The following is a 115,343-nucleotide window of genomic DNA, read 5'->3' as shown; positions in this document are numbered from 1 at the left end:
ACTTGCGCACCCAGCCTTCGCCCCAGTCGTCGATCAATCCGAGCCTCAGGGTCTGGACGATCGGCGGCGGCGTCGCCGCGCCGGCCTTCAGCTCATCAAGGCGTTCGGTCGCCCAGGTCATGTCGGTCCCTCCGTGTTCAAGGGAAGGCTAGGGGAGACGGCCGCGCTCTGTTACTCGACTTTCCAGAGGACGGAAGGGCGCCATGAGCCTCGTTGAAAACACGCGGAAAATCCCGCGACAGAGCCGCTCCAAGATCTCGGTCGACGTCGTGCTGGAAGCGGCGGCTCAGATTCTGGAGGCGTCCGGCGAGGCCGGTTTCAACACCAATGCCGTGGCCATCCCGTCGAGCTGGCAGAGGGTTTCGCGGCGGCGGAGGCGGGGATCACCGACGCCCAAGGTCGCCCCCTGACCCGCATCCAGGCCTTCGTGCTGACGCGGGCCATCTACGGCGCCATGCGCGCGGCGGTGCTGGAGGGCGTCGATTTCCTGGAGAGCCGTCAGTTCGAGGACGAGCTGGTGCGGCTGGGCCGCGCCTATCTGCGGTCCTAGCGCACCGGCCGCCGCACGGCCCAGGCCAGCAGCGCCGCCGACAGCAGCACGCCGCTCATCACCAGCCCGAAAGTGATCAGGCCTTCGCGCGTGGCGCGGGCCTCGGCGCGGGCGGTGAACGGGCCGGCCTTGGCCTCGGCGAGGGCCGACAGTTCTTCACGCACGAGGTCGTCGGACATGTCGGTCTCCTCAAAGGGCTGTTAGGGGCGCGGCTCCGGCGGCGGCGGGGCGATCGGGACGCCGCTGTTGGGGGGCTGAGGTTCGGTCGGCGGGGCAGGAACCGCCGTCAGCGGGGCCAGCGGCAGGCCGTCGGGGCCGATCTCGCCTTCGAGCGACAGGCCCAGGTCCTCCATCGGATCCTCCTCGACGGTCGGGGCGACCTGGCGGCCCAGGGCGGCCAGCATGAAGGCCTTCCAGATCTTGGCGGGTTCGCCGCCGCCGACCACGCCGTTCATCGAGCTGTTGTCGTCATTGCCGACCCACACGCCCACCACCAGGTCGTCGACGTAACCGACGAACAGGGCGTCGTGATAGTCCTGGGTGGTGCCGGTCTTGCCGAAGGCGCCGGGGATGGCCGCTTCCAGGCCCGTGCCGCGATGGGTGGCCGAGCGCAGCAGGTCGCGCATGTTGGCCAGCACCTTGGGGTCATAGGCGGTGGTCTTGGGCTTGTTGAAGCTGTCCAGGCCGTGGGCCACGACCGGATACTCGCCGGCCGCCACCGAGGCATAGGCCGCCGTCAGGCGCGTCAGGCTCATCGAGCCGGTGCCCAGGGCCATGGTCAGGTCGTCGGGGATCTTTTCGGTCACGCCCAGCTGGCGGGCGACCTTGATCACCTTGGCCGGACCCAGGTCGTGGGCCAGGCGCACGGCGGCCACGTTCGACGAGGCGGCGAAGGCGGTGATCAGCGGCACCTCGCGGTCGCGATACTTGCCCTCGTGGTTCTTGGGCATGTAGCCGCTGACCTGCACCGGCGTGTCTAGGATCGGGCTGGTCGAGGTCATGCCCGATTGCAGGGCGGCCAGGTAGACGAACAGCTTGAACGACGAGCCCGATTGGCGCTCGCCGTCGGCGCGGTTGAACTGGCTGGTCTTGTAGTCGCGGCCGCCGACCATGGCGACGACGCGGCCGTCCTTGCGCATGGCCACCAGGGCGCCCTGGGTGATGTTCAGGACCTTGCCGTCGCGGGCGATGTAGTCGTTGAGGATCCGCTCGGCCTTCTCCTGCATCTCGGGATCCAGGGTGGTCTTCACGATCGTCTCGCCGTAGCGGGCGCCGATGGCGGCGCGGGCCTGGGGCAGGGCCCAGTCGGCGAAGTACGAGCCCGTCGGCAGCTTGTCCTGGGCCTCGACCGGCGAGACGTCGCCGACCGCATCGGCCTGCGCCTGGGTGATGGTCTTGGTCTCGACCATGGCGCCCAGCACCACGCGCATGCGCTCGCGCGCGCCTTCGATATTGTTGGTGGGGGCGAGGCGCGAGGGGGCCTTCACGAGGCCGGCCAGCATGGCGGCTTCGCCTACCGACAGCTGCTCGGGCTGCTTGCCGAAATAGTGCCGGGCCGCGGCGCGCAGGCCAAAGGCGCCGTCGCCGAAATAGACCGACGACAGGTAGCGCGACAGGATCTCCTTCTTGGAGAGGCGCGCCTCCAGATAGACGGCGATCATCGCTTCTTGCGCCTTGCGACGCAGGTTGCGGTCGCTGCTCAGGAAGGCGTTCTTGGCCAGCTGCTGGGTGATGGTCGAGCCGCCTTCCGACACGCCGCCCGCCTGGGCGTTGCGGCCCAGGGCGCGGGCGATGGCCTTCGGGTCGACGCCCATGTGGCTGTAGAAGCGGCGGTCCTCGATCGAGACGAAGGCCCCGGGCACATAGTCCGGCAGCTTGGCGACGTCGATCGGCGCTTCCTTGTACGAGCCCCGGCGGGCGATCGGCGAGCCGTCTTCGGCGACCAGCACGATGGCCGAGTTGTTCAGCGGCTCCAGGGCGCGGCTTAGCGGCAGCGACCAGAACAGCGAGGCGAAGAGCACGATCACCAGCACCACGGCGGCGGCCGCGCCGATCAGCCAGGCGGGGCGCTTCCAGATCGGCGGCTTCTTCGGCGTTTCCGGCTCGGCCGGGGAGAGGGCGGCTTCGGGGACCGCTTCGACGGCTTCCGGCAGCTCGGTCTCGGCGGGCTCGGGCGGAGCCTCTTTCGGGAGCGCTTCAGGCTCGGCGACCAGTTCTCCAACGGCGGGTTCGGCCGGGGTCTCGGGCAGCACCGCCGCGTCGGTCATCGCGGCCTTGGCGCGCGGTTTCCGAGGCTTCCTGGGTTTGGGCGCCGAAGTCTCGGGTTTTGGGGTCTCGGGGACGGTGTCGTTCGGATCGTTGGGATCGGACATGAGACTCGGCGCTCGCTTCGGGCGCAGGCCCTCAACCGTGGTCGGGCTCAATACCACAGGGCCAGGACAAGCCAAGCGCGCTGAAAGGGAAGTTTTTGCGCCCCACGCCCTTGAACCGGATTTGTCCGACCATAGATGGAAACCCGTGAGGCTGTTGGCCTCTGCCCTTCCTGGGGCGTTTCCTCCCTAACTCCTTCAGCCCGGACGGTTTCGCCCGGGCTTTTCTTTTGCCCGTTATTCCGCAGCAACCGCGATGCCGCCGAAGCGCTGGGCGCGGGCGGCGCTGGAGCGCAGGTCCGAGAAGCTCTGGGCCACCAGCGGATAGTCGGACGGCAGGCCCCACTTGGCGCGGTACTGGTCGTCGGTCAGGCCCAGCTGGTTCAGGTGCCGCCGCAGCGAGCGATAACGGCGGCCGTTCTCGAAGCTGACGATGGCGTCCGGGGTGACGCTGGCGGCGATCTCTTCGGCGGTCGGCGTCGAGATCGGCAGCGGCGCGCCGGACGGACCCGCGAAAACCGCCTCGAGGGCGGCATAGGTGCGGGCCGTCAGGGCCGGCAGATCGTCGGGCGAGACGGTGTTGTTGCTGAGATAAGCGCACAGAACCTGGGTGGCGATGTCAGCGGCGCGTTCCTGGGCTTTGTTCATCTTGTTGCTCTCATTGAAGAAAACCCGGGAGCGCGGTGAGGCGCTCCCGGGAAGGCGGGTGGGATTAGTGGGCGAGGGCCGCGCGCAGGCGGTCTCCGTAGGCGCATGAGCTGGGGAGCTCGACATTCACCCCGGCCCGGGCCTTGCCTTTCAGCCAGTCGCTGAGGGCCTCGGCGACGGTGTGGTCCAGGCTGGTCAGGCCGCGGGTATTCAGGCGAACCCGGCCCTTGTTCGGCGCGCCGTCCAGGACCTTGGCGATCTTGGGCAGCTGGATGAACGTGGCCGCGCCTTCCAGTCGGATCTCGCTCTCGTCCTCGCTCAGACGATGCTGGGCGACGCTGAGGCGCATCTTGTTCAGGTTGGGGATCAGCTCGAGCAGGGTCAGGGCCATGCCGACCAGCACGCCGGTCAGGAGGTCCGTGGCCACGACCATGGCGAAGGTCGCCGCCCAGATCAGGGCCGGCAGCAGGCCGTAGCGCGCGAACAGGTGGCGCACGTGCTGCAGGCTGACCAGCTTCCAGCCCGTGACGACCAGCACGCCGGCGAGGGCGGCGCTGGGCACCATGCGCAGGAGCCAGGGCAGCAGGGCGACGAAGGCCAGGATCCAGACGCCGTGCAGAATGGCCGACATGCGGCTCATGGCGCCGGCCTGGACGTTGGCCGAGCTGCGCACGATCACGCCGGTCATCGGCAGGGCGCCGACCAGGCCGCACAGCAGGTTGCCGACGCCCTGGGCGCCCAGCTCCTTGTTGTACTTCGTGCGCTCGCCGTCATGCATGCGGTCGACGGCGGCGGCCGACAGCAAGGTCTCGGCCGAGGCGATGAAGGCCACCGCGATGGCGGTCACCAGCAGCGTCGGATCGGCCATCTTGGCGAAGTCGGCGACACCCGGAACGGCGATCGCCGCGGCGATCGACTCCGGCACGACGATCTTCTTGACGTCCAGGCCCAGGACCGTGGCCAGCACGGTGCCGGCGATGACGCCCAGCAGGGCGCCCGGAACCAGCTTCAGGGCCTTGGGACGGAACTTCTCCCACAGCAGGATCGAGCCGATCGTCACCACGCCGACGGCCAGGGCGGCCTCGACTTGGGTCAGGGTCGCGAACTGCACGCCAGCCAGGGCGCCGGGGATGGCGGCCAGGTTCTGCAGGCCGTGGGCCTTGGGCGAGTCGCCGAACAGGACGTGGAACTGGCCCGCTACGATCAGCACGCCGATGCCGGCCAGCATGCCGTGCACGACGGCCGGCGAGATGGCGCGGAACCAGTTGCCGAGCTTGGCGGCGCCGGCGATCAGCTGGATCAGGCCGGCGACGACCAGGATCGGGCCCAGCATGGACAGGCCGTGCTTGGCGACGATCTCGAAGACGATGACGGCCAGGCCGGCGGCGGGACCGCTGACCTGCAGGGGCGAGCCGGCCAGGGCGCCGACGACGATGCCGCCGATGATGCCGGTGACCAGGCCGCGCTCGGCCGGAACGCCGGAGGCGACGGCGATGCCCATGCAGAGGGGCATCGCCACGAGGAAGACGACGATCGAGGCGATGAAGTCACGCGACAGGATCGTGCCGAAACCGGGCTTCACGCTCGAAGCGCCGTTCGGGGAGGAAACGGCGGGAGCGGTCATTCGGCGGCGATGCCCAGGTGGTCGGCGGCGACCATGCGCTTGGCCGGACGTTGGGCCACGGGCAGCGGCGCGCCTTCATAGACTTGCTCGAACTGGCCGGTGTCGCCGTTGTAGGCTTGGATCTGACCGGTCTCGATCTCGAAGAACCAGCCGTGCAGCGTCAGCTTGCCCTGGGCGATGGCCGAGGCCACCGACGGGTGGGTGCGCAGATGATTGATCTGGACCACCACGTTTTCCAGCGACAGGGCGCGGGTCGTGCCGTGCTCGTCCAGGCCGTGATAGGCGTTGCAGACGACGCTGTGGGCGGCGTGGGCGTGGCGCAGCCAGGCGGCCACGTTCGGCATCTTTTCGAGGGCCGCCGGGTTCGAGAACGCCTTCATGGCGCCGCAGTCGGAGTGGCCGCAGACGACGATGTCGCGCACGCCCAGGGCCATGACGGCGTATTCCACGGCCGACGAGACGCCGCCGTTGGCTTGGCTGAACGGCGGGACGATGTTGCCGGCGTTACGGCAGACGAACAGGTCGCCCGGATTGGCTTGCGTGATCAGCTCCGGCACGACGCGGCTGTCGGCGCACGAGATCATCAGGGCCGAGGGGCTCTGGCCGTGGCTGGCCAGACGCTCGTAGAGCGCGCTCTGGGCGGGGAAAACCTGGCCGCGAAACAGCGCGGCGCGTTCGAGAAACTGTTCCAAGGCAACCTCCGTACAAGTAGCCGCCACGACGCCTGGAAAAGGGGGGAAGGGCGTCGCGGCGGGCGTCTAGCGGGCAGAGCCCGACGCATGTCGAAGGTCGTTTCCGGGTTTTGCTGCGTTGCAGCGGCTTTGTGACAAAGGATGTCGGGAATGGCCGCGCTCGCGGTCCCCGGAACACTCCAATCCCGCCTTCCTAGGCCTTGTGCCTAGGACCCATGGAACGGCTGGAAAACGGCGTTTCAGAGGGACGCACCGGCCGTGTGGCGGGCATGCGGCGGTTCATCGGCAGCGGTGCGATGGGTCCTGGGCACAAGGCCTAGGAAGGCAGATTTCTGGTTTGTTGCTGGAGCTGGAGCGCTCAGAGCGCCGGCAGCCGCAACTCCACCCGCAACCCGCCTTGCGGCCGGTTCTTCAGCACCAGGGCGCCGCCTTCGCGCTGCAGGATCTGCTGGACGATGGTCAGGCCTAGGCCCAGGCCGGCGGTGTTTCTGGCGCGCGCGCTGTCCAGGCGGTGGAAGGGCTGCAGCACCTCGGCCAGTTCGTTCTCGGGGATGCCCGGACCGTTGTCCTCGACCGCCAGCACCGCCGTGCGGCCCTCACGGGTCAGGCTCACGGCCGCGTCGCCGCCATAGTGCAGGGCGTTCTCGACAATGTTGCTGATCGCCCGCTTCAGCGAAACGGGGCGGGCATGGACCGGCAGGTGGTCGAAGCCGGCATAGGTGGCCTGGCGCTCGGAGTCGGCGGCGTCGTCGACGACGGTCATGGCGATGGCGGCCAGGTCCATGCGGCGCTGCGGCTCGGGATCCTCCTGGCCGCCCAGATAGGCCAGCAGCGAGTCGAGCATGGCCGTCATCTCGTCGACATCGGCCTCCAGCGCCTCGCGGGCTTCGGCGTCCTTCACGAAGCCGGCCCGCAGGCGCAGGCGCGACAGGGGCGTACGCAGGTCGTGGCCAACGGCGGCAAGCGCCTCCGTACGCGCCCGCAACAATCCGGAAATACGGTCCTGCATGGCGTTGAAGGCCTCGGCGACCAGCTTCAGGTCGCGAGCCCCGCTCTCGGAGATGCGCACATGGGCGCCTTGCCCGACCTTGTCGGCGGCCTCGGCCAGGGCGCGCAACGGACGGCTGAGATTGCGCAGCACCAGGGCTGCCGCGGCGATGACGCCCAGGCCCAGGATGAAGGCCGAGCCGACGCTGCTGAGCAGCACCGCCCAGGGCGCGGCGCGGATCTTGGTCTTAAGGGTCAGCCAGGAGCCGTCGCGCAGACGCAGCGACGCCTTCAGATAGGTGTCGCGCGGCAGGGCGTGGTCGGTGTCGGCGTTCAGGCGCAGGTCGCGATCGCGCAGGGCGGGCTCGGCCTCGCGCAGGCGTTCCTTTAGCTGGTTCTCGGCCGGGCGGTTGCGGTCGATCAGGTGGGGCAGGGGCGACCAGGTCAGCTCGGTGGCGCGATTGGAGATCATCGCCGCCTCGGCCACGCGTTCATTGGTCGGACCGGTCTTCAGAATCGTTTCAGCCGCGACCAGCTGTTCGGCTGCGCGGCGGATTTGGTTGTCGCGATTGGGGTAGAGCCGACTGTTCTCGAACAGGATCGAGCTGCCGACGAATTCCAGCGCCACGGCCAGCATAAGGACCAGGGTGACCTGGCCGACCAGGCGCTGCGGCCACAGCCGCAGCAGCTTCATCGTCGCTCCTGCTTCATCGCCGCCCCAGATACCGACGCCAGTTATCGACGTTCGACGGGGGCGGTGAAGATATAGCCCACGCCGCGCACGGTGCGAAGCAGGGCCTCGGCCTGGCCGGTGACGGCCAGCTTGCGACGCAGGCGGCTAACCAGCACGTCGATGCTGCGGTCCGAGGCGTCCGAGAAGCGGGCGCGCGACATCTCCAGCAGGCGCTCGCGGCCGATCACCCGCTGGGGCGAGCTGACGAAGGCCAGCAGCAAGTCGAACTCGGCGCCTGACAGGTCGACGAAAGCGCCGTCAGGCGACAGCAGTTCACGGCGACCCGGATCCAGGCTCCAGCCGGCGAAGGTCATCTGCTGGTGGCCGCGCGGCTGGCTGGACTGAGCCCCAGCCTGGGTGCGGCGCAGGATGGCGCGGATGCGGGCGATCAGCTCCTTCTTGCTGAAGGGCTTGCCGATATAGTCGTCCGCGCCCAGCTCCAGGCCGATCAGGCGATCGGTCTCGTCGTCGCGGGCGCTGAGCATGACGATCGGCACGTCGCTCTCGCGGCGGATGCTGCGGCAGATGTCGAAGCCGTTGCTGCCGGGCAGCATGACGTCCAGCAGGATCAGGTCGACCTTGTTGGTCTCCAGCACCCGCGCCATTTCGGCGCCGTGGCCGGCGCTGAGCGGCTGGAAACCTTCCTCGCGCAGCAGGCGCATCAACAGGGTGCGCAGCGCGGGATCGTCCTCGACGATCAGCACAGAAGGCGCGAGCGGCGCATTCGCCATCTCACGCGGTAGAGCGATCGTTCCGTGACCTGAAGAATCCATACGCCTGGGCTACTTAAGCGCGGCAGGGCCGCAGACAAGGTCATAGCACAAGGCTTTGACCGAAAACGGGGAAAGTGGGGTCGCCCTCGCGTGCGGTTTGCAGGTTAGGGGTTGCACGCGAGGGCGGGACCGCCGGGGGCTCAGATCCCCGACGATCGTTCGGAAGCCGGGCCTAGCTGGCGCGGCAAGCCTTGTCCTTCTTCTCGGCCTTGCCCGTCTTGGACGCGCAGTCGGCCGAGGCCTGGGTGTTGGCGGCGGCGGCTTCGGCCTTCTTCTTGGCGGCCGCCTTCTTGGCGACCTCCTCGGTGAAGGTCAGGCCAGTGCCTTGCGGGCCGGCGAAGGCCGGGGAAGCGACGACGCAGGCGGCCGCGAGGGCGAGGGAAGCGAGAACTTTCATGGGAGACTCCAGAGGGCGTGGGCTTAGCTGCCCGAGGCCGTGTCGGCGGCCGCCTGGGCGGCGGGCAGGGCGCGGCGGTAGGTATCGACGGCCTTCAGCAGGCCTTCGATTTCAGCGTGGGTGATGGCGGTGCGGTGCTCGTAGCCCTTGGGCGAGGTGAGCTTGTAGGCCCACGCGCCCGGCTTGGCGGCGGCGCTGCGCAGCTCGGTCTCGGAAATGCTGAACGAGACTTCCTCGCGGCAGACTTCCGGGGCTTCGAAGAAGAAGCAGTGGCTGGCATTGTCGCGGATCTTGGTCAGCGGCGCTTCGACCGGCCACTGGCTGGTCTGGTACGACACCTGGCCGTAGTTGCGGATCGCGCCCGGGTACATAACGGTCTGGCGCACCTCGAAGCGGGTGGCGCCCGAGCGCTTGTCGACGAAGGCGCGCAGGTGGTTGTCGCTGGCCGGCGACTTCAGCAGGCCCTGACCGGCGCGGAAGCCATGCTCCGAGCTGATCACCGTCTCGATGTCCAGCGGATCATCGATGACCTGGGTCTTGGCGTGGAAGTGGTCGGCGGTGAGGGCGGTCTGCTTGGCGGACAGCTTGACCGGCTCGGCGCCGGCCGACCCGGCGACAGCAACGCCGCCAACGAGGGTCAAAGCCAACAAAATATTACGGGTCGTCGTCATCCAATTTCTCCCGGCAGCGGCCGCCCTGGGGGGCGAGCGGCCCTGCTACGGGTCTGAGATTGGCGACGCCGCCTTTCGGCTCTGCATCGCGTTCGTGACAAAGCATGACAGGCTAAGCTGTCGCCGGAATCCCTTACAGTTTCAGCTTCTCGGCGATGACCGACCACGGAACGAGCTTGAAGTTCTGGTGCTCGGGCGGGGAAATGTTACGGCCGTCCTGGGCGACGAACGCCCCGCCTTCCAGGCCCGCGCCTAGGGGCGCGCTGGTCACGTCCAGGCCGTCGGTCTCGGAGATTCCGTCGATCGTCTTGGAGCCATCGGCGGTGACCGCGAAGCTGCCGACATAGGCGTTGTCACCCTCGCGGCGGAACACGGCGTAGGTGTTGTTGCCCTGGCTGGACACCACCAGGAAGCCCTTGCCGCCGGCTTGGGCATAGAGGCCGATGCCTTCCAGGTCGTCCTTCAGGGCGGGGTTGTCGGCGATGCGGGCCACGGCCGTCTTGGCCGAGCCGGCCTTGGCGTCGGCGCCCAGTCGCCACAGGGCCACGTCCTCTTCGGCGACATAGAGCGCGCCGGTCTGGTCGTCGGCGACGCAGCCTTCGGTCTGGGTGTCGAAGCGCATGTCGCGGACAGCCTGTGCCTTGACCTTGCCCGCCGGGGTGGCGATCAGCTTCCACTGGCGCACCAGGCCGTCGGGGTCGCCAACGAACACGAAGGTCCCGCCCTTGCGGTCCTGGTACATGCACAGGCCGTACGGATCGGAAAGGTTCGTGGGCTGAACACCGTCGGCGACGTTGCTCAGCAGGCGCGTCTGCGGATCGATCGTGTAGAGCGCGATCGACTTGTGGGTGCGGTCGCTGGCGGCGATCAGGGTGACGGTCTTGCCGCTCAGCTTGAAGCCGCCGCGCAGGTCGACATTGTTCATCTTGCCGTCGGGCAGGAACTGCAGGCGCTGGCCCGACAGGTCATAGACGGCTAGGCCGCCCTTCTTGTCCGTGCCGATGATGGCGCTTTTGCTGGGATCGGTCGGGTGAACCCAGATCGCCGGGTCGTCGGCGGCGTCGCCGTCGTGATCGACCGGGACGGTCTCCATCGTGGCGTGGACTAGCGCGACCTTGCTCTTGGGCGTGGCCGGGGCGTCGACGCCGGTCGGCAGCTTAAGGCTGGCGGCGATGTCGGCCCAGGACAGGATCTGGCTGTGGGCGCCTTGCTTGCGGTCGTCGGCGATCAGCAGGGCCCCGGCCGGCAGGCTGGCGCCGACGGGCGCGCGCAGGCCGAACAACGCCGAGGGGTTCTCGATTGCGCCGGCCTTGAAGCTCCCCAGGAACTTGTCGCCCGCGCTTCGGTCGTAGACGTTGAAGTCGCCCGCGTCGGTATTGGCGGCGACCAGATAGTTGGCGCCCGCGCCGCCGTCCACGATCGCCAGGCCCCCGACCTCGCCGGCGATGTGGCCCAGGCGGTTGATGTCGACGATGGTCGGGACCGGCTCGGCTTCGGGATCGGCGTCGTAGCGCCAGATGCCCACGGCCTGCTGGGCGACATAGAGCGCGCCCGTCGCGTCGTCGGCGACGCAGAACTTGGCTTCGGACGACAGGCGCAGGCGGCGCACGACGCGGCCGTCCATCTGGCCGCTTTCCGTCGGGTAGAGCAGCCACTGGTCCAGCTGGCCGTCGCGGCCCATGGCGAAGGCGTACAAGGCGCCGTCGCGGGCGCTGCGATGCAGGCACAGGCCTTCGCCGGAATAGCCTAGGGCCAGGGGCTTGGCGTTCAAGGCCGAGACCTGGCCGCTGGCATAGTCGCGGGCGAACAGGCGCAAGCCGCCGGACTGGCTGTCCAGCACGGCCAGGATGGCGCGGGCGCCGTCTTCACGGGCGTCGACGGCCTCGACCTCGCCGCCGGGGACCGAGGCGATGCGCTGGCCGTCCAGGCCATAGAACTCCAGCCCCGCCAGTTCGGCGCTGGCGGCGATCACGCTCTTCTTGGGATCGGTCGGGTCGCGCAGCAGCACCACGCCGTTGGCGCCGCCCTGCGCGGTTGGGGCGGTGGCGCCCACGGGCTGGACTTGAGCCAGGGCCGGCGCGGCGATGGTCAGGGCCAGCAGGCTGGCGGCGAGTTTCAGGCGGTTCATGGCGGCCCCTCCGGTCACGTTTGCGAGGCGACCCCCTAGACGGCGGGCCCTGACGCCTGGCTGACGAACCGCGTCATATGAACGGCGTCGGACACAGGGCGATGACAGCCAAGCTTCCTCGATACGGGGACGCGAAACGTTCAAGCCTGCTCGCCCGCGTTGTGCGCACGTATGGAACCGATAGTCTCAGATTGTCAGTGATCATCTCGGGGCGGATATGATCGAGGGGGCGCCGAATACGGCCGAGGCGTTGAGGGCGACGATCGTCGACCGCTACGACGCGCTGAGCGAGCGCCAGCGCCAGATCGCGCGCTTTGTCCTGGACGAACCCAACGCCTTCGCGCTGGAGACGGTGGCTGTGATCGCCGAGCGTTGCGGCGTGCAGCCTTCGGCGATCGTCCGCTTCGCCAAGAGTTTCGGCTATCCGGGCGCCAGCCAGATGCAGCGGCTGTTTCGCGACAGTCTGCTGTCGGGCCAGGCCCCCGGGCTGGGCGAGCGTGTACGCCATTTCGACGAGGGCGCGGGTCGCGAGGTGCTGGAAGCGTTCGTCGAGGGCGACGTCCAGGCGCTGCGCAATCTGCTGTGCACGGTGGACGAGGCCAACCTGCGCGCTGCCGCTCGAATGATCGCCGAGGTCGAGATGGTCTATGTCGTGGGCTTCCGGCGCTCGTTCCCGGTGGCCTCGTATCTGGCCCATGCCCTGCAATATGCCGGCAAGCGGGCGTTCTTCGTCGATGGCATGGCCGGGCGAGTGCGCCAGCAGGTCCAGACGATCGGGCCGCGCGACCTGCTGATCGCCGTCAGCAGCCATCCTTATGCCGAGGAGACGATGCAGGCGGTCGCGGCGGCAGCGCAGCAGGGCGCCCGGATCCTGTCGATCAGCGACAGCCCGGCCAGCCCGATCGCCGCCTCGGCCCAGCTCGTTTTGCCGGTGCGAGAGGCCGAGACGGGATCGTTCCGCTCTGTGGCGGCCTCGATCTGCCTGGTCCAGGCGTTGGTGTTCGGCTTTCCCGCCGACCCCGCGGGCGAGGATCGCCTGGGCCCAGAGCTCGTCTCGCCGACCTGAAGCGTTGCGGCGCGTCAGGGGCGTGTCAGGATGGCTGTGGAATCGTCGTGCCCATGATCCTGTCCCGAACCCCATTTGTCAGCCTGGTGGTCATCGCCTTGACCGCCTCGACCCTGGCCGCCACCAGCGTCGCGGCCTCCGACGACCACAAGAAGCAGAGCCACGAGGCCGCGCGCCAGGCCCTGCTGCGCAAGGAGGTCCTGCCGCTGACCCGCATCCTGGCCATCGCCGCCCAGCGCGTGCCCGGCGAGGTCATCGAGGTCGAGCTGGAGCAAGGCGACCATGGGCGGCTGAAGTACGACCTGAAGATCCTGGCCAAGTCCGGCCGCATCCGTGAACTGGAGCTCGACGCCAAGACCGGCGCGACCCTGAAGCTCGAGGACGACTGAGTGCGAGCGCTGGTCGTCGAGGACGATCCCGTCGTCGGGCCGGACTTGGCCAAGGCGCTGGCCGCCAGCGGCTTCGTCGTGGACCTGGCGCGCGACGGCGAGGAGGCCTCGTTCAAGGGCGAGGTCGAGGACTACGCCGTCGTGATCCTGGACTTAGGGTTGCCGCGCCTGGACGGCCTGTCGGTGCTGCGTCGCTGGCGCAAGGACGGCCGGGCGTTCCCGGTGCTGATCCTGTCGGCGCGCGGCGACTGGACCGAGAAGGTCGAGGGCATCGAGGCCGGGGCCGACGACTACCTGGCCAAGCCGTTCGAGATGGGCGAGCTGCTGGCCCGGGCGAGGGGCCTGGTGCGCCGCGCCGCCGGCCGCGTCTCGCCGACGATCGAGGCTGGACGCCTCTCGCTGGATACCCGTCGGATGTCGGCCACCCTCGACGGCGCGCCGGTCAAGCTGTCGCCGCTGGAATTCCGCCTGCTGGACTGCCTGGCGCACAATCCCGGCCGCGCGGTCTCGGCTGGCGAGCTGGCCGAGCAGCTCTACGGCGTGGCCGACACCGCCGACGCCAACGCCATCGAGGCCCTGGTCACCCGCCTGCGCCGCAAGGTCGGGGCCGACGTGATCGAGACCCGCCGGGGCTTTGGTTATCTGCTGGCCGGGCTGGCCGCGTGAAGGGAAGGTCGCTGCGAGGTCGGCTGATCGCCAGGGGTATGTTGGCCATCCTGGCGGCTCTAGCGGTGTCGTGGCTGGCCATGACCTGGCTGTTCGAACGTCACATCGAGCGCCGGGAGACGGCGGAGCTGATCCGGACGGGCCAGATGCTGGCGGCTTCGGTTCGGCTGGAGCCGACCGGAGCGCCGGCGGTCGAGGCGACGCCGACCGATCCCCGGCTGCGCAAGGCCATGGGCGGCCTCTACTGGCAGGTTTCGACACCGGCGGGCCTGAAGACCTCGACCTCCCTTTGGGACCAGACGCTGAGGGCGCCGGAGGCCGCGCCAGCCGATGACTGGGGCTCGCGCATCGCTGCCGGGCCGTTCGGCGACCGCCTGCTGTTGGTCGAGCGATCTGTGCGGCCCGATCGCAACGGCCCCGCCGCGCTGATCCAGGTGGCCAGCGACGAGAAGGGCCTGCGGGCGGCGCGCCAGGAATTCGGTCGCGATCTGGCCCTGTTCCTGGCGGGCCTGTGGGTCGTGCTGTCGGCCGCCGCCGCTTTGCAGGTGACCCTGGGCCTCGCGCCTTTGGCCCGTGTGCGCGACGACCTCGCCCGCCTGCGCAAGAGCCCATCGGCCCGGATGTCCGACGAACATCCACAGGAAATCGCTCCGCTGGCCGAGGCGATCAACGCCCTGGCCGAGGCGCGGGAAGGGGACCTCGCTCGGGCCCGCCGCCGGGCCGGCGACCTGGCCCATAGCCTGAAGACGCCCCTGGCCGCGCTGTCGGCCCAGAGCCGTCGCGCCCGCGAGGCTGGCGCCGCCGAGGCCGCTGACGGCTTGGACGCCGCCATTGCCGCCGTCTCCTCCGCGCTGGAGGCGGAGCTGGCCCGCGCTCGCGCCGCCGCTGCACGGGAAGCGGCCTTCGCCGCCGAAGCCGCGCCGCTTGCCGTGGCTGAGCGCCTGGTGGCGGTGCTGGAGCGTACGGCCGATGGCGAACGGCTGATCTTCGACGTCGAGATCCCCGTCGAACTCCGTGTGCCCGTATCCGAGGACGCGGTGACCGAGATGCTGGGCGCCCTGATCGAGAACGCCGCCCGCTTCGCCCGTCGCCAGGTGCGGGTCTCGGGCGAGGCCGGCGTGCTGCGGGTCGAGGACGACGGGCCGGGCATGGACGAAGGGCGGGCCGAGGCGGCCCTGGCGCGCGGGGCGCGGCTGGACGAGGCCGGCCCGGGTCACGGACTGGGCCTGGCCATCGTCCGCGACCTGGGCGAGTCTTCCGGCGCCGTGCTGAGCATGGACCGCTCGGAGCTGGGCGGCCTGCGCGTCACCATCGCCTGGACGGCTTAAAGCTTCATCGACAGCTCGACATCCTCGGCGAACGGCACCGAGATATAGCCGGCCATCGGCGAACGAACGCGACCCAGATAGTCCGGGGCGTAGTCGGCATTGTCGGCGATGATCAGCGCGCCCGGCTTCAGGCGGCTTTCCAGCAGGGCCAGGATCTCGGGATAGAGGGCCTTGGCGCCGTCCAGTAGGACGAGGTCGATCCGGTCGGGCAGGTCGCTGGCCAGGGTCTGCAGCGCGTCGCCTTCACGGATCTCGACCAGGTCGGCAACGCCGCCGGCGATCAGGTTCTGGAGGGCGCGCTCGGCCTTGGAGGGTTCGAACTCGGTGGTGATCAGCCGACCGCCGCCATTGTCGCGCAGGGCCGCGGCCAGGTGCAGGGTCGACAGGCCGAACGAGGTCCCGAACTCGACGATCGTCGTGGCGCGGATACCGCGGGCCAGCATGTAGAGCAGGGCGCCCGTTTCGCGCGACACGGCCAGGGGATAGGCCTTGAGGCGGTCATAGAGCTCGCGATACTCGGTCTTGCTGCGCATCAGCCGGGAGTGCTCGTCCTCGGTGACGTGGGCGAAGGCCGGATCGTTCATGGGCGAGGCCTCGTCGGCCTCTGTGAACAGGCGCTCCAAGAGGGGCGCGATGGGGGCGGTGGTCAGGGTCGTCATCGGGGTGTCCGAAGTAGGAAGAGACGCGATCTTGCGTCGGTCCCGAAAATACGAATAATCCGTCGGGTTCCGGTATTCGCGTTGCAAGGCTGCCGATGACCGATCGCCCAACGCCCCGAATTTCCTCACGAAAGCTGCCCCAGCAGGCGCGCTCGACCGAGCTGGTGTCGGCGATCCTGGAGGCCGCTGTTCAGGTTCTGGCCAAGGAAGGCGCCCACCGTTTCACGACGGCGCGGGTGGCCGAGAAGGCTGGGGTAAGCGTCGGCTCGATCTACCAGTACTTCCCCAACAAGGCCGCGATCCTCTTCCGTCTGCAGAGCGACGAGTGGCGCGAAACCACGGATCTGTTGAAGGAAATCCTCGGCGACGCCTCCAGCCCGCCGCTGGAACGCCTGCGGGCCCTGGTCATCGCCTTCATCCGCTCCGAGTGCGAAGAGGCCGAGGTGCGAGGCGCCTTGGACGACGCCGCGCCGCTGTATCGCGATGCGCCCGAGGCCCAGGAAGCCCGCCTGTCGGGCACCCAGACCCTGCTGGACTTCATGATCGAGCTGATGCCCGACACGCCCGACGCCGACCGAGCTCTCGTGGGCGATCTGATCTCCAACACCTTGAAACAGGTGGGGAAATCGTTCTCCGAGACCCCGCGTACCGAGGACGAGATCGAGGCCTATGCCGGGGCCATGGCCGACATGTTCCAGGCCTATCTGGTGTGGATCGGCTGGAAGAATCCCAGGGCCTCGGACCGTCGCAAACCGATGATCTGACGCTTTCATCGCGTTTCTACGGCGTATCCAGCAATTTCAGGAAGTTAGCGAGCGTTGCTGAGACCTCGCCGCGCCGCCAGACCAGGCCGGTTTCCAGCTCCGGCACCGCGCCGGCCAGCGGGATGTAGCTGACCCCGGTGCGGGCCATGTTCCGCAGCGAAGCCGGGACCAGGGCGATGCCCAGACCGCTGGAGACCAGGCTGATAATGGTCTGCATCTGGATGGCTTCCTGGACGATTCTGGGCACGCCGCCCAGGGCCGCGTAGTAGCCGGTGACCAGATCGTGGAAGGCCGGCGCCACCTGCTTGGGGAACAGGATCAGCGGCGAGGCCAGGACCTCGTCCGTGGCCAGCCGGTCGTCACTGGCGATGCGGCCCTCGTCGATCCAGGCCGTGGGGACGGCCGCGATCAGCGGCTCGCGCAGCAGGCGGCGATAGTCCAGTGGCGGCGGCAGGGCCTGGTCGGCGGGCGGGATGATGATGCCGGCATGGCGCTCGCCGGCGACGAGGGCGGGGATCTGCACGTCGCTGGTGGCCTCGAACAGGCGGATCTCGACGTCCGGATAGCCTTGCGAATAGCGCCGCACCAGGGCCGGCAGGACGCTGTAGTCGGCGGTGCTGACGAAGGAGAGAGTGAGCAGGCCCGTCTGGCCGTCGCGGATACGGCGGGCCGTGGTCGGCAGCTCGTCCAGGCTGTCCAGCGTCGCCAGCACGTGGGGCAGCCACTGCTCGCCGAAGGCGCTGAGCCGCACGCTGCGCTTGGAGCGGACGAACAACGCCGCGCCCAGGCTCTTCTCCAGCGCAATGATTGATTGGCTGAGCGGCGGCTGGGTCATGCCCAGGCGCTCGGCGGCCCGGCCGAAGTGCAGGGTGTCGGCGACGGCGGCGAAATGGCGAAGCGGGCGGACGTCCATTTGATATGCTCAGCGACCTAATACTGCTGAACTAATATATTTTGTCCGCCAGAGGAACGGCCGTAGAAAGACCCTACAGCCGACATTGAGATTTCCCATGCCTCCCTATCGCTCTCGCACCTCGACCCACGGCCGCAACATGGCCGGCGCCCGCGGCCTGTGGCGCGCCACCGGCATGAAGGACGAGGATTTCGGCAAGCCGATCATCGCCATTGCCAACAGCTTCACCCAGTTCGTCCCGGGCCACGTGCACCTGAAGGACCTGGGCCAGCTGGTCGCCCGCGAGATCGAGGCGGCCGGGGGCGTGGCCAAGGAATTCAACACCATCGCCGTCGACGACGGCATCGCCATGGGCCACGGCGGCATGCTCTATTCGCTGCCCAGCCGCGAACTGATCGCCGACGCGGTCGAGTACATGGTCAACGCCCACTGCGCCGACGCCATCGTCTGCATCTCCAACTGCGACAAGATCACCCCCGGCATGCTGATGGCCTCGATGCGCCTCAACATCCCGGTGGTCTTCGTCTCGGGCGGGCCGATGGAGGCCGGCAAGGTGCAGGTGAAGGGCGAGATCCGCGCCCTGGACCTGGTCGACGCCATGGTCGTGGCCGCCGACGACAAATATACCGACGAAGAAGTCACCGCGATCGAGAAGGCCGCATGCCCGACCTGCGGCTCGTGCTCGGGCATGTTCACCGCCAACTCGATGAACTGCCTGACCGAGGCCCTGGGCCTGTCGCTGCCCGGCAACGGCTCGGTCCTGGCCACCCATGCCGACCGCGAAGCCCTGTTCAAGGAAGCCGGCCGCCTGGTCGTCGACCTGTGCCAGCGCTGGTACGAGCAGGAAGACGCCACGGCCCTGCCGCGCGGCATCGCCACGCGGGCGGCGTTCGAGAACGCCATGAGCCTGGACATCGCCATGGGCGGCTCGACCAACACCGTGCTGCACTTGCTGGCCGCCGCCAGCGAGGGCGAAGTCGACTTCGGCATGGCCGATATCGATCGTCTTTCCCGCAAGGTGCCGTGCCTGTCCAAGGTCGCGCCCGCCAAGAGCGACGTGCATATGGAAGACGTCCACCGCGCCGGCGGCGTCATGGCCATCCTGGGCGAGCTGGAACGCGGCGGTCTAATCGACACCAGCCAGCCCACCGTCCACGCCACGACCATGGCGGAAGCGTTGGCCCGCTGGGACATCGGCCGCACCAACAGCGCCACCGCCCACGAGTTCTTCCGCGCCGCGCCGGGCGGCAAGCCGACCCAGGTCGCCTTCAGCCAGGCCGCCCGCTGGGAGAACCTGGACCTGGACCGCGAGAAGGGCGTCATTCGTTCGGTCGAGCACCCGTTCTCGAAGGACGGCGGTCTGGCCGTGCTGTTCGGCAACCTGGCCCCCGAGGGCTGCATCGTGAAGACGGCCGGGGTCGACGAGTCGATCCTGACCTTCCGGGGCACGGCCCGCGTGTTCGAGAGCCAGGAGACCGCCGTCAGCGGCATCCTGGGCGGCCAGGTCAAGGCCGGCGAGGTCGTGGTGATCCGCTACGAAGGCCCCAAGGGTGGCCCGGGCATGCAGGAGATGCTGTACCCGACCACCTATCTGAAATCGAAGGGCCTGGGCGCGGCTTGCGCCCTGATCACCGACGGCCGCTTCTCGGGCGGCACCTCGGGCCTGTCGATCGGCCACGTCTCGCCGGAAGCCGGCGAGGGCGGCCTGATCGCCCTGGTCGAGACCGGCGACAGCATCCTGATCGACATCCCCAACCGGGGCATCACGCTGGAAGTCTCGGACGAGGTGCTCGCCGAGCGCCGGGCGGCCGAACTGGCGCGCGGCAAGGACGCCTGGAAGCCCAAGGATCGCCAGCGCGTGGTTTCGCCCGCCCTGCGCGCCTACGCCGCCATGACCACCAACGCCGCCCGCGGCGCGGTCCGCGACGTCAGCCAGGTCGAGCGCGGCTAGTCCCAGGACGGTAGGCCGCCACGTCGATGTCGTGGCGGTCCAGCTTGTCGTAGAAGGTCTTGCGCGGAATGCGCAGGACCTCCAGCGCCTTGCGCACGTCGCCGTCGCAGCCGGCCAGGGCCTCGCGGATCACATGGGCCTCGTAGGTCGCCACGCGCTCGGGCAGGGGCGGCAGCTCCTCAGGCGCGCCGGTCGAGGTCTGGTCGGCCAGACCCAGGGCCACGCGCTGGGCATAGTGGCCAAGCTCGCGCACATTGCCGGGCCAGTCGTGATTGTGCAGCCGCCAGCGCACCTGGTCGTCGACGACCGGCGGCGGGCCGTCCAGCCGTTCGCAGGCCCGCGCCAGGAAGTGGGCGAACAGCAGCGGCACGTCCTCGCGGCGCTCGCGCAGCGGCGGGATACGGATGCGCACGACGTCCAGGCGGTGGAACAGGTCCTGGCGGAAGGTCCCGGCCGTCACGGCGTCGGCCAGGTTGCCCTTGGCGGCGGCCACGACGCGCAGGTCGAGGGTCTGGGCGCGGTTGGAGCCCAGGGGCGTGACCTCGCGCTCCTCCAGGACCCGGAGGAACTTGCCTTGAGCTTCCGGCGCCAAGGTCTCGATTTCATCCAGGAAAAGCGTGCCGCGGTCGGCCTGCTGGATACGGCCCGTGCGCTGGCGCACCGCGCCGCTGAACGCGCCCAGCTCGTGGCCGAACAGCTCGCTATCCAGCGCGCCGGCGGGCAAGGCGGCGCAGTCGACGGCGACGAACTCGCGGTCCCGACGCCGGCCCCAGGCGTGCAGGGCGCGGGCGGCCAGCTCCTTGCCGACCCCGGTCTCGCCCTCCAGCAGCACGTCGACATCGGCGCTGGCGAGTTGGCGCAGGGTGGCGCGCAGGCGCTCCATGACGGGAGTCTGGCCGATCAGCGGCCAGTCGCCCTGGGCCTGGGCGGCCAGGCTGCGCAGTTCACGGTTCTCCAGCACCAGCCGGCGCTTCTCGATGGCGCGGCGCACGCTGCTGACCAGGCGCTCGGGGGCGTAGGGCTTGGCGACGAAGTCGTAGACGCCGTCGTGCAGGGCCTCGACGGCCTCGGTGACGTCGGCGTGGCCGGTGATCAGGATGACGGGCAGGTCGGCGTCCTGCTCCTTGAGGCGGCGAAACAGCTGGCGGCCGTCCATGCGCGGCATGCGGATGTCGCTGATCACCACGCCGGGAAAGTCTGCCGGCACGGCGGCGACCGCGGCCTCGGCCGACGCGAAGGCCAGCACTTCGAACCCCGCCAGCTGCAGGGTCTGGACGTTGGCGTCGCGCAGGACGTCGTCGTCGTCGATGAAGGCCACCTGGTTCACGGAAACGGGCATTACGAACGCGCCTTGGGCAGGGACATGAGGAAGCGGGCGCCGCCGGGGCCAGCCTCCAGGGAAAGCTCGCCGCCAAACTCGGCGACGATGTCGCGGCTGATCACCAGGCCCAATCCGAGGCCTCGGGGCTTGGTGGTCGCGAACGGGGTGAACAGGGTCTTGGCCGCCTCGGGGGCGACGCCGGGGCCGTTGTCGGCGACCAGGATCCGCACCTGCGAGCGCTTGACCGAGACCTGGACGCGGATCTCGGGATCGGCGTGGCCGTCAAGCGCCTCCAGGGCATTCTGGAGCAGGTTGACCAGCACCTGTTCCAGGCGGAAGCGTTCGGCCATGACGCGGGCGGCCTCGTCGGCCTCGTCGCGGATCACGCGCACGCCCTGCTGGCGCAGGCGCGGGCCGACCAGCAGCAGGGCGCCGTCGACGGCCTCGCGCAAGGCCACCGGCGCGGCCGGGGCGCTGGACTTGCGGGCGAAGGCCCGCAGTTCGTCGGTGATCAGGCCGATGCGTTCGGTGAGGCCGGAGATGAGGCCCAGATTGGCCTTGGCGGTCTTGTCGTCGGACCGGTCCAGGAAGGCGGCGGCGTTGTCGGCATAGGCGCGGATGGCGGCCACCGGCTGGTTGATCTCGTGCGCTACGCCGGCGGCGATCTGGCCCAGGGTGGCCAGCTTGTTGGACTGGACCAGCTCGTCCTGCATGACGTGGACATGGGCCTCGACGCGGCGGCGCTCTTCGATCTCGACGGTCAGGCGCTGGTTGGTCTGGCGCAGCTCGGCGGTGCGCTCCTGGACGCGGGCTTCCAGCTCCAGGCGGGCGGCCTCCTGGCGGGCGGCGCGAACGGTGGCCTGGCCACGCCAGCGCAGCAGGGCGGCGGCGACGGCGCAGGTCGCCAGGCCCGCAAGCAGGGCGATGGCGCGGGCGCCGCTGATGGCCGTGCGCAAGGCCGCGCCGACCGGCGTCAGGGTATAGACCGTCCAGCCCACGGCCCCCAGGTCGGCGCTCGCGGCCATGTAGCGGTTCTCGCCCTGATCGGGCGGCGAGATGCTGGTCAGGGTCGGGGCGTGGCCGGCGACGGGCAGGGGCGAGGCCTTCAGCACCTCGAACGGCGCGTCGCCAAAGCGGTGCTCGGCGCGCAGGCGTTGCTGCTCGGGCCGGGGCAGGGGATTGAGCGTCGAGAACCGCCAGGCCGGGACCGAGGTCACCAGGATCACGCCGCGCGGGTCGGCGGCGAAGGCGGGCTCGGCGGCGGACCACTCGGCCTCCAGCGCCTCGAACTCGACCTTCACGACCACCACGCCCAGCAGGCCTTGAGGGCCTTCGACGCGGCGGGACATGAACAGGCCCGGACGGCGGCTGACCGTGCCTAGGGCGAAGAGCTCGGCGGCGCCGTCGGCCTTGGCCTCCTTGAAGTAAGGGCGGAAGCTGTAGTCGGAGCCCACGAAGCTGGTCGGCTCGCGCCAGTTGCTGGCGGCGATGGTCATGCCCCTGGCGTTCAGGACATAGATCACCGCCGCACTGGTGCCGCCGCTCAGGGTCTCCAGCTTGCGGTTCATGGCGGCCAGGCCCTGCGGGTCGCCCGAGCGCAGCACCTCGGCGACGTCGGGGTCCTGGGCCAGGATGAAAGGCAGCGAGCGGTGCTTGGCCAGCTCGCTGCGCAGGACGGCCGCGTGCAGGGTGGCCGAGGCCTGGGCCTGGCGGGACAGGTCGACCGTGGCGCGCCGCTCGGCCACCGCGCCCGCGAAGCCGACAACGGCCGCCAGCAGGATCGCGCTGACCACGACGAACATCAGCCAGCGACGGGCGATTGGGTCGGCCAGATTCGGCAGGGGCGGGGTCTTCACGGAAGCGTTTCCAGGGTTTGTGCGGATTTTCGCACAAAATGCGCGGCGGGCGTGGGGTTTTTCGCCGACCCGGTAGCGGTCCCTAAAAGGCGGGTGGTGAAAAACTCTAGATAAATCAACGATAAGGCGCTTTTCTTGAGGCCGCTTGCGCGGGGTCCTTCCGCCTAGGATCGTCTATCCAAGCGTCTCGGCAAAGGGGCGCGGGGTGGAAACGGGGCCTTCGGGCCAGGCCAAGAGGCGACAGTGCAGACGATCCAACCGGCCGTTCCGGAGCGCTCCAAGCCGTTCTATCGTCACCTGTATTTCCAGGTGCTGGTCGCCATCGCCCTGGGCGGCGCGATCGGTCACTACTATCCCGAGATGGGCCAGTCGCTGAAGCCGCTGGGCGACGCCTTCATCAAGCTGGTGAAGATGGTCATCGCCCCGGTGATCTTCCTGACCGTGGTCACCGGCATCGCCGGCATGCGCGACCTGGAGAAGGTCGGCCGCGTGGCGATCAAGGCGCTGCTTTACTTCCTCGTCTTCTCGACCCTGGCCCTGATCGTGGGCCTGATCGTCGCCAATGTCGTCCAGCCGGGCGCGGGCATGAACATCGACCCGGCCACGCTGAAGGCCGGCAAGGTCGCCGAATACGCCGCCAAGGCCCACGATCAGAGCATCGTCGGCTTCCTGATGAACGTCATTCCCAACACCGTGGTCGGGGCCTTCGCCGAGGGCGAGATCCTGCAGGTGCTGCTGATCTCGATCCTGTTTGGCCTGTCGCTGACCCTGGTCGGCGAGCCGGGCAAGCCGGTGGTCGACCTTCTGGAGCTGGTGGCCCAGGCCTTCTTCAAGTTCGTGCACATCGTGATGAAGGCCGCCCCGATCGGGGCCTTCGGGGCCTTCGCCTTCACGATCGGCAAGTACGGCATCCACTCGGTCGCCAACCTGGCCCTGCTGGTCGGCACCTTCTACCTGACCTCGGCGCTGTTCGTGATCGTGGTGCTGGGCGCTGTCGGCCTGGCCAACGGCTTCTCGATCTTCAGCCTGATCCGCTATCTCAAAGCCGAACTGCTGCTGGTGCTGGGCACCAGCTCGTCGGAAGCCGCGCTGCCCAGCCTGATCGAAAAGCTGGAAAAGGCCGGTTGCCCGAAGTCGGTCGTCGGCCTGGTGGTCCCGCTGGGCTATTCGTTCAACCTCGACGGCACCAACATCTACATGACCCTGGCGGCGCTGTTCATCGCCCAGGCCACCGGCGTGCACCTGTCGTGGGAAGAGCAGGCGCTGCTGCTGGGCGTGGCCATGCTGAGCAGCAAGGGCGCGGCTGGCGTCACCGGCGCCGGCTTCATCACCCTGGCCGCGACCCTGTCGGTCGTGCCTTCGGTCCCGGTGGCCGGCATGGCCCTGATCCTGGGCGTCGATCGCTTCATGTCCGAGTGCCGGGCCCTGACCAACTTCACCGGCAATGCGGTGGCGGCGATCGTCGTCTCGCGCTGGGAGAAGGGCCTGGATGTCGCCGCCTTCAAGTCGGCCCTGAACCCGAAGAAACACCCGCCGGCAGCCCCCGGCGGTCCCGTCCCGGAGGCCGCGCGTCCCTAAGCGGCGCGCGCATCCGATCCACTGATCCGAGAACAAGAAAACACTGGGGAGCTAAACGTGACTTACCAGACCTACCGCCGCCATCTCGTCCGGGGCGCCGCCCTGGCCGTCCTGCTGACCGCCACCGGCGCCATGGCCCAAGAGGCCGCCGACGCCAACACCAAGGTCGAAGAGATCGTCGTCGTCGGCAGCCAGATCAAGGGCGCCAAGACCACGGCCGCCCTGCCGGTCACCGTGCTGGACAACAACCAGATCGCCGCCACCGGCGCGGTCTCGGGCGATGACCTGTTCCGCTCGATCCCGGCGATGGGCGATGTCTTCATCAACCCCAGCAACGCGGCGCAAACCAGCAACTCGACGCGCGGCGACGTCAACTCGATCAACCTGCGCAGCCTGGGCGTCGGCAACACCCTGGTGCTGCTGAACGGCCGCCGCCTGGTGTCGCACCCGACCAGCCAGTCGTCGGGCACCGTGCCGCTGCTGGGCTACAACGCCAACGCCATCCCGACCTCGAACCTGGAGCGCCTGGAAGTGCTGCGCGACGGCGCCGCGGCCATCTATGGCGCCGACGCGGTGGCCGGCGTGGTCAACACCGTGCTGCAGAGCGACTTCGACGGCCTGACCGTCGACGCCCAGTACGGCTGGGCCGAGGGCACGCACCGCAAGGAATACTCCAGCAACATCTTCGCCGGCCGCAACTTCGCCGAAGGTCGGGGCAACATCTCGCTGAACGGCAACTTCACCTGGCGCACGGCCCAGCGTCCCAGCGACCGGCCCTATACCGCGACGCAAGACCTGCGCTCGCTGTTCGCCGCCTATCCGGAGTATGCGAGCAGCGCCGCCCCGGATAACCGCGGCAACCAGAACTCGTTCGCCAACTTCACGGTGTTCGGCGGTCCCGGCGTGATCCGCCAGGGCACGACGGCCCTGACCTCGGCGGCCGGCGCGACCCACGTGCAGCCCAACACCATCGCCGGCTGCGCCACCCAGATCGGCAACGGCCTGTGCCTGGGCACCGGCAACCTGGCGACCGGCAGCACCGCCAACGCCTATCGCTACAACGCCGTGCAGAACGACGCGACGACCGTCGCGCCGGAGATCGAGCGCCAGAACCTGTTCCTGAACGGGCACTACGACATCAGCGACACGCTGACGGCCTACGGCGAAGTCGGCTTCTACCATGCCACGTCGGAAGGCCTGACGACCCAGGGCACCAGCCTGGTGGCCATCGGCGTGCCGGCCAGCAACTACTGGAACCCCTTCGGTCCGGTGACCTTCGCCAACGGCCAGGCCAACCCTAACCGCCTGCCGAACCTGACCAACGTGCCGGCCGCCGGCCTGCCGGTGACCTTCACCAACTACCGCTTCAACGACCTGGGCCCGAGCAAGGTCGAGGTCGAGAACTATCAGACCCGCTTCCTGGGCGGCCTGAAGGGCGAGAAGTGGGGCTGGAACTGGGACTCGGCGCTGCTGTACTCCAAGGCCGACGCCAAGGACGAAAGCGACGGCATCGACAGCAAGAAGCTGGCCGCCTCGCTGGCTCTGTCGACCCCCGACGCCTACAACCCGTTCAACGGCGGCTGCCTGGACGGCACGGGCGGTCGTGACTGTACCCCTAGCTCGAAGGCCGCGCTGGACGCCATCCGCTTCCGCCTGAAGCGCCACTCGACCACCACCCTGACCCTGGCCGACTTCAAGGTTTCGAAGCCCGACCTGATCAACATCTGGGGCGGTCCGGTCGGCGTCGCCGCCGGTGTCGAGTTCCGTCACGAGACCCAGCAGGACCGCCGCGACCCGCAGCTGGACGGCCGCACGCCGTTCACCGATCCGGTCACCGGCCTGACCAGCAACAGCAACGTCACCGGCGTCAACGACACGCCCAGCACCAAGGGGTCGCGCGATGTCGGCTCGGCATTCGTCGAGTTCGCCGTGCCGCTGATCTCGCCGGAGATGAACATCCCGCTGGTCCGCCGCATCGACCTGCAGCTGGCCGGTCGCTTCGAGAACTACAGCGACTTCGGCTCGGTCGCGAAGCCCAAGATCGCGTTCGCCTGGGACGTGGTCGACGGCGTCCGCTTCCGCGGTTCATGGCAGGAGGGCTTCCGCGCTCCGAACCTGGAGACGACCAACCCGTTCGCCTATTCGCGAACCAACACCGTCACCGACTACTACCGCTGCGAGGCCGACCTGCGCGCTGGCCGCATCTCGAACTTCTCGGCCTGTACCCGTGGCGTGGGCATCCGCTTCACCACGGCGGGCAACCCGAACCTGAAGGCCGAGGAGAGCGAGAGCTACTCGGTGGGCGTGGTTCTGCAGCCGACCTTCATTCCCGAGCAGTTCGGCCGCTTCACGGTCACCGTCGACCGGTGGCAGATCAAGCAGCAAGGCATCGTCGGCACCCTGGGTTCGACCAACGCCGCCGTGCAGGACTATCTGTTCCGCGTCACCGGTTCGACGAACACCAACGTCATCCGCGCCGCGCCGACGGCTGACGACAACGCCTTCTTCAACGGCACGGGCCTGGCGCCGGTCGGCCAGATCCTGGAGATCCGGGACCAGTTCAAGAACCTGCAGCCCCAGACCGTCAGCGGCATCGACTTCGGCCTGAACTGGACCCTGCGCACCGAAAACGCGGGCCGCTTCAGCGCCAATATCGACGGCACCTACATGGACAAGTTCTCGCAGGAGCTTGCCCCGCCGATCGCCGACCTGTTCGCCGCTCGCGACGCCGGCACGATCAACCGCGCCACCCCGCTGACCGATCCGGGCGATCTGCTCAAGCGCGGCGGCAAGCCGAAGTGGAAGTGGAGCGGCACGGGCACCTGGCGCGGCGGTCCGGTCCAGATCGGCGCTTCGGTGATCTACACCGGCGCGGTGCTGGATACCGACCTGCTGTCGACGGTGGGCGAGCCCTGGCGCGTCAAGCCGCTGACCACGGTCAACCTGTACGCTCAGTATCGCTTCGAGCAGAAGGGTTGGGCCAACGACACCCGCATCCGGGTGGGCGCGCGCAACATCTTCGACAAGGATCCGCCGCTGTCGTCGGCCGGCTTCATCGGCTCGCTCTACAACCCCTATGCCCGCTACTGGTACATGAGCGTCAGCAAGTCGTTCTGACGTTCATCCCGGCCGGCCGCTCTCCATCCTCCCCCATCTTTTCTGGGAGAGGGAGCGGCCGGTCCCTCTACGTTTCGCGTGATGAGGTCTCAGGTGAAGAAGCTTTCCTCCGCCGTCCTGGGTTTCACCCTGGCCCTGGCCGCGACCGCCGCCCATGCGCAAGCGCCCAAGGAGAAGACCTGTCCCGAAGGCCTGCCGGCCGAGACCAAGTGCCTGGCCGGCCAGGACCAGAACGGCGCCTACTACTGGATCGCCATTCCCAAGGCCTGGAACGGGACGCTGGTATTGCATACCCACGGCGGCCCGCGCCTGAAGACGCCCAAGCCCGACGACGCGGTCGAGGACCTGCAGCGCTTCGCCGTCACCGTGGCCGAGGGTTATGCCTGGGCCGGCTCGAACTATCGCCGCGAAGGCTATGGCGTCCGTTCGGCCGCCGAGGACAGCGACAACTTGCGCAAGCTGTTCTGGGACACCTACGGGCGGCCCAAGCGCACGATCCTGCACGGCCAGTCTTGGGGCGGCAATGTCGCGGCCAAGACCGCCGAGCTGTACGGCAAGGACGCCGACGGCAAGCTGGTCTATGACGGCGTGATCCTGACCAGCGGCGTTGTCTCGGGCGGCACGCGCGCCTACGACTTCCGCGCCGACCTGCGGGCCGTCTACCAGTTCTATTGCGGCAACCACCCGGCCAAGGACGAGGTCCAGTACCCGCTGTGGCAGGGCCAGCCGGTCGGCTCGAAACTGACCAACAAGCAGCTGGATCAGCGCCTGGACGCCTGCACCGGCGTCAACCGTCCCGCCGGTGAGCGCACGGCCCAGCAGCAGCGCAATCTGAAGAACATCCTGGCGGTCACCCGCATCCCTGAGCGCACCCTGGACAGCCACCTGGGCTGGGCGACCTTCACCTTCGCCGACATGGTCAACAAGCGGCTGGGCGGCAAGAACCCCTTCACGAACGTCGGCGTGACCTACAAGGGCTCGGACGACGACAAGGCCCTGAATAAGGGTGTGCCGCGCTTCGCCGCCGATCCCGAGGGCGTGCGCGGCCTGGCCGACGACAGCGACCTGACCGGCAAACTGCTGGTCCCGACCCTGACCATGCACGCCATCGACGACCCGACGGCCTTTGTCGAGCTGGAGCAGGTCTTCCGCGACACCGTCGCCAAGGCCGGCAAGAGCAACCTGCTCGTCCAGTCGTTCACCGACGAGCACGAACACTCCAAGCTGGCCACGCCCGAATATGCCGCTCTGCTGCGGGCCATGGACGCCTGGATCGGGCAGGGGACCAAGCCCAGCCCGGCGACCCTGGCCGCCGGCTGCGCCGAGGCGGTGACGACCTATGGCGAGGCCTGCCACTTCCAGGTCGACTACAAGGTTCCCGACCTCTCGACCCGCAGCTATCCGCGCAAGAAGCCCGGCCTGAAATGATCGCTCGCCTGGTCGCGGTCCTGGCGCTGCTGGCCGGCCCCGCGCTGGCCCAGCCGACCGCGACGATCGAGAGCGGCGCCCTGCGCGGCGTGGTCCGCGAGGGCGTCGAGCAGTTCCTGAATGTGCCCTATGCCGCGCCGCCAGTGGGACCTCTGCGCTGGGCCGCGCCGCAGCCTGCGAAGGCCTGGATCGGAGAACGTGACGAAAACGTCGCATATGTGCGTTGCCCGCAAACAGCGACCGCCGACACCCCGCGCTCCGAGCTCGAGGACTGCCTGGTCCTGAACGTCTATCGCCCCACGACAGCGGCGAAGCTGCCACGCGCGGTGTTCCTGTACGTCCACGGCGGCGGCGCGACGAACGGGGCAGGGATCGACCACGACGGCGCGGCCCTGGCCGCTCGCGGCGACATCGTGGTGGTGACGATCAACTATCGCCTGGGCGCGCTGGGGTTTCTCAACCATCCGAGCCTGGGGCAGGGGAACTACGCCCTGCAGGACGTCGAGGCCGCTCTGCGCTGGACGGCGAGGAACATCGCCGCGTTCGGCGGCGATCCCGCCAAGGTCACCATCGGCGGCGAGTCCGCTGGCGGCACGGTGCTGTGCCCGTTGCTGACCTCGGCTAGCGCCAAGGGCCTCTTCCGCGCCGCGATCATCTCCAGCGACGACTGCCTGCACGACGTCGATCTGCTGGCCGCCAGCCTGGCGCGGGGGGAAGGGGTCATGGCCCGGGCTGGCTGCGCCGACGCCGCCTGCTTGCGCGCCCTCCCGGCCGGGCGGATCGTCGACATCGGCGGCTTCGCGGCCCCGGTGGTGGAGGCGACGGCCTTCGATCGGATGGCGCGCGGTGACTGGAACCCCGTATCGGTGCTGATCGGCGCCAATCGCGATGAGGGCCGCATCGCTGGCCCGGCCTATCTCGCCTTCGACAAGGCCGCCTACGCCGCCTGGCTGCGCAAACTGGTCCCGGAGGCTTTCGCCCGGCGGATCGAGCAGGCCTACCCCGTCGAGAAGCCAGGGCTGGAGGCCGCCTATGCGGTCAGCGCGGTGATGACCGACAGCGGCATGCGGGGCTTCGGCGGTTGCACCAGCCTAGCCGTGGCGGAAGCCATGTCGAAAGCCGCGCCCGTCTACTATTACCAGTTCGAGGATCCGGACCCGCCGTTCGACATCCGCGACGACGGCTACCGGTTTGGAGCCGCCCACAGCGCCGAGCTGACCTATCTCTGGCCGGGCGGGGTCTTCGCCCGTCGCGCGGCGCGGCTGACGCCGGATCAGCGCCGGCTGTCGGATCGCATGATCGCCTACTGGAGGGCCTTCGTGCGCGACAGCGATCCTGGCGGCGGCTGGCCTCGGATGAAGCCGAAGGACGGCAAGCTGCTGGCCTTGAGGGCCGGGGACAAGGACGCGGCGATGACCCGCCAAGCCTTTGCCCGCGAGCACCGCTGCGCGCTGTGGTCGGATCAGCCCTGGATCATGTCCCGCGGCTAGGCCGCCGCAGAGAGACCGGCCGCCAGCAGCGGCTGCAGGGCCAGCAAGGCCTGGGTGCGGTTCTGGACGCCCAGCTTGCGGAAGATGGCCGTCAGGTGGGCCTTAATGGCCGCTTCGGAGACGTTGAAATCGGCGGGAACTTGTTTGTTCAGGCGACCGTCGGCGATGTGCAGGAGCACTTTCAGCTGGGTCGAGGTCAGGCCCTCCAGCCGCTTGCGCATGGCTGCCAGGTCGTGGTGGGCCAGGTTCGAGCCGTTCAGCTTGGGGAACATGCGCCCGCCCGCCGCGACCTGGGTAAGGCAGTCGGCCAGTTCGGCCATGCCGGCTGACTTGTGGAGAAAGGCGGCCGCGCCCAAGGCGTTGCTGTGGCTGACGATCTGGTCGTCATCGCGCGAGGCGAACACGACGACCGGCGCGTGCGGCAGGCGCTGCTGTACGGTGACCAGGGCCGACAGACCACTGGCGCCGGAGAGGCACGGGTCCATGATCACAAGGTCGATGGTCGCGCCGAACCGGCAGGCGCTCTCAAGCGCGGAAATGTCCCCGACCTCGATGGTGTGGACCTTGGGCCAGACCGCCAGGGCGACCCTTCGGAGGGCCTCCAGCATCAGCGGATGGCTGTCTATCAGTAGGACCCGCTTCACGCGCGTCTCCGCAAATCGCAGTAATTGCGACGACCATGCAGGCGCAACGCATCCGTGTCCTCGCGCCAAGTGTCGCATCGGGATGACGCCGTTCGGCGATTCGAGCTCTGCAACAGAATCGCAAGCCCGTGGTCGGCAAGGGATTTTGCTATTTTTCAAGAGCTTGAGCTTGAGCGCTTTTTGCGAAAACGATTGCGACGGGACGTCGCAGGGTTGTGGCGGCGCGATGGATCAAAGATCGCGATACGCATTTTCAGGCGAGTGAAAAGCGACGGCTCGCACTAGACGATAGTCTATGAGTTGGCCGTCTGTTCTCATTCGGTAAGGTCTGATTAGCCGTCTGGGCGCGGTTGTAGGGGTCCGATTTTCATTCTCGTGACCCACGCCGACCGATGTTCCGCCTGCACACCCTGTTCGCCAACCGACGCACCGCCCTGAGCGGCGCGGTCGTCTGCGCGCTGGTGTCGGCGGGGTGTGCGGCGGTTCCGGTCCTGGCCCGGGCGCAGACCATGACGCCGGCCGGCACGATGATCGACAACGTCGCGGCCCTGGGTTTCACGGATCAGAAGACCGGTCCGGTCACGCTGCCGTCCAACAAGGTCTCCCTTCAGGTACAGGAGATCGTCGACGTCTCCGTCGAGACCCTGACCCCCGAGGTGGAGGTCGAGCCCGACACCCACAACCAGCGCCTGGCCTTCCGGATCCGCAACCTGGGCAACGGTTTCCAGACCTTCGACCTGTCGCTGTCCGCGCTGGCGGGTGACGACTTTGATCCGCACAGCTGCAGCATCATCGTCGACTGGGACGGCGACGGCCAGCTGGACATGACGCGCGACAAGGTCTCGAACGTCACGCCCGAGCTGGCGCCCGGCCAGGCCGTGGTGGTCTGGGTTTCGTGCAGCATTCCGGCCGGCATGGCGCACGGCGCCCTCGCGCGCATGATGTTGCGCGCCTCGCCGTCGGTTCTGCGCAACGGAACAACCGGCGCGGTCGGCAATGGCGGGACGTATGTCGTCATGGGTCCGAACCTGCGCGGCGGCGGCGGCTCAGGCGGCGGCGCAGGCGGCGGCGCAGGCGGCGGGACGGGCAACGGCGGCGGCAACGGCGGCGGCAACGGCAGCGGTACGGACGGCGGGACCCCGCCCACGCTCACCACCTTCGCGACCTTCAAGGTCGGTCAGGTCAATGCCCAGCTGATCAAGACCCAGACGGTCGTGGACGTCGCTGGCGGCTCGCGCGCCGCGCCCGGCTCGATCGTCACCTACAGCCTGGAAGCCAAGTTCGGCATCGGCGCCAACGCCCGCAACGTGAAGATCTCCGACGCCATTCCGGCTGGCTCGACCTACGTGCCCGGCAGCCTGACCGCTGACGGCGCGGCCCTGACCGACGCCGAGGACGGCGACGCCGGCCGCTTCGCGGGCGGCAGCGTCGAGGTCGCCCTGGGCGATGTCGAGGCCCGGACCAGCCGCACCGTCACCTTCAAAGTTCGTATCGACCCCCTGGGGAGCTCTCAATGACCAAGACCCTTTTGCTGGCCCTGGCGGCCGTGGGCCTGCTGGCCCACGCCCCCGCGCGCGCCGGGGAGGCCAGCCTGACCTCCGCCGTGTTCAAGGAGGTCGAGACCCGTGGGGCCGACGGCCGCCCGACCATGGCGCTCAAGCCCGCCGCGCGCGTCACGCCCGGCGATCAGGTCGTCTATGTCCTGACCTATCGCAATGGCGGCGAGAAGCCGGCCGAGGGCGTGGTCATCACCAATCCCCTGGCGGAGAACCTGGTCTATGCCGGCCCGGTCGACGCCCAGCCGCCCCTGGTCTCGGTCGATGGCCAGACCTTCGGCCCCCTGGCTTCGCTGACCAAGACCAGCGCCGGCGTCGCGACCAAGGCCGTCGCCGCTGACGTCACCACCCTTCGCTGGACGCTCGCCCAGCCCGTCCCGGCGGGCGCCGAGGTCCGTCTGTCGTTCCGCGCGCGCCTGAAGTGACGCGCCAGCCCCCTTTGAAGAGGAAAATTCCCGTGAAGAACTCATGCCGTAGATTTTGGCTGGCGGGCGCTTCGGCGATCGCGGCTGGTCTGTGGGGCCAGGCGGCCCTGGCGGCGACCGGCACCCAGGCCGGCGTCAGCGTCAACAACACCGCCTCGGTCTCCTACTCGGTTGGCGGTGTCAGCCAGACGCCGGTGTCGTCGAACAACGCCACCTTCGTGGTCGACCGGAAGGCCAATGTCATGGTCGCCGAGGTCGGCGGCACGGCCACCACCGTGAACTTCGGCCAGACCGATCGGGTTACGACCTTCACGGTGACCAACACGACCAACGCCATCCAGGATTTCCGCCTGTTCGCCACCAACATCGGCCTGGGCGGCACCACCCAGCTGGGTCACACCGACAATTTCGGCGTCACCAACATCCGGGTGTTCGTGGACGTCAATGGCAACGGCACGTACGACGCCGGCGCCGACACGGCCACCTATATCGACGAGCTGGCGCCGGACCAGACCAAGACGGTCTTCGTCGTCGTCGATGTCCCGGCCTCGGGCCCGGCCAGCGGCATTTCGGGCGTTCAGCTGACGGCCGTGGTCGCCACCGGCGGGACCGGCAGTTCGCTGGGCGCGGACCTGGTCCCGACCCTGCTGGCCGACGATCCCAGTCAGGTCGACATCGTCTTCGCCGACGGCGTCGGTTACGCCGACCTGCTGCGCGACGGCCGCTTCAGCGCCGGCGACGAATACGCCATCGCCGCCGCCACGGCCGAGGTGACCAAGTACGCCACGCTCATCAGCGACCCGCTGAATGGCAGCCTGTTGCCCAAGGCGATCCCGGGCGCGGTTGTCGAGTACTGCATCGCGGTCAAGAACATCGGGGCCCAGGCCCTGACGAGCGTGGGGATCACCGACAACATTCCGGCCAACACGACCTATGTCGCCAGCAGCACCTATGTCGGCGGCAGCTTCGCGCTTGGCGTCTGCGTGGCGGACGGGGCGCAGGCCACGGACGGCAACGTGTTCAACGGTACGCGCATCGCCACCTCGATCGCCAGCATCTCGGCTGGCGCGACGGTGACGACGCGCTTCCGCGTCACGCTGAACTAGCCCGCGCTTCGAGAGAAACGGTCCGACCGGGCGGCCTCGCGCCGTCCGGAACGACCCTTCACGCCCGCATGAAGTTCTTCGCCCGCATGAAACTGGTGCTGACAGGCCTGGCGATCGCCGCCGGGATCTGCGCGCCGGCGCATGCGCGGCAGGCGGCCGTCATCACCAACACCGCGCGCCTGAGCTTCGGCGGCGGGACGGTGACGACGGTCAATTCCAACACCACCACCCTGACCGTCACGGCCAGCAAGGCGCCGGCGATCAAGCTGCTGCGCCTGGCGATCGGCGCCGAAGGGACGGCGCGAGACGTCAGCACGACCCAGTGCCTGGTCGAGGGCAGGGGCTATGTCGCGCCGGACGTCTCCGGCAACAGCGCGTTCGACCCGAAGGCCGTCGCGCTGCGCCCGGCCAGCTCATTTCACGCCGGCGAACCCATCTTCATCCTGATCTCCGCGCCGGACGCCAATCGTAGCCAGGCGGCGCGGGACGAGATGGCGATCACCATCAAGACCTCCCAGGGCGACAAGGAGACGATCAAGGTCTGGGAGACTGGCCCCGATACAGGCCGGTTCCTGGGCTATATCCCGGTCACCGACAGCACGCCGACCAGCTTCGATTGCCAGATCTCGGCGCCGCGCGGCAACGCGCTGGACGTCACCGTGGCCGATCTCTACGACGGCACGTCGGCGACCGCCCAGGCGCTGATCGACCCCTACGGCTACGTCTTCGACTCCCGCACCGGCAAGGCGATCGACGGCGCGCGCGTCACGCTGGTCGACCAGATGACCGGCGCGCCGGCCAAGGTGTTCGGCGACGACGGCGTCAGCATCTATCCCTCGACGGTGATCAGCGGCCACGACGTCGTCGATAGTGGCGGAGCGGTCTATCAATTCGCGCCCGGAGAATATCGGTTCCCGCTGACGGCTTCGGGCCGATACGCGCTGTTTGTCGAACCTCCCGACGGATATTCCGCGCCGTCCTCGGCCACCGAAAAAGCCCTGGCCAAACTGACGGCGCCCGACGGTGGCGCGTTCAAGCTCTCGCCGGCCTCCTGGGGTGCGGCGTTCGATCTCGTTCAGGTGGACCCTCTGCAGGTCGACATCCCGCTGGACAGCGGCAAGCTGCCCGTCGTCGCGCGCCGCTTCGTTCAGGGCCTGTCGCTGGAGAAGTCGGCCTCGGTACAGAAGGGCACGTTCGGCGACCTGGTCGGCTACACCCTGTCGATCCGCAACCTGGGCTCGGCCCGGACGATCAATACGGTCGAGGCCAAGGACAGTCTGCCGCGCGGATTCCGATATGTGACGAATTCGTCGCGTCGTGACGGCGCGCCGATTCCGGACCCTCTGATCGGCCCGGATGGGCGAACCTTGACCTATGCCTTGGGAACGCTGGGACCGGCGGCGGCGACCAGGATCACCTATGTCGTCGCGATCGGCGCCGATGCCCCGGTCGGGATGGCGGTCAATCGCGCCATCGCCACAGGGGCGCTGGGGGCGAACAGCGGTGAGGCCGAAGCCAGGGTGCGCGTCGCGCCGCCGATGATGGCCGACGCCGGCACGATCGTGGGTCGCGTGACCGAGGGCGCCTGTGCCAAGCGCCGCGAGGACGGCCGTATCGGCGTGCCGGGTGTGCGCCTGGTGATGGAGGACGGGACCTACGTCGTCTCGGACCGCGACGGCCTGTTCCACTTCGAGGGCGTCAAGCCCGGCATGCACGTCGTGCAGCTGGACGCCGGCGCGCTGCCGGCGGGGCTGGAGGCGGTCGCCTGCGGCCGCGACACGCGCATCGCCGGCCGGGCCTTCTCGCAGTTCGTCGAGATCCGCGAAGGCGCGCTGCAACGCGTGGAGTTCCGCCTGCGCCGCGTGGCGACCGCCGCCGCAGCGCCAGCCGCCGTTGAGCCACCGCCCGAGGACGCCGCCCCGGGCGCGATCGACTGGTTCGCGGGCCAGGAGCTGGGTGAGGGCTTCGTGTTCCCGACCGAGGGCCACAACCCCGTCGCGCCGGCCATCCGCGTTGTGGTCAAGCACGGGCCGGGCGCTCGCGTGAACCTGACGATCAACGGCGCGCCGGTGGATCCGCTGGCGCGCGACGGCGTCGAGACCAGCGCCGACGGCTCCATGGCCGTCTCGATGTGGCGCGGCGTGCCGCTGGTCGAAGGCGCGAACCTGCTGGTCGCGACCATTACCAACGGCCGCGGCGACGTGGTTGCTGAGCTCAAGCGCGAGGTCGCCTACGCCAACACGCCGGCCAAGGCCGCCCTGGTCGCGGAGGCTTCGCGCCTGACCGCCGATGGTCTGGATGGTCCGGTCGTGGCCGTGCGCTTCACCGACCGTTTCGGTAACCCGGTGCGTCCCGGCACGATGGGGACTGTCGAAGTCGCCGAGCCCTATGCGCTCGCGCCCGATCCCCAGTCGGATCAACGCCTGGCGGGCGAAGCCGGACGTGGCTCGACCTGGCGCGTGACCGGCCAGGACGGCGTCGCCCTGATCACCCTGGCCCCGACCACCAAGGCCGGTTCGGCCGTGCTGCGCTTCAAGCTGCCGGGCCTGGACCAGGCCGCGCCGGCCGAGGTCCGCGCCTGGCTCAGCGCCGCGCGCCAGGACTGGATCGTCGTCGGCTTCGCGGCCGGTACCGCGGGCTACAACACCCTGTCTCGCCACAGCGCGCCGCTGGCCCGCAAGGACCGCGACAAGACCATGGTCGACGGCCAGTTGGCCTTCTACGCCAAGGGCCGGGTCCGGGGCTCGTGGCTGCTGACCATGGCCTATGACAGCAAGAGCTCGCCCGATCCCGAGCGCGGCCTGACCTACGGCATCGACCCGGACCGCTACTACACCGTCTATGGCGACGGCTCGGGCCAGGCCTACGACGCCGCCAGCCAGCGCAAGCTGTATGTCCGCCTGGAGCGCAAGGCCTTCTACGCCCTGTTCGGCGACTTCCAGACCGGCTTCGACGCCACCCGCCTGGGCCGTTCGGACCGCACGCTGAACGGCTTGAAGTTCGAGCGGCAGGGCAAGGTGGTCAGCGTCGCGGGCTTCGTGGCGCAGACCGAGCAGGACCACGTGCGCGACGAACTGCCGGGCTCGGGCCTGGCCAGCCTGTACCAGCTGTCGCGCCGGGACATCGTGCCCAACACCGAGACCGTCACCCTCGAGACCCGCGACCGCCTGCGGGCCGAGCGGGTGCTGAGCGCGCGCGCTATGACGCGCTATGTCGACTACGACATCGACTACACGACCGGCGCGCTGACCTTCCGCGACCCCATCGCCAGCCGTGACGCCGACCTGAATCCCAATGTCATCGTCGCCAACTACGAGATCCTGGGCAGCGGCGAAAAGAACACCGAGATCGGGACCCGCGTCGCCGCCAACCTGCTGAAGGGCAAGGCCCGCGCCGGCGTCACCTATCTGCACGGTCGCCCCGGTGCGGCTCAAAGCGACACCGACCTGGTCGCCGCCGACCTGACCCTGCGTCCGCGCGCCGACACCGAGGTGCGCCTGGAGGCCGCCACCAGCCAGTCGGTCCAGACCGGCCGCCAGGAAGCCTGGATCGCCGAGATCGAGCACCATTCGGCCCGCTTCGACGTGCTGGGCTATGCCCGCCAGGCCGGCAAGGCCTTTGGCCTCGGCCAGCAGAACCTGGCCGAGCTGGGCGCGCGCAAGGTCGGCGTCGACGGCAAGGCCCGCCTGACCCAGCGCCTGTCGCTGAACGTCTCGGCCTATCACGAAAGCTACCTGGACAGCGGCGACGTCCGCGACGTGGTCGACGCTCGCGTGGACTACCAACTGGACGCCCTGCGCCTGGGCGCGGGCGTGAAGTCGGCGCACGATACGCCCGAGAAGGGCGCGGCGGTCCGCTCGGACCTGCTGACCCTGACCGCCGGCCGCGACTTCCTGAACCGCAAGCTGCAGGTCACGGCGTCGTCGGACTTCGCCCTGGGCGACGCCGAGAGCCTGGACTTCCCGGTCCGCCGCCGCCTGGGCGCGACCTATGTGGTCAGTGAGCGCGTGCGTGTCCTGGCCAGCCGCGAGATCATCAAGGGCACGGGCTACAAGGCGGCCATCACGGGCGGCGGCGTCGAAGTCTCCCCCTGGAAAGGCGCGCGCCTGACCAGCGCCCTGAACCGCCAGGAACTGGCGGCCTTCGGCCCGCGCACCTATGCCCAGCTAGGTCTGGTCCAGAGCGTCCAGCTGAAGGGCGGCTGGACCTTGGACGCCTCGATCGACTCCGCCAGCACCCTGGCGGGCAAGGCGCCGGATCCCAACACCGTCGCCACGAAAGCGACGGGCGCGGCGCTGGCCACCGAAGACTACACCGCCGTCAGCCTGGGCGCGGCCTATCGCGCCGACATCTGGAGCTGGAACGGTCGCGTCGAGGCCCGGCGCGGCGACAAGACCGACAGCTGGGCGGTGCGCGGCGCCTATCTGCGCCAGCTGCGCGAGGGCGTCACCGCCGCCGTCACCGTCCGCGCCGACGAGACCAAGGCCAAAGACGGCGCCATCTCGCGCGGAGCCGAGGTCGCCGGTTCGCTGGCCTGGCGTCCGCTGGACAGCCGCTGGTCGGTGCTCGACAAGCTGGAGGTCCGCCGCGAGGAAGCTCACGGCATTGTCCAGGGGCAGGGGACCGCCGGCTACGGCGCCACCGCGCGGGGCGCGGGCGTCACCGGCAAGCTGATCAACAACCTGGCGGTCAATTTCGACAGTGATCGCGGCGACCACACGCCGGGCGCCGTGCAGGCCAGCCTCTATCACGGCGCCAAGCTGGTGCGCGCCCGTTTCGAGGGCGAGGCGCGGACCAATTTCGTGCAGGTCATCGGCGCCGAGGCGCGCTTCGACCTGACCCGCAAGATCGACCTGGGCGTGAACCTGTCGCTGCGCCACGCCGGCAGGATGGGCGGCACGGCCTACGCCATCGGTCCGTCGGTCGGGATCTCGCCGGCCGAGAACACCTGGATGAGCATCGGCTGGAACGCCGTCGGCTACCACGATCCCGACTTCGCCTCGGCCAACTACAGCCGCCAGGGCTTCTACGTCACGGCGCGGGTGAAGTTCGACCAGAACACCTTCGGCGGCCTGCTGGGCTCGCGCCGTTGAGCCAACGACAACAAGAGGAGACGCCCATGAAAATGCTGACCCAGACCGACCACGAGGAGCTGCTGCGACTGGCGGCCCTGGTCCGCAGCTCGGTGCTCGAGACCGCGCGCGACCCGGAATTCGACCGCATCGCCGAGGCGGCCAAGACCCTGTTCGGAGCCACGGCCGGCATGGTCACCTTCGTGGGTCAGGACCGGCAGTTCTACAAAGGCCGAGCGGGCGTCGACATCGCCGAGACGCCGCGCGCCGTCTCGTTCTGCAGCCACTGCCTGGACTACCGGAGCCTGCTGTGGATCGAGGATACGCGTGACGATCCGCGGGTGTTCGACAACCCGTTCGTGACCGGCGCACCGTATGTCTGCTTCTATGCCGGCGCACCTGTGCGCGACGCCGATGGCTGGCTGCTGGGCACGGTCTGCGTGGTGGATCTGCAGCCCCGGCCGTTCGACCAGATCCTGTCGGCGACCTTGTCGTCCCTGGCCGACGTAGTCTCGGCGCGTCTCGCAACTTGAGATTGCTCTAACGCTACTGGCCAGGGCAAGGTGCGCGCAGCATCTGCCGGGGGAGTGGGCGTGAAGAAGCTGTTGGTCGTGAGCGCGACCCTGTTGGTGCTCGCGCTGGGCGTAGCGGCCGTGCGCTCGGCGCCGTCGCGGCCGCCGACGAATCTGGACGTTTTCGACGCGGCCTGGACGACCGTGGACCGCCACTATTTCGACCGTGAGCGAAACCGGGCGCGCTGGAAGCAGCTGCGGGCGGAATATCGCGACAAGGCTGCGCGGGCGGGCTCGAAGATGGAGCTCTATTGGGTTGTCCTGCGGCCGATGATGCAGACGCTGGGCGGAAGCCACGTCGGGGCCAATCCACCGGTTGATCCGGTCGCCGTCAAGAAGGTGGCCGCCACACCTCCGCCGCTGGCCGCCGAAGGGGAGGTGCGGGACGGCTTGGGCTTCCAATTCAAGTTCGGCGCTCAAGGGATGCCGGTCATCGTCGTCGACGGAGGCTCGCCGTTGCAGCAGGCCGGTATCGGTCCGGGCGCGATGATGGTCGAGATGTATCGCCGCCCGGTTGGTGGCGGCGTCATGAGTTTTGACGGTGTTTTTCAAGCCGTCGGCGGATCGCCTCAGCGGGTGAGTTTCCTCTACAGAGCCGAGAAGGCCGAGGCCTCACGACAGTTCCGGGAGTTGTCGCCGGGCGTCTTCTATCTGCGCTTCGACCACCCGATCAGGCCAGTATCGACTGGGCGATCGAGCGGCTGGAAACCATGGGCGTCGGGGCTGTGGTGCTCGATCTGCGGGGCAACAGCGGCGGCTTCGTCGTCGAGCTCCAGCGCTTCGCCGGCGCGCTGTTCGAGCGAAAGCTGGAGGTCGGTTACAGCCTAGCTGGTAGCCGCAAGCCTTTGATTTCGAAGCCTGGGCGGCAGGTCTTCAAAGGACGCCTGGCGGTGCTGGTCGGCGCCGGTTCGGCCAGCGCGGCCGAGGTGCTGGCCGACGCCGTCCAGCATCATCGGCGCGGTGTTCTGGTCGGCCAGCGGACGCAAGGCGCAGTGGAAGAAGCCGAGACCTATCCGATGCCGGACGGCGGCTCGATCATGGTTCCGGTCAGCGCATTCCTCGGCGCGAGCGGTCGGCGGCTGGAGGGGCAGGGCGTGTCGCCAGATGTCGCCGTCGCCCTGGATGGCCGGGCGCGGAAGGACGATCCCGTGCTGGTCGCCGCCCTGGAAGCGCTCAAGCGCTAAAGCCGCACCACGCAGCGGAAGCCCAGGTGCGAGGTCGTGGTGTCGATCGGCTGGGCGAAGCGGGCGGCGGGGCGGTAGCGCTGGCAGTAGCTGGGCGCGCACAGGTGCGAGCCGCCCTTGATCACCCGACGCGGTGTCCAGGGCGTGGGGGAGGCGGCGTCGACACTGTCTTCGGCCGAGACCTTGGCCGGCGTTCCGCAGCAGCTGGCGGCCGGCGGCGTGGCGGCGTACCAGTCGGCGGTCCACTCCCAGACATTGCCGATCATGTCGAACAGGCCGTGGTCGTTGGCGGGGTAGGAGCCGACCGGCGCGGTGTGCTCCAGGCCCGGCGGGGCCAGGTTTCGGTGCGGGAAGTCGCCGGCCCAGATCTTGGCCATCGGCTGACCGTCGGGCTCGAGGTCCTCGCCCCAGGCATAGGTCGCGCCGTCCAGCCCGCCGCGCGCGGCGTATTCCCACTCGGCCTCGGTCGGCAGGACCTTGCCGGCCCAGGCGGCATAGGCCTGGGCGTCCTCGACGCCGACATGGACGACGGGGTGGTCCTCGAGGCCGGTCAGGTCGCTGCCGGGGCCCTGCGGACGCCGCCAGTCCGCGCCGTGGACGAACTGCCACCACACCGGCGGGCCAGGAACCTGCACCGGACCCGGCGGAGGCACGAACACAATCGAGCCGGCGACGGCGTCGTCCGGATGCATTCCGGGATAGTCGCGCGGATCCGGCGCGATCTCCGCCTGGGTGACGTGTCCGGTGACGGCGACGAAGGCGGCGAACTGGGCGTTGGTGACTGGCGTCGCGTCCATCAGGAAATCGCCGACGGTCACGCGGCGAACCGGTTTCTCGTCGGCGTAGAAGTCGTCCGAGCCCATCGCGAAGCCGCCGCCACGCACAAGCCGCATTCCGGGATGATCGTCGATGGGCGGGACGACTTGCATGGCGTGGATATTCAGGTCACTGACATCGATGTCAATAATGCCCTCGATGTCGTCTCGTGACATTGCAGGCGCAGGGGCCTTCGGGCCAAAGGGTTGAGAGCAGGCGTGTGACGGAACGGACCAAAGGGGCCAGCATCAAGGACGTGGCCGAGTATGCCGGCGTCTCGCCCAAGACGGTGTCCCGCGTCCATAACGGCGAGCGCTGGGTGCGCGAGGAGGTCCGCGAGAAGGTCCTGGCCGCGATCAAGGCGCTAAACTATCGCCCCAACGCCGCCGCCCGCAGCCTGTCGGGCTCGCGCTCGTACCTGCTGGGCCTGGTCCTGGATAACCCCAGTTCGCACTATGCCGGCGACGTTCAGTTGGGCGCTCTGAAGCGGGCGCGGCTGCGCGGCTGTCACCTGGTGGTCGAGCCGGTCGACATCAAGGCGGTCAACTGGACCACCGAGCTGACGGCCAGCATCACCGCCCTGCGCCTGGACGGCGTGCTGCTGACCCCGCCGCTGTGCGACAACGCCGAGGTGCTGAAGGTCCTGGACGACCTGGACATCCCCTATGTGCGGATCTCGCCGGATCGGGATCCGGAGCGCTCGCCCTATGTCCATATCGACGAGCGTGCGGCGGCCCACGAGATGACCACGTACCTGCTGGACAGGGGCCACACCGACATCGGCTTCATCCGGGGGCAGGCGACCCACAGCTCGGCGCGGCTGCGTTTCGAGGGTTTCCGCGACGCGCTTGCCGAGCGGGGCCTGGCGCCGCGCGAGGACTGGATCGTCGACGGCAACTTCCAGTTTCCCTCCGGCCAGGACGCCGCCCGGACCTTGCTGAGCGGCGAGGGGCGGCCGACCGCCATCTTCGCCGCCAACGACGCCATGGCCTTCGGCGCCATCGTCGCGGCTTCGAAGCAGGGTCTGAGCGTGCCCGGCGACCTGTCGGTGGTGGGGTTCGACGACGCCCCGGCGGCCCAGATCTATTCGCCGGGCCTGACCACGATTCGACAGCCGGTCATCGAGATGGGGGCCATGGCCGTCGACCTGCTGCTGACCCCGCCGGGCGACGAAGCGGCCAGCGGCGGCCATTGCCTGGCCCACGGTCTGGTCGAACGCGACAGCGTCGCGGTGCTGGCAAACCCTTAAGTCACAAGCCTTTTGCCCTAAACAGACGGTCTCGCGTCATGCGACTGTCTGGTAACCTGACAACGATGTCAGTGTTTTTGATTGACCTGACATCGATGTCATGTTTTCTCGTCGATAACAGACGAACGAGGTGCGGGGAGAAGATGTGGTGAAGGCAGCCGCCGCATAGGCGCCAGTACGGACCGCCGGTCGGCGCTCACCCGCAATCCCATTCCTGAAACAGACCGCTCAGGCGATCGCCAATAGGCGAGTTCGTCGCGCGATGACCTGTGTCCAAGCGTAAGGCCGCCAACTCAAGGCGATGGCCAGAACAACAAGATCGGGGAGAACTAGATGACTACTCAGAACATCCGCAGGCTGCTGCTCGGCTCTGCCGCCGTCCTGGTGACCGCCGGCCCGGCCCTGGCCAAGGAGGCCGCGCCCGCCGCCGCTCCTCAGGATACCTCGGTCGAGGAGATCGTGGTGCGCGGCATCCGCAAGTCGCTGGCCAACGCCGTGGCCGTCAAGCGCGACGCCGCCCAGATCGTCGACGCCATCTCGGCCGAGGACATCGGCAAGCTGCCCGACCAGAACATCGCCGAGTCCCTGCAGCGCATCACCGGCGTGCAGATCAGCCGCTCGAACGGCGAGGGCTCGGGCGTGGCCATCCGCGGCCTGACCCAGATCCGCTTCGAGCTGGACGGCTCGACCCTGACCGGCAACGGCACCGGCCGCGCCGTGTCGTTCGAAAGCATCCCGTCGGAACTGTTCGGCCAACTGCAGGTGTTCAAGTCGCCCAGCGCCGAGATGATCGAAGGCGGCCTGGGTGGCACGATCAACCTGGTCACCCGCAAGCCGCTGGACCTGGACGGCCTGACGATCACCGGCAGCGTGCAGGGCGGCTATGCCGACTTCCGCGACGCCAAGTATCCGCGCCTGTCAGGCCTGGTCTCCAACAAGTGGGACACCAGCATCGGCCGCTTCGGCGCGCTGCTGAACGTCTCGTACGAAGAGCGCAAGATGCGCTCGGACGAGTTCGACGTCCTGGCCTGGGACCGCGTGGGTCTGGGCGACATCAATGGCGACGGCGTGGCCCAGACCGCGACCAGCGGCCCGCTGACTCCCGACGAAGTGTGGCGTCCGCGCCAGCTGCGCAGCGTCAGCCAGGCCCAGGACCGCAAGCGCCTGGGCGCGGTCGGTACGCTGCAATGGGCGCCGACCTCGACGCTGCAGTTCACCTGGACCAACAGCTACAACCGCTTCAAGTACCGCAACGACTACCGCCTGCTGCGCCTGGACGTCGACAAGGCCCGCGCCAACACGACGGTCTTCAAGCGCAACGAGAACGGCACGCTGATCTCGGCCACGGTCAACAACGGCAATGTGCTGACCAACAACTTCGTCGAGCCGACCAACCAGACCAACTACACCTCGCAGCTGGACGTGAAGTGGGACCTGAGCGATCGCCTGCAGGTGACCGGCAAGGCCAATATCGCGCGCGGCCGCAACCGCGTACCGCTGGTGGTCTATCCGACCCTGGTGGGCAACAGCACCACGACGATCGCTTACGACTTCGCCAGCGGCGCCGACCTGCCTAGCGTCAAGCTGCCCAGCTTCAACCTGAATGACCTCTCCAACTACAAGGTCAACACGGTGGTCCCGCAGTCGCGCCACACGGCCAACAACGAGGACGCCGTCCGCTTCGACGCCAAGTACGACGTCGACAAGGGCATCCTGGAGTCGGTGAAGGGCGGCGTGCGCTACGCCAAGCGCACCCTGGCCCAGCAGAACGACGACTCGCTGTCGAACAAGTTCACCAACACCCCGGTCTCGACGATGCAGGGCCAGATGGCCGGCGCCTTCACCGGCACGCTGACCACCGGCAACGACTTCCTGTCGGGCCTGGGCGGCGACCTGCCGCGCAGTTGGGCCGGCTATGCCTCCAGCTTCGTCAACGGTCCGGGCCTGGACCAGCTGATGAGCGCCTGGGGCCTGTCGGTCCCGATCGCCAAGAACATCACCACCTATTACGACGTGCAGGAAAAGACCTGGGGCGGCTACGTCCAGGCCAACCTGTCGGGCAATATCACCAGCAAGCCGTGGTCGGGCAATATCGGCGTGCGAGTGGTCCAGACGGACTCCCACTCGTTCGCCTTCCTGCCCGACAAGACCGGCGCGCTGACCTGGCAGGACAACCCGAACAAGTACACGGACGTCCTGCCCAGCGCGAACTTCAAGGTGAACCTGACCGACGACCTGGTGCTGCGCCTGGCCGCCGCCAAGGTGATCGCCCGCGCGGCCGCCGACCAGCTGAAGGCCGCCACCAGCATCAACTACGGCTTCCAGACCGCCAGCTCGGGCAACCCGACCCTGGATCCATTCCGGGCCACCCAGTACGACGCCTCGCTGGAATGGTACTTCCGCCCGTCGGACCTGCTGTCGATCGCGGTGTTCAAGAAGGACGTTTCGGCCTTCATCGCCAACGAGATCGTCAACATCACCATCGTGAACAAGGAATTCCCGGGCCGCGACGACTTCCGTCTCAGCCGTCCGCGCAATGGCAACAGCGGCGAGGTGCAGGGCTTCGAACTGGGCCTGCAGCACAGCTTCACCGAGCTGCCGTCGCCGCTGGACGGCCTGGGCGTCCAGGCCAACTACACCTTCATCGACAGCACTACCCCGAATACCGATCCGTTCACGGGTGACACCCTGCCGCTCGAGGGCCTGTCGAAGAACAGCTACAACCTGGTGGCCTTCTACGAGAAGTACGGGTTCTCGGCCCGCATGGCCTACAACTGGCGTTCGAAGTTCCTGACCGGCACCGTCGCCGGTTCGCCGATCTTCTCCAAGGCCGTGGGCCAGCTGGACGCCTCGGCCAGCTATGACGTCAACGAGCGCCTGACCGTGACCTTCGAAGCGCTGAACCTGAACGGCGTCGAGGGCTACACCTACCAGACCGTGAAGGAGCGCCTGCTCTCGCACGTCAAGAACGACCGGCTGTTCAGCGCGGGCCTGCGCTTCCGTTACTGACGGAATCCGCGCTGACACGCGCCGCGACACCGTTCATCGCTCCCCCGCGTGCGGTGTCGCGGCGCCCTTTTGGCTATCACTCGGGAGACCTTCCATGGCCCTGAACAGACGTAATCTTCTGAATGCCGGCGCTGTGGCGGCGGCTGTCTCGGCCCTGCCAAAGGTCGCCGGCGCGAAACCGCCGCGTAAGCCCAACTTCGTTGTCATCTTGTGTGATGACCTAGGCTTCGGCGACGTCCAGCCGTTCGGCGGCAAGATCCCGACCCCGTCCCTGACCCGCATGGCGGAGGAGGGGCTGACCGGCCAGAGCTACTACGCCGCCGCCAACATGTGCACGCCCTCGCGGGCAGGCCTGCTGACCGGGCGCTACCCGATCCGCACGGGCCTGGCCTGGGAAGTGATCCTGATCGGCGACGAGCGCGGCCTTCCCCTGGAAGAGAAGACCATCGCCCACGCGCTGAAGGCCGACTACGCCACGGCCCTGATCGGCAAATGGCACCTGGGCCACACCGCCCCCTGGTGGCCGCCGACCAAGCACGGCTTCGACCAGTTCTACGGCATCCCCTACAGCCACGATATGGCGCCGCTGCAGGTGTTCGACATCAAGGGACCGGACGAGGTCCCGGGAAAGGACGTCGACCTACACGACCTGCAACAGCTGTTCGTCGCCCGCGCCGAGCAGTTCATCGAGCAGAACAAGGACCGCCCGTTCTTTCTGGAGCTGGCGCTCAGCGCCCCGCACCTGCCGGCCGTGCCGTCCAAGAACTATGACGGCGTGACCATCCAGGGACCGTACGGCGACTTCGTGCGCGAGATCGACGGCATCGTCGGCCGCGTGTTGTCCAAGCTGAAGGCCCTGGGCCTGGCCGAGGACACGCTGGTCCTGTTCACTTCGGACAATGGCCCGTGGTTCGAGGGCTCCAGCGGGCCGCTGCGCGACCGCAAGGGCGGGGCGGCCTATGACGGCGGCTATCACGTGCCGTTCCTGGCCTGGCGTCCGGGGCACGTGCCGGCCGGCAAGAAGACCAGCGCCATCCTGTCGGCCATCGACTTCCTGCCGACCTTCTGCGCCATGGCCGGCTACGCCCCGCCGGCTGGGGTTGAGCTGGACGGCAAGGACGTCAGCGACGTCCTGCTGAAAGGCGCGGCCTCGCCGCACGACGCCATCCTGCTGTTCAACAACGAGGACATCGTCGGCATCCGCACCCAGCGCTGGAAGTTCGTCGCCAAGGCCCATTGGCGCGGCGGCATCCAGGACTTCTCCAAGCGCGGCTATGACGAGCTCTACGACATCGAGGCTGATCCGTCCGAGAGCTACAGTGTCGCCGAGCGCCATCCGGAGGTGGTCGCCGAGATGAAGCAGCGGCTGGCCGAGGCGCAAGGGAAGTTCGACGGGTTCCGCAAAGGGATCCCGCCGTTCTTCCAGAAAGCCAGCGCCCCGAAGGCGACGCACGACTAGCGGGGCAGCAGTTTCTTCAGCGCCCCGCCGGGGATCAGTTTGAAGTTCTGCTTGTCGGGGCTGTTGTCGCCGTCCTGGACGACGAACAGGCCATCCTGGAACGGGGCGCCGAAGTCGCCGGGGGCGAATTCCAGGCCGTCGGTGTCGGTGACGCCATCGACGGTCCCCGAGCCCGTGACCCGGAATCGCCGCAGGTAGCGGCCGGTCTCCAGGTCGTAGGCGACATAGGCGTTGTCGTTCTGGCTGGAGGCGATCAGCACGCCGCCGCGCTTGCCCTCGGGTATGATCGCCAGGCCCTCGATGTCGGGGATCAGGCGCACGCCGTCCACGGCGGCGAACAGGACGGGCGAGGCCTTGCTGTCGTGCGCGGCGTCCATGCGCCAGATGCCGTGGCGCTCCTCGCCGACATAGAGCAGGCCCGTGCGGTCATCGACGACGCAGCCTTCGGTCCGGGTGGCCAGGCGGACGTCGCGGACCAGCTTGGCGGTGGGCGTGGCGGTGGTGAGGTTCAGCGCGTACTCGCGCACGTCGCCATTGTTGTAGGCGATGATCGCGAACACCTGGTCGGCGGCGCGCCGCCACAGGCAGAAGCCGTAGACGTCGCCCACGCCATCGCCTTCGACGCGCGGATGGCCCAGGTGGCGCAGGCCGACGGGTGAGGTCTCCAGCGCATAGAGCGCCAGCTTGCCGTTGGGGTCCTCGCTGCGGTCAGTGGCGGCGACCAGCACGCCCGGCTTGCCGTTGATCAGCACGTCGGCGCGCAGGTCGACATTGTTCACCAGGCCGGCGGGGGCGGAGGCGAGCAGGGCGCCCGACAGGTCGTAGACGTGCAGGCCCCACTCCTTGTCGGTGCCGACAATCAGGCTCTTGGTCGGGTCCGCCGGGTTGCGCCAGATGGCCGGATCGTCGGCCGCGTCACCCGGCGAAGCGACCGGAACCGTCTCGCGCACGGCCTGGATCTCGAAGGTCTCGACGGCGGGTTTGTTGTCGGGATTGGCGGTCGCGATATTAGTATTGATGGCGCATGCGCATAGAATAATGGCCGATATAGAGACGAGTTTTCGCAATGCGGGCATCGTGGCTCCCCATGATCATGATGTCGTGAATGTGACGGCGTGTTTTTCCCTCATATGAGCTGAAAATCGAGTGCGCCACGGCTTTCTGTGCCTGTGTGCAACTTCATAAAAGCTTCACTCACGAGGCCGAGCGGTCTGCGTCTTCCCCAAAGCGCGCATCCATGCGGCGCAGCGATTTCTCGCTGATTGAGGGGATCATGAGACATTTTTCGAAGCTCGCGGCTCTGGGCGGCTGCTCGCTTTTGGCCTTGGGCGTCTGCACGCCGGCCATGGCCGGAGAGACCGCGGCGGCGCCGGCCGCGACGGCTGAAAACACCGTCGACACGCTGGTCGTCAGCAGCTTCCGCAAGGGCCTGGCCAACGCCCGTGAAATCACGCGGTCGGCCGACAATCTGGTCGAGGTGCAGTCGGCGGACGACGTGGGCAAGCTGCCCGACACCAACATCGCCGAGGCGCTGCGTCGCCTGACCTCTGTCTATCTGATCCGCGACCAGGGCGAGGGGCGCTACGTCTCGATCCGCGGCGCCGACCCGATCCTGAACAACGTGACCATGAACGGCCAGACCATCGCCGTCTCGGACACCGACGGGGAGTCGGGCCGCGCCGCGCCGCTGGACGTGCTGAGCGCCAGCGCCCTGTCGCGCGTCGAGATCCACAAGGTCACGCTGCCGTACATGGACGGCCAGTCGATCGGCGGCACGATCAACATCGTCACGCCCACGGGCTTCGACCATGCCGGCCGCTACATCAACGCCAGCGCCGAGGCCGGCTACAACGACTTTGGCAAGGACAGCAAGATCTACGCGGCCAACCTGTCGATGAGCGACCGCTTCGGCGCCAATGACGAGTTCGCCGTCTTCGTCAGCGGCGAATACTGGTTCAAGCAGTACACCTCGCAGCAGTACACGTCGTCGGGCTCGCAGGCGGTCGCCGGGTATCCGGCCCACTACCTGTTCCCGACCAGCATCGTCTACGCCGAGTCCATCGGCGAGAAGGAGCGCTACGGGTTCTCGGGCAATGTCGAGTGGCGGCCTAACGACGACACCAAGGCCTGGGCGCGCTACTTCTTCACCCAGTACAACGACGACCGCACGCGGCCGCAGATCACCTTGCGCGGCCAGCAGGGCCGGGCCGTCGCCGCGCCGGCCGTGCGCCGTCCGATCCTGAACCCGACCTCGCAGACCGAGTTCGGCTTCGCCGGCTACCGCGCGCAGATGGAGAACCGCGTCGAGGTCCAGGAGCGTCCGGTCCAGCAATTCGTCGTCGGCGGCGAGCGCCGCTTCGGCAAGGGCTGGAAGATCGTCGGCGACCTGAACTACACGACCGCCAAGGAACTGAACCCCTACCAGCGCTACTTCGAGTCGATCACCGACACCACTGGCGCCCTGCCGACCGAGGCCCCGGCGATCACCTTCGCCCGCACCAGCGAAGGCTTGCTGCGACCGACCGGCTACAACACCGCGCTGTCGGGCGGCCTGACCTTCCAGGACCCGGCCTTCAACACGATGTACCGCCTGCGCGGCGTCACCTCGACCGTCATCGAGGAGACCTATACCGGCAATCTGGACCTGAGCTGGAACGGCGACATCGGCGGCCGCGAGCTGGAGTTCCGCACCGGCCTGAAGGTGTTGTCGCGCGACAAGTCGGTGGACGACACCGACTACCGCTACCAGTTCACCGGCCCGAAGACGACGTTGGCCAGCGCGCCCAACCTCTTCATGCGTTTCGAGGATGGTCGCGGCGAGGCCTATCAGCCGGTGTCGGGCCTGTCGCTGCTGGCTCCCAACCGCTTCGGCTACGAGGCCTTCTTCCAGGCCAATCCGAGCTACTTCACCTATGACGCGGCCGGCGCGGCGGCCAACTCGATGGAGAACGACTACAAGCTGAACGAAGACATCTTCGCCGGCTATGTGATGGGCGAACTGCACTTCACGCCGGACTTCAGCGTCACCACCGGCGTTCGCGTCGAGAAGACCAAGTCGGACATCTTCGCCCAGGGCTTCGTCGCCCAGGTGTCGGCCGACCCCAACACCCCGGCGGGCCGCTCGCGCCTCTCCGAGGTGCCGTTCCGCACCAGCGACATCATCGATATCTCGCGCCAGCACGACTACACCAACGTGCTGCCGGCCGCGGTAATGAAGTGGGACATGGCCAAGGCCTGGCAGCTGCGCGCCTCGGTCACGACCAATATCGGCCGTCCCGACTATACCGACATCGCGCCCATCTCGACGGTGGTGGTCAGCGAGTTCTACGACCGCACCAACAACAAGGTCGAGCTGAACGCCTCGGTCGAGATCGGCAACCCGAACCTCAAGCCCTACAAGGCGCTGAACTTCGACGCTTCGCTGGCCTACTACTTCCCGGACAATTCGGGTTCGGTCACGGTCGGGGCGTTCCACAAGCGTGTCGAGAACGCCGTCTACTCCATCGGCAACGAGTACAAGAACCACAAGTTCGAGACCGTCACCTACGACAACTACGTCGAGAGCACGGTCGCCAACGCCAAGCCGGGCTTCATCCGCGGCATCGAGCTGGGCGTGCAGAAGGACTTCAAGGAACTGCCCGCGCCGTTCGACGGCCTGGGTGTCTATGCCAACGCCTCGTTCATCGACTCCGAGGTCGAGATCGTCGTGCCCGGACGTCCGGACGGCCACGTGCCGTTCTTCAATCAGGCCGACAAGATCTTCAATCTGCAGGGCTATTACGAGCGTGGCGGCTTCCAGGCCCGCGTCGCCTATTCCTACCAGGGCAAGGCGACCAGCAGCGCGTTCGGCGCCAATCCCGACCTCGACACCTATCGCGACCCGCGCAAGTCGGTGGACGCCCGCGTCGGCTACACCTTCGGCAACGGCGTCCAGGTGGCGCTGGCCGGGGCCAACCTGACCAGCCCGGCCAACATCAACCGCCGCAAGTCGGATGGCTTCAACATCTCGAGCTACGAGCTGTTCGGGCGCGAGTTCCGCTTCTCGGTTTCCAAGACCTGGTAGTCCCCGGAGCCTGTCCGCAGGCTCTTCAAACTCCGAAGGAGGGCGCTTTACGCGCCCTCCGCTTTTTCGTTGAGCGCTCCATGAAGAACTCCCGCCGCACCTTCATCGCCACCGCCGCGGCCGCCGGTGTGGCTGGTCCTTTCGCCGCGCACGCCGAAACCAATCCCGAGGGCACGCCGCGCCTCTTGCTCGGGCCGATGATGGGCGCGGTGACCGCGACCAGCGCGCCGATCTGGATGCAGCTCAGCGGCGACTATTTCGACGCCCAGGTGGCCTACACGACCGACCCTATTGCCGGCCCCTGGAAGCGCACGACGCCGTCGCGCGCCAATGCGCAGGACGACTGCACCCTGGTCATCCATCTGGAGGATCTGCAGCCCGACACGACTTACCACTACCGGGTGCTGTCCAACGGCAAGGTCGACAAGTATCTGCGCGACCTGCCGCCGATGAGCTTCCGCACCGCGCCCGCTGCGCCGGCGAGGTTCCGGGTGGCTTTCGGCTCGTGCGCCCGCATCCAGAGCGATCCCGAGCAGCCGATCTGGCGCGCCCTGGCGATGAACCGACCGGATCTCTTCCTCTGGCTGGGTGACAACATCTATGGCGACAGCACGGTCCCCGCGACCCTGGCCATGGAGTACCAGCGCCAGCGGTTCGTGCCGTCGTTCCAGCCGATCGGTCGCAACATCCCGCAGCTGGCCATCTGGGACGACCACGACTTCGCGCTCGACAACTACGACCGCACCAATCCGATCCGCGACAAGGCGCTGGAGATCTTCGAGCGCTATTGGGCCAACCCCGCCTATGGCCTGCCGGGAACGCCGGGGGTGTTCTTCGACTACGGCTATGGCGGCGTGGACTTCTTCATGCTGGACGGTCGTTATCACCGCGCGCCGGACGCCGACCCCGACACGCCCGACAAGGAGTTCCTGGGCAAGGGCCAGTTCGAGTGGCTGAAAGCCCGTCTGCTGGCCAGCAAGGCCCCATTCAAGATCCTGGCCTGCGGCAGCGGCTGGTCGCGGTTCAAGGGACCGGGCGGCGACTCCTGGTCGGCCTATCTGCACGAGCGCCAGCGCCTGTTCGACTTCATCCGCGACCACAAGGTCAGCGGCGTCGTGCTGCTCTCGGGCGATACGCACTTCCCCCATGTCGCCTGCGCGCCGCAGTCGGAGCAGGGCGGCTACGACCTCTATGATCTGGTGAGCTCCGCCCTGGCCCAGATGGTGGCGGGGTCGCCCATGGACCTCGGCAAGATCGCCGCCCGCATGGCCCCCGACCAGATGATCCGCCAGCCCCTACTGGGGGTGAACAACGCCGGGATCATCGACTTCGACATGACCGGCAAGACCCCGACCCTCAGCTTCAACGTCATCGATATTCGCGGCAAGGCGCTCTACGACCCGCTGACTCTGCGTGCGGACGAACTGGTCAACGGCGTGTCGTCATGGCGTGGCAAGCTGGGACGATGATCGTCACGGCGGCCAAGCAGGACACGAGCGTGAAGGACAGCGGCGACCCGCTGTTCTCGGCGTTTGTCGCCCTGGAGCCGGCCCTGCGCCGGTTCGTCGCCTCGCGCACGCGGCAGGACGCCGATGTCGACGACATCCTCCAGGCCGTCGCGGCGCGTATCGTCGCGCGCGACCGTGACGTTCCGGTAGAGAATAAAACCGCATTTCTATTTTCGATTGCGTCTAACCTCCTGAAGGACCGCGGACGACGCGGGCTTGCGCGCCGTCAGGGCGAGCATGTCCCGCTGGACGGCGTGGAGCTGGCCGACCCGGCGGCGTTGCAGGACGATGTCCTGGACGGGCGCCAACGGATGCGGCGGTTCCTGGCGGCGCTGGACGCGCTGCCGGGCAAGGAGCGAGAGGTATTCGTGCTGCATAGGATGGAGGGGCGTACGCTGCTGCAGGTCGGGGAACAGACCGGCCTGTCGATGTTCCAGGTTCGCAAGCTGGTTGAGCGCGCGATGACGCGCCTGGCGCGCAAGGTCTGGAAGGATTGACGGTGAGCGGCCCCTTTTATCACGAGGAAGAGGACGACGAGCTGGTCGCGGCTCGCTGGGTGCTGGCGGTCGACGCTGGGCTCGAACCTGGCCAGACCGAGGCGTTCCATGCCTGGCTGGCGGCGCGCCCGGAGCGCGCCGACCTGATCGCGCGGCAGGCGGCGCTGCAGTCCCTGGCCAAGAGCGCGCGGACCGATGCGCGCCGGCCGACCTCGCGCCGTGGCCTGCTGATCGGCGGCGGCGTGGCGTTCGGCGCGGCGGCGATTGGCGGCGCGGTCGTGCTGCTACGGCCTACGTCCAGTGAGATCTACGAGACGGGCGTCGGCGAGGTGCGGGCGGTCAATCTGGCCGATACGAGCCGCCTGTGGCTGGACACCCGCACCCGCGTCACGACCCAGATGGGCCGCGCCAATCGCTGGGTGTCCCTGGCCAGCGGCCGTATGTTCGTCGAGGTCGCCCACGACGCCATGCGGCCTTTCATGGTCCGGGCTGGCAAGTTCGAGGCGCGGGCCCTGGGCACGGCCTTCGAGGCCGCCGCCTTTCCAGGGCGCACCGGTGTCGCCGTGACCGAGGGCGTCGTGCGCTTCACGCCGCGCGATGGCTCGGCTTTCGAGCTGGGCGCCGGGCAGGGGGCTTGGATCACCGCATCGGGCGAGATCCAGCGCGTGTCGACCGCGACGCCCAGCGTCGCGGCCTGGCGCGAGCATCGGATGGTCCTGAGCGATCGCCGGCTGGATGCGGCCCTGGCCGAGCTGAGCCGCTATTTCGATCAGCCGCTGACGGTGGTCGATCCGAGCCTGGCGGCCCGGCGGGTCAGCCTGTCGTTCTCGATCGCCGACCTGGACGAGCGCCAGGCCGCGCGGATCATCGCCGACGCGGTGGACGCCGACTTCGCCGCGCGAGCGGACGGCGCGATCCTGCTGCGTCCCAAGCTTAGCCTGTAACAGGGGCGTCACGCGGGAACGGTATCGTCCAGGCGATGCGGCAGGCGGACATGCGGATCTTTCCCCTCGTGTTGTCGGGCCTGATCGTCGCCGGCGCGCCGCTTCCGGCCCTGGCGGCACAGGCGCCGCGTTTGGACACCGTGGCGGGGCCTGGGCGTCCCGGGCGGCTGGCCGACGCACTGCTGGCGCTGGCGGCCCAGGCCGACGTCAACATCGCCTTCGACGCGACCCTGGTCGGCGATCGCCGCACGCGGGGCTTTGCCGGCCCGACCACCTTGCACCGTGCGCTCGACGCGTTGCTGGACGGCTCGGGGCTGACCTATGTCCTGGCGCCGAACGGCGTGGTGAAAGTGCTGGCGGTTCCGCCGCCTAGGGCTTCGGCGCCCAAGCCCTTGCCGGTCGCGCCGGCCGTCGAGCCCTCGACCCTGATCGAGCCCATCGCGGTGGTGGGCTATCGGGTCGGGCTGGACCAGGCCGAGGCGCGGGCGCGGCGCTATGACGGCATGGTCCAGGTGATCACGGCCGATGCGGTCGGCAAACTGCCCGACAGCAACATCGCCGACGCCCTGGAACGACTGCCGTCGGTCTATCGCATCTCCGACCAGGGCGAGGGACGCTACTTGTCCCTGCGCGGCCTGAGCCAGGTGCTCGACACCGTGACCTTCAACGGCGTGACCATCGCCGCCTCCGACACCGACGGCCGTTCGGGGCGGGCCGCGCCGCTAGACGTGCTGAGCGCCTCAGCGATCTCCGAGGTCGAGATCCACAACGTCATCACGCCCGATCGCGACGCGGGGGCGATCGGCGGGCTGATCGATGTGCGCACGCCGACGGCGCACGACTTCGCCGGGCGGGTCGCCAGCGTCACGGCCGAGATCGGCGCGGTGGACAACGGCGGCGGCCGCGACATCCACGCGGTCGGCGGGGCTTTCGCCGACACGTTCGGACCTGGCGGGGCGTTCGGGGTCTATCTGGCCGGCGAGCACTGGGTGCGGGAGTATTTCTCGCCGTTCTACGACACGGCCGAGATCGTGCCGTCGGACAAGGGACTCTATCCGGATCGCATCCTGGTCGGCGCCTCGATGGGCCGCCGTGAGCGAAACAGCCTGACGGGCTCGCTGGACTGGCGCGGGGAGGGGCGGAACGCCGCCTGGCTGCGGATGTTCGCGGCCAACTACACCGACGAGGAACTGCGGCCGGAGTTCATGTTCTACCGGCGCGGCGCCTTGGCGACGGACGGTGGCGACACCTTTTCGTGGCGCGGCTTGCGCGTGCGCACCGAGACGCGGCGCGAGCGCCAGGACCGACCGGTGCGCCAGTACGTGCTGGGCGGTCGCTGGGCGTGGAACGACGACTGGACCGTCGAGGGTTCGGTCAATCGCACGACGGCCCGCGAGCTGAACCCCTATCTCGACTACTACGAGACCCTGGGCGACATGGACCCGCTGCCCGGCGCGCCCGACATCGGCCAGTTCCGCATCGTCGATGGCGTCTCGATACCGCGGGCCATGACCGCCCCGGACGGCCGTTCGGTGTTCGACGCCAGCTTGCAAAACCTGTTCCGGATCCGGCGGATCAGCTCGACGGTGCGCGAGGACATCACCACCCAGCAGATCGACCTGACCCGCCGCGAGATGGCGGTCGCGGGCATGCCGGTATTGCTCCGGACGGGCCTCAAACGCTTGTCGCGGATCAAGTCGGTGGCCGACGCCGACAACCGCTTCAACTTCACGGGCGCGGCGACCTTGGCCGATCCCACCCTGACCGGCTGGATCTCGCGATACGGCCAGGCTGACGCCATCGTGCCGGGCCTGGATTTTCCGTTTCCCGATCCCGCCGGCTTCGAGGCGCTGTTCGACCGGCGGCCCGATCTCTTCACCTTTGACGCGGCCGCCTCGCGAGAGAACTCGGTCGAGGATAGGTACCGCATCCGCGAGACCATCTGGGCCGGCTACCTGATGGGCGAGGTCGCGGTGACGCCGGCCTTGCGCGTCACGTTGGGGGCGCGGGTCGAGCGCACGCGGGTGGACGCGATCGCCAACGCCTTCGTGGCCGACATCACCGGCGCCGCCGCCGGCTTGCCGTTCGGGCGCGCCGACATCCTGCCGACCTCGGGCGGGCGCGGCTACGTGAACTTCGCGCCGGCCCTGCTGGCCAAGTGGGACGCCGGCGGCGCCTGGGTGCTGCGGGCCTCATCGACGCAGACCTTCGCGCGGCCCGACTATGTCGACCTGGCGCCGATCGCGCGCCTGTCGGTGTCGGTCGCGACCGATCTGCGGACCGGCGAGTCCGTGCTCAGCGGCGTCAACGAGATCGGCAACCCGCAACTGCGGGCGATCGAGAGCCGCAACTGGGACGTCTCGGCCCAGTACCACCTGCCACGCCGGTTGGGCTGGATCTCGGCGGCGGGGTTCTACAAGGCGCTCGATGGCCTGCCGTTCGAGGTGCAGGAGAGCCGTCCCGGCGAGACGTTCGGCGGCGCGCGCTTCGACCAGTACGTGGCGGTCACCAAGAGCAATGTCGGCCACGGCCACGTGGCTGGGGTCGAGCTGTCGCTGCGCTACGACTTTCGCGACGCGCCCGCGCCGTTCGACGGGTTCGGCGTGCTGGCCAATGCGGCCTTCCTGGACTCGCAGGTCTCCGCGCCCGGACGCGCGCCGCGTCGGCTGGCCGATCAGGCCAAGGCGCTGTACGCCGCGCAGCTCTACTACGAGCGTGGCCGGTTCCAGGCCCGGTTGGGCTACGCCTATCAGGGCCGGGCCCCACGCAACGACCAGTGGTCGGATCCTACGGGTCTGAACTATCGCCAGCCCATCTCGCGCCTGGACCTGAAGATCCTGGTCGATCTGCCAAACGCCTGGCGCGTCACCTTGGCGGGCGCGAACCTCACGAATGAGCCCTACCGCACCGATCGCAGCACGGAGCCTTATCTCACGGGTTCGGGTCCGGGTTACGAGCTCTATGGCCGGGAATATCGCCTGGGCCTGACCCGGCGCTGGTGAGCGGCCTTCGCTCGAACAGGCTGTAGGTCAGGGCGCCCAGGAAGATGAAGTAGAAGATCCACAGCGTGATCACGTAGCCCCGAGCCATCAGGGTCGGGTCCAGGATCATCCCTAGGTGCGCCATGACGGTGGCCAGTTCCGCGCCCGCCGCCATGATCAGCCAGGCGCGGTCCCAGCGCAGCGCCAGATAGACCAGCAGGGCGCAGAACGAGACATCGACCAGCGCGACGCCCAGCAACGGCCAATGGGCGCCGCCCAGCTTCTGGGCGTAGGGCGTGATCAGGAAGGCCGCCAGCGAGGCCAGGGCCGCGATCCGCTCCGGACGGCCCCCGCGCCACACGACCAGGACCGTGACGAGCGGCGTCAGGATCGATCCGAGGGTCTGGATGGGCGAGTGCGACATGAGGCCTCCGCGCGACAGGGAAGGGTTGATACGCCGGCGCGGTCAAGCCTCAGGCTTGCCGGACTCAGGACTGTCGTGAGCTAATGCCTGACACACATGGGCTAGTTTCGCCCGCGTCGCGTGGGTGAAGGATGAGCCGTTTCGACAAGCTGACCCCCCGTGAACGCGACGTGCTGCTGGGCGCGGCGCAGCTGAAGTCGTCCAAGGAGATCGCCTTCGACCTGGACCTGCGCAAGGCCACCGTCGACAAGCATTTCGCCAGCGCCGTCAGCAAGTTGTCGTTCGGGTCGCGGCGTCAGGCGGCGATGGCGCTGGTCGTCCATCTGCGCGAAACCGGCCTACCTATTTTGTACCAGGGGCGCCCGATCACACTACCGTTCGACCTCTCGCCGCTCGTCAATGACGGGGCGAAAGGGGAACTTCATGCTGGATCCTATGGAAGCGGTGCCGGCCTTTCCGGCGATCACATGGAGCGATCTGGAAGCGATCTACGAAGACTTGGCGATTACGAAGGTGGAGCGGGAGGCGGTGCAGCATTTGCTGACCATCACCCGGCTCATGAGCCCCCACCTGTCTCCGCTCGATCTGATGCGCGAGATTATCTGCATCGCTTTCGTTCTGACGCCCGCGAGCGATCAGTCGCCGAACGAGGGCAAGTCCCGCCGCTGGCCCGATCCAAAGCCCAGCGGCTGATCCTGATCCTGGCGGCCGCGCTGGGGTCGGTGGTACTGGCCTTGGTCGTCCTGGCTCTGGTGATCCAGGTCGGCCACTTGTCCGACGCCTTCGACGCCTGGGTCACGCGCCGCTAGGGCCAAAGCTTCCTCATCCTCCATCCTCTCAAAAGGAGCCCGCCCTGCTGGCGGGATCGAGATCGCATGCAAAGACGAGACATCGCTCAATCCGTCGCCGACGCCCTGTTCGAGGCCGAGCGCGCCGTCGACCTGGCCCTGGAAAAGGCGGCCCTGTTTATCAGCCACACCTCGACCTTGCGTCGGGACCACAACTTCTCGGCCATGCTGGGACACGAGGGCGTCACCGCTGTCGCCCGGTCGATCGAGACCCTGGGCCAGACGCGCACGCACATGATGACGGCCCACGCCGCGCTGGCCGCCGCCGCGCCGCAGATCGGCGTGCGTCCGCTCACCCTGCATGGCACGGGCACCGACAAGCCTGACACCGAGATCCCGCCGACGGGCGAGATCGCCCCGCCGCGGATCGTCGCCTCGTCCTCGGAACGCGCCGCTTAGGCTGAGCCCCGGCGGTCGGTGGCGACCGCCGGGTATGTCTTACGACACCAGGGTTTCGACCAGGTCGGCCAGGATGCGTTGCTGGGCCGCTGTCAGCTGCGGAAACGCGGCCGCCAGGCGGTTGGAGCTGGGCGCGGCGATGAAGTCGGCGAACTGGCCCAGCGCACTGGGATTGTCGTCGACTTCCAGCCCCTCGAACAGCGCGCTGGGCGCAATCCTCAGGGCCCGCGCGGCCTTGTAGAGCTTCGAGGCCGAGATCCGGTTGGCGCCGCTCTCGTACTTCTGGATCTGCTGGAAGCTGACACTCAGGGCTTCCGCGAGGTCCTGCTGCGAGACACCCAGCGCCAGACGGTGGATGCGCAGCTGCCTTCCGACGTGAATGTCGACAGGATCAGGGGCGTCCGGGTCAAGCGCTTGCATGGAGCAACCTTAGAGAGCTTTCTGTGCGTTGCAATCAAGAAGGGCGTTTCAACGGTTCCAGGGGAAGACCAGAGTGGGCTGATGGGCGTAGCGCTTGACGCCGATGGTCAGGGTCTCGCCCGCGCCGGGGGCCAGGCGGACATTGAACCATGAGGCGTTGACGGTCATCGATGCGCCGCCCGCCGCCTTGACGGTGGTGGCGTCGTTCTCGCCATAGGCGCCCATCTGCACCGTCACTGTCCGCGCCTTCAGCGGGTTGGTGTTGACCAGGGTCAGGGTCACCGTCTCGGGCGTGATCTTGCGCACCAGGGCGGCGACGTCGTCCGGCAGGCCGGGACGGCGCGCCTCGGGATCGAAATGGCGGACCTGGGCGTGCAGCGCCAGCGGGCCGTGGCCCGAGCCGCCCGGATCGGCCGCGCCCATGGTCAGGTTGATCAGGGCTTCGGTCGCCACCGGATTGGAGTCCGACCAGCGGGTATCGTCCGGCGGGAAGCCCATGGTGGTGTCGTCCTTGCGGATGCGCTCGCCGGCGACGCGGACCTCTTCCAGCCCCGCCTGCAGAGCGCTGACCGCATAGGCCTCGTCGCCCGACTGCAGGTAGTCCAGCCAACCCGGCTTGGTCTCGCTGGCCTTGGCGCGGGCCAGGTCGGCGGGGTTCAGGTCCCACAGATAGATGTCGGCCTCGACCTTGCGGCGGTTGCCCAGGCCCGGCGAGCGGCCGGCGACGTCGTAGTAGCCGTACCAGCCCTTGTCGCCGTAGTAGACGGGGATCATCGTCTTGCCGTTCTCGACCTTCTTCTGGGCGTACAGGTTGTCGAGCTGCTTGCGCAGGACGGCGGTATAGCCCTGGTCGCCGGTCAGCAGCAGGGCGTTGCCGAAGGCCTCGGGCGGGCCGCGCAGCACGTAGTTGCGCACGCCGCTGTCGGGCGAGTTCCAGCCGAACACGCCGCCGTACCACTTGCCGCCCCACTCGCCGCCGATCGCGCCGTCCAGGCCGATGTTGGAGGGGATGTTGCCGCCATTGGCCTTGGTGCGCTCTTTCCACGCGTCGACATAGGTCAGCAGCCAGGTCCGGTACTTGGCGTCGCCGGTGGCCATGTAGGCGGTCATGGCCAGGTTGGTGCTGGCCAGGTTCAGCGGGTGGTCGCCCTTGATGTTGGTCGAGGTCAGGAAGCGCTTCTGGCGCTCGGGATTGCCGCCGGGCACGGGCGGGCCGTCCCAGTCGATCGGCGAGGGCTCGCCCAGGTTGGGGCCCTTGCTGCCGTTGAACAGACTGCGGATGATCTTGCGCTGCGGATCATAGTTCGGCGCGGCGGGATCCTCGTTCAGATAGAACCCCGCGAACCGGCGCAGGCGGGTGACGTACAGCGGGTCGTCGGGCTGGGCCAGGCCGTAGAAATAGAAGCCCGACAGGCCTTCGCCGATGTGCTCCCAGTCGAAGGACGGGGTGAATTCACGCTGGTAGATGCCATCGCGGGCCGAAGCCACTTCCGGCACCTTGGCGCGGGAGTACTGGTCCAGGTGGCCTTCCCAGACCGTCTGCCAGCTCTTGAGGATCGTGTCCGGGCCGCCCAGCGCATAGGCCAGCGGCCAGTTGCGGATCGGCTCGACGGAGTCATCGGGACCATCGGTGATGCCCCAGTGCTCGGGACCTTTCAGGTAGCCACGGCCATCCACGAACTTCTTGGTGAAGGCCTCGACGCCTTCGGCGTTGGCCCGCAGCAGGGCGCGCTCGGCCAGGGCCCAGGCGGGGGCAGGCATCGGCTTGTCGACGGCCAGCGTCGGTTCGGCGCGGGCCACGGCGGTCGAGGCCAGCAACGCTGAAAGCGCGAGCGCGGCGAGAGGAAGGCGGCGGAGAGGGGACATGGGAGAGGATCCGTCGGGGGGGGGGAAGCGAAAAGGATCGGGGCCGCGCTGGGCGGCCCCGGAGGGGAGCAGGACCTAGAAGCTGTAGCGAAGGCCCAGATAGAACTGCCGGCCGGTATGGCCGTAGACCCAGGGACGATCCGAGACGTCGACGTAGCGGTCGTTGGCCTCGTCGGTCAGGTTGATGCCCTCCAGCGACAGCTGGAAGCGCTCGTTGATCGTGTAGGTGGCCTGCATGTCGACGTTGAAGGTCTTGTTCGTGCCTTCAACGAAGTTGCTGTTGCGGCCCGGAACCTGGGTCAGGTAGCCCGAGCGGTAGGCCAGCGATCCGCGGATGCTGAACTTGTCGGTCTCGTAGTACAGCGTGCCGTTGGCGGCGTCCTTGGACAGGCCCACCAGGGTCGAGGTCACCGTCGCCGCGCCCGGAACGTCCGAGGTCAGGTACTCGATGTCCGAGGTGACGTGAGTGTAGTTGGCCATCACCCCGAAGTGCGACAGCCAGCCGGGCAGGAAGGTCAGGCGCTGCTGCAGGCTGATCTCCAGGCCCTTCAGCTTGCCGCCATTGGTGTTGACCGGGCGTGAGACGTCGAACTCGTCGGTGGGCAGGGCGATGGTGCCGTTCAGGATGTCGTTCGGCAGGCCCAGCGTGTTGAACGGCTGGCTGGTGCGCAGCGTCTGGACGAAGGTCGAGATGTCCTTCTGGAACAGGCCCACGGCATAGATCGCGCCTTCCGCCGGGTACCATTCGAACGACAGGTCCAGGTTCTTGGACTGGGTCGGCTTGAGGTCCGGATTGCCGGTCGAGTAGCTGCGGTTGCCGCCCTGGACGCTGATGTCGCCGCCGGGACGCAGGCTGCCCAGGCCCGGACGGGCCATGGTCTTGGCCGCGCCGAAGCGCACCAGCACGTCGTCGGTCACCTCCAGGGTCAGGTTCAGCGACGGCAGGTACTTGTCATAGGATCGCTCGGCATTGACCAGCTCGATCTTGGAGCCGACCGCCGCGTAGCCCTCCGAGTTCTGTTCGGTCTTCAGATAGCGCACGCCGGCGTCACCACGCAGGGGACGACCGAAGAGGCTGGTGCGGAAGTCGGCCTCGACGAAGGCGCCGGTGTTCTGCTCCTCGACCCGGCCAGTGGCGCTGCGCGCCTCGGTCTGCTCGATGGTGCCCAGCTTGAAGAGGCCGGTGTTGCTGTAGATGTTCAGCGCCGCGGCGTACTTGTCGATATTGGGGACGAGCCAGGAGGTCACGCTGCCGTCGGGCAGGCCCAAGCCCTTGCCATAGCCGCTGAACACCTCCGACAGATCGGTCATCTGCTGGGCGGTGAGCACCGGAATATCGGTCTCGCCGGCGATGCGGCGCTGGTCGGCCGAGTTGAACTTGAACTTCCGGGTGTCGGCCCCGACCCGCAGGGTGATGTCGCTCGTGAGGTCGAACGCGCCTTCCAGCTTGGCGGTGTCGAAGGTGTTCTCGATGCGGGTCTTGACCAGGTTCAGCGCCGAGAAGCCGGGGACCGTCGCCCAGTTGGACGGGCTGACCGGATCGAACGGCAGCTTGACCAGCGGCAGGCGATCGTTCTGGCGGTAGTCGTACGAGTAGCCGTCAACGTCCAGGCGCTCATAGGTGACGGTCGTGCCGATCGGGCTGTCGAATACCGACGAAGCGTGGCCGGCCAGGCCCTTGACCTGGAAGCGCTCGTTGAACCGGTGCTCGAAGTCCAGGGTGAATTGCTTGAATGTGGTCGTCGACTCCGTGTGCGAGGCCTGCGAGCGCATGTCGACGTTGTCGAACACGCCATAGACTAGGTCGTGGCTGTCGTTGACGACGCCGTCGCGGATGATGGTCGCGGGCTTGCCGGTCGCACCGCTGCGCGAGAACGAGATCGCCTGTAGCAGGCGCTCGTCGCGCTCGCCGTCCAGCTTGCCGTACAGGGCGTTCAGCGAAATCAGCGTGCGGTCGGTGGGACGCGCTTGCAGGGAGGCGGTGACGCCCAGCCGCTTCTCGACGTGCTCGAAGCTGTTGAAGCTGGGATTGCGCGGATGAAAGATCGCCGTGGCGGTGGTGTTGGAATTGACCTGGACGGCGGTGTAGCCGGGCAGGGTCGAGGCCGTGCTGAAGCCGCCGTTGGCGCCGCCGGGGCCCCAGCGGGTGGTGCCGTGGCTGTCCTCGACGATATCGCGCTCGCCATAGGCCACCGACAGCAGGGCGCCCAGCTTGCCGTCCGCCCAGGTCTTGCTGGCCAGGGCGGCGAAGCGCGGGTCATAGTTCTTGGAGAGGTCGTTGTAGCCCATCTGGGCGGACAGGACCAAAGTGGGCTTGCGGAAGTCGAACGGCCGGCTGCTGGCCAGGTCGACGGTAGCCCCCAGCGAGCCTTCCTCGACGTCGGCCGAGGCGGTCTTGCGCACCGTCAGGCCATTGAACAGCTCCGAGGCGAAGACGTTGAAGTCGAAGCCGCGGCCGCGGTTGTTTCCCGCCGCGCCGCCGCTGTCGCTGCCGCCCGAGGTGGCCAGGGCCTCCATGCCGTTGATGCGCACGCGGGTGTATTCGGGGCCCAGGCCCCGCACCGAGATCTGGCGGCCTTCGCCGGCCACGCGGGTGATGGCCACGCCGGGGATGCGCTGCAGGGACTCGGCCAGGTTCAGATCGGGGAAGGCGGCGATGTCCTCGGCCTTGATCACGTCGACCACGCCGGTCTCGCGGCGCTTGGCGGTGATGGCGCTGGCCAGGCTGGCGCGGAAGCCCGTGACGACCACGGCTTCGACGCTGTTGGGATCCTCGGCGGGCGCCTGTTGGGCGGCGGCGTTGGTGGCGGTCAGGCCCAGACCTAGAAGCGAAGCTCCAAGTAAAAGGGCATGGCGAGACGGCACGCGGGGCGTGTTCATAGGCGCGTTTCTCCCTTCCCCGAGTGGACCGGGGTTATGTTTTTTGTATTTGCCGGATCGTCGCGTGACGGAGACGCGCGATACTTGAGCTTTCCGCCGATCGGCGCGGGCTTGGCGAATTAAGTCTTCATTGTGGCAATCTGTCTTGCCAATGCCGATATCGGTGTTCGCCATGCGATATCGGCATGGCCTCACCCTTCGGTTGATCTTGGCGCGGACCTCCGCGCCGTGTAGCCAAGATGGGAAAATGAGAACGAATGGCGCGGTCGTCCCGCTGGGAATGATACCGGTGTCATCAAGGGGAGGATGATCATGGCCGCGAAAGACGCCTTGCTCTCAAGCGTTCTGGCGCCCGTGCTGGCGACGCTGTTGCTGGCGGGCGGGCCCGCCGCCGCCCAGGACACGCTGGCCGGCCTTGGCCCCGTGCGCGGCTATACCGACGTCGTCTTCGACACCACCAAGGAGCGCTACGACATCCTGGTGGACGCCTCGCGCCCCGAGGACCCCGCCGCCCATCGCTACCGCACGATCCAGGCCGCCTATGCCGCCGCACCGGCCGGCAAGCGCGAGCGGCCGACGGTCATCGGCATCCTGCCCGACGTCTATCAGCTGGGCGGTACGCCGACCGAGCCGGGCCTTACGATCACCAAGCCCAACATCACCCTGATGGGTCTGACCCGCGACCGCCGCAGCGTGGTGCTGGCCGACAATCGCGGCAACAAGCAGGGCGCGGCCAACAACGGCTTCACGATGATCGTCGACGCCGACGGCTTTTCGGCGGTCAACCTGACGATCCTGAACTACTGCAATGTCGACTACGACTATCCGGGCGACGCCTCGAAGAGCTTGAAGCGGCGCTCAGGCGTGATCACCCAGGCGGTGGCCATCCAGATGAGCGGCGACCGGCACGTCTATTCGCACGTCGCCATCCTCAGCCGGCTGGACACCATGTTCAACCGGACCAAGCGCTCGTACTTCACCAACGCCTATCTGGAGGGCACGGACGACTATCTGGGCGCGCCGGGCGCCAGCGTCTGGGAGGATTCAGAGATAAGCTTCATCGAAGGCGGCGGCATCCTGTTCGCGGGCGGCACGACCTTCATCCGCACCCGGTTCCGCGCGACCAAGCCGATGCAGTTCTACAAGGTGCCGGTCGCCCCGGTGGCGCTGATAGACTCGACCTTGCCCGACGTGCCGCTGGCGTGGTTTGGCTGGCGCGCGCCGCCGCAGTCGGAAGCCTCGCTGACCTATCGCACCAAGACCGACGCCGGCCGGCCGGTCGACCTGATCGACAGCATCGTCGGGCCCGAGCGCCGCACGCTCTCGCGCGAGCTGACGCCGGACGAGGTCCTGGCCTTCAATCCCTGGAACCAGCTGCGCTGGGCGCCAGACGGCAATGACGATGGTTGGGATCCGGCCGGAACGCGGGCGAAGTTCGAAGGGCAGGGGGCGCGTCCCTATCGCGTCAAGCTGGCCAACGGCGTGGCCCGCATCCGCACCGGCGAGGCGCCGGTCGATATCGCCGCCCAGGTGCTGCCCAAGGGCGCGACGGGCCGGGTGCGCTGGAGCTCGTCCTCGCCGCTGGTCAAGCTTGGCGCGGCGGAAGGCGACCGCGTCACGGTCACCGCCGCCAACACCGGCGAGCGGACCGAGATCGCGACGATCAAGGCCGCCGCCGACAATGGCTTCAGCAGCACGGCCTATGTCACCGTCGATCCGGCCTATCGGCCCGCGCCGGCGCTGGTCGCCGCGCCGAAGCTGCAGGCGGGGCAGGGCGGCGTGTCGGTGACCTACGCCCTGGCCGGATCGACCGGCCGTCAGGACCAGTCGCTGGTCACCTGGTTCACCTGCGCCGACGCGGCCTGCGCTCAACCTCAGCGCGTGGCTGTTTCGCGCGGCAATGAGCCCCTGCGGACACTGAAGCTCTCCGGCAACCTGGCAGGCCGCTATGTGATGGCCGAAGTCCAGCCGAAGACCGATCTCAGTCAGCCCGGCGCGCCCGTCCGCACCGCGCCGATCAAGGCGCCGGCCGCCGCTTCGGCGACCGCCGCCCTCGACCCTCGCGCCCAGCCTGACAGCACGGCCACAGATCGCTGGGAAGGCGACTGGAGCCTCACGGGCGCCTGGTCCAGCCAGCCGCCGTTCGAGGATCAGAGCCACTGGGGCCTGCGCGCCGGGGACAAGGACAACACCTTGCTCTATGTCGGGCATCCCTCAGCGGGCGACATGGACGTCACGGCGACCTTCGACACCGACAAGCTGGAAGGGCAGGGCTTCTCGATCGCCGGCTCGCCCGCGGACGACGGCCGTCCACGCGCCGATATCCTGTTCAAGTACGATCCGGCCACGCGGAACGGCTATGCGCTGCGCTTCTGGCGCTCGACCCGATCGGCCACGGCCGTCGTGTTCCAGCTCTACCGGATCAGGGACGGCCATGGGACGCCGATCAGCGGCGAGGACCAGCTGACCGGCGTGATCAAGCCGACCACGACCATTCAGGTCTCGGTGCGCGGCGGCCAGGTGACGGTGAAGGGATCCAACACCGCCGATGGCGAGGCGCTGAACCTGACTGGGACGATCGAGCCCAACCGCTACGGCGCCGCGGGCTTCTACTGGACTGCCTCGCGCCCTAGCGGCTCGGTGGTCCTGCGGGGACTGAGCGTGAGCTATCCAGGGCCTCAGGCGCACTCGCAGTAGCAAATGCCGTCGGGTCCCTGCACCAAGACCCACGGATCCGGTAGGCTGAGCTGGTGGCAGGCTTGACTGAGCGCCGGCTGTATCGCTTGGCAGACGGCGGGTGCGCAGACGGGAACGTCCGGTCGGTTTCTGCTTGTCAGCTTGGGGTCGCCGACGATGAACGGTAGCTGCCCCGCAGGCGCAGGCGCAGGCGCAGGCGCAGGCGCAGGCGCAGGCTTAGGCGGGGGCTTGGCCTCGCAGGCGCAGAGGCTCAAGGCCAGTCCCGCGGCCATCGACAGGATGAAGGTCGAACGCATGATCATGATCCTCCCTGGATGTGATTGTCGGTGTGCGGCCTGGGTCGGCCGCGCGTCGGGATCGAGGCTTCAGGGCGAGCGACGGGCCAGCGCGTCGGCCTGTAGCTTGGCTGGCGCTGTGAGGCGCCAGTCGATCGTCAGTCGACCAACCCGCGAGCGGTCGAGCGTTGGCGTGAAGCCCAATTTCACGAGGATCTCGACTTGCGGCTCGCCCAACCCGAGCCAGCTTGAGCGCGTCATCGCAAAGCTGATGTCGCCATCCGCTTCCCGCGCCACATAGGTTGGCCGCATTCCGACCACGGAGAACCCGATGGCGCGCCACCGGGTGATGCGATCGGGTGGCTGCGTGGGGTCAAAGCCAGGGCCCAGATCGACCATCAGCGTATCGGTCGCGCCCGTATCGTAGGTCAGGAACCGTCGCGGCCGTCTATCGGTGGCGACCAGCACGACGGAGTTCCCCGGCGCCAGCTGGAAGGGCGTCTGGCCATCGGACGGATCCGGTTCGACCAGTTGCGCCGCTCCGACTAATCGGGCCTTCAAGGTGCGCTGCTGCAGGCTCATGGCGGCCGTCGAACTCTTGCTAGGGGTGGTTGGCTTGGTAGACCGCCCGGGCGAAGAGACCGTAGCTGTCGGCGTTGTACATCATCCTGGTGGTCGAAAGCGCCTGCGAGTCGACCTTGCCATAGGCATGATCATCGGTCAGGGCCATCATGTGCGACGCCTCGTGAACCAAGGTCGAAGCCCGCTCATTACCGTCGACGTCGCCAAAATGAGCCGTCTCGTAGAGATTGATGCCCTCCCCCGAGGTCATGTTGATAATTTGGTTGATGACCGGAGACAGAAGGCCGACGCCGGTCAAGGGACCCATGGGCCGCGAGCGTACCGAAGGCGGCAGGATGCGCCAGTCGGGCCAGCTGATGCTACTGGCGTAGACATAGGCGATAGTGCCTTGTGAGGCGGGTGTATCGGTCACGATATTGAACTGCGGGATGTGGATGAAGAAGCTCTGCGCATAGCGCCAGGAGAGCCGGGTCTGGACGGGAGGGCGGGCGAAGTAGCGCTGGATCTGCCTGAAATTGTCGAGCACCTCGAATAGGTTGTTGGCGTCGGTCCGTGATGTGCCGCGAATGCCGAACCAGTCCTGGATCATTTGATCGGGCTGTTGAATCGTCCCTCGCGACCACAAGGTGCTGTTGAGCCAGCCATTTCGCGAGGTGATCTGGCTCTCGAGCAGCTGGATGGCATCGTCGACCATCTCCCTGGCCCGATCGAAGTCACCGTTCATCCTGGCCTGTTGCTGCTGGACCTGGGCGGTGGTTCCCGTCAGCCGTGTCCGTTGCAGGCCGCTCTTGTCGACGAAGGTCGTGGGATTGCAGCGGGCGTAGGCATAAAGGTTCAGGCCGTCCTTGACCCCCGCCGGGTCGGGACTGAGCCAACGACCCATGCCGGCGAGGTAATAGCGCAGGCCGATGCAATAGAGGCCGGTGGCGCGATCGAGCTCGCGGCCGACGAAGCGAAAGCGCTTGGTGTCCAGATCAAGCTGGGTGCGGCCCTTGGCGTAGGCCTGGCCGCCATAGGGGAAGTACTCCTCGTAAGTCACCATCTGGCCGGTCTCGTCGGTTTCCAGGGTGATGGAGGTCTGGTTGTTGCTCAGCTGGTAGCGGCGCTGGGGCGTCGGCTCCTGACTGTCCTGGTCGATGATCAGGATCCGCTCGTCCTTGGCCAGGACCGAAAGGGACCGGCCTTCGGCGTCGAGGGTGGTTCCCGTGGCGGTGATCCGCGAGCGGCGCGTGACGATCAGGGCGTCGATATAGAAGGTTTCCTCCACGACAGTGACGCCGGGCCCCTGCAGGAAGCGCTTGGTCTTGCGCCGTCGCTGGCGGTCGCCGCCATAGGCGTAGAACTCGACGTCGTCGTCGGCCCCGGGGCGCGCCACCAGCGTCGCGGCTCGGATCTGGTCGCGATAGTCGAAGAGGATCCGCGGCAGGTTCGACAGCGTGGCCAGGTTGCCGTTGGCGTCGTAGTAGTCGTCGGGGGTTTTGCCGCCCTGGACCCAGTCGGCCGGCACGGCATGGTTCGAGGTCGCGGAGACCGCGAAGCGGTTGGTCCAGCTGCCCTGGCCGCCGCTGGCGTTGGCCGTGTGGCTGATCTCGGTCAGGTTGCCCGACGGGTCCACCGTATAGCGTTCGATGAACGCCACCGATTGGGAAGGATCGGCGGCCGGGGGGGCGAGCGCGCCCGCCGCCGTCATCCCGGCCTGCTGGCGACCGGTCGCGACCCGCAGCTGATAGAGGGAGTCGTAGGTGTAGTCGTTGTCGGGCGGCGCGAGGCCGCCGTTCCAGATCCGCTGGGCCTCGGCGGCGTGAGCGATCCGCGTGACGTTGCCGACCGGATCGTACCAGTACCGGTCGTCCTGCAACCGCGCGCCGTCGCTGGCGCGGGTCGTGGTCAGGGTGGTCAGGCGATCGGTGTTCGGGTCGTAGAGCCGGGTCTGGCTGACGCCGCTCGCGTAGTCATTGAAGGCCACATTGCCGCTGGGCGTGTAGCGGCGCTCGACCAGTTCGGGTACGGCCGGTTGATCTTGCGCGGGCGCGAGCCCGACGCTGGCCAGCCAGCCGTTGACGTAGAAGCTGCTGGCGCTGACCGTGCCGTCGGCATTGATCGTCGCCAGAAGCCAGCCGCGTCGGTTGTAGCAACGACCCAGCAGCCAGACCTCCGGCCGCAGCGCCACCGTCGCCGGGTCGCTCCAATCAACGGGCGTGGAGTCGTCGACCACGAAGTCCCGGCTCTCGGCGACCAGCTGCCCCGCCAGGTCATAGGTCGCGATCTTGGTTTCCTGGGCCTGATCGCGGCGGATCACCACGCGATTGCGCGTGTTCTGGGCTGGATCGGTCCCGTAGACGAGACTTTCGGCCCGGTAGGGCGCGCCCGCGATGGGGTGGACGCGAAGCCCCGTCGGTCGGCGCAGCGTGTCGAAGAGGTGGCTCAGACGCGCGCCCGCATTGTCCCAGCGATCGATCAGCCCGCCCAGCCCGTCGAACAAGCGACGCTCGACGCCGGGGGCGGTCTGGCCACGATCGGTCGACCGCTCCAGGACCGGCTTGCCGAGCATGTCGTAGACGGTGTCGATATTAAACAGGCTCGTGGCCGCGCCTTGATAGAACCGCGGATCGGCCTGGCGCGTGACCGCTCCGGCGATGTCGCGCCATGTACCGTTCGGGCGGAGTTCCGGTGGCGGGGGCGTGACGCCCAGCGGCGCGAAGATCTCGCGCCGGGTCTCGACGCTGTCGCGTCCCAGCGGATCCAGATCAAAGCTCGTATAGGCGCCATCGAACTGGGCGGCCTTGAGCAGGGCGTCGCGCTCACCCGCGAAGCTGGGGTCAAGGTCATTGATATGGCCCTGGTAGTAGGGCGACTGGACCACGGTCTGGTCAGCGTCCCAGACGTCGCGACCCCAGGTGTGATAGCGCGTGCGCGTGGAAAATCCGGGCGGCAGAACGGTGGCGATCACCCGGCCCACGGCGTCGTACTGGCTGAGCGTGCAGGGTGCGGCGGGCTCGAGATCGAGAACCGGCAAGGATGAGGCATACGCATTGTAGCGCTTGGCGACGCGGCCTTGGCTGTCATAGGCGACCTGGTCGGTGACCAGCCAGGCGTCGTTCGGCCGTGACGGCTCGAGCGCCGCGCCCTCGACCTTGGTCTGTCGCGCCAGGGGGCGGGCGCTGGCGTCGACATAGGCCAGCACCGCGCCGTAGCGCCGCGGACCCGGGTCCCAGACCGGGAAGGCAGGGTTGATCGCGCGGTCGGCCTCGACAAAGACGCTGTTGACCGGTCCCTCGCCTCGGGCCGGGGCGAAATAGTCTTCCCAGTAGAAGCTGCCGGCGCCCTGCAGGAAGCGCTCGGGATCGGCCAGGACCTCGGCCTTGTCCCGAGGCGCTATGTAGTCATAACCGTCGAGCGGCGCGTCGCCGACGGTTCGGCCATCCATTTCCCCGAAGACCGAGACGGCCAGCATGGTCGACAGCGGCCCATAGACGGCTTGGGTGATGTTGTCGTTGGGGTCGGTGACCTGCCAGGGCCGGAGCGCCTGGTAATCGATCGCGAAACGCGTGACCTGGCCCAGGGCGTCGGTGCTGGAGACCATCTCCAGGGCGTAGCGGTCATAGGCGTATTGGGTCTGGGCGCCGTACGGATCGATGATCGCGACGGGTACGAAATATTGCTCGGCCCCGGCATAGACGCGGCGAACTCCCGGGGTCCACCAGTAGCCGTCCGCCAGGACATAGCCCGCGCCTTCACCGCCTTCGGGGCCAAGATGGGCCGTGTCGACCCTGTCGCCGAAGACCTCGGTGACGAAGCTGGGGGGAAATACCGCCCGCTGTTGTTCATAGAGCAGGCCAGGCGCGGCGATCGCCCCGAATCCGAGCGGTGCGTCCTGGGCGGCATTCCAGTAGAGGTCGCGGGTCCAGTCGAACAGACGGGCCTGGATCTGGCCGGCGGTAAAGGGCGCGCCGAACGCGATGACCGCGCCTAGCGCCTGGCCATAGAGCTGCTCCACTCGCGCGAAATCGAAGAGGTCAGCGGGCGTCGGCAGGCCGCCGACCTGGAGTTTCCGCTCCTGCCATTGCTGACCGATATAGTGGTAGGGCTCGGCGGCGGTGGCCGGGTGATTGATGTAGGCCCGCTCGGTGGCCGTGGCGATCAGGACTGTCTGCTGGGGCGGCAGGCTCGGATCCGAGCCGCGTGGATAGGCGATCTCGGCCAGCAGCGTCGGGTTGCCAAACTCATCCTGGTTCAGGACGTAGCTGTCGGCGATGCGCGCCTGATCGGCGTTGTCCTCCTGGGCAAGGGCGCGGCTCTGGCGTTGAGCGACGCGAAAAGCCGCCATGTGGCCGTCGATCTGCGGCTGCAGCAGCGTCACCAAATAGTTCTGGGCCGAGGTCTGATAGGCGACCGCTCGGGCTTGGCCCGCCGCGTCGGCGCCGGATTTGCGCTTGGCCGCCTCGCGATCCTTGACCGCGCGATAGGCCCCGCGCAGGGTCTGGCCGCCCGCGGCGTAGGCGGCCGGATCGAGCACATTGTCGGGAACCAGCGGCTGACCCCGAAAGTCGGGCAGGGGCGCGGAGCGGCGCTCGGTGGCGACCGCCGCGCCGACATTGTTCCAGTGCTCGGAAAGACTGGGCTCAGCGAAGAGCTCGCCACCCGCCGTGAAGCTGGGGCGTTCCAGGCAGCGCACATAGCCAAAGCCGCGGAACTCGCGCTCGACCGTGTCGTAGTAGCCATCGGCATAGTCGTAGCGCGCGGCGGTTGTCAGCCCGGTGTTGGCGTCGCGACGCACCACCTCGGAGACCAGTTGGAAGACGCTGGCCAGGGGCGTCGCCCAAGGGCGCTGGGCGCGGCGCGCCTCGAGCTGGAAGGCGGTCGAGCTGCGATAGGACAGCGTTGTGGAGCCGCCAAAGCCGTCGTCGATATGCGCCAGGCGGTAGGTCGCGCCGGCGCCGGGGAAGTCCAGCGCGTACTGGACGATCTGAGGTCCCGCCTTGCCCAGGACGAAAGCGGCCAGGCCGGATCCGAACACGTCGGCGAAGTTGATGATGTCGAGATCGCTGACGCCGTGGGGGACCGGTATGATCTCGGCGGCGGCAAAACCCTCGCCGCCCAGATTGCGATGGATCGCCAGACTGTCGGGGCTTGCCAGGATCAGATCGGCATAGCCCGAGCCGGTCGTGTCGGCGAAGAAGATGCGCGAGGCGTCCAGGTCGGCCGCGAAGAGCGGGGCGTTGTCCAGGCGTCGCGCCGGACCGAACCGTCCGTGACCCAGGCTGGGCCAGACCGTCACCGCGCCGCTGGCGACGCGAACACGATGCTCCAGCCCGTCGCCGAAAATGTTGGCGAAGGCCACGAGGATGGCAGGGTCTTGTTGGCGCTCGGACGGGAAGTCGCGGGGCAGACGGCGGGTTTGGGGCGGGCCATAACCCAGCGTGCCTTGTGAGCGATAGACGCGCAGCCGATCCGGAGCGGCGACGGTCATCAGATCCTGGCGCCCATCGCCGTCGAGGTCGGCGAGTTCAGCGCTGGGCGCGCCAATCTCAGGCGGAGTCCCCGCGAACGGAACGAAGCTCTCCCAAGTCTCGTCGGCGCGGCGGTAGTAGCCGGCGCGCCGGCGGTCGCGCACCACCAGCTCGAGCTGGCCGTCTCCGTCCAGATCCATCAGCGCGCAACGGCCTCGCGCCAGATCACGGTCGATCGGCGCGCGGAGCGGCGTGACCGGCGGCTGGTAGCGCCCGTCGCCCAGCGCGCGCCAGTAGACCAGGCGGCTGGCGTCGTTGAACAGCATGCCCGCGATGCCGTCGCCATTGAGATCGACGAACTGGTAGTGCCCGCGGCCTGGCGGTCCCTGGAAGGGCGGCAGGCCAGAAACCTCCAGCGCGCGCCACTGTGCGCCGGAGACGTCGAAGGCGTTGAAGCCCAAGGACAGCGCCGGCTTGGCCTGGCTGACGAGGCTGCCGTCCTTTTCCGTGCGCCAGCCGATCTGCTGGGCTGTCCTCAGTGTCGAGAACAGCGGCGTCTCGTCGTGATCCAGCGCCAGGACCTTTGTCAGCGCGCGACCGCCCGGCGCGTCCGGCAGGTCATGAACCGTCAGGATGTTGCGGCACAGCCGCCAGGTCTTCAGCTCAAAGCCCGGGCGGAAGGTGGTGAAGGGGTCCAGGCGCTGGGGCCAGGGGCGGACGGGATCGAGGCCGGGCAGGTCGTATTGGCCGTAGTCGAAGCGGATTTCGACAGCCAGGCGCTCGGTCTGACCATCGCGCCAGCTGCCGTAGCCGATCGCGTCGATATAGATCTGGGCGGTATTGGCGTCGGCGGGCAGCCCCGTCCCGTCCTCGCGGCGGTAGCGGTAGACGATGCGATTGCCATGGGCGTCGAGCGTCTGGGTGGCCAGCCATTTGTAGATGCGCGTCGGCTCGGCCGGATCGCAGATCCGGGCGTCGGGGTCATCGCCGTAGAGCGTGGTGGTGTTCTCGGCGCTGACGCTTTTCCAGTAGGAGCCGCCGTCGCGGTGGCGCCACCACTCGATACGATTGGACGTCGTCTCGATCCGGGGCCGGTAGCGTACGACGGTGTAGTCGCCCTCGGTCCGTTCGTCCTTGATCCACGCGCCGGCCTTGGAGGCATAGGCGGGGGTGAGTTCGTCCCCGTCGATCAGGAAACGGTCGGCGTCGGTATAGGTCGGCACGCCGCGGTCCGTGAGCCGCGCGATGGCCGGCAGCGCCAGGTCAAACCCCAGGCCATAGGGGCTGTTGCCGACGCTCCCGCCATAGGTGAGCGACAGCTCCGGGGCGACGCCGCGCAGGCTCGGGGCGTCGACGGGCAGGGAGAGGCTCGCCGCCCCGGTGACCATGTTGACGTCGAACCGATCTCCTTGACCGGAGATCTTCGCGCCTTCCTTGACGTCGATCTTAGGGACCTGGATTTCGCTGGGCGCTCGCAAGACCGCTCCTTTCGAAGGCTTGCGCCTTACGCCTTGGCCTTGATGGGTTCTTGCCAGCGGGTGAAGCCCGGCTGATCGGGGTCTTCCACCGGGCAGGCTTCATCCGGCAAACTGGCCTTGCGCGACGCGGTGCAGCCGCAGGCGCCGCAGATGCGCTGGTCGGAGCGGCTGCTGAGCGCGACCTTGTAGATCAGCAGACCCGGCGCGGGCATCAGGTTCGGACACGCCTCGCAAGCGGCCAGCCTGCGCTCGAGCGTCTCCTGAGGGATCTGCTTGAAGCCGCCGGCCGCCCATTTCAGCGCCGCGGCTCCGGCCTTGGCCGCCAGGGCCAGGTTCGAATGGGACAGCGTATCGGTCGATGCCGTTTCAGCGGTCGCCGATTGGTCATTGCGATAGGCGGCGTTGCCGGGTGAGCGCAGCAATACCTCCAGAAGGTCCGGGTGGCCTCGGCTGCGCAGCAGATAGTTGGCGTAGTGATCGTCGGCGCGCGCGCGGGCCAGAACTTCCTCGGGAACAGGCTTGGTCAGGCCGAGCAGCTCCGACAGTTCGGCGCACAAGGCGGCGCTATCGTCGGCCGCCTCAAGCTGGCGGAAGATGGCGTTCATGATCATGTCTCCTTGAGGGCGCGCCCGGCGAGATCGCCGGACGCGCCGCGCACGCTAGGGGTGGGTGGTGATGATCGCCTTGTTCTGCTCGGGGCCCAGCGGCGCGCCGTGCTTGGACTGCAGGTTGTTGAGCACCAGCACGTAGTAGCTGTCGGGCTTGAGGTCCGGGGTGCTGAGCACCACGGCCTTGGGGCTCTTGGGATCGATCGTGGCCGAGGCGACCTGCGCGGCCGGGCTGAACACGTAGTTGTTCACGTCCGTCGCGGTGGCCGGGTCGAGCGCGTCGTTGAACGCCACGGTGACCGAGAGGTTGTCGATCGCCGCGAAGGCCGTGCCGATCAGCAGGTAGCGCGGATAGACGCCGGCGCATTCGGGCAGGTTGTAGAAGCTGAACCCGGCCCAGTAGGACTGGATCCGGCAGTCCAGCGTGGGGGCGTTGCAACGATCGCCGTCGTGATCCAGCGGCGCGCCTTCCGCCAGCTTGAAATAGGCCTCGACCTGCTGGAGGCCGGCCGGCAGCAGCGTCGTCAGGATGCTGTCGGGCCAGGTGCTACGCAGGATCGAGGCGGTGGCGGCATAGTCCCATTCGCAGACGCAGGCCGGGCGCTGCAGCGAGGCCTGCAGCGAGGCCAGGATCACCGACAGGCCTTCCATGAACAGGCCCTTGAGGCGGACCAGGCCACCGCTGAAGACGATGAACTTCTGGCCGCCGCTCTCCCACGCATAGGCGTTGGGTTGCTTGTGGTTCCAGTCGAGGATGCAGGTGATGTCCGGATACAGGCGTCGGCTCTGCTGGAAGAGATAGAGCAGGGCGTCACGACCCGTGATGTTGGTCGGCGGGTTGAAGCTGCCGTTCTCCCGCACGGCCTTCATCTGGGCGTGGGAGATGTAGCGCGTGGCCATGGCCGGGATCGACATCTCGCCGGTGTGATGCGGCTTGAAGCCCTTCGGCCAGCGGCTGGCGTCGGCGTGGAAGGCCTTCGAGGCTTCGTTGGCGTGCCGGTGGTGATAGTCCTCGGACCCAACGACCACGTGGGCTTCGCTCTCGTTGTCGTCGGTGTGGTGATCGTGATGGACGTTGTCGGGATCGCCCATCTCGTAGAGCACCTGGACGGCATAGTCGGCGGTCACCACGCCGTTGCTGTTGACCAGGTGTCCCGACAGCGTCCTGGGATCCAGGCGGCCGTCCATTTCCAGGCTCTGCACGGCGGTGAAATGCTCGCCGACGACGGCGAACTGGACGATGGCCTGCTGGCCGTCGGCCATCATCAGCTCGTCGCCCGGCACCAGCGTCTGGACCTTCTTCAAGGTCTTGGAGCTGTGCATCAGGAACAGGTGGTCGACGGTGACCAGAAGGTGGCGATTGGCGGCTTCGCCCGCCATCAGATACTCGACATAGTACATGCCCGGGATCGTCGAGGGCTCGGTGTCGCCGGTGCGATATTTCACCGAGGTCGGCCGCCAGGCCAGGTCCAGTCCGCAGGCCAGGATCTCGTCGCCGCTGCGGATGTCCTGGATCAGCGTGTAAACGCCAGCCCGGGCCTCGATGGGCGTGTCGAGCGCGAAGCATGAGCAGCAGCAGTAGCAGGCCTGGCCGCCGTTCAGGTTTGGATCCCAGGTCAGGACCGGGGTGTCCATGGGCAGGCCGCGTGCGGAGCAATGGACGCCGCGTGCGAACGAGGTCTGTGAACAGAAGTCTGGCGTGCAGATTACGTTGTAGGGTGGCGGCTCGGACGCGACATTATTCAGACATTGCTGCGAAGGCATGAACGTCTCCCCTTGTTAAATTTAGATGTTAACGGTGCCGGAGTAGTAGAATACGACCTGGATATTCTTCAGGGCGTCGGGTGATAGCTGCCCAGTGGCGCTGTCGATCAGATCAACCGGTGTCTTGGACAGGTCGAAAACGATGTCGATCGGCGCGGACGTCGCCTTGGCCACGCTGGGCGGGGTCTGCTGGTGCTGGTCGAACAGCCACGTCGCGTCGTTGACCGCCGACAGCGTGAGTCCAGCGTTCAGGGCGCCCGGGAACTTGACGGTGACGTAGTCCCCCGGAACCGAGGCGTCGGCCTCGAGCGTGAGGTAGAAGCCCAGCAGCTTGCTGCGGTCGACATTGGGCGGGGTGAAGTCCGGGATCGCCAGCGAGAGCGTCTGGCTGCCGGCTTTGGCCGAGGCGAAAAGCAGGTTCCAGGCGTCGAAGTACATCGACCGACAGTCAACGTAATCGACGGCTGTGAAGGGCTTGAGGGCGTCGAGACCCGCGACCTTGCGGCGGAAGGCTTCGCCGCCGTCGCGGGCGGTATATTTCACGGTGATGATCACATCGCCGATCGCGTCGAAGGCGATGCGATTGGCGCCCTTGGGCATCGACAGGCGCCAGCTGGACACCGCGCCCGTGCCTTCGAAGGGCAGATAGCGGCTGTCCTCGAGATTGAGCGCGAACAGGCCGCTGTCGTCCTGGCCCGACGAAAGCGTGATCTCCTGGAAATTACGCCAGTTGCTGCGCAGGGCGGTGGCGGGGGGAGCGACGGCGCCCGCCGCGCCCAGCAGGAAGGCGACCGCATCCAGTCCCGCCTCGCCGGCGGTCAGCACCACCTGGTTGCCCAATTGGGTCAGGGTGGCCTTGATGTTCTGGTAGGGCCCCACGACGCAGGGAATGGAGACGCTGAGCGTCTTGATCACCCGGCTGTAGTGGCCAGGATAGTCGTAGTCGAACAGCTTTTCAGTGAAGCTGAACAGGCACTCGCCGGTCTCGCGCAGGCGGATCAGCGCCAGCGGATCGATTTCACTGAGCGCGATGGTGCGTTCGATCTCGAGCGGACGCGACACATCCAGCGCGGCGGCGCGCATCTGGCTCAGCGCCAGGGTCAATCCGTCGGCCGAGGTCACTCCTCGATGAGCCGCGTCCCAGTAGTTGAAGTTGAGGAAGCTGCGGCCCGTACCGTTCTCGAACTGGAAGGCGCGCTGGACGGTCAGGCACAGCTGGTAGGCCAGCGTGTAGGTCTGGAACTGCGTCCGCGCGATCTGGTTGGACATCCATTGATACAGGGCGGCGTTGGTGAACTTGTCCTTGAGGAACTTGGCCCGATCGCGGTTCTGCTTGATCGTCTCCTCGTGGATGACCAGGTTCTGCTTGGCGATCGCCAGGCGGATCCCGTTGGAACGGATCTGATCGGTGAGCTGGGCGACGTCGTAGCCGGCCAGCGTGTCTTGCAGCGCCCAGTCCTCGGCCCGCCGGTCATAGGCCGCCAGGGTCTGGGTCTGTTGCGAGACGAAGGTCGAGATCGCCGCGCCGATTTCGAAGACGCCGGAGGCGGCGTTCAGCGCGTTCCCGATCTGCTGGCCGCCGTAGGTCATGGCGAACGGCGAGCCCACCTGGGGCACGGCGTAGCCGATCGAGGCGGCGGTCTTGGTCACCGTGCCCAAGGTGTTGAACACCAGAGCCGCCAGCATGGCGTCCAGGCTCGACTGCTCGCGCGCCGACAGGCCGCCAGCCGTCAGGGCCGCATAGTGCTGCTGCCGGTATTGGGCGCTGGCCAGGCTCTGGTTGAGCGCCTCGCCATTGGCCTCGACGTCGGCGATCTCCTGTTCCTTGATCACCGTGGTCAGCTTCAGCAGCAGGGCTTCCTGCTGGTTCGTCAGCTGGCTGAGCGCTTCGGCGTCACGCTTCTCGAGGGCGCTGAGCAGAGCCGAATTGAGGCCGGCCAGCTGCTGGACCATGGCCTCGGCCCGGTCGATCAAGTAGGCGAAGCGGTAGTAGGGGACCGTTTCGGCCAGGGCTTGCGACAACGCCCCGATGCCGCCGCTCGCCATGGCCTGGATCAGCAGCGCCGGGTCGATCGGCGGCGCATAGAGGGCCAGCGGCGTGACCTGACCGTCGATGTTCATGCAGTGGCGGATCTTGAACAGGCGGTCTTCGACCCGTTCCCAGTACTTCATGAAGTCGGCGTTTTCCGGCGCGGCGAAGTAGGCGACGATGTCGTTGACCGGCTGGCTGGGATAACGCGCGTTGTCGTTGTCGGCGTCGACGAACGGGGTGTTTTCCAGGTCGATCAGGAACTGCGGAATCTGCTGCGCCGGATATTCGGCCTTCAGTTCATTGAAGCTCTTGGGGGCGGGCAGGGGCAGGCGGCCCAGCGACTTGGGCCGTTCGCCCAGAAGATCCTCGGCCAGGACATAGAGATTGGTCGCCTGGGTGATGCTCTCGCGGGTGTACTGGGTGAAGAGCGCGTCGGCCCAGTCGAGCAGCACATCGACGTAGCGCATCACGATCGCCTTGGCGTAGGCGACGGGGCGAATGGCGGCGATAGCGTCCGGGTCGAACGGGTCGTAGTTGTAGCGCCGGATCTGCAGCGGATCGCTCAGGACCTTGCGAAGCGAAGGCTGGTCCATGTCGCGGAACGGGCGGAAGCGCCAATAACGCTTGGCCGGATCGGTATCCTGCGGGTCGGTTTCGTCGGGCGCCTGGGTCGGGTTGAAGATGTATTGCAGCCAGTTCAGGGCTTCTTCGAAGCGGCCCGCGCCCTGCAGGCGATCGGCGACCAGGAACGGCGCGTGGAAGAAGATCTCCCAGAAATAGAGGCCGTAGGCGCCGTCGAAATCCATCAGGTTCGAGCCGACGGGGATGACGTGCGGCGGCGGGTCCACGCCCGGCGGTGGATAGAAGCGATTGAACGGCAGTTCGGGCAGGTACTGCGAGCTCAACGTCAGCAGCCGGTCGATCCCGCCCGCGAACAGCCGCGCCTGCAGGGTGGGCATGACGATGGTGTTGAGGCGCACGAACGAGAAGTTGGTCGCCGTGAGCGGCTTGGGCGCGCCGGAATAGGCGCCGGTGGCGATCACCTGGCTGTTGAGCAGGTCGGGACGCCAGGGCCGCTGGCTGCGTAGGATCGCCTCGGAGATGTAGTTGATCGACGGGTCGGTCGGGCGCACCAGGAAGGCTTCATCGACATTGTCGAACACGAAGCTGCCCGGCTTGTTGCCCACCGGCGTCAAGGCCGCGGTGGTCTTGGCGACGTTGAACAGAAGGTCGACCGTGTTGGTCGGGATGGCGGTATTGGAGTCGAACTGACCGGGGAGATTGGCGCCCCAATAGTTGTCGACGATCAGGTTGTCGCTCGGTCGCACCGACAGGCGGGCGTACTGGCGGATCAGGTCGGGCCGGTAGGGACGCGGATTGCCGCTCGCGGCGTAGGCGTAGTCGGTCAGCAGCACCTTGGCCTGGCTGCGGGTGAGGTCCGCGTCGAGGAAGCTGCAATCGGCGATCGGCACGACGCCAGGAATGTTCTGTTGGTTCGGCTGATACTGCGAAGCCAGCCACAGCCCGTCATAGACCGAGGTGTTCAGCGCATTCTGGGCGCCGATGAAGCTGTTCTTGGTCGGGTTGTCGGTCGTGGACTTCGGGGCAAAGGCCAAGGGCGCCTGGGTCGGCGCCGAGGCCGAATAGCAGATCAGGATGTTTTCCTTGCCCTGGGCGCCGGGCATCACCGTGAAGGCCGCGTTCGTATAGCTGCCGATCCAGTTCTGATCGACCAGCAGGGTCTGCTGGTCCTGGATCAGGATCACCAGATGGGCCTCGCCATCGATCGAGATGGTGTCGCCATAGACGAACTCGTCGAGGAACCGCGTGTTCGCGCCCGTCACCAGCGGCATGCCCGTCGTGGTGGACACCGTCCCCGTGCCAACAAACGGTCGGTAGCGTCCACCCTGGCTCAGGGCGGTGATCTTGTATTCGGCGTCCGAGGCCGGGCTGGTCCAGGGCTCGGTGACGACCAGGGACGTGTCGCTGGCCACCGCGCCCACCGTGCGCGTCTGACCCATGCAGACGATGCGGTCGCCCGCGCGGACCTCACGCGTGAACTGGGTGCGCTCGCCGTCGACCGTGCCCAGGCCCGGCGTGAAGGCGATGCGGCCCGCGCCCACCAGGCCCTCGCCCGTCGAGACGACATAGGGAAACTGCCAGTAGCTGTTTTCCTTGCGCAGCTTGTCGGCGACGGGGCCTGGTTGGCTGATCGTCGAATAGCTCGAGGGATAGGTGTTGATCAGGGCCGCATCGTCGAGCGTCTGAACGCTCGACCAGATGCCATTGTTGTAAAAGGCGTATTTGATCTTGGCCTTGTCGACCGTCTCGGTGCTCGAGGCCTGGTTGGCGATGGTGTTGCTCTTGGCCGTGTCGAACTCGATCCAGAACACGAACAGGCGGCCAAAGGCGTAGACCGGCGAGATCCGGTCGCCGTTGATGGTCAGGTCGATGGCGATCCAGGGGTTCCACTCGGACCCGTCATCCAGCGCGCGGAAATAGAACTGGTAGGGCTGGGTGCGCGTGCGGCCGATCAGGAAGAGGGTTTCCTTCTCCTCGCCGCTGCGCTGGTCCTTGGTGTGCGCTTCCGAAGCGCCCACCGGAGACAGATTGCCCAGCACGGCCAGCTCCTTGATGAAGCTTTCGAAGGGCGGGACGACATTGGTCTTGGTCGGGTCGTTCTGCAGCAGGCTGTCGGCCAGCTCGGCGAACTGCGGCGTCGCGCCCTGGCGCAGCGAGGGCTCGATATAGTTCTCCGGGTAGACGAAGATGCGCCGATTGGCCTCCCAGACCCGGTAGTTCATGATCCACGACCACCAGATGGTCGGGATGTCGACCCGCAGCACGCCCGGCTCGAGCATCATCCGGCAGCGCTGCATGTACAGTTGGGTCGACGCTATGGCCTGAGCCACCTTTGAGGTGGTCGCGCACGCGCCCATCTCCACGTCCAGAAGCAGGAACTTGTAGAGGTCGTTGACGGCGCGCAGGGTGGGATTGCGCGCGTTCATCCACCACAGCACGTTGCCGACCAGGGCGTCGCGGGAACCGGTGTTAACCGCTCCGGTCAGGGCCTTGTTGGCGTCGTCGAGCGCCGATCCCGTGAAGCTGGCGTTGAGAGCCGCCAACGCCGCCTGGGCCACCTGTTCGTAGGTGGCCCAGGCCGTCGGATCGATGACGCCGGGCGCGCTTTCCAGGGCCATGTGGCTGGTGGAGACCAGCACTTCGAGCATCGGCGTGCGCAGGCCCAGCCGGCGCTGCAGGGCAAAGACGCCGGCCATTCGCGTCAGCCCGGCCACGGTGTCGGCCCCAGACGGGGTGGGCGTGGGCCAGAAATAGGTCTCCAGCGCCACGATGTCGGTCAACGGCCAGGCCGTTGCGGTCGCGAGCGCCTGGGCCTTGGTGTCCGGATCGCTCGACGGCGTCTGGAAATAGGCGATGAGCTGATCCTGGCGCGCGCCAACGGCGTTGCGCAGCGCCACATAGTCCGAAAGGCTGGCGATGTTCTGAAGCGTCGGATGGGCCCAGTCGGCGATACCGAAATGGACCGCGCCATCCTGTGATGTCGCGTAGGCGGTTTCTACTCCGTCGAGGGCGCAGGTGTCGCTGGCCACTCCGATCCGGGCCAGCCAGGCCACGAAGTTGGCGAGGCCCGCGGGCGGCGCGGTTCCCGCCGGCAGCGGCGTCAGGAAGGCGGACAGAACCTGGGGCAGGGGCGCCAGTCGGCCAGCCATCGGGAACAGGGCGCCAAGGGTCGTCTTCGACAGGCTGAGGAAGTCGGCCAGGGCGTCAATGAGGCTCTGGGTCTGCTGATCGCTGGTCTGGGCGATGATCTTGGCCAGGCCGTCGATCCCGGCGCGCGCCGTCAGCAGGATCAGACGCACGGCCTCGATACTGCTGGTGCTGTCTTGCGGGAAGATTGGCGTCAGGAAGCTTAGATCCGTCGTGGCCGTGAACGTCTCGGCCACCGCGGCGTTGGCGCCGGTGACGGGCGTCAGGATCGGGGGCGCGGAGGTTAGCAACGCCTGATAGACCGCCGATGACTGCGCAGGCGTGATCGTCGGCGTGGCGAGTACGAAACTGTCTGCGTCGAAGCCGAAAACAGGGGTGTCGGTGGCGCGAACCGGCAGGAAGTTGGCGATGTCGCCATAGGCCGCGTGGTCGCGCAGCGAGACGCCCAGGTCGGTGACGAAAGCCTGTCCGACGAGGTGGTCGAAGAGGGCGCTGGCCTCGGCCGCGTTCAACTGCAGGCTGGCCAGTCCGGCCGAAGACAGGCGCAGCGGCGCGGCGGCCACCGCCGTCTGGGCCTGGAAGTCGGCGAGTTCAGCGACAGGGTAGGGCGGCGGGAAGGAGGGTGAGGCCCCGGTCGTAACGTATTGCAGTTGTGCGGTGGTGAAGCCGCTGTCGTCCAGCCAGTGCGCCAGAGAGAATTGCGCCTGAAGCGTGTCGAGCGCGAAGGTCACGGCGCCCTTGGGCGGCAGGAAATAGTCCTGGGCGGTGGGGTAGTAGAGCAGGCCCAGGAACGTCAGATAGGCATCCACACTCCAAGCCAGGCCCTGGGCGCAGCTGGCCAGGCGCGCCAGCCACGACAGGTTCGTGAGGTCCAGCGGCAGCTTGGCAGGATCGCTGGCGCCCACCAGGCTGCGGACGTAGAGCGCAAGGCGCGACAGATCGCCGTCGTTGAGCCGCAGCGCGGCCTTCAGGCGTCCTCGGATGATCCCGTCGTCCCCCGCCATGTTGGCGATGGTCCAGACCTGGACAGGCGTGCGGTAGGGATCGAACGGCGTGGTGCTGCCAGGGCGATAGGGGTCCTGGCCCTGCAGCATCGCCGGCGTGTTGTAGATCAGGTCAAACGGATCCTGTGGCGCGCGATCGTCGATCTTCCCGCTGGTCTTGAGGTTATGGAACAGGGCGGCGGTCTGGGTGGCGGTGAGGTCTTCGCTGGCCATCACCGCCGTCATCCGGCCAAGATCCAGGACGAAGGCCGTAGTGATCTCCTGCGCGCCCGTGGCGGTCATCGCCCATTGCAGGTCGGCGAACGACCAACCGCAGCTGTTGGCCAGGCGGATGAAGCGGCTGAGCCGATCCAGGCGCTTGAGCGTCAGGCCGGCCAGGCGCTGGGTGGGATTGTTGGGATCACTGCAGAAATAGGTGGTGATCGCCGCGGGGCTCTCGCCCGTGGCGTTGATGAAGAAGCCGTCGGCGCCGCCCGCGGCGAGCTCGGCGGGCGACAGGTTCTGGGTCAGCAGCGCCGTCAGCGCTTCGGTGCTCAGTCCCGTCCGTTCGAGGAAGATGGTGACCAGGTCCAGGCCATCCATCTTCAGAATGAGATAGGCCTGGTCGACGGCGTTGCTCTGCGGCGCCAGCTCGAGCACCGCCTCCGTCGCCGACAGGATCGCCACCACCGTCCGGGTCTCGACGCCGACAGTGATTTGGTCGGAGATCCGTAGATCCTTGAGGAACTCGGTGCCCTTGCCGGTGAGCGTGGTCGATGTCGTGCTCCAGCTGACCGTGCCGGGGCCGGTCACAGGCAGCACGTCGAGCACGTCGCCGGTGCGCTCAGCCGGTTGCACCAGATAGTTCTGGCCACCCGTCGCCGGCCAGGCGGTGGTCACGGAGAGCGCGGTGTCCGAGGTCACCGCATCGACCGTCAGAGTGGTCTGGTCGACCTTGATCGTGCCCCCGTGGGCGTAGTCGGTCAGAAAGCGCGTGCCGATGCCGGTGGTCGTCACCGACTGCCCCACGAACACCACCCCGCCGGCGCCGACGAAGGGCGTCGGCGGTTTGGCCGCCTGAGGCGTCACCGTGTAGGCGAGGTCTTGCGAGATATAGGGATAGGCGCTGTCGACCGTCAGGACGGTGTCCGAGGCGATGGCCACGACCTTGCGTGTCTGCTGGGCGGCGGTGATCGTGTCGCCGACGTTGATCTGGGTGGAGAAGGCCGTGCCCGAGCCCGTCACCTGGGCGTTGTCGGGGCTGATCGCCACGGTCCCCTGGCCGGTGAACGGCGGTGACGGCGGCGGCGCATTGGGCGCGACGATGTAGGGCATCGCCGTCAGCTGGGTCCAGGGCGCCTCGACGGTGAGCGCCGTGTCGCTGGCGATGGTCGTGACCTTCCGCGGCGCGCCGCCGATCTGAATGGAGTCGCCGGGCTTGAACTCGGCGGTGAAGCGGGAGCCGCAGCCGGCCACGTCGGACGAGCCGACCAGCGTGCCGACGACGCCCAGGCCCGAGAAGGGCGGCGGAACGCGGGGGATGTCGTAGCCATAGGCGCGGGTGACGGCCGTCACGCTCGGATCGGGCGTCTCCAGGCGCGCCAGGTCGGTGACCGACAGGCCAAGGCTTTCGCGAGCGGCGTCGAGCGGCTGCACGCGCGCGGTTCCGGCCTCGGGGGCGCTCATCGCCGTATACAGCGTCGCCAGCGGCGTCTGCATGATCGTCAGCGCCTGGCGCAGCGACTGCAGCGGCCGGACATAGGGCAGGTTGAACGGATAGGGCGCGGCGGCCAGGTACTGGTAGGCGTCCTGCCCGTCACGCGCGTGGATCGAGTACGCCAGGATCTCGTTGACGAGATCCAGCGTGGGGATTTCGGTGAAGCTGTTGTCCGGGGTCAGCTTCAGCGCGAAGAGGTCGGGCCGGCGCTCTTCCAGCGTATAGCCCTTGGGAATGGTGCGAACCGGGCTGGTGTTGGGATAGGTGATGTACTCATCGACGATCCGCATCGCGTCGAAGAAGTAGGCGGACGGGCTGAAGATCGTCTGCCCCGGATCCGTCTCGAGATAGTTCATGTTCCCGAACAGCGCCGAGTAGCTCGGGAGATTGGTGAAGTAGTCGACCACGTCGCTGGAGGCGCTGTTGAACCTGGCCTTGCCGTAGTAGGGCGAGGCCGTCAGGTCCTTGACGCTGCCATAGAGTTGCAGCGCGGCGGTCTTGACGTGGCCAGCGCGCGCATAGACCTCCTGGGCGGTCGCGACGTCGTCGCCGAACACCGATGAGGTGGCCTCGACGAAGCGCGCGGGTGAGAGCGAGGCGATCTTGGCCGCAGAGTCCAGCCCCAGGGCCATGAGGCCTTCGGCCTGGGCCACGTCTCGCGTCAGGCGATAGCAGCGCTGAAACGCCAGAAGGGTCTCGAGAGTCTCGGGCGCCACTGGCGCCTCGCCCGCGGTCTTGGCTTCCGGAGCCGCTGTCACCGCCGCCGCGCGCAGCTTGCCGCGCGGGGCTCTTTGCGGCGCGGCCGTGCTCTGCATCGCCACCAGCTTTTGCCGGGCGTCAGGGGCGTGGAAGTCGAAACCGCCAAGGTCGATGCCCGGCGTCTTTTCCAGGAACGCCTTGATGTTCTCGTCACTGACGCGATCCGGCGTGATCGTGCTCATCGCTCTGCAACCCCTCAACGGCTAGGCGTTTCGGCAGCCAGGGCAGAGTTCGACTCCAGGCGCGTTGCGGCGCGCCGCGAGGCCAAGGCATAGGCCTAGGTTTGGTTATCCTGGAGTTTCGTCCCTGGGTTACATTTACGCCACATACGACCATTGCACGACTAAATAGGTGCTGCAATCGGAGTAACGTGTATTTCTATAATACACTTTTTGCGTGTTTTCTTGAGGCCGCCACGTAGGTTCGGCTTCCGAGGTTTCGGAGCCGAGTGATGACTCTGGCCTCGGGCAGGCAGCGCGCCATCCGGGGCGATCGCAGGGAGAGGCGGTGCGATCCGCGCGGCGCGATCCTGCCGAGGTCGGGCCCGTCCGTGGTCGCGGTTGTACCGACCGTCGAGCGCACGGCTTGCATGTGTTCGTCTTTTGCGCCTAACCTTGGCCGTGGGGAGGGGAGAAGCGTGAACGCATCGTTCGACGGTGTGTCGCGACCCGCCTCGGTCGCGCGCTGACAGTGTCTAGTTCGCCAGGCGTCGGTCTTCGGTTCCGTCTCTAGCTTGGTGGATCTCCGTGAAAGACATTACTGCCGCAAAGCCTGGCCACGTTGTCCCGCACGTCTATCAGCACGCGGACTCGCCCTTCGGCGTCGGATTAAGGTCGGCGATCGCGGCCATCCCCCTGGTCGGTGGCTGCGTATCCGTTATCGTCGAGTCCCACTTGTCCGCGCGCCAGGGCCAACGGGTGGATCAGCTGTTCGCCAGGATCCACGAGATCGATCAACAGCTGGCCTTTCTGAATGGCGCGGCCGGCGATGCTTCCGGTGCGGCGTGGTTCAGCGAAAGTCTTCTTGAGCAGGCGACGGTGGCGGCCGCGGCGACGGCTGACCAGGATCGCGCTCGAGTTTTCGCCAATATCCTCTTCTTCGGCGCCGAAGGCGGTCAGGACCAGACAGAGATTTTCCGCAAGTTCCTGATCGAGGTCTGCGCCAACCTCACGCGCTACGAACTGGCTCTGCTGCTCAAGATGGACGACATGCTGGATACCGAGAAGGCTTCGGAGTTCGCGAAGATCCTGCTTGATCTACACGTCAGGCATCCAGAACTCGACGAGATCCGCGAGTTTTCGATGTCGCGCCTGTTCACCTACCGGCTGATCTCCGCTCCAACGGCGGACGCGCATTTGACGAAGGTTGGTCGTCACTTGATCTCAGTGCTGTAGCTCCCTTGGCCCTCCCGTATTTTACGCCGGACGCTGCTACGCGCGGCGCGCCCACACGCCGAGAGCGGATCATCATAGATTATCCGCAGTCGGATTCCGCGCTTAAGCAGATCGAAAATTCATCGGCGGACGTTCCGTTCGGCGCATCGATCTCGACGGTGCTCAACAATTATCACTTCCCATCCGTGGAGGATGTTCGGAACTACTTCGAAGTCTATGTGGGGGAGCGCGAAGGGGGCGGGGTTTGCGTCGACCAGGGCTTGATCCAAAACTACATCGTAAACACGATCAACTACCTGCCCGAGGACGCGATCCAGGACGAATTCAAGAACGACAGGCAGTTTGAGCGCATATTCAATGAGTTCAATCGGCAGATAGAGCAGAACTCGAGAGAGAACGTCGCGACCGTCAACCTCATGATCGGTCCTACCGGCGCCGGGAAGACGGCCTTCAGCAAGTCCCTTTTCACCATCTGCATGAGGCGCTTCTGGTCGAATGGCATCGTACCTTGTCGGGTAGAGTTCTCGAAGTACGACATTCCTAAGGATATGGCGGACACAAGCCATCAGGCCGAAAAGGCCTTCCTGGACTTCGTACGCCAATGTCAGCTGCGCGACCTGCTGATCTATTTCTTCGTGTCAGGGACACTGTCCTACGAGCAAAAGCGCGCGAAGCTGGCTGAGCTCAATGTCAGCGCGGCAGATCGGCCGCTCCATGAGCTACTCGAAGAGACACGGAATACTGTCGTCAATGGCGAGACCGTCACCCTGGATCGCGTGCTGCGCGGCAAATTCCTGCGCACGATCCAGAAGCTGCCCTCCGAGGACAGGAACAGAGTGCTCTATGAGCTTTCGTCACATCTGAAGATCAAGTTCCTGGTCTCTTTCGATGGGTTCGACAGCACTAAGATCGAACATTTCCTGTTCGAGCATGGTGTGAACCTCCCCATCCACTTCCTCGTCCGCCTTCTCAAGGGAATTCATGAGAAGGTCATGAATCCGCAGATGTCCGGCTACCATGTGGAAAGCCACTACCTGGCTTATCTACGCGATACGACGTTCAATCAGCTCCAGACGGTGCTCTTTCGGGGCGTCGGCGATCGGGTGGATTATCCTTGCTACTGGATCGTTCCTCCGAGATACGCGCAACTGGTGGGGAACACCGCTCGCTTCCTCACGGGCATCTCGGAAACACCCGATAATCTCGGCGACAAGTTCAGCGCCGATATCACGGCCAAGTTCGACCGTGACGTCTTTGGGACGACGGGCTTGAGCGCCGAGAAGCACATGAGCTTCGTCTTCGGATCGAGTGGGCGGCGAATGAAGTCGCACATCCGACAGACGCTGATGTCCGTTCTGCATCGGCTCTCCCAGACGCGCAGCTACGATTTTGGACGTGCTTCGAGCGGCACAGGGGCTCGCGTCATATGGCAGGACCTGGTCGGAAGCGACGCCCTTCAGAAGCTGCCCCGCTACATCGTTCTCGAGGACCTGTTCCTCAATGACTCGCGGCAGCTGATGCCGAAGCTTGAGCTCGATTCAAGCCGGATCACGACCTTGCTGGATCAAGGGCGTTTCGAGGAAATCGCCAGGCACGTCACCGACGCCGACGAGCTGGGCGGGATCTTCGGGTGCCTGTTCAACTATTTCTATCGGATGCGGATCGGCGAGGGGGCGGACGCGCAGCCAGCGCTGCTGTTGCTGGTCAGAATCGTCCAATTCGTCGCCAAGAATCCAAGATGCAACGCCGATGAGATCGCGGCCTTCCTGGAGAAGATCGGCTATGACCTTCCGCAGGATGCGCTGCATTTTTGCGTTTTCGTCATCCTGCGATCCGAGTTGGTCAAATGGGACGGCACGACGGGGGTTAAGACGATCCGCGAGGTCCCGCTTTATCTGACGACGACGGGGGCGGTGGCCCTCGATCGGCTGCTGTTCAGCATAACCTACCTATCCGAGGCTTTCCTGTCGTCGATCCAGATCGACCGGGAGCTGACCAACGCATTGCAGCGGCGCAATTCCGACCTGGCGCTGTGGATCGCGGACTGCGTGAGCAACGCCTCCATCGCGCTCTACCAGATCGGCAAGATCGAGGAGATCGAACAGGCCGCCGCGAAAAGACAGGGCGTGAATCTCGAGCCCTATCTCCTTGGTCGGCGCCTGCGTAAGCACATGGCTCGGGAGGCCATCCTGATCATCGGCTCGTTCAAGCCTGCTTCTCGAACACGGTATAGTGAGAACCTTGAAAGATTGCGGCGGTTGGGCGCTATCTACCCCGGCTTGGTGATCTTGGGAGACAGGCGATGAGCTTGGTCGAAAAAGTGGCGCTTCACCATTTTTCACACTCGCCTGAGAGCGAGTTGAGCGATGCCGAAAAGGTCGAGATCGAGGAGGTGCAGAGCCTCAATGCTCTCCCGCTGGAACAATTTCAGGAGCTTCCGGATGAGGTCCGAGAGCTTGCCGAGGAGCTCTGGACCGCGCGGGTCGTGGACGCCAACTTGAGGCGACAGGCAGAGCGGCGTGCGCTCGTCGAGAAGGAACTGATGATCGAGCCGAAGGAGCGGCAGACGCTTCGGGTGTCCTGGCGCGACTAGGCGCGCCGCGTTAGGCTGAGGCGCGAGGCGCGAGGCGCGAGCGATGCAGCAGCTACCCGACTTCGAGGCGTGGGCGATCTTCGCCAAGGTGGCCGAGTGCGGCTCGTTCTCGGAGGCGGCCAACGAAATGGGACCAAGGCCAGCGCGTCCGCGGCGCTGACCCGGCTGGAAGCACGCTTGCGGACCACCTTGCTGACCCGCACGACAGCCGCAAGCTGTCCCTGACCGACAGTGGCAGGGCGGCCCTGGCCTGCGCCGCGCGTATCCTGGAGAAGGCGGCGATTCCGCGAGGGCCGATCCGGCTGGCCTGTTCGGCGGTCTTCGGCGTGCGAGCCCTGGCGCCGATGCTGCCCGACTTCTTCGCGGATGGTCCGCTGTGGCTGGGCGACGATGGGCGCGGTGTCGGCGAGATCGGTCAGAGCGTCAGGGTCGGCCTCTCTCAACGCTAGGACCCGGACCGGGTCTTGCGCTTCCGCTGCCGTGGCAACCGGTTTGTGAGCGGACCTGGCGTGCCCAGCTAGGCGCGGGCAATGGCGACTTCGCCTGAAAGTCGGTTTCGGGGAAGCCGCGGTGGGCGCATCGTCCATGCATGGCGCAAAATCACATAAAGATATCTTTATATGATGCTTGACGGTCGCCTCGCGATGGTGTTCAACCATCATGTCGAGGTTCCCCATTCCAGGCATGGCGATGGGGCTAAGACGGGAAGCCGGTGGCGCCTTTCGGGGCGGAGTCCGGCGCTGCCCCCGCAACTGTAAGCGGCGAGTGGCGGCTCCATTTTGTGTCACTGAGCCTGCACGAGGCTCGGGAAGGCCGGAGCCGTCGCGATGACCCGCAAGCCAGGAGACCTGCCTTCGACGCGATAACGTTCCTCGGACGGGGGTTCCTCCGGTGGATCGCGCTTGAAGCAGGGCTCGTGGCCTAAGCGCCACCACGCCTGTCCATGCCCTTGCGCGTTCTTCCTCTGACCCATCGCCCGGCAAAGCAGGTGATTGGTCATGACGAGCAGCGGATTTAGTTTCACCCTGAAAAGCACTGCTTTCGACGAGGACTATCGTCCCGCCGACAACACGCGCATCACGACCAACTTCGCCAATCTGGCGCGGGGGGAGAGCCGGGAAGAGAACCTGCGCAACACCCTGCGGATGGTCGATAACCGCTTCAACGCCCTGGCGCATTGGGACAACCCCGAGGGGGATCGTTATGCCGTCGAGCTGACCATCATCTCGGTCGAGTTGAATGTCGGGGCGGAAGGCAAGATCGACGCGTTTCCGCTGATCGAGATCCTTCAGACGACCATCGTCGACAAGAAGACCGGCGAGCGCATCGACGGGATCGTCGGGAACAACTTCTCGTCCTACGTCCGCGACTACGATTTCAGCGTGGTGCTGCTGGAGCACTTGAAGGCCCATCCGGGGAGCGGCGCACCCGAGGGGTTCGGCGACCTGCACGGGAACCTGTTCAAGTCCTTCCTGGGGTCCAGCGCCTACAGGGATCGCTTCAAGAAGCCGCCGGTCATCTGCCTGAGCGTGTCGAGCAACAAGACCTACCACCGGACGGGAAACGAACACCCCATCCTGGGCATCGAGTATGAGAACGACGAGTTCTCTCCGACCGACGAGTATTTCGCCAAGATGGGCATGAAGGTTCGCTACTTCATGCCTCGGGACAGCGTCGCGCCCTTCGCCTTCTACCACATCGGCGACCTGCTGGGTGACTACACCAATATCGAGCTGATCAGCACCATCAGCACGATGGAGACCTTCCAGAAGATCTATCGTCCCGAGATCTACAACGCCAATTCCGTTGCTTCTGAACGCTACAGGCCGAGCCTGAAGCATCAGGACTATTCGCTGACCCGGATTGTCTATGACCGGGAGGAGCGCAGCCGGTTGGCGGTGGAACAGGGGAAGTTCGCGGAAGAGCGCTTCATCAAGCCGTACCACGCCGCCCTCGCGCAGTGGTCCGCCAGCGTCTCCGCCTGATCAGTCCAAGAGTATGAGGTCACCTATCATGAAGACGCTGTTGCCGACGTCGACCGCTGGCAGCCTGCCAAAGCCCTCCTGGCTGGCCGAGCCCGAGAAGCTTTGGTCGCCCTGGAAGCTGCGGGACGAGGCGCTGGTCGCCGGCAAGCAGGACGCCATGCGCCTGGCCGTGGACGATCAGCGGCAGGCCGGCATCACGATCGTCGGCGACGGCGAGCAGACCCGCCAGCATTTCGTCACGACCTTCATCGAGCACCTCGAAGGTGTCGACTTCGAGAAGCGTGAGACCGTCCGCATCCGCAATCGCTACGACGCCAGCGTGCCGACGGTTGTCGGCGCTGTGTCGCGCCCGAAGTCGGTCTTCGTCGAGGACGCCAAGTATCTGCGCGCGCAGACCGATCAGCCGATCAAGTGGACTCTCCCGGGGCCCATGACGATGATCGATACGTTGTACGACGCCCACTACAAGAGCCGCGAAAAGCTGGCCTGGGAATTCGCCAGGATCCTCAATGAGGAAGCCAGGGAGCTGGAGGCGGCCGGCGTCGACATCATCCAGTTCGATGAGCCAGCCTTCAATGTCTTCTTCGACGAGGCCAACGACTGGGGCATCGCCACCCTGGAGAAGGCGGCCGAAGGCCTGAAGTGCGAGACGGCCGTCCACATCTGCTACGGCTACGGCATCAAGGCCAATACCGACTGGAAGAAGACCCTCGGCTCGGAGTGGCGGCAGTACGAGCAGACCTTCCCCAACCTGCGGAAGTCCAAGATCGATATCATCTCGCTGGAGTGCCACCACTCCCGCGTGCCGATGGACCTGATCGAGCTGATCCGCGGCAAGAAGGTGATGGTCGGGGCCATCGACGTGGCCAGCGACGCAGTCGAAACGCCGGAAGAGGTCGCCGATACCCTGCGGCGGGCGCTTCAGTTCGTGGAGGCCGACAAGCTCTACCCCTCGACCAACTGCGGCATGGCGCCCCTGGCGCGTCATGTAGCCAGAGGCAAGCTGAACGCCCTGTGCGCTGGCGCGGCGATCGTCCGCAAGGAACTCGGGGTCTTCTAGGCGTTGTGGAGCCGCCGCCCGGGTCCTGGCTCGATCATGCCGCCAAGGCCGATCAGCCCCAGCAGCAGGACGACCAGAAAGGTCCAGGAGGGCGCGGCGGCGGCCGGCGGTGGTGTCGCGCTGAGCACGCGGGTCGCCACGGTCTCGATCTCGAGGCCGTTCAAGGCGGGCTTGGCCGCCGGGGCCGCAGCTGCGGCGGTTGGCCTGCCAGAAGGCGCTGGGCCTGGCGCCGCGCCGGCGAGCTCGCGCTTGAGGGCCGACAGCGTGGCGCGGTCGGCCTTCCAGCGGCCTTGCTCGGCGGTCTCGACCAGCGTGCGGACCAGGTTCTGGTAGGCCTGGGGATTGCTGCGAGCGAAGTATTCCCTGAGGCCCAGCCCGTAGCGGTCGCGGACATAGACGTCAGCCACCTCGTTCCAATCGCGATCCTTGACCAGGCGCGGATCGGTGATCTCCCACAGCCGCACATTCTCGGTGAATTCGGACAGATAACGCGCGCCGTTGTAGCCGCCCGCCTGCATCGCCTTGATCCAGTCGGGGTTAAAATAGCGGCTGCGCAGCTCGCGGTTCAGGGTGCGATCCGCGGTTTCGATGCGAGCGGCCTGCGGCGACTGCAGGTTGGCCACATAGGTCTCGATCCGTCGGCCGGTCTCCTGACGCACGGCCATGGCCAGGCCGCCGAAATAGGCGGCGGGCATCGGGGTGTCGAGCAGGCCGTAGGCGCTGGAGCTGCGGCTGAAGACGGCCGCATCCACGGTCTTCAGGTTGTCGGCAAACGCCGCGCCATCGGCGGCGCCGTCCTCCTGCCCGCCGTCATAGGCATGACCCAGGCGCTGGGCGTAATGGGCGGCGATCTGGGTGTCGCTCCACGCCGGATCTGCCTTGGCGGCGAACTCGGTGGTCGGCGAAAAGGCGCCGGGCGCGGTTGAGAAGATCCGCCGCAGAGCTCGTTTGTCGGCCTCGGCGGGCGACACGCCTTGGGTCAGGAGACTTGCGCGGGTCGCGCTGACGGCGACGCGCACGGCGTTGTCGGGCTCGTCCGCCGCGGCCGCCAGGCGCACGGCCTTGGCCAGCAGGGCGATCTTGTCGCCGAAGTGGTCGCGATAGGTTCCCGAGGTGGTGACCAGCACGTCGATCCGACCCCGACCCAGCGCGCCGCGATCATCCAGCGCCACATCGACCACCTGGCCCTTGGGGTTCCACACCGGTCGCACGCCCAGCAGGCGCAGGATTTGCGCCTCCATCACCCCGCCGTTCAGCGCCGTCTCGCCCGACCAGAGCACGAAGGCGGCCTTGCGAGGCGCAGCGCCGCCGTGTCGGCTGCGATAGGCGGCGACCATCTCGTCGGCCAAGCGCGCGCCGGTCGCCCAAGCCTGGGGCGAGGGCAGGGCGCGGGTGTCCAGCGTGTAGGGATTGCGGCCGGCCGGCAGGGCGTCGGGATTGCGAAGGGCGTCGGCATTGGGGCCGGGCGTGACGAAGCGGCCGGCCAGGGCGTCGATGACGGCGTCCAGCTCGCGCGGCGCGGCGCGCACGCGGTCGGCATAGTCGAGGATGCGGGCTTGCTGATCGGGAGGAAGGTCGCCAGGGCGGCCGGCCAGCACCGCCTCGACGGTGGGAAGGTCGGGGCCATCGACCATCGCCTGGACGATGCGGGCGGTGACAGCGTCGGACGGGGCGACGCCCAGGACGTGGCCGCCTTGCGGGGCCGGGGCGCGAGCGATCTCGTCCAGATAGGCCTCCAGCGCCGGTCGCAGCGCCGACCAGGGCGCGGTGGCGGGATCCAGGCCCAGGGGCGCGCCCAGGCCCAGTTGGCCGGCCGCCTTGCGCGCGGACGCTTCGTCGCTAGCCGCCACCTGGCGCTTGAGCACCGCGAGCTCCGGCGCCAGGCCGGCGCGGACCAGTTCGGGCATGAAGCCGATGGTCAAGGCGTTGGCGCGGCGCTTGTTCGACACCCCACCGTTGGCCTGTAGCGGCGTGGGCTGGATATGTGGCAGGTCGCCGACCAGCAGGCCGATCCAGTCGGTGGCGGCCGGGCCCTCCTGCTTGCCGGGCATCAGGCTGATCTGGGTGAACAGAGGCAGCAGCGCGTCGGCTTTCCAGACCTCGCGGGCCCAGAAATAGAAGGCCGCGTACTGGTGATGCGGCGTCAGCGCGCCCTGGGCGGCAAGGCCGCGAGCTTCCTGCATGCCCCAGATCGGATGCGGCGCGAGCGCGATCTTGCCGAATTTCAGGACCGGAATGGCGAGGAAACGGCGGCCCTGGTTATCGGTGTGAACCATCAGGTCGCCCGGCGGCGGCCCCCACTGGGCGACCTGGGCGTCACGGGCCGCCTTGGGCAGAGCGCCCCACCAGGCGCGGTAGTCGGCTTCCGGGACGAGCGCGACCGAGCCGTCCCTGACCCGCGAGGTCAGTTCGGCGGCGGTCTTTGGGTTCGAACCCCTGTCGCGCAGCAGCGCCGAAAGCTGGTCGCGGTCGGGCAGGGGCTCAGCGCCCACATCATAACCTTCAGCCTTAAGGCGGCGGAGCAGGACGACCAGACTGCCCTGGGCGTCCAGATAGCTGTCGGGATCGGAGCCGACATCGGCCGTGTCGCGCGCCTCGCTGTAGTAGGGGATGACCAGCCGCTTTTCGGTATTGGCCAGGCGCTTGAGCCGCGCCCAGCGCATGGCCCGAGCCACGCGCCATTCGATCTGTTCGGGGATCGGCGTCATCACCGCCGCGCCGCTGGCGTCGATCTCTCGCGCGCCGACGGTCATCGGCTCGATCAACCCCTCCAGCTCGCTCATCGCCAGCTGGCCCGACGGCGCCATGCCGGCGGGGGAAGCCGCCCATTGCGCGGGCGTGCGGGCGTAGTCCGTGTTGCACCCCAGAATGACCGACCCGAGGGCCTTGGCCGCCGCCGCGCCGGCCGCATGGTCCTGATAGTCGATCCACGAACCGCACAGGATCAGGGCGTCGGGCGCGTCTGCCCCGCCCGCGCCCAGCAGGCGCAGCGAGGCGGCGCTGTCCTTGCGCCACAGGGGAATGGGCAGGCCGCCCTGGCGTTCGACCTCGGCGATCAGGGCGTCGACGACGCCGGCGTTCCGGGCCAGCACCACGCTGCGATAGAACAGGATGGCGATGCGCGGACGCTTGTCGCCATCCGGTAGTCGCTGGCGCTCCCAGGTCTCATAGGCGCCCAAGGTCTGGAACGGACCGGTCGCCTGCGGATGGTAGAAGGCGGTCTCCGGATAGACGATGGGCGGCGCGATCTGACCCGGTCGACCCAGCACCCGAACCTTCAGATAGCCCAGCAGCCGGACGTAGTTCTCTTCGGTGGCGTTGGTCCAGTAGGCCTGCAGGTCGGGCAGGGTGGCGGGGTCGACATTGCCCTTGATCCAGCGCTCGCCGTTGACGACCACCAGCTTGGTCCTGGCGCGGGCCGCGTCGAACTTGGCCGCGTAGCCCAGGAGCTGCGGTCCAACGCCCTCGACGATGACGAGGTCGTAAGCGGCAAGATCGGCGTCCTCGACGCTGGGCAGCAGACCCTTGCCCAGGCCGTAGAGGTCGACGGTCATCTCGCCCGCAACCCGCCGGGCTGCGGCCTGGGCCAGGCCCGGATTGGCGGCCAGCTCGATCGAGACGACGGCCACGCGAAGCGGACGTTCCTGGGCGGCTGCCGGGGCGGCGAACACGAGCAGGGTCAGCAGGCCAAGAAGCAACCGCCGGATCATTTTGCCTTGTCCTCGGGCACATAGATCACCCGGCCGTCGGCCAGCTTGTAGGCCACGCCCAGCCGGTCGCCGTCGCCGGAGAGCTTCTTGTCGGTGACCTTCTGAACCTTGATCTGGCGGCCCTGCTTCTGGACGATTTCCAGCCGGCCGTCGGCGGCGGTGTGAGTCAGGGTCCAGTCGGACTTCTCATCGAACAGGCTGCGCGCCCCGAACATCGAAAATAGCGCCACGCTCATCGCCACGATGAAGGCCAGGCTGACATCGAACAGGTTGGCCACGCCCGACAGAGGGTCCTCGTCGTGGACGGGCGGAGCCGGGCGACGCGAGAAGCGCGGGCGCCTCATCCTCGAGCCTCCGCCGCTTGCAGTCGCCGGTCGGCTTCCAGGCGCAGGGCGTCGAGGTCGCGGCGGGTCCAGTCCTCGCGCACCAGGGTCAGGACATAGGCCACGACGCCGGCGGCGATGCCGACCACGGTGCTGGAAAAGGCGATGACCATGTTGCCGGCCAGCGAGGGCAGGTCGCCCTTGGCCAGGCCCGTCAGCGCCGCCGACATCGGGATCAGCGTGCCCATCAGACCCAGGGACGGGCCGACCTTGATGGCGAAGCGCACGGCGTTGAGCCGGCGTTGCGCGGCCGCCTCGGCGTCAAGGACGCGGGCTTCCAATCTCAGCGCGAGGCCATCGACTGGTCCTTCGGCGGCGTGCGTCAGGTCAGCCAGGCTCGCGTCGCGCCGGGCTCGGCGGCCGATCATCCGTTCGAGGGCCTCACGCAGGGTCGCACCCAGCTGCACGAGCAGCCAGGCGACGATGGCCAGCAGGGCGAAGGTGACCGGCAGGAAGAGCACGCCGGCCAGTTGTGAGAGAAGCGCCTTGGCCCACATGATCAGAGGCTCCGCGCATAGCGCACATAGAGCGCGCGGCCGGCCATGGGGTAGTCGCCCTTCTCGTAGTAGGCCTTGTCCAAAAGATTGGAGATGTCGAGGCGCAGGGTGTCGCGCGATGTGGCCTTCCAGCGGGCCGACAGGTCCAGCACGGTGAAGCGGTCGTACAGAAAGGTCCCGCCCTTGCCGCCCGTGTAGATGAAGCCCTGGGTGTTGTCGCCGTCCCAGCGCGGACCGTTGTAGCGGGCGGTCAGGGTCGCCGAGAGCCGGGCGCCGTCCGACACCGTGGCCGAGACGTCCGCCTTCCAGTCGGCGACGTTGCGCACCGGGGTCGGGACGCCGCCGATCAGGTCCTCGGACTTGATCAGGTGCGTGGCCGTGGCCGACAGGGTCACGCGGCCGGCGGGCAGGCCCAGATAGGCGCCAGCGTCAGCGTCCAGCGCGCCTTCCAGGCCCCGGTAGCGCGAGCGGTTGGCGTTGACATAGGTGCTCTGGCGCAGGGTCGTGGTGTTGGTCAGCACCACGGTGGCGATCGTGCCGCGCGTCTCGGAATCGAAATAGGTGACGTCGGCGGCCAGGCGCGCATCCGCATAGCCCAGGCCCACGTCGTAGGTGGTGTTGCGCTCGGGCTTGAGGTCGGGATTGCCGTTGGTCAGGCGGCGCTGGGCGCCGGCGATCTCCTCGCTCTGGCCGGCGATCTGGTTGCCCTGGGGCGGCGCGAAGGCGCGACCGGCCGTGGCGTGCAGGCGAAGGGCTTCGGTCAGCTTGAAGACCACGCCGCCGCGCGGGTTGAACACCTCGAAATCCGTCTTGCCGGGCGTGAAGGTGGCCAGAAGCGGCGTCGCCAGAGTCTTGGCGGTGATCCAGTCCTGGCGACCGCCGGCGGTCAGGATCAGCCGGTCGTCCAGCAGTTTCAGCCTGGCCTCGGCGAAGAGCGCCTTGGTGTCGCGGATCTCGTTGGGGCTGGAGGGGGCCTTGCCCGCGCCACTGGCCAGGAACGACTGACGCTCGATCTCGACCCGCTGCCAGTCGAAGCCGTAGGTCAGCGACAGGTCAGGCCGCAGGTTCCAGGTGTCCTGCAGTTGAGCGCCCTTGTAGTCGGCCTCCGTCCGCGAGGACCGGTAGCGTTGCTGGGCGCTGGCCCCGCTGGCCGGCGCGATGGTGAAGTATTGATAGGCGTCGTGGCTGGCATAGCCGACGACGGCGATGCGGTGGTCGGCCGGGCTCACGGTCAGGCGCAGGTCGCCGCCGACGCGCGACAGCTGCGTGTCGCTCGGCGTCTGGGGATTGAAGGAGTAGGGGCCCGGCGCGCTGTTGTGCAGGCGGGCGCCGTCCACGGAGGCGTCGAGGCGGACGATATCGGAGACGTCCGCGCCAAGGCGCAGGCGGCCCGACAGGCGGTCATAGTCGCTGTTGGGGCGCGTCTTGCCGTCGCCGGTCTTGAAGTTGTCGCCCTGGTCGACATAGCCCAGCGAGGCGTCGAAGTCGGTCCGCGCCGTGATCGAGCCGCCGGCCGAGGCGTCGGCCCGCCAGGTGTCGAACGAGCCGTAGCCCACCGAGGCCATCCCGCTCAGCGGCCCCTTCGAACGCTTGGTGATGATGTTGACCACCCCGCCGATCGCCGAGGCGCCGTAGAGGGCGGAGGCGGGGCCCTTCAGCACCTCCACTCGCTCGATCCCTTCAGGCGCGATGGTCGTGAAGCTGGTCGAGCCCGACGGGCGACCATCGACCAGGGTCAGGGTGCGCGGATTGATCGAGAACTCGAAGTCGGGCCGTAGGCCGCGCAGGCCCACGCCCGCCAGGCCGTTCGGATACTGGATGACGTCGACGCCGGCGTTTTTCTTCAGCAGGTCGATGAAGCCCAGGCCGACCGTCGCGTCGAGCTTCCGGGCGCTGACCACCTCGACCGAGGACGCGACGTCTTGGCGACTTTCGGCGCTGCGGCTGGCGGTGACGACCACTTGGTCGACGGCGGCTTCGGCCAGAGCGTCGGCGTGCGCCGCCAAGGGCGCGAGCGAGGCGGCGAGGGCTGTGGCGGCCACGGCGGTGTGCTTGATTGACATGAGGCGATCCCCGAAATACCCAAGGCTCGCCTATGCAACGTTATATCGTAACAATCAATAGCTTCTAGCGAAGCTTGGAAATTGAAATTTCTCCTTGTTTATCAGCTCCGTAGTCGGAGTTGGTGAAGCTTTCGCGCGCCCGCGGTTCGCGGCTTCGAATACGTGCGGCCTGTTGGCGGTCCGGGTCTTGTCGGGCGTCGCGCCGAGATCAATGGCGCTTCGCGCCCGCGGCCCATTGGCGCGCGTCCTCGCGAAACCGGGAAGTCTGGCTTATATAGCGACCTGGTTTCTCTATACCGCTCCGAAGATGCAAGAATTTCAACCACATAGATTTTCCGTCGCCCCGATGATGGACTGGACCGACCGGCATTGCCGGTCGCTGCACCGCGTGCTGTCCAGCCAGGCTTTGCTCTATACCGAGATGGTGACCAGCGGCGCGGTGGTGCACGGGGATCGGGAGAAGCTGCTGGGCTACGACCCGGGCCAGCACCCGGTGGCGCTGCAGCTGGGCGGATCGGATCCGGCCGAACTGGCGCAGGCGGCGCGGATCGCCGAGGACTATGGCTATGACGAGGTGAACCTCAATGTCGGCTGTCCCTCGGACCGCGTGCAGAGTGGCCGCTTCGGCGCCTGCCTTATGCGTGAGCCGGATCTGGTGGCCGAGTGCATGGCCGCGATGAAGGGCGCGGTGAAGATCCCGGCGACGGTGAAGTGCCGGATCGGCGTCGACGACCAGGATCCGGAAGAGGCGCTGTTCACCCTGGTCGATCGCAGCGCGGCGGCGGGGGTCGAGAGCTTCGTGGTCCATGCCCGCAAGGCCTGGCTGCAGGGGCTGTCGCCCAAGGAGAACCGCGACATCCCGCCGCTGGACTATGACCTGGTCTACCGGCTCAAGCGTGAGCGACCGAACCTGATCATCGCGATCAACGGCGGCGTGCCGGGCATCGAGGTGGCGTTGGAGCACCTGGCGAACGGCGTCGACGGCGTGATGCTGGGCCGCGCGGCCTATCATGAGGCGGGTTTGCTGGGCGAGGTGGATCGGCGGGTGTTCGGCCTGGACGTCGCCGATGTAGACAGTTTCGAGGCCGTCGAGCGCTACAAGCCATACCTGGCGCGCGAGTTGGCGGCGGGCACGCATCTGGCGGCGATGAGCCGGCACATGCTGGGCCTGTTCCACGGCCTGCCGGGCGCGCGGGCGTGGCGGCGCATCCTGACGGTCGAGGGCGTCAAGGCAGGCGCGGGTCTTGAGGTTGTGGATCGGGCGCTGGACGCCGTGCGCGCGGCCTTGGCGGCGCGCGAAGAGCGGGCTGAGGCGCCCGCCGCTTAGTCTTAATTCTTGGCGCGCGACGGCCGCCAAAACCGGCGGCCACCTTTGGCTGTCGCGCTTGCTACGGGTGCAGGATCAGCGAGTTCGGGGTGGCCTCGAACCGCGACAGGCGGCCCAGATAGCTCATGCCCAGCAGCGAGTTCTCGAGGCCCTTCTCGATGACAAGGGCGTCGACGTCGCGGACCTTGGCGCCGGCGATGGCGACGCTGGCCAGGTGCACCGAGGCGGCGCGGGTGCGGCCGTCGGCGGTGATGACGTTGTAGTCGTAGGTCAGCTTGCTGGTGTCGATGCCCAGGCGCTGGGCGTCGGCCATGCTGAGCGAGACGGCGGTAGCGCCGGTGTCGACCAGGAAGCGCACGGCCTTGCCGTTGACGGCGCCCTGGGCCCAGAAGTGGCCGTCACGATCCTTGGTGATCTGGGCCGCGCCGCCTTCGGCGCCGCCCAGGGTGGCCGAGGCCGCGGTCGGGGCGCGCAGCTCCGGGTGACGCAGGTCGTCCAGCGAGACGACGGCCTTGGCCGCGCCGACCGCCGACAGGGCGCCCACGAAAGCGATCGCCGCGAACCTCAACATAAAAGACACCCTCGCCATACCGGCTTTGAGACCGCTTCTGCGGCCGTTACCTAAATCATTAGCAGGGAGGCGTTTTCAAGGCGTGAATCAGCAGGGCGATTTTCACGCCATGGTTATCAATATCATAACAAGTATACTCATGTACTGAACGACGTTCATATTACATCGATTTAATATTAAAGATTACGTCGCCGTAATGCTTTTCATGTCCTCGAATTAACTTCGGAAAACTTTGGCTCGGCGTTATCTGTCCCTCAGACAATAAAGTGGCTTATCGAGGGAAAACGCCATGAAATCGCTGATCATCGCGACTGCCGCCATCGCGTCGTTCGCTAGCGTCGCCAACGCCAGCCCGGTCACGAACCTGCAGTTCCTGGAAGCCGCGCGCTGCCGTGGGCTGGCGGGTTCGGAGAACCTGGGCAAGCTGGACACCGCTGCGCTCGACACCTTCCTGCGCGCCGAAGGCGGTTCGCGCGAACTGGCGATCCGCGTCTCGGCGCAAAAGAAGATCCAGGCCGCCGCCAAGGAAGCCGACGGCGCCGACGGCGAGAAGAAGGCCAAGCTTCTGGCTGAACGTGACGGCGCCTGCGCGGCCTATATGGGCGGCGCGAAGTAAGCGGGCTTAGCCCCCGGTGGCCGCCATCAGCGCGGCCACTGGATCGGGGCGGTCGGGGAGGGCGGCCATGATCGCCGCGCGCTCCTCGTCGGTCAGCCTGGCCCAGCCGGCGATCTCCGGCAGGGTCCGGCGGCAGCCCAGGCAGTAGCCCGTCGTTCCATCGACCGCGCAGACCTTCACGCAGGGCGTGACGATCGGGCGAGGCGGGGCGGCGGGAGCAGTCATCAAAAAGAGTTCTGAGCGTCCAAACGCCCGAGCGCAAGCGTCGGCGGCGAAGGCCCCGTCGTGCTCGGATCACCAGAGAGAAGGATAAACGTCCATGCGCAAGCTCATCGCTATCGTCCTGACCGGCGCTGCTCTGTCGGCCGCCGCCGCGCCAGCCTTCGCCGCCGATCGCTGGAGCGACGCTGAATATCTAAAGGCCAACCGTTGCCTGGGTCTGGCCCAATCGGCCGACCTGGGCGCGGTGGACGCCACCGCTCTGACCGCCCAGATCAAGGACCAGGGCCGGGGGCGCGACATCTCGATGCGCGATCGCGGCGACAGCACGCGCGACGACGCCCGTCGCGCCGGCAAGACCCGCAATGACGCGGTGAAGGCCAAGCTGACCGCCGAGCTGGGCGGCTCTTGCCAGGCCTATCTGGGCACGTCGGTCGCGACCTCGGGCGCTTCGTCCTAGGCCTTTCTCGTCCTTGCGGGGTTGCTTTGGGCGCGGACCGGTTTAAGTCCGCGCTCATGACCGCTTCCCCCTTCGCCGACATCCGCCAACTCGCCGTTTCGCCGCCCGCGCCGGGCCCATCTCCGGTGCTGGAGCAAGGGGGGCGTCTGGCCGAGATCTCGGCATGGCTGACCGCCTGGAGCGGCAAGAGCCCGCCGGCGGTGAACCGTCCGGTCGTGGCGCTCTATGCCGGCGCCCGTAAGGAGGTTGGGCCCCGCGGCTATGCTCGCGATCGTCTAGAGGCCATCGCCTCGGGCGGGGCGACCGTTTCGCGCATCGCCGGCGTGCAGGGCGCGGGCCTGGAGGCGTTCGACCTGGCCATCGACCGGCCGTCGCCCGACTTCATCGGGCAAGCCTCGATGAGCGAGAAGGAAGCCGCCGCCACCATGGCCTTCGGCATGGAGGCCCTGGCCAAGCAGCCTGACCTGCTGATCCCCGGCGTCATCGTCGCCGAGCCTGCCCGTACGGCTGCCGCCGTCTGCCTGGCCCTGTTCGGCGGCGAGGCTTCGGACTGGTCGGATGATCCCGAGCCCGTGGCCGCCGCCGTGGCGCGCGCCCAGGCCGAGGGCATGGGCGACGATCCGCTCGAAATCCTGCGCCAGCTGGGTGGTCGCGAGACCGCCGCCGTCGTCGGCGCCATCCTGGCGGCTCGCACCCAGAAGATCCCGGTGCTGCTGGACGGCTACGCCGCCTGCGCCGCCGCCGCCATCGTCCGCGCCGTCGAGCCGAGCGCCATCGACCACTGCCTGGCCGCTCATGTCAGCCCGTCCACGGGGCACGCGAAACTGCTCGAAATCCTCGACAAGCGTCCGCTTCTGACGCTCGATACGGTGGACGAGGAAGGGGTCGGCGGCGCCTCGGCCCTGGCGCTCGTCAAGCTGGCCTGCGAGGTGCGCTGAGGCTCTCCGGGTTGGCGTTAAGTGAACGCGGATAACATTCGCTTCCGTTGACGCTAACGTCATCTTTCCAAACGTTCGTTCGACATCTATCGTGGCGCCCGAAACTCAAATAACGGCCTCCCTTAGAGAGGCCGGCTGAACGGGAGCTCGCCATGAATCTCGACTTCTCGCCCGAGGACCTCGCCTTCCGCGACGAGGTCCGCGCCTTCATCGCCGAGAACTATCCGGCGGGCCTGCGGGAGAAGCAGGAGGAGGGCGAGGAGATGGCCAAGGAGGACTTCCTCTCCTGGCACCGCACCCTCGCCAAGAAGGGCTGGGTCGCCCCGGCCTGGCCGGAAAAGTTCGGCGGTCCGGGCTGGACCTCGGTGCAACGCTACATCTGGTCGGAAGAGACCGCCCGCGCCGACTGCGTGCCGATCCTGCCGTTCGGCATCAACATGGTCGGCCCGGTGATCTACACGTTCGGCACGCCGGAGCAGAAGGAACGCTTCCTGCCGCCGACCCTGTCGGGCGACATCTGGTGGAGCCAAGGCTACAGCGAGCCGGGCGCGGGGTCGGACCTGGCCAGCCTCAAGACCAAGGCCGAGCGCTTCACCGGCGACGACGGCAAGGAATACTACCTGGTCAACGGCCAGAAGACCTGGACCACCCTGGCCCAGCACGGCGACTGGATCTTCTGCCTGGTCCGCACCGATCCGAACGCCAAGATCCAGGAAGGCATCTCGTTCCTGCTGATCGACATGAAGTCGCCCGGCGTGACCGTGCGCCCGATCATCACCCTGGGCGGTGAGCACGAGGTCAACGAGGTCTGGCTCGAGAACGTCAAGGTGCCGGTCGAGAACCGCATCTATGAAGAGAACAAGGGCTGGACCTGCGCCAAATTCCTGCTGGCTCACGAGCGCAGCGGCATCGCCGGCGTGGCGCGCAGCAAGCGCGGCATCGAGCGGATCCGCCAGATCGCCTCGACCGAACTGGGCGATGACGGCGACGCGCTGATCAACGATCCGATGTTCAAGCGCAAGGTCGCCGACCTGGAGATCGACCTGACGGCGCTGGAATACACCGAACTGCGCACCCTGGCCGGCGAAGCGGCTGGCAAGGGGCCAGGCCCGGAATCCTCGGTCCTGAAGATCAAGGGCACCGAGATCCAGCAGCGCATCACCGAACTGGTGCTGGAGGCGGCCGGCCACTACGGCGCGCCTTATTTCCGTGGCTTCCCGAAGGACGGCGACAACGCCCATCCGATCGGTCCGGAATGGGCCCACCGCGCCGCGCCGACCTATTTCAACGTCCGCAAGACGTCGATTTATGGCGGCTCCAACGAAATCCAGCGCAACATCATCGCCAAGATGGTGCTGGGGCTCTGATCCTGTCTTGCCTTCTCCCCGCGCGGGAGAAGGTGTCGCGAAGCAACGGACGAGGGGTTTCTGGCGCGATCCCGCGCGCCCCTCATCCCACGCCCTTCGGACGCCACCTCCCGCAAGGGGCGAAGGGTCCGGAAACAGAACAATCAACTCCCAAACGGGAGCCATAAGAGGAAACCACCCTCATGGACTTCAACTTCACCGAAGAGCAGTCGATGGTCCGCGACACGGTCGCGAGCTTCCTGCAGGACAAGTACGACTTCGAGACCCGCCGCAAGATCGTCAGTTCCGAGGCGGGCTGGCGGCCGGACTACTGGAAAGCTTTCGCCGAGGAGCTGGGTATTCTCGGCGCTTCGTTCAGCGAGGAACTGGGCGGTCTGGGCGGCGGCGCCATCGACAACATGATCATCATGGAGGAGTTCGGTAAGGCGCTTGTCATCGAGCCCTATCTGGGCACCGTCGTCATCGGCGGCGGCTTCATGAAGCACTCGGGCTATGCCGGGGCCGCCTCGGTCGTCGAGGGCATCGTTGGCGGAACGACCACGATCGCCTTCGCCTATGCCGAGCCCCAGGCGCGCTACACCTGGCAGGACCTGAAGACCACGGCGAAGAAGGACGGCTCGGGCTGGGTCCTGAACGGCCACAAGGCTGTCGTGGTTGGTGCGCCGTTCGCCACCCACCTGGTGGTTACCGCCCGCACTGGCGGCGGCCAGCGTGATGCGGGGGGTGTCGGCGTGTTCCTGATCGACAAGACCCTGCCGGGCATCGTCACCCGCGACTACCCCACCGTAGACGGCAACCGCGCCTCGGAGGTCTATTTCGAGAACGTCTCGATCCCGGCCGACGCCCTGGTCGCCGAGGACGGCCTGGGTCTGGTCAACAAGGTGATCGACGAAGCCACCGCCGCCGTCGGCGCCGAGGCCGTGGGCGTGTTGCGCAAGCTGCATGAAGGCACGCTGGACTATGCCAAGCAGCGCAAGCAATTCGGTACGGCCATCTCGAACTTCCAGGTGCTGCAGCACCGGATGGTCGACATGTTCATCGAGGTCGAGCAGTCCGTGTCGATGACCTACATGGCTACGATCAAACTGGACGAAAGCGACGCCGAGCGCGCCAAGGCCGTTTCGGCCGCCAAGGTCCGCATCGGTCGCGCCTGCAAGTTCGTCGGCCAGAACGCCATCCAGATCCATGGCGGCATGGGCATGACCGACGAGCTGGCTATCGGGCACTACTTCAAGCGTGCGACCTTGATCGAAGGCCTCTTCGGCTCGGTCGACCATCACCTGAAGCGCTACGAGGGGCTGTCGTTCGGCAAGGCTGCCTAGGGTCGCCTACGGACAACTGACGATTGAAGCCGAAGCCGTCCGCGACATGCCGCCGCGGACGGCTTTTTCTTTTCCGGGCAAGGCTTTGCACGGAAAGGAGAAAGCTGATCGTCCGTGGACGGAATTGATCAGGGTTCGGATTATTTTCGTTGCGCGGACTCGGCTTCGGCGCATTCTTTTCGTCGACGCGCTGACGACTGGGAGGGTGGAAGCCCCTGTGAGCCGCACGCATCTCCTGGTCCAACGGCCTGTCTGGGAGACGCCGCCGATGAACGTATCGAAGATGAACCACGCCATGCTGTCCTTCGCCCTGATCGGCGGGATGCTGGTGGGCGGAAGGACGCCGCAGAAGCCGCCTGCGTCCCAGCCCAAGCCCCAAAGCGGCAAGGCCTGATTTGCGGGCATGAAAAAGGGGCGGTCCGCGAAGCGGCCGCCCCTGGTTCGTCTGGAAAGGTCGCCGGGCCTACGGCTTGGCGGACGTGTTGCAGTCGGCCAGGGCCGCAGCGTCCAGCGCTTCGCCGCGATAGTTGAAGGTCTCGATCGCGCCAAGCTCGGCGGCGATCTTGCGGCAAGCCCGGGCGGCGGGCAGGGCCTTGACCTGCGGCGCGGCGCAGACGTCGCCGTTGCAGCGCCAGGCCGCGCCGTCCTGGATCAGGGTCGGGACCTTGCTGGGAGCCTTGAGCTTGACGACGGCGCCTTCGGCGGCCAGGGCCGTGGACGAAATGGCGGAAGCCGCGACCAGCGCGGCGATGAAGATACGCATGCTTGTTTCCTATATCCCCGGGCCGACAACGGGAGGCCGGCCCAACCCAAGGTTCGTTGCCTTTCGAAACTAAGTCAACAGGCGAACGGCCTCTGAAACATCTGTTTGCACGCTTTCGTCCTCCCACGCCAGTAGCGTGGGCGTAATCTCGGCCGCATCCTCCACCGACCGCCAGGCGTCGGCCAGGGCGGGCGGGGTCAGGCCTCGGTCGATCGTGTGTTGAAGCAGGGCGAACAGGGGCTCCCAGAAGCCGCCCGGGCTGTGAAACACGATCGGCTTGCGGTGCAGGTCCAGGCGCCGCCAGGACAGCAGCTCGATGATCTCTTCCAGCGTGCCGATGCCGCCAGGCAGCACGACGAAGGCGTCCGAGCGCTCGAACATCATCATCTTGCGCTCGTGCATCGAGGTCACGATTACGGTCTCGACGTCGTCGAACGGCTGTTCCCGTCCGCGCAGGAAGTCGGGAATGATGCCCAGCACCTTGCCGCCTGCTTCGTGCGCGCCGCGCGCCGCCGCGCCCATCAGGCCTACGCCGCCGCCGCCGTAGACCAGTTTCAGGCCGGCTTTCGCGAAATCGGCCCCGATCTGATAGGCGGCCTCCATGTAGGCCGGATCCGCGGCGTTCGACGATCCGCAATAGACACAGACCGAGGTCAGCGGCGCCGCCGTGCGGCTGGACAGGTCGGACATCGTCGTCCACTCCAGAAAGAATGCGCGCGCCGACCCTTGTGAACCGGGCCGACGCGCCGCACGTGAAACGAGGGATAGGGCGCGCCAGGCCGTTCGGCGAGCCTGGCGAGGTTTGGAACAGGAATGAACAGGATTCGCGACAGGCGTTTCAAGTCGACCTTGGCCCTGGCCCTGGCCGCGCCGCTGGCCCTGACCGGATGCGATGGGGGAAAGGGCAGCTGGCGTCACGATCCCGGCGGCTCCGACACTGAGCGTTCCAGTCCCCAGGCCGGCTATCTGACGCCGCCGCGCGCGGTCTCCGCCGTGCTGCAGGCGGACGGGGTGGAATTGCAGGGCGAGGCCGCGCCGCAGGCCAGTGTTCGCCTGGGTTCGCCGACGGGCGAGGCCCTGGTCGGGCGCGCCGACGCCGATGGGCGCTGGCGGCTGCGTGCTCCTCCCGCCGCAGCGCCGCGCTTGTTCGGTCTGTCGATGACGTTGGAGGGGCGGACCGTCCAGGCCCAGGGCTATGTGATGATTACGCCGGAGGGAAAGTTGGTTCTGCTCCGCGCGGGCGCTGGCGCAGAGGTGACGGCGACCGCGTCCGACGCGCCCAGGATCCTGGCCGTCGATTACGACCGCAGCGGCGGCGGCGTGATCTCGGGCGTGGCCGCTCCCGGAGCGGGCCTGGGCGTTCGCGTCGACCGTGCGCCCCGCGCCGAAGGCAAGGCCGACGAGGCCGGTCGCTTCACCTTGTCGCTGAATCAGGCGCTGAAGGCCGGTGTGCGCACGATCCAGGTGGCTGGAGAGGGCGGGGAACAGCAGGTCGACGTCGAGGTGGCGCCGCCGGCCCCGCCCACCGGCGGGCCGGTCCGGACCACCCGCACGCCCATCGGTTGGCGCGTGGACTGGATGACGCCCGGCGGCGGTGTCCAGACGACCCAACTGGTGGAAGGCGGCGCACGTTGAGGGGGATGGCGTCGCGCGGCGCGCCCGTCTCGGGCGCAATCTCCGCTCCGGAAGTCAAGCCGGACGGCTGGAGAGCGATGGCGGATCTTTGGCGGCTGGTCATGCGATCCAAGGCCCCGGGCCTGCGCTGGCGCGTGACGCTGGCGCTGGCCTTCACCTTCGTGGGCAAGTTCCTGGGCGTGGTCGCGCCGTTGCTGCTGGGCAAGGCGGTCAACGAATTGAGCGCGGGGCAAGGCGCGGCCGTTCAGGTCGGCTTCGCCTTCGCGGGCCTGGCCGCCGGCTGGGCGCTGATCCGCTTCATCGCCGCCGCCGCGCCCCAGGCGCGCGACGCGGTGTTCACCCCCGTGGCCCAGGCGGCCCAGAACCGGGCAGCCGTCGAAACCTTCGCCCACGCCCTGTCGCTGTCGATCGACTTCCACCAGACCAAGCGCACCGGCGCCCTTTCGCGGGTGATCGACCGGGGCGCGCGGTCGATGGACTTCCTGCTGCGCGGCCTGGTCTTCAACATCGCGCCCACGTTCGTCGAGCTGCTGATGGCCGCCGCCGTGCTGGCCAAGGCCTACGACTGGCGTTTCGCCCTGACGGCCGTGGTCACCGTGGTGATCTACGGCGTGCTGACCTTCACGATCTCGGATTGGCGGATCGGCCACCGCCGGACCATGAACGAAGCCGACGCCGAAGCCGCCGGCCGAGCCGTCGACGCCCTGCTGAACTACGAGACGGTCAAGGCCTTCGGGGCCGAGGAGCGGGCCGTGTCGGGCTACGACAAGGCGCTGCACGTCTATGGCCAGGCCAACATCCGCGCCACCAACTCCCTGACCGTGCTGAATGTGGTGCAGTCGGCGGTGATGAGCCTGGGACTGGGCGTGATGGCGATCCTGGCGGGCGCGGAGGCGGCCTCCGGACGCATCGGTCCCGGCGACGTGACCGCCGCCGTGCTGATCCTGGTGAACCTCTATGGGCCGCTCAACATCCTGGGCTTCGCCTATCGCGAGATCCGCCAGTCGTTCATCGACATGGAGGCCATGCTGGAGCTGCGCCGGGCCCAGCCCGACGTGGCCGACGCGTCCGACGCCATCGACCTGCCGCCGCCGGCAGACCGTCGCGGCGGGGCCGTGGCCTTCGAGAGTGTCTCCTTCCGCCACGGCGCGCGATCCGAGGGGCTGCAGGAGGTGTCGTTTACCGCCCAGCCGGGCTCGACCGTGGCCATCGTTGGCCCGTCCGGCGCAGGCAAGACCACCCTGGTGCGCCTGGCCCTTCGGATGATCGATCCGCAGGCGGGGCGCGTCACATTGGATGGTCATGACCTGAAGGCCCTGCGCCAGGCCTCGCTGCGGCAGGCCGTGGCGCTGGTGCCGCAGGATGTGGCCCTGTTCAACGACACCCTGATGGCCAACATCGCCTTCGCCCGTCCCGACGCGTCGGAGGCCGAGGTCTGGGCCGCCGCCGAAGCGGCCGAACTGGGCGATTTCATCCGGAACCTGCCCGAAGGCATGGCCACCAAGGTCGGTGAGCGAGGGCTGAAGCTTTCGGGCGGCGAACGCCAGAGGGTGGGTATCGCCAGGGCGTTGCTGGCCGATCCGCGCGTGCTGATCCTTGACGAGGCGACCAGCGCCCTGGACAGCCGCACCGAGGCCGCCATTCAGGCCACGCTGCGCAAGGCGCGGGCCGGGCGCACCACCCTGGTGGTGGCTCACCGCCTGTCCACGATCGCTGACGCCGACGAGATCATCGTGCTGCGGCGAGGCAAGGTCGTTGAGCGCGGCGCCCATGCGGCGCTCCTGGAAGCGGGCGGCGAATATGCGGCCTTGTGGCGGAGGCAGACTCGCGAGAAGCCGCTAGCAGCCGAGTAGCGCGGGCGTTGACACCGTCGCTCGGCCGTCTAGAACGAAATGAGAACGAAACGGCGGTTACTGTCATGCTGACGCGAAAGATCGATCGGGCCCTGGAAGCCATGGCCGCCTGCCAGGAACGGGTTCCGGCCCTGCGCGAGATCTATCGCGCCGACAGCCCCGAGGGCGTGGCGCTGAGCGGCCTTCTGGAAGCCGTCGAGCGCGCCCAGAAGGTTCTGGGCCGCGAAGCCGCCGCCAAATAGTCGACGCCGGATCGCGCTAGAACCCTCGCAACCGTTTCAGGAGCCCGCAATGCGCTATCTCCACACCATGGTCCGCGTGAAGGACCTCGACGCCTCCCTGCGCTTCTATTGCGAAGGCCTGGGCCTGACCGAGATGCACCGGATGGAGAACGAGAAGGGCCGTTTCACCCTAATCTTCCTCGCTGCTCCGGGCGATGCCGAACTGGCCAAGGAGCGCAAGGCGCCGCTGGTCGAGCTGACCTACAACTGGGATCCGGAAGACTACCAGGGCGGCCGCAACTTCGGCCACCTGGCCTACCAGGTCGAAGACATCTACGCGACGTGCCAGCGTCTGATGGACATGGGTGTGACGATCAATCGTCCGCCGCGCGACGGCCACATGGCCTTCGTCCGCTCGCCAGACAACATCTCGGTCGAGCTGCTGCAGGACGGCCATCTGGAACCGGCGGAGCCCTGGGCCTCGATGCCCAACACCGGCGTCTGGTAGGCCTCAGACCAGCTTGGTGCGTTGCTCCGGCGGGGCGTAGGAAGCCGCCAGGGTCTCCAGCCGTTCGGCCGGGGCGTCGATGATGGCCAACCACAGGAGGCGGGCCAGCTCCAGCCGATACGAGGCTGCGTAGCCGGTCGAAAAGGGCGATTGGGAGCTGCCCGGCGGTTCGGCCGCCTTGGCGTTGACCAGCTTCTGGCGGGCGAGGATGGCCGGACGGTCAATCAGCACCTCGCCTTCGCCGCCTGCCACCCAGGTGTCCACGACCGCCGCCGCCGCCACGGCGTTGAAGATCAGCACCGGCAGCGCGCGCTTCTGCGGGGCGGGCTGGCTGACCATGGTCGGCTTCACCGCCTGGGGAGGACTGTCGATCCGGAAGTCCAGCGCCGCCACGCCGCGCTCGATAACGGTCTTCCATTGATCACGGGTATGCGTCGTCATGGTTAAGCCTGTATCCGCTGCGTGACGCGGGGTGAAGACCCAACGCCGCAAATGAGGCGGCGGATACAGGCTTGGTCGAAAATGCCGCCGGAGCGGTTGGGGCGTCTACTCGGCGGCGACCGCGCGGACTTCCGCCAGGGTCGGATAGTCCGTGTAGCCGCGCGCACCGCCGCCGTAGAAGGTGGTCGGGTCCGGCGCGTTCAGCTCGGCGTCTTCACGCAGGCGCTCGACCAGGTCCGGATTGGCGATGTAGGCCTTGCCGAAGGCGACGGCGTCGGCCCTGCCATCGTTCAGCGCGGCCTCGGCGCTGTCGCGTCCGAACCGCTCGTTGACGATGTAGACCCCGCCGAACGCCTTGCGCAGATCGGCGGCCAGGCTGTCGGCGGCCTCATATTCGCGGGCCGAGACGAAGGCGATCTTGCGTTCGCCCAGGGCCTTGGCGACATAGGCGAAGGTCGCCGGCAGGTCGCTGTCGCTCATCGAGTGGCTGTCGGCGCGGGGCGCCAGGTGCACGCCCACGCGCCCGGGGCCGAACACCGAGATCGCTGCGTCGGTGGCTTCCAGTAGCAGACGGGCGCGGTTCTCGATCGAGCCGCCGTAGCGGTCGGTGCGCTGGTTGGAGCCGTCTTGCAGGAACTGGTCCAGCAGGTAACCGTTGGCGCCGTGCAACTGCACGCCGTCGAAGCCGGCGGCCTTGGCGTTCTGCGCGGCGCGACGGAAGTCCTCGACCACGCCGGCGACTTCCTCGGTCGTGAGGGCGCGCGGGGTGGGGTAGGGACGTTCGGGACGCAGCAGGCTGACGTGGCCCTTGGCGGCGATCGGGCTAGGCCCCACGGGGGCGTCACCGTTCAGGTGCGACGGATCGGAGATCCGACCCACGTGCCAGATCTGCATGAAGATACGGCCGCCCTTGTCGTGCACGGCCTTGGTCACGGCTTTCCAGCCTTCGACCTGCTCCTGGCTCCAGACGCCCGGCACGTTGGCGTAGCCCACGCCTTGGGGCGAGACGGGCACGCCTTCGGTGATGAGCAGGCCCGCCGAAGCGCGTTGAGCGTAATATTCGGCCATCAGGGCGGTGGGAACTGCGCCGGGGCCGGCGCGCAGGCGGGTCAGGGGCGCCATCACCACCCGGTTGGGCAGGTTCAGGTCGCCGAGGCGAAGCGGATCGAACAGTGTGGGCATGAAAGCGTCCCTTGAGCTGGCCGGCCTTCGCCGGCTTCAGGGCGATATCTGGAGGGGCTCGGCGGTTTCGCAACAGTCGCTGGGGCGGATTATTCTGAAGGTCGCCCACAGGGAAACTGAATGGACGGCGATCGGCGTTCCATCGACCGCTGCGCTCGGCGTCGCAGGACTGGAAGTTGAAGTTCTGGCGGGGGCTCTGCTCCCTAAGTTGTCGATTGTTGTTCTGGGCTGAATTTTCTCTATCTACTATTGATTATATATCTGGAATTATTGAATTATTTCTGACGTTTCCGCTCTGTAATACTGTTGACACGGCTCCGTTTCGGGGGGATCAAAAGCTTCTCTAGCGTGCAGTGTTGATTAGGTGCGTCGATTTCCCGTGAATCGACGTGGACCGAGCGACGCCCCTGGCCCTGCTGGCCGCTCCGCCGCCCCTTCCGTTGAGCGCCTTCCGGCGATTGCGCGCGCTCGCGGGTACGCCTGCGAGAAACCTTGGACCGCGGTCTCGGGTGCGCCCGTGGGTGGAACGGACAGGAGTTGGCCATGGCCGACATCGATCTAACCTCGGCGGGCAGCAGCACGACGATCGGCGGCGTCATCATCAGCTACGGCGACCCGATCGGCTCGGGCACCGGGATCTATGACCCCTTCCTCGCCATCGACGACAACATCGGGGTGGAGGAGGGCTTCAACACTGACGCCACCGGCGTTCTCGACACCGACGCCAGCAAGACCAGCTCCCTGCGTGTGGCCGATGTGCCCGTCAAGGTGATCGGCGGCGTATCCTATCTCGAGTTCCGTCTGGACCTGAACGAGACCAACGCCAATCCTCTTGTCTCGCTCAACAGCATGAAGCTCTATTTTTCGTCGGCTCCCGCCGTGGCCTCCGACTACAACGCCGGAACGCAGGAACTGGGCGCAGGCTTCACCAAGGTGTTCGACCTGGACGCCGGCGGGGACAGGACCCTGCTGCTGAACGCTCACGCCTCGGGCAGCGGCAACGACGACTACATCTTCTACGTCCCCGTTTCGCTATTTAGCGGCGCCGACATAACGACGACCTATGTCAGCCTCTACGCCGAATTCGGGCGGCCGGGCACGGCCTATGGCGCCGATGATGGTTTCGAGGAATTCAACACCGAAAAGACCGCCACGATCGCGGGCGTGAAATTCCTCGACGCCAACGGCAACGGCGTCAGGGACGCCGGCGAGGTCGGGCTGGCGGGCTGGACGATCTTCGTTGACAGCAACAACAATGGCGTGCTGGACGCCGGCGAGCGCTCGACGGTCACCGACGCCAACGGCGCCTTCGCCTTCACCGGCATGCCGCTGTCGCTGGGAACGGTTCGCGTCGACGAGGTGCTCAAGGACGGCTGGACCCAGACCACGGGCGACTATGAAAGCGTCACCCTGTCCAAGCAGCAGACCTACAACATCGAGATCGGCAACCAGCCGATTCCGCCGCACATCGACGTGGTCAAGACGGCGGGCGTCCGCACCGACGTCACAGGCAATGGCGACAGCGCCGGCGACAGCCAGATCTTCAACTTCACGGTCACCAACACCGGGACCGTCAACCTGCTCAACGTCACCCTTGTCGATGACAACGGCACGCCGGGAACGGGCGACGACCTGGTCATCACCTTGTCGGGCTTGACCGACCGGGACGGCGATGGCCAGGCGGACGATCTGGCGCCTGGGGCCAGCGCCACGGGCAGCCTTTCGCACGTCTTCAGCCAGGCCGAGGTCGATGCGGGGACCTACACCAACACAGGCACGGCCACGGGCGTCTCGGCCAGTGGGCTGACGGCGACCGACACCGACCCTGAGACGGTGTCCCTGGCCCGCAATCCAGCCCTGAACATCACCAAGGACGCCAGCGTCCCTGGCGGGACGGCCAACGTGGTCGGCGAACTGATCGGCTACACGATCAGCGTCCAGAACACTGGCAATGTCACTCTAACGGGCGTCACCGTCTCCGATCCGTTCGTGTCGAACCTGGCCCCGGTGCTGGTGGGCGGCTTCAACAGCGGCGACCTGGACCACGACAACGCCCTGGATGTGACCGAGACCTGGCACTACACGGCCAACCACGCGGTGACCCAGGCCGAACTGGACGCCGGCGGCAACATCACCAACAT

At 67.5% G+C, this 115,343-nt stretch carries 87 protein-coding genes and 1 riboswitch (1 of these 88 running past the window's edge); of the genes, 50 read left to right on the top strand and 37 right to left on the bottom strand.

Features of this window, described 5'->3' with window-relative positions; all coding sequences use genetic code 11:
• Positions 1–121 carry the beginning of a PaaI family thioesterase gene (locus tag J7528_RS13485; protein ID WP_291875149.1) on the bottom strand. The gene continues 344 nt to the left of window position 1, outside the view, so only the first 121 of its 465 coding nucleotides appear in the window; the start codon lies at positions 119–121; its stop codon lies off the left edge, out of view.
• Positions 122–203: 82 nt separating this feature from the next.
• On the opposite strand from J7528_RS13485, the gene J7528_RS13480 reads away from it, so the two are divergent.
• Positions 204–410, top strand: a complete 207-nt coding sequence (locus J7528_RS13480) for a hypothetical protein (RefSeq protein WP_291875147.1) — start codon at positions 204–206, stop codon at positions 408–410.
• Positions 411–427: 17 nt separating this feature from the next.
• Positions 428–550, top strand: a complete 123-nt coding sequence (locus J7528_RS13475; protein WP_291875146.1) for a hypothetical protein — start codon at positions 428–430, stop codon at positions 548–550.
• Here the strand turns inward: J7528_RS13475 and J7528_RS13470 are convergent.
• From J7528_RS13470 to J7528_RS13425, 10 genes are all read right to left on the bottom strand, one after another.
• Positions 547–729 carry a hypothetical protein gene (locus J7528_RS13470; protein WP_291875144.1) on the bottom strand — a complete coding sequence of 61 codons (183 nt, stop codon included), beginning with the start codon at positions 727–729 and terminating at the stop codon, positions 547–549. The two genes, J7528_RS13475 and J7528_RS13470, sit on opposite strands and share 4 nt — an antisense overlap.
• A gap of 21 nt (positions 730–750) precedes the next feature.
• Positions 751–2,922, bottom strand: a complete 2,172-nt coding sequence (locus tag J7528_RS13465) for a transglycosylase domain-containing protein (RefSeq protein WP_291875142.1) — start codon at positions 2,920–2,922, stop codon at positions 751–753.
• A gap of 234 nt (positions 2,923–3,156) precedes the next feature.
• Positions 3,157–3,567, bottom strand: coding sequence for a MucR family transcriptional regulator (locus tag J7528_RS13460; RefSeq protein ID WP_291875140.1), 411 nt, complete (start codon positions 3,565–3,567; stop codon positions 3,157–3,159).
• A 64-nt stretch (positions 3,568–3,631) separates the two neighbouring features.
• Complete coding sequence (locus tag J7528_RS13455; RefSeq protein ID WP_291875139.1) at positions 3,632–5,149, bottom strand: SulP family inorganic anion transporter; 1,518 nt, start codon at positions 5,147–5,149, stop codon at positions 3,632–3,634.
• Positions 5,150–5,187: 38 nt separating this feature from the next.
• Complete coding sequence (locus J7528_RS13450) at positions 5,188–5,883, bottom strand: carbonic anhydrase (RefSeq protein WP_291875137.1); 696 nt, start codon at positions 5,881–5,883, stop codon at positions 5,188–5,190.
• A 358-nt stretch (positions 5,884–6,241) separates the two neighbouring features.
• Positions 6,242–7,564 carry an ATP-binding protein gene (locus J7528_RS13445; protein ID WP_291875135.1) on the bottom strand — a complete coding sequence of 441 codons (1,323 nt, stop codon included), beginning with the start codon at positions 7,562–7,564 and terminating at the stop codon, positions 6,242–6,244.
• A gap of 41 nt (positions 7,565–7,605) precedes the next feature.
• Positions 7,606–8,307 carry a response regulator transcription factor gene (locus J7528_RS13440; RefSeq protein ID WP_291875133.1) on the bottom strand — a complete coding sequence of 234 codons (702 nt, stop codon included), beginning with the start codon at positions 8,305–8,307 and terminating at the stop codon, positions 7,606–7,608.
• Positions 8,308–8,548: 241 nt separating this feature from the next.
• On the bottom strand, positions 8,549–8,773 hold the full coding sequence (locus J7528_RS13435; protein ID WP_291875131.1) for a hypothetical protein: 225 nt from the start codon (positions 8,771–8,773) through the stop codon (positions 8,549–8,551).
• Between the two features lie 23 nt (positions 8,774–8,796).
• Positions 8,797–9,444 carry a hypothetical protein gene (locus J7528_RS13430; protein WP_291875129.1) on the bottom strand — a complete coding sequence of 216 codons (648 nt, stop codon included), beginning with the start codon at positions 9,442–9,444 and terminating at the stop codon, positions 8,797–8,799.
• Positions 9,445–9,577: 133 nt separating this feature from the next.
• Positions 9,578–11,572 carry a phytase gene (locus J7528_RS13425; RefSeq protein ID WP_291875125.1) on the bottom strand — a complete coding sequence of 665 codons (1,995 nt, stop codon included), beginning with the start codon at positions 11,570–11,572 and terminating at the stop codon, positions 9,578–9,580.
• 217 nt (positions 11,573–11,789) lie between these two features.
• On the opposite strand from J7528_RS13425, the gene J7528_RS13420 reads away from it, so the two are divergent.
• From J7528_RS13420 to J7528_RS13405, 4 genes are read left to right on the top strand one after another with little or no spacing between them, the layout of a single operon-like run.
• Positions 11,790–12,638 carry a MurR/RpiR family transcriptional regulator gene (locus J7528_RS13420; RefSeq protein ID WP_291875123.1) on the top strand — a complete coding sequence of 283 codons (849 nt, stop codon included), beginning with the start codon at positions 11,790–11,792 and terminating at the stop codon, positions 12,636–12,638.
• A 53-nt stretch (positions 12,639–12,691) separates the two neighbouring features.
• Positions 12,692–13,027: a PepSY domain-containing protein gene (locus tag J7528_RS13415; RefSeq protein WP_291875121.1), complete on the top strand. Its 336-nt coding sequence runs from the start codon at positions 12,692–12,694 to the stop codon at positions 13,025–13,027.
• On the top strand, positions 13,028–13,693 hold the full coding sequence (locus J7528_RS13410; protein WP_291875118.1) for a response regulator transcription factor: 666 nt from the start codon (positions 13,028–13,030) through the stop codon (positions 13,691–13,693).
• Positions 13,690–15,021 carry a HAMP domain-containing sensor histidine kinase gene (locus J7528_RS13405; RefSeq protein ID WP_291875115.1) on the top strand — a complete coding sequence of 444 codons (1,332 nt, stop codon included), beginning with the start codon at positions 13,690–13,692 and terminating at the stop codon, positions 15,019–15,021. The genes J7528_RS13410 and J7528_RS13405 overlap by 4 nt, the downstream gene beginning before the upstream one ends.
• Here the strand turns inward: J7528_RS13405 and J7528_RS13400 are convergent.
• Entirely contained in the window at positions 15,018–15,680 is a 663-nt protein-coding gene (locus J7528_RS13400) for an O-methyltransferase (RefSeq protein WP_291875112.1), read from the bottom strand. The two genes, J7528_RS13405 and J7528_RS13400, sit on opposite strands and share 4 nt — an antisense overlap.
• A 95-nt stretch (positions 15,681–15,775) precedes the next feature.
• On the opposite strand from J7528_RS13400, the gene J7528_RS13395 reads away from it, so the two are divergent.
• The gene (locus tag J7528_RS13395) at positions 15,776–16,444 is read left to right on the top strand and encodes a TetR family transcriptional regulator (protein WP_291875110.1); all 669 of its coding nucleotides are present in this window, start codon (positions 15,776–15,778) and stop codon (positions 16,442–16,444) included.
• 16 nt (positions 16,445–16,460) lie between these two features.
• Here J7528_RS13395 and J7528_RS13390 read toward each other — a convergent pair whose 3' ends face one another.
• The gene (locus tag J7528_RS13390) at positions 16,461–17,357 is read right to left on the bottom strand and encodes a LysR family transcriptional regulator (RefSeq protein WP_291875109.1); all 897 of its coding nucleotides are present in this window, start codon (positions 17,355–17,357) and stop codon (positions 16,461–16,463) included.
• Between the two features lie 97 nt (positions 17,358–17,454).
• Here J7528_RS13390 and ilvD point away from each other — a divergent pair, with 97 nt between their 5' ends.
• A complete protein-coding gene (gene ilvD, locus J7528_RS13385; RefSeq protein WP_291875106.1) occupies positions 17,455–19,308 on the top strand; it encodes a dihydroxy-acid dehydratase in 1,854 nt (617 codons plus the stop codon).
• Here the strand turns inward: ilvD and J7528_RS13380 are convergent.
• Both J7528_RS13380 and J7528_RS13375 read right to left on the bottom strand, forming a co-directional pair.
• Positions 19,286–20,647 (bottom strand): sigma-54 dependent transcriptional regulator, encoded by a 1,362-nt coding sequence (locus J7528_RS13380; protein ID WP_291875103.1) that lies wholly within the window; start codon positions 20,645–20,647, stop codon positions 19,286–19,288. The genes ilvD and J7528_RS13380 overlap by 23 nt on opposite strands.
• On the bottom strand, positions 20,647–22,485 hold the full coding sequence (locus tag J7528_RS13375) for an ATP-binding protein (RefSeq protein ID WP_291875099.1): 1,839 nt from the start codon (positions 22,483–22,485) through the stop codon (positions 20,647–20,649). Before J7528_RS13375 ends, J7528_RS13380 begins: the two co-directional genes overlap by 1 nt.
• A gap of 243 nt (positions 22,486–22,728) precedes the next feature.
• On the opposite strand from J7528_RS13375, the gene J7528_RS13370 reads away from it, so the two are divergent.
• The 4 genes from J7528_RS13370 (at position 22,729) to J7528_RS13355 (ending at position 30,098) form a co-directional block, all read left to right on the top strand.
• On the top strand, positions 22,729–24,063 hold the full coding sequence (locus J7528_RS13370; RefSeq protein WP_291875096.1) for a dicarboxylate/amino acid:cation symporter: 1,335 nt from the start codon (positions 22,729–22,731) through the stop codon (positions 24,061–24,063).
• Positions 24,064–24,120: 57 nt separating this feature from the next.
• Positions 24,121–27,180, top strand: a complete 3,060-nt coding sequence (locus tag J7528_RS13365; protein ID WP_291875094.1) for a TonB-dependent receptor — start codon at positions 24,121–24,123, stop codon at positions 27,178–27,180.
• A gap of 93 nt (positions 27,181–27,273) precedes the next feature.
• On the top strand, positions 27,274–28,608 hold the full coding sequence (locus tag J7528_RS13360; protein WP_291875092.1) for a hypothetical protein: 1,335 nt from the start codon (positions 27,274–27,276) through the stop codon (positions 28,606–28,608).
• Positions 28,605–30,098 (top strand): carboxylesterase family protein, encoded by a 1,494-nt coding sequence (locus J7528_RS13355; RefSeq protein ID WP_291875089.1) that lies wholly within the window; start codon positions 28,605–28,607, stop codon positions 30,096–30,098. Before J7528_RS13360 ends, J7528_RS13355 begins: the two co-directional genes overlap by 4 nt.
• Here the strand turns inward: J7528_RS13355 and J7528_RS13350 are convergent.
• Positions 30,095–30,742: a response regulator transcription factor gene (locus tag J7528_RS13350; protein ID WP_291875086.1), complete on the bottom strand. Its 648-nt coding sequence runs from the start codon at positions 30,740–30,742 to the stop codon at positions 30,095–30,097. The genes J7528_RS13355 and J7528_RS13350 overlap by 4 nt on opposite strands.
• Before the next feature lie 392 nt (positions 30,743–31,134).
• On the opposite strand from J7528_RS13350, the gene J7528_RS13345 reads away from it, so the two are divergent.
• The 7 genes from J7528_RS13345 (at position 31,135) to J7528_RS13315 (ending at position 40,657) form a co-directional block, all read left to right on the top strand.
• On the top strand, positions 31,135–32,259 hold the full coding sequence (locus J7528_RS13345; RefSeq protein ID WP_291875084.1) for a DUF11 domain-containing protein: 1,125 nt from the start codon (positions 31,135–31,137) through the stop codon (positions 32,257–32,259).
• Positions 32,256–32,723, top strand: coding sequence for a hypothetical protein (locus J7528_RS13340; protein ID WP_291875081.1), 468 nt, complete (start codon positions 32,256–32,258; stop codon positions 32,721–32,723). Before J7528_RS13345 ends, J7528_RS13340 begins: the two co-directional genes overlap by 4 nt.
• Positions 32,724–32,755: 32 nt before the next feature.
• Positions 32,756–33,829 (top strand): hypothetical protein, encoded by a 1,074-nt coding sequence (locus J7528_RS13335; RefSeq protein ID WP_291875079.1) that lies wholly within the window; start codon positions 32,756–32,758, stop codon positions 33,827–33,829.
• Between the two features lie 68 nt (positions 33,830–33,897).
• The gene (locus J7528_RS13330; protein ID WP_291875076.1) at positions 33,898–38,922 is read left to right on the top strand and encodes a hypothetical protein; all 5,025 of its coding nucleotides are present in this window, start codon (positions 33,898–33,900) and stop codon (positions 38,920–38,922) included.
• A 26-nt stretch (positions 38,923–38,948) separates the two neighbouring features.
• A complete protein-coding gene (locus J7528_RS13325) occupies positions 38,949–39,434 on the top strand; it encodes a GAF domain-containing protein (RefSeq protein WP_291875073.1) in 486 nt (161 codons plus the stop codon).
• Positions 39,435–39,494: 60 nt separating this feature from the next.
• Positions 39,495–40,301 carry a hypothetical protein gene (locus J7528_RS13320; protein WP_291875069.1) on the top strand — a complete coding sequence of 269 codons (807 nt, stop codon included), beginning with the start codon at positions 39,495–39,497 and terminating at the stop codon, positions 40,299–40,301.
• On the top strand, positions 40,202–40,657 hold the full coding sequence (locus J7528_RS13315; RefSeq protein WP_291875068.1) for a S41 family peptidase: 456 nt from the start codon (positions 40,202–40,204) through the stop codon (positions 40,655–40,657). Before J7528_RS13320 ends, J7528_RS13315 begins: the two co-directional genes overlap by 100 nt.
• On the opposite strand, the gene J7528_RS13310 is transcribed toward J7528_RS13315, so the two are convergent.
• Complete coding sequence (locus tag J7528_RS13310) at positions 40,654–41,649, bottom strand: formylglycine-generating enzyme family protein (protein ID WP_291875066.1); 996 nt, start codon at positions 41,647–41,649, stop codon at positions 40,654–40,656. The genes J7528_RS13315 and J7528_RS13310 overlap by 4 nt on opposite strands.
• Before the next feature lie 44 nt (positions 41,650–41,693).
• Between J7528_RS13310 and J7528_RS13305 the strand changes: the two genes are divergently transcribed.
• The 3 genes from J7528_RS13305 to J7528_RS13295 all read left to right on the top strand — a co-directional run bounded on the left by J7528_RS13305 (position 41,694) and on the right by J7528_RS13295 (position 47,190).
• Entirely contained in the window at positions 41,694–42,722 is a 1,029-nt protein-coding gene (locus tag J7528_RS13305) for a LacI family DNA-binding transcriptional regulator (RefSeq protein WP_291875065.1), read from the top strand.
• A gap of 333 nt (positions 42,723–43,055) precedes the next feature.
• Positions 43,056–45,731, top strand: a complete 2,676-nt coding sequence (locus tag J7528_RS13300) for a TonB-dependent receptor (RefSeq protein ID WP_291875063.1) — start codon at positions 43,056–43,058, stop codon at positions 45,729–45,731.
• Between the two features lie 94 nt (positions 45,732–45,825).
• Complete coding sequence (locus J7528_RS13295; protein WP_291875061.1) at positions 45,826–47,190, top strand: sulfatase; 1,365 nt, start codon at positions 45,826–45,828, stop codon at positions 47,188–47,190.
• Here the strand turns inward: J7528_RS13295 and J7528_RS13290 are convergent.
• Positions 47,187–48,266 (bottom strand): phytase, encoded by a 1,080-nt coding sequence (locus tag J7528_RS13290; RefSeq protein WP_291875059.1) that lies wholly within the window; start codon positions 48,264–48,266, stop codon positions 47,187–47,189. The genes J7528_RS13295 and J7528_RS13290 overlap by 4 nt on opposite strands.
• 197 nt (positions 48,267–48,463) lie before the next feature.
• Here J7528_RS13290 and J7528_RS13285 point away from each other — a divergent pair, with 197 nt between their 5' ends.
• The 5 genes from J7528_RS13285 (at position 48,464) to J7528_RS13265 (ending at position 57,204) form a co-directional block, all read left to right on the top strand.
• Complete coding sequence (locus J7528_RS13285; protein ID WP_291875057.1) at positions 48,464–51,253, top strand: TonB-dependent receptor; 2,790 nt, start codon at positions 48,464–48,466, stop codon at positions 51,251–51,253.
• A gap of 80 nt (positions 51,254–51,333) precedes the next feature.
• Positions 51,334–52,722, top strand: a complete 1,389-nt coding sequence (locus tag J7528_RS13280; RefSeq protein ID WP_291875055.1) for an alkaline phosphatase D family protein — start codon at positions 51,334–51,336, stop codon at positions 52,720–52,722.
• Entirely contained in the window at positions 52,719–53,258 is a 540-nt protein-coding gene (locus J7528_RS13275; protein WP_291875051.1) for a sigma-70 family RNA polymerase sigma factor, read from the top strand. Before J7528_RS13280 ends, J7528_RS13275 begins: the two co-directional genes overlap by 4 nt.
• 2 nt (positions 53,259–53,260) lie before the next feature.
• Entirely contained in the window at positions 53,261–54,202 is a 942-nt protein-coding gene (locus J7528_RS13270) for a FecR domain-containing protein (RefSeq protein ID WP_291875048.1), read from the top strand.
• Positions 54,203–54,252: 50 nt separating this feature from the next.
• Entirely contained in the window at positions 54,253–57,204 is a 2,952-nt protein-coding gene (locus J7528_RS13265; protein WP_291875045.1) for a TonB-dependent receptor, read from the top strand.
• Here J7528_RS13265 and J7528_RS13260 read toward each other — a convergent pair.
• Positions 57,134–57,607 carry a hypothetical protein gene (locus J7528_RS13260; RefSeq protein ID WP_291875042.1) on the bottom strand — a complete coding sequence of 158 codons (474 nt, stop codon included), beginning with the start codon at positions 57,605–57,607 and terminating at the stop codon, positions 57,134–57,136. The two genes, J7528_RS13265 and J7528_RS13260, sit on opposite strands and share 71 nt — an antisense overlap.
• A 131-nt stretch (positions 57,608–57,738) precedes the next feature.
• On the opposite strand from J7528_RS13260, the gene J7528_RS13255 reads away from it, so the two are divergent.
• Positions 57,739–58,416, top strand: coding sequence for a helix-turn-helix transcriptional regulator (locus J7528_RS13255; RefSeq protein ID WP_291875040.1), 678 nt, complete (start codon positions 57,739–57,741; stop codon positions 58,414–58,416).
• A gap of 66 nt (positions 58,417–58,482) precedes the next feature.
• Positions 58,483–58,854 carry a hypothetical protein gene (locus J7528_RS13250; protein ID WP_291875038.1) on the top strand — a complete coding sequence of 124 codons (372 nt, stop codon included), beginning with the start codon at positions 58,483–58,485 and terminating at the stop codon, positions 58,852–58,854.
• 39 nt (positions 58,855–58,893) lie between these two features.
• Here the strand turns inward: J7528_RS13250 and J7528_RS13245 are convergent, their stop codons facing one another.
• The 3 genes from J7528_RS13245 to J7528_RS13235 form a co-directional block, all read right to left on the bottom strand.
• A complete protein-coding gene (locus J7528_RS13245; protein ID WP_291875035.1) occupies positions 58,894–59,274 on the bottom strand; it encodes a helix-turn-helix transcriptional regulator in 381 nt (126 codons plus the stop codon).
• Positions 59,275–59,322: 48 nt separating this feature from the next.
• Positions 59,323–61,140 carry a hypothetical protein gene (locus J7528_RS13240; RefSeq protein ID WP_291875033.1) on the bottom strand — a complete coding sequence of 606 codons (1,818 nt, stop codon included), beginning with the start codon at positions 61,138–61,140 and terminating at the stop codon, positions 59,323–59,325.
• Positions 61,141–61,215: 75 nt separating this feature from the next.
• A complete protein-coding gene (locus J7528_RS13235) occupies positions 61,216–64,020 on the bottom strand; it encodes a TonB-dependent receptor (protein WP_291875031.1) in 2,805 nt (934 codons plus the stop codon).
• A 312-nt stretch (positions 64,021–64,332) separates the two neighbouring features.
• On the opposite strand from J7528_RS13235, the gene J7528_RS13230 reads away from it, so the two are divergent.
• Entirely contained in the window at positions 64,333–66,717 is a 2,385-nt protein-coding gene (locus tag J7528_RS13230; RefSeq protein ID WP_291875028.1) for a pectinesterase family protein, read from the top strand.
• 365 nt (positions 66,718–67,082) lie between these two features.
• On the opposite strand, the gene J7528_RS13225 is transcribed toward J7528_RS13230, so the two are convergent.
• The 5 genes from J7528_RS13225 to J7528_RS13205 all read right to left on the bottom strand — a co-directional run bounded on the left by J7528_RS13225 (position 67,083) and on the right by J7528_RS13205 (position 86,276).
• Positions 67,083–67,574, bottom strand: coding sequence for a hypothetical protein (locus tag J7528_RS13225; protein ID WP_291875026.1), 492 nt, complete (start codon positions 67,572–67,574; stop codon positions 67,083–67,085).
• 19 nt (positions 67,575–67,593) lie between these two features.
• Positions 67,594–74,502, bottom strand: coding sequence for a SpvB/TcaC N-terminal domain-containing protein (locus tag J7528_RS13220; RefSeq protein ID WP_291875024.1), 6,909 nt, complete (start codon positions 74,500–74,502; stop codon positions 67,594–67,596).
• Between the two features lie 26 nt (positions 74,503–74,528).
• On the bottom strand, positions 74,529–75,107 hold the full coding sequence (locus tag J7528_RS13215) for a hypothetical protein (protein ID WP_291875022.1): 579 nt from the start codon (positions 75,105–75,107) through the stop codon (positions 74,529–74,531).
• 54 nt (positions 75,108–75,161) lie between these two features.
• Complete coding sequence (locus tag J7528_RS13210; protein WP_291875020.1) at positions 75,162–76,745, bottom strand: hypothetical protein; 1,584 nt, start codon at positions 76,743–76,745, stop codon at positions 75,162–75,164.
• A gap of 150 nt (positions 76,746–76,895) precedes the next feature.
• Positions 76,896–86,276, bottom strand: a complete 9,381-nt coding sequence (locus J7528_RS13205; RefSeq protein WP_291875016.1) for a neuraminidase-like domain-containing protein — start codon at positions 86,274–86,276, stop codon at positions 76,896–76,898.
• 564 nt (positions 86,277–86,840) lie between these two features.
• Between J7528_RS13205 and J7528_RS13200 the strand changes: the two genes are divergently transcribed.
• The 7 genes from J7528_RS13200 (at position 86,841) to J7528_RS13170 (ending at position 93,126) form a co-directional block, all read left to right on the top strand.
• Positions 86,841–87,488 carry a hypothetical protein gene (locus J7528_RS13200; RefSeq protein WP_291875014.1) on the top strand — a complete coding sequence of 216 codons (648 nt, stop codon included), beginning with the start codon at positions 86,841–86,843 and terminating at the stop codon, positions 87,486–87,488.
• Between the two features lie 5 nt (positions 87,489–87,493).
• A complete protein-coding gene (locus J7528_RS13195) occupies positions 87,494–89,794 on the top strand; it encodes a hypothetical protein (protein ID WP_291875013.1) in 2,301 nt (766 codons plus the stop codon).
• Positions 89,791–90,081 (top strand): hypothetical protein, encoded by a 291-nt coding sequence (locus J7528_RS13190; RefSeq protein ID WP_291875010.1) that lies wholly within the window; start codon positions 89,791–89,793, stop codon positions 90,079–90,081. Before J7528_RS13195 ends, J7528_RS13190 begins: the two co-directional genes overlap by 4 nt.
• Positions 90,082–90,124: 43 nt before the next feature.
• Positions 90,125–90,241, top strand: coding sequence for a LysR family transcriptional regulator (locus tag J7528_RS13185; RefSeq protein WP_291875006.1), 117 nt, complete (start codon positions 90,125–90,127; stop codon positions 90,239–90,241).
• 166 nt (positions 90,242–90,407) lie between these two features.
• Positions 90,408–90,530, top strand: a complete 123-nt coding sequence (locus J7528_RS13180; RefSeq protein WP_291875004.1) for a hypothetical protein — start codon at positions 90,408–90,410, stop codon at positions 90,528–90,530.
• A 200-nt stretch (positions 90,531–90,730) separates the two neighbouring features.
• Positions 90,731–90,952: riboswitch (cobalamin riboswitch) on the top strand.
• A 127-nt stretch (positions 90,953–91,079) separates the two neighbouring features.
• Entirely contained in the window at positions 91,080–92,066 is a 987-nt protein-coding gene (locus J7528_RS13175) for a DUF1852 domain-containing protein (RefSeq protein ID WP_291875002.1), read from the top strand.
• A 28-nt stretch (positions 92,067–92,094) separates the two neighbouring features.
• A complete protein-coding gene (locus tag J7528_RS13170; protein WP_291875000.1) occupies positions 92,095–93,126 on the top strand; it encodes a methionine synthase in 1,032 nt (343 codons plus the stop codon).
• Here the strand turns inward: J7528_RS13170 and J7528_RS13165 are convergent.
• Genes J7528_RS13165 through J7528_RS13150 form a run of 4 tightly spaced genes read right to left on the bottom strand, consistent with a single transcriptional unit; the run spans position 93,123 to position 99,779 of the window.
• Positions 93,123–96,836 carry a cobaltochelatase subunit CobN gene (locus J7528_RS13165; protein ID WP_291874998.1) on the bottom strand — a complete coding sequence of 1,238 codons (3,714 nt, stop codon included), beginning with the start codon at positions 96,834–96,836 and terminating at the stop codon, positions 93,123–93,125. The genes J7528_RS13170 and J7528_RS13165 overlap by 4 nt on opposite strands.
• On the bottom strand, positions 96,833–97,180 hold the full coding sequence (locus J7528_RS13160) for a DUF2149 domain-containing protein (RefSeq protein ID WP_291874995.1): 348 nt from the start codon (positions 97,178–97,180) through the stop codon (positions 96,833–96,835). The genes J7528_RS13165 and J7528_RS13160 overlap by 4 nt, the downstream gene beginning before the upstream one ends.
• Positions 97,177–97,716 (bottom strand): MotA/TolQ/ExbB proton channel family protein, encoded by a 540-nt coding sequence (locus tag J7528_RS13155; protein WP_291874992.1) that lies wholly within the window; start codon positions 97,714–97,716, stop codon positions 97,177–97,179. The genes J7528_RS13160 and J7528_RS13155 overlap by 4 nt, the downstream gene beginning before the upstream one ends.
• 2 nt (positions 97,717–97,718) lie before the next feature.
• Entirely contained in the window at positions 97,719–99,779 is a 2,061-nt protein-coding gene (locus tag J7528_RS13150; RefSeq protein WP_291874990.1) for a TonB-dependent receptor, read from the bottom strand.
• Between the two features lie 307 nt (positions 99,780–100,086).
• On the opposite strand from J7528_RS13150, the gene dusA reads away from it, so the two are divergent.
• Positions 100,087–101,106, top strand: coding sequence for a tRNA dihydrouridine(20/20a) synthase DusA (gene dusA / locus J7528_RS13145; RefSeq protein ID WP_291874986.1), 1,020 nt, complete (start codon positions 100,087–100,089; stop codon positions 101,104–101,106).
• A 61-nt stretch (positions 101,107–101,167) separates the two neighbouring features.
• Here the strand turns inward: dusA and J7528_RS13140 are convergent, their stop codons facing one another.
• Positions 101,168–101,686 carry a TIGR02281 family clan AA aspartic protease gene (locus J7528_RS13140; RefSeq protein WP_291874984.1) on the bottom strand — a complete coding sequence of 173 codons (519 nt, stop codon included), beginning with the start codon at positions 101,684–101,686 and terminating at the stop codon, positions 101,168–101,170.
• 280 nt (positions 101,687–101,966) lie between these two features.
• Here J7528_RS13140 and J7528_RS13135 point away from each other — a divergent pair, with 280 nt between their 5' ends.
• Positions 101,967–102,293, top strand: a complete 327-nt coding sequence (locus J7528_RS13135) for a hypothetical protein (protein WP_291874982.1) — start codon at positions 101,967–101,969, stop codon at positions 102,291–102,293.
• Between the two features lie 6 nt (positions 102,294–102,299).
• Here J7528_RS13135 and J7528_RS13130 read toward each other — a convergent pair whose 3' ends face one another.
• Positions 102,300–102,518, bottom strand: a complete 219-nt coding sequence (locus J7528_RS13130; RefSeq protein WP_291874980.1) for a DUF1289 domain-containing protein — start codon at positions 102,516–102,518, stop codon at positions 102,300–102,302.
• 94 nt (positions 102,519–102,612) lie between these two features.
• Here J7528_RS13130 and J7528_RS13125 point away from each other — a divergent pair, with 94 nt between their 5' ends.
• The 5 genes from J7528_RS13125 (at position 102,613) to J7528_RS13105 (ending at position 106,993) form a co-directional block, all read left to right on the top strand.
• The gene (locus tag J7528_RS13125; RefSeq protein ID WP_291874977.1) at positions 102,613–102,972 is read left to right on the top strand and encodes a hypothetical protein; all 360 of its coding nucleotides are present in this window, start codon (positions 102,613–102,615) and stop codon (positions 102,970–102,972) included.
• A 56-nt stretch (positions 102,973–103,028) separates the two neighbouring features.
• Positions 103,029–103,910 carry a nicotinate-nucleotide--dimethylbenzimidazole phosphoribosyltransferase gene (locus tag J7528_RS13120; protein ID WP_291874975.1) on the top strand — a complete coding sequence of 294 codons (882 nt, stop codon included), beginning with the start codon at positions 103,029–103,031 and terminating at the stop codon, positions 103,908–103,910.
• Positions 103,911–104,062: 152 nt separating this feature from the next.
• On the top strand, positions 104,063–105,277 hold the full coding sequence (locus J7528_RS13115; protein ID WP_291874972.1) for an acyl-CoA dehydrogenase family protein: 1,215 nt from the start codon (positions 104,063–104,065) through the stop codon (positions 105,275–105,277).
• A gap of 182 nt (positions 105,278–105,459) precedes the next feature.
• Positions 105,460–106,599: an acyl-CoA dehydrogenase family protein gene (locus J7528_RS13110; protein ID WP_291874969.1), complete on the top strand. Its 1,140-nt coding sequence runs from the start codon at positions 105,460–105,462 to the stop codon at positions 106,597–106,599.
• A 268-nt stretch (positions 106,600–106,867) separates the two neighbouring features.
• Positions 106,868–106,993, top strand: coding sequence for a hypothetical protein (locus J7528_RS13105; protein ID WP_291874967.1), 126 nt, complete (start codon positions 106,868–106,870; stop codon positions 106,991–106,993).
• Positions 106,994–107,062: 69 nt separating this feature from the next.
• Here the strand turns inward: J7528_RS13105 and J7528_RS13100 are convergent, their stop codons facing one another.
• Together J7528_RS13100 and J7528_RS13095 are read right to left on the bottom strand one after the other, a co-directional pair.
• On the bottom strand, positions 107,063–107,362 hold the full coding sequence (locus J7528_RS13100) for a hypothetical protein (protein ID WP_291874964.1): 300 nt from the start codon (positions 107,360–107,362) through the stop codon (positions 107,063–107,065).
• A gap of 69 nt (positions 107,363–107,431) precedes the next feature.
• Positions 107,432–108,052, bottom strand: a complete 621-nt coding sequence (locus tag J7528_RS13095) for a TIGR00730 family Rossman fold protein (RefSeq protein WP_291874961.1) — start codon at positions 108,050–108,052, stop codon at positions 107,432–107,434.
• 123 nt (positions 108,053–108,175) lie between these two features.
• Between J7528_RS13095 and J7528_RS13090 the strand changes: the two genes are divergently transcribed.
• The 4 genes from J7528_RS13090 (at position 108,176) to J7528_RS13075 (ending at position 111,579) form a co-directional block, all read left to right on the top strand.
• On the top strand, positions 108,176–108,997 hold the full coding sequence (locus J7528_RS13090; protein ID WP_291874958.1) for a hypothetical protein: 822 nt from the start codon (positions 108,176–108,178) through the stop codon (positions 108,995–108,997).
• Between the two features lie 5 nt (positions 108,998–109,002).
• Entirely contained in the window at positions 109,003–110,850 is a 1,848-nt protein-coding gene (locus J7528_RS13085; protein ID WP_291874955.1) for an ABC transporter ATP-binding protein/permease, read from the top strand.
• Positions 110,851–110,915: 65 nt separating this feature from the next.
• The gene (locus J7528_RS13080; RefSeq protein WP_291874951.1) at positions 110,916–111,092 is read left to right on the top strand and encodes a hypothetical protein; all 177 of its coding nucleotides are present in this window, start codon (positions 110,916–110,918) and stop codon (positions 111,090–111,092) included.
• A 49-nt stretch (positions 111,093–111,141) separates the two neighbouring features.
• On the top strand, positions 111,142–111,579 hold the full coding sequence (locus tag J7528_RS13075) for a VOC family protein (protein WP_291874949.1): 438 nt from the start codon (positions 111,142–111,144) through the stop codon (positions 111,577–111,579).
• A 3-nt stretch (positions 111,580–111,582) separates the two neighbouring features.
• Here the strand turns inward: J7528_RS13075 and J7528_RS13070 are convergent, their stop codons facing one another.
• Both J7528_RS13070 and J7528_RS13065 read right to left on the bottom strand, forming a co-directional pair.
• A complete protein-coding gene (locus tag J7528_RS13070; protein ID WP_291874947.1) occupies positions 111,583–112,020 on the bottom strand; it encodes a hypothetical protein in 438 nt (145 codons plus the stop codon).
• A gap of 105 nt (positions 112,021–112,125) precedes the next feature.
• On the bottom strand, positions 112,126–113,202 hold the full coding sequence (locus J7528_RS13065) for an alkene reductase (RefSeq protein WP_291874944.1): 1,077 nt from the start codon (positions 113,200–113,202) through the stop codon (positions 112,126–112,128).
• Between J7528_RS13065 and J7528_RS13060 the strand changes: the two genes are divergently transcribed.
• Both J7528_RS13060 and J7528_RS13055 read left to right on the top strand, forming a co-directional pair.
• Positions 113,201–113,434, top strand: a complete 234-nt coding sequence (locus J7528_RS13060) for a hypothetical protein (protein ID WP_291874941.1) — start codon at positions 113,201–113,203, stop codon at positions 113,432–113,434. The genes J7528_RS13065 and J7528_RS13060 overlap by 2 nt on opposite strands.
• Before the next feature lie 311 nt (positions 113,435–113,745).
• The coding region (locus J7528_RS13055; RefSeq protein ID WP_291874938.1) for an SdrD B-like domain-containing protein at positions 113,746–115,343 on the top strand (1,598 nt) is incomplete at its 3' end.

The organism is Caulobacter sp. (assembly GCF_017744445.1).
GTDB lineage: Bacteria > Pseudomonadota > Alphaproteobacteria > Caulobacterales > Caulobacteraceae > Caulobacter.
Note: the sequence above shows the minus strand (reverse complement) of the source record. Positions and strands in the feature narration are given on the sequence as shown.

Bases quoted from the DNA above. Each gene is read 5' to 3' on its own strand.
- J7528_RS13480 (WP_291875147.1), top strand. From the start codon at position 204: ATGAGCCTCGTTGAAAACACGCGGAAAATCCCGCGACAGAGCCGCTCC.
- J7528_RS13470 (WP_291875144.1), bottom strand. From the start codon at position 729: ATGTCCGACGACCTCGTGCGTGAAGAACTGTCGGCCCTCGCCGAGGCC.
- J7528_RS13465 (WP_291875142.1), bottom strand. From the start codon at position 2,922: ATGTCCGATCCCAACGATCCGAACGACACCGTCCCCGAGACCCCAAAA.
- J7528_RS13460 (WP_291875140.1), bottom strand. From the start codon at position 3,567: ATGAACAAAGCCCAGGAACGCGCCGCTGACATCGCCACCCAGGTTCTG.
- J7528_RS13445 (WP_291875135.1), bottom strand. From the start codon at position 7,564: ATGAAGCTGCTGCGGCTGTGGCCGCAGCGCCTGGTCGGCCAGGTCACC.
- J7528_RS13435 (WP_291875131.1), bottom strand. From the start codon at position 8,773: ATGAAAGTTCTCGCTTCCCTCGCCCTCGCGGCCGCCTGCGTCGTCGCT.
- J7528_RS13430 (WP_291875129.1), bottom strand. From the start codon at position 9,444: ATGACGACGACCCGTAATATTTTGTTGGCTTTGACCCTCGTTGGCGGC.
- J7528_RS13425 (WP_291875125.1), bottom strand. From the start codon at position 11,572: ATGAACCGCCTGAAACTCGCCGCCAGCCTGCTGGCCCTGACCATCGCC.
- J7528_RS13420 (WP_291875123.1), top strand. From the start codon at position 11,790: ATGATCGAGGGGGCGCCGAATACGGCCGAGGCGTTGAGGGCGACGATC.
- J7528_RS13415 (WP_291875121.1), top strand. From the start codon at position 12,692: ATGATCCTGTCCCGAACCCCATTTGTCAGCCTGGTGGTCATCGCCTTG.
- J7528_RS13400 (WP_291875112.1), bottom strand. From the start codon at position 15,680: ATGACGACCCTGACCACCGCCCCCATCGCGCCCCTCTTGGAGCGCCTG.
- J7528_RS13395 (WP_291875110.1), top strand. From the start codon at position 15,776: ATGACCGATCGCCCAACGCCCCGAATTTCCTCACGAAAGCTGCCCCAG.
- J7528_RS13390 (WP_291875109.1), bottom strand. From the start codon at position 17,357: ATGGACGTCCGCCCGCTTCGCCATTTCGCCGCCGTCGCCGACACCCTG.
- ilvD (WP_291875106.1), top strand. From the start codon at position 17,455: ATGCCTCCCTATCGCTCTCGCACCTCGACCCACGGCCGCAACATGGCC.
- J7528_RS13380 (WP_291875103.1), bottom strand. From the start codon at position 20,647: ATGCCCGTTTCCGTGAACCAGGTGGCCTTCATCGACGACGACGACGTC.
- J7528_RS13355 (WP_291875089.1), top strand. From the start codon at position 28,605: ATGATCGCTCGCCTGGTCGCGGTCCTGGCGCTGCTGGCCGGCCCCGCG.
- J7528_RS13345 (WP_291875084.1), top strand. From the start codon at position 31,135: ATGTTCCGCCTGCACACCCTGTTCGCCAACCGACGCACCGCCCTGAGC.
- J7528_RS13340 (WP_291875081.1), top strand. From the start codon at position 32,256: ATGACCAAGACCCTTTTGCTGGCCCTGGCGGCCGTGGGCCTGCTGGCC.
- J7528_RS13330 (WP_291875076.1), top strand. From the start codon at position 33,898: ATGAAGTTCTTCGCCCGCATGAAACTGGTGCTGACAGGCCTGGCGATC.
- J7528_RS13325 (WP_291875073.1), top strand. From the start codon at position 38,949: ATGAAAATGCTGACCCAGACCGACCACGAGGAGCTGCTGCGACTGGCG.
- J7528_RS13310 (WP_291875066.1), bottom strand. From the start codon at position 41,649: ATGTCACGAGACGACATCGAGGGCATTATTGACATCGATGTCAGTGAC.
- J7528_RS13300 (WP_291875063.1), top strand. From the start codon at position 43,056: ATGACTACTCAGAACATCCGCAGGCTGCTGCTCGGCTCTGCCGCCGTC.
- J7528_RS13295 (WP_291875061.1), top strand. From the start codon at position 45,826: ATGGCCCTGAACAGACGTAATCTTCTGAATGCCGGCGCTGTGGCGGCG.
- J7528_RS13290 (WP_291875059.1), bottom strand. From the start codon at position 48,266: ATGCCCGCATTGCGAAAACTCGTCTCTATATCGGCCATTATTCTATGC.
- J7528_RS13285 (WP_291875057.1), top strand. From the start codon at position 48,464: ATGAGACATTTTTCGAAGCTCGCGGCTCTGGGCGGCTGCTCGCTTTTG.
- J7528_RS13280 (WP_291875055.1), top strand. From the start codon at position 51,334: ATGAAGAACTCCCGCCGCACCTTCATCGCCACCGCCGCGGCCGCCGGT.
- J7528_RS13275 (WP_291875051.1), top strand. From the start codon at position 52,719: ATGATCGTCACGGCGGCCAAGCAGGACACGAGCGTGAAGGACAGCGGC.
- J7528_RS13265 (WP_291875045.1), top strand. From the start codon at position 54,253: ATGCGGATCTTTCCCCTCGTGTTGTCGGGCCTGATCGTCGCCGGCGCG.
- J7528_RS13260 (WP_291875042.1), bottom strand. From the start codon at position 57,607: ATGTCGCACTCGCCCATCCAGACCCTCGGATCGATCCTGACGCCGCTC.
- J7528_RS13255 (WP_291875040.1), top strand. From the start codon at position 57,739: ATGAGCCGTTTCGACAAGCTGACCCCCCGTGAACGCGACGTGCTGCTG.
- J7528_RS13250 (WP_291875038.1), top strand. From the start codon at position 58,483: ATGCAAAGACGAGACATCGCTCAATCCGTCGCCGACGCCCTGTTCGAG.
- J7528_RS13245 (WP_291875035.1), bottom strand. From the start codon at position 59,274: ATGCAAGCGCTTGACCCGGACGCCCCTGATCCTGTCGACATTCACGTC.
- J7528_RS13240 (WP_291875033.1), bottom strand. From the start codon at position 61,140: ATGTCCCCTCTCCGCCGCCTTCCTCTCGCCGCGCTCGCGCTTTCAGCG.
- J7528_RS13235 (WP_291875031.1), bottom strand. From the start codon at position 64,020: ATGAACACGCCCCGCGTGCCGTCTCGCCATGCCCTTTTACTTGGAGCT.
- J7528_RS13230 (WP_291875028.1), top strand. From the start codon at position 64,333: ATGGCCGCGAAAGACGCCTTGCTCTCAAGCGTTCTGGCGCCCGTGCTG.
- J7528_RS13225 (WP_291875026.1), bottom strand. From the start codon at position 67,574: ATGAGCCTGCAGCAGCGCACCTTGAAGGCCCGATTAGTCGGAGCGGCG.
- J7528_RS13215 (WP_291875022.1), bottom strand. From the start codon at position 75,107: ATGAACGCCATCTTCCGCCAGCTTGAGGCGGCCGACGATAGCGCCGCC.
- J7528_RS13210 (WP_291875020.1), bottom strand. From the start codon at position 76,745: ATGGACACCCCGGTCCTGACCTGGGATCCAAACCTGAACGGCGGCCAG.
- J7528_RS13205 (WP_291875016.1), bottom strand. From the start codon at position 86,276: ATGAGCACGATCACGCCGGATCGCGTCAGTGACGAGAACATCAAGGCG.
- J7528_RS13190 (WP_291875010.1), top strand. From the start codon at position 89,791: ATGAGCTTGGTCGAAAAAGTGGCGCTTCACCATTTTTCACACTCGCCT.
- J7528_RS13185 (WP_291875006.1), top strand. From the start codon at position 90,125: ATGCAGCAGCTACCCGACTTCGAGGCGTGGGCGATCTTCGCCAAGGTG.
- J7528_RS13175 (WP_291875002.1), top strand. From the start codon at position 91,080: ATGACGAGCAGCGGATTTAGTTTCACCCTGAAAAGCACTGCTTTCGAC.
- J7528_RS13170 (WP_291875000.1), top strand. From the start codon at position 92,095: ATGAAGACGCTGTTGCCGACGTCGACCGCTGGCAGCCTGCCAAAGCCC.
- J7528_RS13165 (WP_291874998.1), bottom strand. From the start codon at position 96,836: ATGATCCGGCGGTTGCTTCTTGGCCTGCTGACCCTGCTCGTGTTCGCC.
- J7528_RS13160 (WP_291874995.1), bottom strand. From the start codon at position 97,180: ATGAGGCGCCCGCGCTTCTCGCGTCGCCCGGCTCCGCCCGTCCACGAC.
- J7528_RS13155 (WP_291874992.1), bottom strand. From the start codon at position 97,716: ATGTGGGCCAAGGCGCTTCTCTCACAACTGGCCGGCGTGCTCTTCCTG.
- J7528_RS13150 (WP_291874990.1), bottom strand. From the start codon at position 99,779: ATGTCAATCAAGCACACCGCCGTGGCCGCCACAGCCCTCGCCGCCTCG.
- dusA (WP_291874986.1), top strand. From the start codon at position 100,087: ATGCAAGAATTTCAACCACATAGATTTTCCGTCGCCCCGATGATGGAC.
- J7528_RS13135 (WP_291874982.1), top strand. From the start codon at position 101,967: ATGAAATCGCTGATCATCGCGACTGCCGCCATCGCGTCGTTCGCTAGC.
- J7528_RS13130 (WP_291874980.1), bottom strand. From the start codon at position 102,518: ATGACTGCTCCCGCCGCCCCGCCTCGCCCGATCGTCACGCCCTGCGTG.
- J7528_RS13125 (WP_291874977.1), top strand. From the start codon at position 102,613: ATGCGCAAGCTCATCGCTATCGTCCTGACCGGCGCTGCTCTGTCGGCC.
- J7528_RS13120 (WP_291874975.1), top strand. From the start codon at position 103,029: ATGACCGCTTCCCCCTTCGCCGACATCCGCCAACTCGCCGTTTCGCCG.
- J7528_RS13115 (WP_291874972.1), top strand. From the start codon at position 104,063: ATGAATCTCGACTTCTCGCCCGAGGACCTCGCCTTCCGCGACGAGGTC.
- J7528_RS13110 (WP_291874969.1), top strand. From the start codon at position 105,460: ATGGACTTCAACTTCACCGAAGAGCAGTCGATGGTCCGCGACACGGTC.
- J7528_RS13105 (WP_291874967.1), top strand. From the start codon at position 106,868: ATGAACGTATCGAAGATGAACCACGCCATGCTGTCCTTCGCCCTGATC.
- J7528_RS13100 (WP_291874964.1), bottom strand. From the start codon at position 107,362: ATGCGTATCTTCATCGCCGCGCTGGTCGCGGCTTCCGCCATTTCGTCC.
- J7528_RS13095 (WP_291874961.1), bottom strand. From the start codon at position 108,052: ATGTCCGACCTGTCCAGCCGCACGGCGGCGCCGCTGACCTCGGTCTGT.
- J7528_RS13090 (WP_291874958.1), top strand. From the start codon at position 108,176: ATGAACAGGATTCGCGACAGGCGTTTCAAGTCGACCTTGGCCCTGGCC.
- J7528_RS13085 (WP_291874955.1), top strand. From the start codon at position 109,003: ATGGCGTCGCGCGGCGCGCCCGTCTCGGGCGCAATCTCCGCTCCGGAA.
- J7528_RS13080 (WP_291874951.1), top strand. From the start codon at position 110,916: ATGCTGACGCGAAAGATCGATCGGGCCCTGGAAGCCATGGCCGCCTGC.
- J7528_RS13075 (WP_291874949.1), top strand. From the start codon at position 111,142: ATGCGCTATCTCCACACCATGGTCCGCGTGAAGGACCTCGACGCCTCC.
- J7528_RS13070 (WP_291874947.1), bottom strand. From the start codon at position 112,020: ATGACGACGCATACCCGTGATCAATGGAAGACCGTTATCGAGCGCGGC.
- J7528_RS13060 (WP_291874941.1), top strand. From the start codon at position 113,201: ATGAAAGCGTCCCTTGAGCTGGCCGGCCTTCGCCGGCTTCAGGGCGAT.
- J7528_RS13065 (WP_291874944.1), bottom strand. From the start codon at position 113,202: ATGCCCACACTGTTCGATCCGCTTCGCCTCGGCGACCTGAACCTGCCC.